The organism is Arthrobacter sp. FW306-06-A (assembly GCF_021870055.1).
Lineage (GTDB): Bacteria > Actinomycetota > Actinomycetes > Actinomycetales > Micrococcaceae > Arthrobacter.
In genome coordinates this window covers 4,033,803-4,147,651 of sequence record NZ_CP084552.1, presented here as the reverse complement: position 1 = coordinate 4,147,651, position 113,849 = coordinate 4,033,803, and the positions used below count along the sequence as shown (strand labels likewise).

Below are 113,849 nucleotides of genomic sequence, written 5' to 3'. Positions count from 1 at the left end.
GGGCAGCCACCATCAACAGCTCACCGCCCAGGAACAGGCCGTCGCCGAACTGGTGGCTGCCGGGGCAACCAACAAGGAGGCGGCCCGGTCCCTGTTCCTGGCCGAAAAGACGGTGCAGTACCACCTGACGCGGCTGTACCGGAAGATGGGAATCCGGTCGCGCAGCGAACTTGCTGCCGCGTTCCGGGCCAGGGACTGACCCGGAACGCCGCGGGGACTGCTGCCTACTTGACGTCCGACGGGTGCTTGGCCAGCGGAACCACGGTGATGTCCATGTACGGGAACAGCGGAAGGTCCTGCAGAATCCCGTGCAGCTCGTCGTTCGATTCGACATCGAAGATGGAGTAGTTGGCGTATTCGCCCACCACTCGCCAGATCTCGGGCCACTTGCCGGAACGCTGCAGTTCCTGGGAATAGGCCTTCTCCTTTGCCTTGATGCCGGCGGCTTCTTCGGCGGGCATGCCGGCGGGCAGTTTGACGTCCATATGGACCAGGTACTTCATGGTGACCTCTCGGTGGAAGGAACGGGTGTCAGTCGGTGCGGTAGTGGGCCAGCTTGTCCTCGTCCACATCGGTGCCTGCGCCGGGAGTTTCGGGAGCGTGAATCCGGCCGCCGGTGATGGCCAGTGGTTGCGCCAGCAGGTCATCGGTCATATCCAGGTAGTTGGACAGCTCCGCCGCACGCCTGGCCGTGTGCGCGAAGGCTGCGCCGAACACCACGGAGGCGACCGTGCCCACCTGGGTGTCGATCTGGTTGCCGATATAGACATCGATGCCCATGCCCTCGGCCATGCCAACGATCTTGGCGGCCTCGGTGAAGCCGGACCGGGCGGTCTTCACGGACAGCAGGTTGGCCCCGCCGGTCAGGATTTCGCGGGCCGCCTCGCCCAGGTTGGCGGCGGATTCGTCCGCGGCAATGGGAATGGGGGAGTTGGTGACCAGGCGCCGGCGGCCCAGGACTTCGCGGGCGTCGTCCGGCTCCTCAAGGAACTGCAGGCCGAGGTCGGCGGTGCGGCGCAGCACCTCGGCGGCCTCGTTGGCCGTCCAGCCGCGGTTGGCGTCCATGTACAGCTCGGCGTCCTCGCCCAGGCCCTCCCGCAGCACCCTGGCAGCCTCGATGTCCAGGTTCAGCGGCCGGCGGCCGGTCTTCAGCTTGAAGGTGTTGATGCCGTAGGTTTCCCGGAACTCCAGGGCCAAGGCCAGGAGTTCCTTGGCGGGTTTGAATCCGAGCATGTGGGAGACGCGCAGCGAATCGGTATAGCCGCCCAGCAGCTTGGTCACGGGCTGCCCCAGGGTCTTGCCGATGACGTCCCAAACGGCGATATCCACCGCGCCCTTGGCCGTCTGGTTGTGGATGGTGCGCGCCAGGACGGCCTGGATTTTTTCCCGGTCAAAGACGTCGGTGCCCACCAGCTGCGGGGCGAAGACATCCTGCACTACCGCCACGATGGACTTCTGCGTCTCACCATAGGTGTAGGGGCGGGGCGGGGTGTCCGCAGTGCCCACCACGCCGTCGTCGGTGTGGACGCGGACCAGGACGTGGTCGGCCTCGTGCACGGAACCGGAGGCGAAATGCAGCGGGTGGCGGTACGGGATCGAGTAGGGGATCGCCTCGATGGCTGCGATCTTCATGACGGGAGGAGCCTTTCATCAGCGGGAGCGGGGGTGCCGGCAGGGGTGGCGTCAGCGGTTGCCCTGGCCACGATGTCCAGGAAGTTTTGCAGGAGGGCGGACCGGTGGCCGCGCAGCCAGGCGACGGCGAGTTCCACCGGCGGAACGTTGTCGATTTCCCGGTACGCGACGCCTTCGAGCTGGAAGGCGCGCACGCTGGACGGCATGACGGCGATGCCGCCGCCCGCAGCCACGAACGCCAGCATTGTGGAGGTCTCACCCACCACTTGCGTGATCCGCGGCTGGAAGCCCGCCTGGCGGCAGAGGTCCGAGGTAATACGGTTCAGCACGGACTCCGGAGCGTAGGCGATGAAGTCCTGGTCCTGCAGTTCATGCATGGCCACGGGCCGGTCCACCGCCAGGGCGCTGAAGGAGGGAAGCGCGACGACGAGTGGCTCCTGGCTGACCACGCGGTAGTCGATCTCTTCGGAGGCAACGGGGGGACGCAGCAGCGCCGCGTCCAGGGTCCCGTTCCGCAGCCCCGCTTCCATGGACGGCGTCAGCATCTCCCCGTTCAGCGCCAGCGACAGGCCGGGCAGGACCTGCTTGGTGAGCCGCGCGATCCGGGGCATGACCCCGTAGGTTGCCGATCCGGAAAACCCCACCCGGAGGACGCCGGTGGCGCCCTTGCCCACTTGGTAGACATCGGCCCGGAGTGTCTCGACGTCGTTGACGATCTGGCGGCCGCGGTCCAGCAGGAGCTGGCCCGCCGCCGTCAGGTCCACCCGCCGGGTGGTGCGGTTGAGCAGCTGGACGCCCAGTTGGTCTTCCAGTTGGCGGATCTGCTGGGACAGGGGCGGCTGCGCCATGTGCAGGCGCTTTGCCGCCCTGCCGAAGTGCCGCTCCTCCGCCACCGCGATGAAGTAGTTCAGCTGGCGGATGTCCATCCGGTGCCACCTTCCAACGGGCCGGGGGAGGCGCGGCGCGGCCTCATTGATTCATAGAGTAACCATAAAAAGCCTTACTTAGATACTTTTTCGACGTAATCTTGCTGTTCCTCCGCTGCGGGCACAGCTTCTTCGAGCCTGGGCTGGCGCGGCACCAGGACAGTGACGGCGCCGCCGAGCAGGGCTACCGCTCCGTAAAGGTAGAAGGCTGTTGCCCCGCCGATGCCCGCTGCGGCCAGCCAGCCGCCGATGATCGGGCCCAGGACCCCGCCGAGCCGGCCCACGCTGGCGCACCAGGCGACGCCGGCGGCGCGGGCATTGGTGGTGAAATAGTTGGACTGGAAACCGTAGACCAGCACCTGGGTGCCCAGGGTTCCCACCCCTGCGGTGGCAATGAAGGTGAAGAGCAGCGGCAGCGGGAAGCTGAACGTCATCAATCCCAGGGAAATGGTGGCGAGGGCAAACGTGGCAGCGATAACCCGCTGCGGCCCGTTCCGGTCCGCCATCCGGGAAGCGACCAGCCCGCCCACCACGGCACCGAGGTTCAGGGCCAGCGGGAAGAACAGGGCATAGGTCCGGCCGTAGCCGTAGCCCTCCACGATCTTGGGCAGCCAGGTGTTGAGCCCGTACGTCAGCAGGAGGCCACAGAAGGACATCAGGCCCAGCAGGATCGAGGCCACGGCGAACTGGCGGGAGAAGACGGCGGCGAACCCGGATTTCCGCGGAGCGGCGCCGGCCTCCCGGATCACCTGCTCTTCGGCGAGCGGCACCCCGGTGCGCCATGCAGCGGCCAGGGCTTCCTCCTCCCGGCCGCGGGCCAACAGCCACCGCGGGGACTCCGGAAGCTTCCGCCAGGCAATGGGCAGGATGACCAGGAGGGGCAGGGACCCAATGACGAAGAGACCGCGCCAGCCGATGCTGTCCAGGAAGGCGATGCCCAGGACGGACGCCAGCACTCCGCCCGCGGGGACCCCGGAGTAGACGATCGCGTTGTAGAACTGACGCCGTCCCGCGGGCGCGAACTCGGCCATCGTGGCGCCGGCGCTGGCGATAACCACGCCCAGGCCCAGCCCGGTGGCAAACCGGAGGGCCCCGAATGCGGTGACGTCAGTGGCCAGGGCGGTGGCGAACATGCCCAGGGAGAACCAGGCGATGCCCGCGAGCATCAGCCGGCGGCGGCCGAAGAAGTCACCGATCGCCCCGCACGCCAGTGACCCCACCAGCACGCCGATCAGGGCCCAGGACCCCAGGAGGCCGGCCGTGGCCGCATCGAAATGACCAATTTGGCCCGCGTCCGCGAGCAGTCCCGGAAGGACGGTGCCGTAGACCACCAGGTCGTAGCCATCAAAAAGGAGGGCGGCGCAGATGATGAAGGCCACCCAGTTGGCTGTCCGGACCTCCTTTCCCGGGTTTCCGGAGATCGTGGATTGGGGGTGCGGCAGGGTCATGGCGCAGGTCCTTTCAGGGGGGCGGGTGTGGAGGCGTTGCGGTATTCGGATGGATCCGGACCGCGGCCTCGGCACCCCAGCCTGACAGCCAATGTGACACGCGGCATATGAGGGAAATGCCCGGTTTCCCGCCGGGGGTGCATTGTGCCGTTTCCGCATATCAAAGGGGCTGTATTTGCAATGGATCCAGCGCGAACAGGCCCAATGCGCCCGGTGGCGGCGGCTCTTTGGGGGGTGGCGGAAGGACCAGTCTCAGTCCATACGCGGCCGGTATGAACCAGGCGGGCCGTAACCATGGCCGGGGCCATGACGCCCCGGTTAGGCTGGCGGAATGATCAATCCAGCACGGCTGCACTCAGACCTGTCCCGCTTGGGCCGGGAGACGGACATGTTCCTGGCCACGGTCTCCTCCTTGTCCGATGAAGAACTGGCTGCCCCCTCGCTGTGTGAAGGGTGGACCCGTGCCCACGTCATCGCCCACGTCGCATCCAGCGGACGTGCCCTGGTTGGGCTGATCGACTGGGCCACCTCCGGGGAGGAACGCCAGCTGTACGCGTCCCCTGAAGCGCGCGCCGAGGCAATTGCCGCCCTTGCTGCCATGCCGCGGGAGGACCTCCTGGCTGAAGTGCGGGACTCGGCAGCCGCCTTCGCCGGGGAAGCCCAGCGGTTGACCGGAGAACTTGCGGCACCGGAAGTAAAGATTGGGGGACGGGACCTGCCGGCCACGTCGATCGTGGCGCTGCGGATTGCCGAGGTGGTGGTGCACCACCATGACCTGGAAACCGCCTGGACCATCGAAGAGGCTGACCCCGATTCGCTGTTGAACGCCATCGAGGCCGTGGTACGTGCCATGCGGGCCAAGGGCGCGCCAGGGATGACGCTGGTTACCGAGGAACGCGACGAGTGGGTCATCGGTGACGGCGGCCTGCGGGTTGAATCGGACCGGGAGGGCCTGCTGAAATGGCTGGCACGCGGGGACGCCGAAGATGTTGAGGCGGCAGGCCCGGTGCCCGCGCTGCCCTCCTGGTAAAGCAAAGAAAAATCCCCGCCGGGCTCCAGCGAATTGCTGGTTCACCCGGCGGGGATTCCTTCGTCGGCAGGCCGCTACTTCTTGGGCAGGCCCGCCGGGTTCAGCTCGGACTTCTGGATGGCCTCGGAGGAGAGGCCCCAGCGGTCCAGGATCTTGGCGTAGGTGCCGTCCTCGATCAGGTGGTTCAGCGCAGCCTGCGCCGCGACTGCCAGACCATTGCCCTTCTTCGTGGTGAAGGCAATCTGTGCCGTCAGCGGCCAGCCGCCGTTCAGCGTGCCCACCTCCTTCGTCTTCCCGTCCTGCGCCGCCTTGTAGGCGGCGGCCGCGTTGGGTCCGAACGTCAGGTCCGCACGTCCTGACTGGAGCGCCAGGCTCGAGGCGGAGTCGTCGTCGTAATATTGGAACTCAACCGGCGCCAGGCCGTTCTTCTTGTTCTCGTCGTCCCAGCGCACCAGGATGGCTTCCTGGTTGGTGCCCGAGCCCACGATGATCTTCTTGCCCGCCACGTCCTTGGCTTCCTTGATCTCACCGATGCCGGAATCACTCTTGGCGTAGAAGCCCAGCAGGTCGTTGCGGTAGGTGGCGAAGTCGAACTTTTCCTTGCGCGCCTCGGTGACGGTGACGTTGGAGAGCACGGCCTCGTACTTGGATGACTCAATGCCCAGCGGCCAGTCGGCCCAGGCCACGGGCAGGACTTCGACCTGGAGTCCCAGTGCCTCGCCCACCGCGTAGGCAATGTCCACCTCGCTGCCGATCAGGGTCTTGTTGTCCGTGGCGAACAGGCTAAGCGGTGCCGCGCCGCCCGTGGTCACCACGGTGAGCTTGCCGTCGGCCTTAATGGCTTCCGGGACCAGGGCTGCTGCCGCGGAGTCGACGGAGGCTTTGAAGCGGTCCTGCTGGGGCGAAAGGTTGAAGGTCTTGCCGGTGGAATTGGTGGCGGACGACGACGGTGCTGTCGCCGCCGAGGCGCCGGGATCGGAGCAGGCAGCCAGTCCCAGCAGCGCTGAGACGGCAAGGGCCACGACGGCGGCCGGCTTGGTTTTGAAGGCCATGGTTCCTCCTTGGAAAGGGGCGAAAGATGCAACGGAATGTGCGCGTTGCAGCAACTATCCGGCAGCCCCGGAGGGGGAATCAAAGGCCCTCGAAACCCTGGGATACAGGGAGTAACCGCAGTTAACCGGAGGACCGCGGCGGTCACATTCCGGGTGCGTCCCTTTCCTCCATGGCCTCGATGGCTGCCGTCCGGGCCTGGCTGGCGCGGAGCCGGTCAACATCGAACTTCGTGCTGCGGTCGAAGTTGAAGACGCCGTTCTTCTCCTGGAACACATCGGTCAACTGCGTGTAGCAGTAGCCGAACATGTCGGGGTTCTCCAGCAGGGCTTTGCAGAGCCCGTCGAAGCGTTCGTAGAACTCTTCCTCACTGCCTACACGTTGTCCGTAGCCCCAGGAAGTGGCAACGTCTGTTCCGAGCCCGGCCTCCTGGGCAGCGCGCCGCGCCTCGTCTTCGTTCCACCAGATCCCGCCGAACTCGGAGACAAAGTACGGTTGTCCCGCGTAGGGGACGGAGTACTCCTGGCCGTCGTGGCTGCGGTTGATGAAGGGCTTGCCCTCGGAGAGGCCCTGCTGCTCGATTCGGAAGCGGTCCGGGTCCTGTTCGTAGGAGTGGGAGTCGTAGATGTCCGTTTCGCGGATGCGGTGGGAATAGCCCGAAGCGTCGATGACAGGTCGGGTGGGGTCTGCCAGTTTGGTGGCCCAGAACATGGCTTCCGTCACGTCGTCCAGCACCGTGGGCCTGTCATGCATGATCTGGTGCGTCTCATTCAGTGGGCACCAGCCGATGATGCTGGGGTGGTTGAAGTCGCGCTTCAGGACTTCGAGCCACTGCCCTACGAAACTCGCGCTGGGCTTTTGGTTATGCCCCACGGTTCCGCCTCCGGAGACCCCCCAGTCGCCGAACTCGCCCCACACCAGGTAGCCCAGCCGGTCGGCGTGGTAAAGGAAACGCTCCTCAAAGACCTTCTCGTGCAGGCGGGCACCATTAAAGCCTGCGCGCATCGCCAGCTCGATGTCTTCCACCAGGGCAGCGTCGCTGGGTGAGGTCATGAGCGACTCCGGCCAGTACCCCTGGTCCAGGATGAGCCGCTGGAACACAGCCTTGCCGTTGATCCGGACCACCTTGCCGTCCAGTGCTACGGAGCGGACCGCGGCATAGCTGGCGACCCGGTCGACGACTGTGCCGGCGGCATCGCGCACGGTCACCTCGAGGTCGTACAGGAACGGATCCTCGATGGACCAGGGGCGAAGGGATTCAGCCGGAATTTCCAGCCGCAGGGACGGGGTGAGATCCAGGTCTGCCCTGGTGGCCGACTCCACAGTAACGCCGGCTTTATCGCTGAGTACTGCACTGACGCTGTGCCCGGCACGGTTCTGGCTGACAGGCACTTCCAGCGTGATGGCGGACTCTGCCAGGTTGGGCGTCATGCGGAGCCGCTTGATATGGACCTCCGGAACGGCCTCCATCCATACGGTCTGCCAGATACCGGTGGTGCGGGTGTACTGGCAGTGGGTGTTGTTGTACCAGGTGGCCTGCTTGCCCCGCGCCTGCATTTCGTGCCGGGAATCCCTGGCCCGGACAACGATCAGAGCTTCCGCGCCTGCTTCGGCAACGCCGGTGAGGTCGGCGCTGAAGGGGGTAAAGCCGCCGCGGTGCCGCGCTACTTCGACGCCGTTCACCCACACTGTGGCGTCATGGTCCACCGCACCAAAATGCAGCAGGATGCGCTGCCCTGCCCACTCCTGCGGAACGGTTACGGTATGCCGGTACCAGACAGCTTCCATGAAATCGACGTGCTCCACGCCGGACAAGGCGGACTCCGGGGCGAAGGGCACCAGAATTTCGCCCTGGAGTTCGCGGGTGACCAGGCCCCGCTCCAGTCCCGAGTCGGATGCATCGATTTCGAAGCCCCAGGTTCCGTTGAGGTTGATCCAGTTCTGGCGGAAAAGCTGTGGGCGGGGGTGCTCCGGCTTGGGCTGGGCGGAAGTCACATCGGAGTTCGTCAAGAGCTGTCCTTCTTGGGAGGGGCGGTGGATTCCTCTCCAGTGAACAACAGGATCAGCAAATTTTCAACGTTAGAAATTTGTTGAAGCCCAGGGGTGCTTGGTCCCGGTTGCGTAGCCCCGGGCTAATACGTGGATTCGCGGTCCTTGAGCTGGTGGCTGATGACAATCTCCTGCGGGCCCGTATCCGTGCCCCCGATGCCGGCCAGCAGCAGACGGCACGCTTCCTCCGCCAGTGCAGCCATGTCGGGGGCAATGCTGGTCAGTGATGGAGACATGAATTCCGCCTCCGGAATATCGTCCCAGCCGGCAACTGCCATCTGCCCGGGTACGGCAACGCCGCGGCGCCGGAAGGCGCGCAATGCCCCTACTGCCAGGACGTCGCTGGCGCAGATAATGCCGTCGCAGGCGAGACCGGAATTAAGGAGCCGCAGGGCTGCCAGTTCCCCTTCCTGCCGGCTGTAGGTCCCGACGTCGAGCACCAGCCGCGGCTCGAAGGGAAGGCCTTGTTCTTCCAGGCCCCGGCGGAATCCGTCAAGCCGCAGGGACGCGGTGCCTTCGCCGCTGTCGGGACGTCCACCAATGAAGCCCAGCTGCCTGCGCCCCCGGGCGGCGAGATGCTGCACCAGGTCACGGGCGGATCGGTCGTTGTCGATGCTGACGTGGGGCACGCCAGCGCCGGTAAGCCTTTCGCCCAGCAGCACCATGGGCGTTGTGTCCGTGCGTGTCCTGAAGAGTTCCAGGTCCATGCCCAGGGGGCTGTAAATCACGCCGTCCACCAGCCGGTCCCGGTAGCCCGTCAGTACCGTGCGCTCGGTTTGCAGGTCCTCTCCGAAGACTTCGGTCAGGACTGTGTAGCCCCGGCGTTTGGCCGCCGCGATGAGTTCCTCCGCGAGCTTGCCGAAGTACGGCGAAGAAATTTCGGGGATGGCGAGGACCAGAGTGTGGGAGGTGCCCTGCCGCAATTGGCGGCCGGCAAGGTTGGGGCGGTAGCCGAGTTCGGAAATGGCGGCCAGGACCTTTTCCCGGGTCCGCGCGCTGACGTTTGGCCTGTTGTTGACAACGTTGGACACGGTCTTCCACGAGACACCGGCCAGCAGCGCCACATCCTTGACGCTGGCTTCGCCACTCCTGGTTCGCGGGACGGGAGGCTGGGCGGGTGGATTACCTGCGGAATTCAACGTCTAGGCCCCTTCGGTAAGTGTTTCAGCGGGTACGGCATGCCAACCCTTGACAAACTCTAGCGACCCCTCCATTGTTTCTAACGTTAGAACTTCATCAAAGACGTAAGTTCACAAGCGTTGCGTCGGGCAGGAACCATCGATGTACGAACCGAGAAAACCCGGGCCCTCACGGCCCCACGGGGAGAGTTACCTCTCCCCGGAACCAGCGGCTAGCCCCCGGACAGGCATGAGCAGACGTTCAATCCTCCGCTCGGCAGCTGCTGCCACAGGGCTGCTTGCAACTGGAGGACTGAGTGCCTGCGCGAGCCCGCAGTCCGCTACAGCCATCCAGTCATGGGATCTGTTCTCCGGCGCGGACGGCGTCAAAATGCGCGGCATGATCAGCAAGGTCAGTGCAGCCCAGCAGCTGAACGTGCGGCCGGTTACCTTGGCTTGGGGTTCTCCCTATTACACGAAACTTGCCATGGCGGCTTCCAGCGGCAAGGCGCCGGATACAGCAATCATGCACCTGTCCCGGCTTGCCGGCTTCGCACCCGAACGGCTCCTGCAGCCGTACGACATGGATCTCCTTGCCCGGCATGGTGTGGTGCAGGAGGATTTCGCCCCGGCCGTTTGGGAGCGCTGCATCCACAATGGGAAACTCTTCGCGGTCCCCATGGATACCCACCCCTTCATCCTGCTTTACAACAAAGATCTGGCAGCGAAAGCCGGGATAAGCGACGCCACGGGAAAGCTCAAGGACATGGCCTCGCCCCAGGCATTCATGGACGCGGCGGCCAGAATGGCCGAAGCCACCGGAAAGCAGGGGCTGTCCTTCGGCCACGTCCTGGACTCGGCACAGTCCTGGCGCTTGTTCTGGGGTTTCTACAACCAGACAGGTGCCTCCTACCGGCTGACCCCGGGTGAGCCGGCGGAACTCGACAAGCCCAAGGCGACAGAAGTGCTTTCGTTTCTTATCGAACTCCTGGACGGTAAGAAGGCAGCGAACAACCAGACATACCACGGTGCCATCGCCGACTTCACCACCGGAACCACGGGCATGATCTTTTCCGGCGAATGGGAATTGCCGGCGTTTGCCGAGGCGGTGCCCAATCTTGGGGCGATGCCCATGCCGACCCTCTTCGGCCAGCCTGCAAGCTACACCGATTCCCACGTGTGGGTGCTGCCGCGCCAGGTGCAGGATGACGCGGGTTTCGAGGCCGCGCACAAGTTTGTTGCCGGCATCCTCAAGAACGGCCTTACTTGGGCGCAGGCGGGCCACATCCCGGCATATGCCCCCATCAGGGCCACCCAGGAATACCGCGCGCTGGTTCCGCAAGTGGACTACGCGGCGGCGATTGAGACGCCCGCCTTTGACCCCGCCGTCTGGTTCGCGGGAGCCGGAACTGATTTCCAGAACCAGCTCTCCCAAATCCTTTCGGCCGCCCTTCAAGGCACTGTGCCCGCGAAAGACGCAGTGGATTCGATAGTGGATTACCTCCAGACGATGCTTTCCACTCCCAACCCGACATGACCTGGTGAAAACATGCTGAGAGAGCTATCTGAAACTAAGCCGGCCGCCGCCCTGGAAGGCCGCCGGCCGGCAGCAAAACCGAAACAGGCCAGCGGCTTCTGGTACGTGGCGCCCTTCCTGGCGGCTTTCACGCTGTTCCTTCTGTGGCCGATTATCTCCGGACTGTGGATGAGCCTGACCAACCAGAGCCTCACCGGGGCCGGGGGTGGATTCGCCGGGTTCGGCAACTACCTGGAAGCGTTCGGGGACAAGGCGGTGTGGCAGTCCCTGGGCAACACGGCAGTGTTCACCCTCCTCACCGCGGCGCCCTTGGTTGTGTTGTCGTTTGTGATGGCGCATCTTGTGTACGTAGGCCTGCCGGGCCAGTGGCTGTGGCGCCTGAGTTTCTTCGCGCCCTATCTGCTGCCTGTTTCGGTAGTGGCGGCCCTGTGGCAGTGGATGTTCCAGCCCGGCTTCGGCCTCATCAATGCCACCTTGAGCGCGTGGGGCATCAAACAGGTCGGTTTCCTCGACACCGAAGGCGTGGCGATGTTCTCGGTGGTCCTGGTGACTATCTGGTGGACCGTCGGGTTCAACTTCCTGCTGTACCTGTCAGCCCTTCAGAACATCCCCGACCATCTCTATGAAGCGGCCCAGCTGGATGGCGCCGGTCCATGGCGCCGGCTGGTATCCATCACCATCCCCATGGTCAATCGAACCACCGTCATGATCGTCATGCTCCAGATCCTTGCCTCACTCAAGGTGTTCGAACAGATCTACCTGCTGACGAACGGTGGCCCCCGTGGCAGCACCCGGTCCGTGCTGGAGTACATCTATGACACCGGCTTCAGCGGATACCGGCTGGGTTATGCCTCCGCAATCTCGTACCTCTTCTTTGCTCTCATCGTCGTCATCGCAGTGCTCCAACTGCGCGTGATGAACAGGAAGGCCTCCTGACCATGCCAACGAAAACTGAAACCCTGCGGGTCCCAGGTCCTACAGCGGGAACTGGTGCCTCCCGGGCCGGAAAAACCGGAGTCCTGAAGATTGGCGGGCTCATTGCGTTGGCGGTCCTGGCATTGATCTGGCTGCTGCCCATCCTCTGGGGCATCACCACGTCGCTGAAGACAGAGGCCGACGCCGCAGGTTCACCCTTCAAAGCGCCGGCAGGCGGATGGAATTTTGACGCCTACCTCCAGGTGCTGCGGCAGGGCGACGTGCCCCTGTGGATGTTCAACAGCCTGGTCATCTCCGTTGCCGTCACCGTCCTGACGGTCGGAATCTCGGCGCTGGCAGCCTACGGCTTCTCCCGGACAGAATTCCGCGGACGGAAGTGGCTGTTCGCCCTGACCGTGGCCGCAATCATGGTTCCCGGGCAGATCCTGATCGTGCCGCTGTACCAGCAAATGAACGCCATGCTGCTGACGGACACGTGGGCGGGCATCGTCCTGCCGCAAATTGTTGCTCCCATGATGGTCTTCATCCTCAAAAACTTTTTCGACACGATTCCGAGGGAGCTGGAAGAGGCTGCCAGGATCGACGGTGCCGGCGGGCTGCGGGTATTCCTGACCATTGTGATGCCACTGTCCCGGCCCATCCTGGTTGCCGTATCCATTTTCGTGTTCATCGGTGCCTGGAATAACTTCCTGTGGCCCTTCATTGTGACCAACAATCCGGACCTGCTGACCCTCCCCGTGGGGTTGGCGACCATCAAGAATGCCTACGGGGTCCAGTACGCGCAGACAATGGCGAGCGCGATCCTGGCTGCGCTGCCCTTGTTGGTGATGTTCATGCTCTTCCAGCGGCACATCGTGAAAGGCTTCGCCACTTCCGGCCTTGGCGGGCAGTAACCGGCTCGAGCAATACTCCTGGCTGTCCCGCCTGAAAGGCCCTACTTGTCCTGTGTGGCAGGTGGGGCCTTTCACATATTCAGCAGAAAGCGAGTACTTGGGGGAAAAAGACAAGTGGTGATTACGCGTGTTCTACCCCTGCACCGGAATTTACGGTTGACCCATGAGGCGGCCAGAGTGGGCCGCCACAATGGTCTTATCAGGAGCTCGCATGCCTACTTCCCCGTCCCCCTCTGTTCGTGCCCGCCGTTTGGCTGCGGCCGTGGTCCTGCCCGGACTGCTTGCCACCAGCATGGTGCTGGTCCAGCCCGCGGCGGCAGCCCCCGGCACGGCCCCCGGAATCTGTAACGGCGTGGTCAACCAGCTGGCGCACCGCGGCGCCGTCCAGGAGAACCTCCTGAAGGCCGCCGCCAAGAAGAACGCCGACGCCATTGCTGCCCGGCAGGCGGAGAAGGCTGCCCTTCAGGCCCAGGCAGATGCACTGGCGGCACAGAAGGCGGACGCGGAGAAGGCGCTGGCTGACCTTGCAGCCCAAGAGACGCAGCTGGACAACCAGGAAGCAGCAGCGCAGGCGGACGTGGACAAGCTAACTGCCCAGCAGACGAGCCTGGCCTCCCAGGTGACGGCAGCGGAAGCCGCCCTCGCCGACCTACAGGACCAACAGGCAAGCATGGCGGGCCAGCTGGCGCCGCTGCAGGATGAACTCGCCGCGGCCCAGGATGCCACGGCCGCACTTAGGGACCAGGCGGACAAGCTGGGCGCAGAACTTGTGGCCAACAGCACGGCGATTGCGGCTGCCCAAACGGAGCTTTCCCGGCTGCAGCAGGCCGCGGACCAGGCGGCTTCAGACGTCACTGCCAAGGATGCCCAGATCCAGCAGGCCCAGGAACAACTGGCGGCCCTGACCGCTCAAGCGCAGCAGGCCGCAGACGCCGTGAAGGCTGCACACACGGAAGTCACTGACGCCGAAAATCAGCTGAAGGTTCTTGAAGCTGCCGGAACCACCGCGGCCGCGGACCTTCAGGCGCAGCAGGACAAGGTGGATGCGGCCAAAGCCGCGCTGGTCACACTGCAGGAAACCGCTGCCGCCGCGGACGCCGCTGTCAGCAGCAAGAAGGATCAGATCGCCACGGCCCAGACGGAGCTTACGGCCCTGCAGTCCGCGGCCACCGCTGCCAAGGCGGCACTCGATGCCAAGAACGCAGAGATCACCGCAGCCCAGTCGGACCTGCGGACCCTTCAAACCAACGCGGCGGCCGCTGCAAAGGCGGTCAGCGACAACAACGCCAAGATCTCTGCCGTGAACACTGACATCGCCAACCTCCAGAGCCAGATTGACAGCGTGAACAACCAGATCGCCTCGAAGCAGGCCACGCTGACTCAGGCCCAGAAGGACTTGGCCGCGCTGCAGACCCAGAAGGCCGACCTGGAGAAGCAGATCGCTGACCTGGACAGCCAGATTGCTGCCATCAATGGAAATTCCAGCAAGAAACGGACTCTTCAGGCCCAGCGCGACGCCCTCCAGGTCCAGTTGAACGGCGTGAACGCTCAGATCGCCGACAAGACCGCTACCATCTCGGGGCTCCAGGGTGACCTGGCTACCCTCCAGAAGCAGGTGGACAGCCTGAACTCCCAGCTTGTGGCCAAGCAGCAGGAAAGCAGCACCCTGCAGCAGCAGGCTGCGCCTCTTCAGGCAGCGCTCGATGCCGCCAACGCAGCGGTCACGGCAAAACAGAACGACATCGCCACCCTCAAGGCGCAGGTGCCCGGGCTGCAGGACGCCGTTAACCAGGCCAACGCAGCTGTTTCCGGCAAGCAGTCCGAGCTCAGCACCCTGCAGGGGCAGCTCCCGGCTCTGGAGCAGGCAGCAAAGGACGCAGCCAGCGCGGTTACCGACCAGCAGCAGGCGGTGGCGGACCTCGAAGACGCATTGCCAACCCTCACCGAAAACGTTGAGCAGGCACAGCAGGCCATCACGGACCAAAAAACGGTCCTCGACGCGAAAAATGCAGCATTGACGGTCGCGCAGGGGGCGCTCACTGCAGCCAATACCGCCGTTCAGGACAAGCAGACAGAGCTTTCCACGCTGCAGGGTCAGATCAGCGGACTCCAAGCCACCCTTGATGCCGCGAACACGGCCGTTGCCACGAAGACCGGTGAAATCAACGCGCTCAATCAGCTGGGCGACGACTTGGCCGCCCGCATCAACGATCTCAATGGCCAGATCGCCACCGCCGAAGCCAACGTCCTTGACCTTCAGGGACGGGTGACGCCGCTGCTGGGTCAGCTCAATGGCCTCAATGGCGAGATCAGCGCCGCTGAAGCCAACCTCAAGGCGCTGCAGAGCCAGCTGACCGCGGTGGACACCCAGCTGACCGCGGCGCAGGGCCAGCTCCGGACCCTGCAGACACAGAAAAAGCCAAGCAAGGACGCGGTGGAGACGCAGAAGCTGCTAGTGGCCAGCCTGCAAACGCAGCTGGCGGACATCCAGAAGCAGATCGCGGCGATCGATCCCACCATCACGAACGGGGGCTGCGCCGCCTGACCACGAGGCATGAAGACCGGCGTCCAATGACGTGCGCCGCAAGGAGGGGACCAGTTCTTTACGAACTGGTCCCCTCTGTTACTGCGTAAAAAGCAGAGCCGGCTAGCTCAGCGCGGCCAGCACTTCCTTGGCCACGTCCTCGCTGGACTGCGGGTTCTGCCCGGTGATGAGGTTGCCGTCCCGGACCACATTGGAGGACCAGGCGGCGCCATTTTCGATGACGGCGCCCTTCTCCTTGAGCGCGTCCTCCACCAGCCAGGGGGTGTTTTCGCCCGTGCCCCCGCCAAGTTCTTCCTCATTGGTGAAGACCGTGAGGCGCCGTCCCTTGAAAGTGAACCCGCCGTCGTCGTCTGTTGCGCTCAGCAGCCCGGCGGGACCGTGGCAGAACGGTGCGATGATCTTGCCGTTCCGGTTTGCTGCCACCAGGATGCGGCCCAGGTCGGCGTCCTTGTAGAGGTCCGCCATGGGGCCGTGCCCGCCGGGCATCACCACGGCGTCGTAGGAGTCAATGTCGACGTCGGCCAGGACCAGCGGGTGCGCCAGCTCGCCGTCGATCCGGGCCAGGTAGTCCTTGAACCCCTGCGCACGTTCCTCGCCGCCGGCCGACTCAGGAGCCAGGCTTACCTGGTCCACGGTGGGTTTCCGGCCGCCAGGGGTTGCGATGTGGACCGTGTTGCCGGCCTCGGTCAGGGTCTGGTGGGACACCACCAGTTCCTCCGCCCAGTAGCCGGTGGGGTGTTCACTGCCGTCCTTCATGGTGAGGGAATCTGCGGCCGATACGACCATCAAAATGTTTGCCATGGTGTTTCTCCTGTCTTAGCTGACGTGAGTGGCTGGAAGCCGCTTGCTACTTGCCGGCTGCTTCAAGCTCAGCGTACGTGTCGTCGTCGAGCGTGATGCCGGCGGCGGCCATATTCTCCTCGAGGTGCTCCACGGAGCCGGTGCCGGGAATCGGCATCATCACGGGGGAGCGGCGCAGCAGCCAGGCGAGTGCCACCTGGGAGGTGGTGGCGCCCAGCCGCTTGGCGGCCTCATCCAGCGGGCCACCCGGCTGCGCGAGTTCGCCGGCGGAAATCGGAGCCCACGGGATGAAGCCGATTCCGTTCTCCTCGGAGTAGCGCAGCACGTCCTCGGAGCTGCGGTCCGTCAGGTTGTAGCGGTTCTGGACGGTGGAGACCGTGAAATGCCTGCTTGCAGCTTCCAGCTCCTCAACGCTCACCTGGGACAGGCCCAGGGCGCGGACCTTGCCTTCGTCCTGGAGTTCGCGCAGCACGCCGAACTGCTCCTCGGCGTCCACCTTGGGATCGATCCGGTGCAGCTGCAGCAGGTCCAGGGTGTCCACCTTCAGCTTGCGCAGGCTCAGCTCGGTCTGCTGGCGCAGGTATTCGGGCCGGCCAACGGGAATCCACTTGTTGGGCCCGGTGCGCGTGAACCCCACCTTGGTGGCGATCTTCAGCCCCTCCTTGTACGGGTGCAGGGCCTCGGCGATGATTTCCTCGCTGATGTTGGGGCCATAGGAGTCAGCGGTGTCGATGAAGTCCACGCCGAGTTCGACGGCGCGGCGCACTACGGCGATGGCGGCCTTGCGGTCTGCGGGCTCACCCCAGACACCGTCGCCCACGATGCGCATGGCACCAAAACCGAGCCTGTGCACGGTTCCCAGGTCCTTGAGATCGATCGTTGCGGACAGTTCCAGCTGGTTCGTTGAATCATGGCTCATAGGGGCGGCAACATCGTAAGGGTGCTGAGTATTCCGGAGAAGACGAAATAAGCCGGGCTCCGGCGTGGTTATGCATCAAGTGCCCGCCGCAATCCGGCCGGTGCTTCTTACGAAACGTTCCTGAAAGGCCGCAACCGACGTGACTCTTCCCCTTTCCATCCTTGACCTGGCAACCATCGGCAAAGGCCAGACGGCGGCGGAGAGCTTCGCGGGCAGCGTGGCCATGGCGCAAAGCGCGGAGAAGCTGGGCTACCGGCGCGTGTGGTACGCCGAGCACCACAACATGTCCTCCATCGCTTCCTCCGCCACCAGCGTGCTGATCGCGCACGTGGCCGCGCATACTGAAAGCATCCGGCTGGGTGCCGGCGGCGTCATGCTGCCCAACCATTCCCCGCTGACCATTGCAGAACAGTTCGGCACCCTGGAAACCCTGCACCCGGGCCGTATCGACCTGGGCCTGGGCCGCGCGCCGGGCAGCGACCAGAACACCATGCGCGCGCTGCGCCGCGACCCGATGTCCGCGGACAGCTTCCCGCAAGACGTCCTTGAACTGCAGGGCTACCTGACCGGTCCCACCCGCATCCAGGGCGTCGAGGCTACCCCCGGCAAGGGAACCAATGTTCCGCTGTACATCCTGGGCTCGTCCCTGTTCGGCGCCCGCCTGGCCGCGCAGCTGGGCCTGCCCTACGCCTTCGCCTCGCACTTTGCCCCGGCCGCCCTGCAGGAAGCGGTGGCCATCTACCGCCGCGAGTTCAAGCCGTCAGCCCAGTTGGACGCCCCGCACGTCATTGCCGGCGTCAACGTCATCGCCGCCGACTCCGCTTCTGAAGCGCAGGCGATGTTCCAGGCCACCAAGCGCGCCCGCGTCTCCCTGTTCTTTGGCGGCGGCCGGGAATTCACCGACGACGAGGCGGACATGATCCTGGATTCGCCGCAGGGCCGGCACATGGCACAAATGATGACCTACTCCGCAGTGGGGACGCCCGACGTCGTGATCGATTACCTGGACAGCTTCGGGAAGCACGCCGACGCGGACGAGCTCATCGTGGCCCACCAGAGCCCCGGTACCCAGGACCGCCTGCGGTCCGTGGAGTTGCTGGCCCAAGCCGCTGGGCTGGTGGCGGTCTAACATGGCCGGCGCGGCGAACGCTAAAGACGGCGTAGGGTTCCGGTCCGATCGCGGGCCCATCCTCATTGCCCTGATGCTGTCCACGGGACTCGTGGCCATCGATTCCACCATCGTGGCCACCGCGGTGCCATCGATCGTCCGCGACGTCGGCGGCTTCTCGTCCTTCCCCTGGCTGTTCTCCGCCTACCTTCTGGCGCAGGCGGTGTCCGTGCCGATCTACGGCAAGCTTTCCGACATGGCGGGCCGCAAGCCCATCATCCTCACGGGCATCGGCCTGTTCCTGCTCGGTTCCGTGCTGTGCGGCGTGGCTTGGAGCATGCCCTCCCTGATTGCCTTCCGGGCACTGCAGGGACTCGGCGCCGGTGCGGTGTTGCCCGTGGCCGTCACCATCGCCGGCGACATTTACACCCTGCAAGAACGCGCGAAGGTCCAAGGCTACCTGGCCAGCGTCTGGGCCGTTTCATCGGTGGTGGGGCCGAGCCTGGGCGGCGTCTTCTCCGCACTGGGCATCTGGCGCGGCATCTTCCTGGTCAACGTGCCGCTCTGCCTGCTGGCCGGGTGGATGCTGGTCCGTACGCTCCATGAGGACGTGGAACGCGCCACCCACAAGGTGGATTACGCTGGTGCCGTGCTGTTGGCCGGCTCGCTCGGGCTGCTCATCCTCGGCGCCCTCCAGGGCGGCCAGGCGTGGGCCTGGGATTCTCCCATCAGCATCGGCGTGTTCGTGGTGGGCGCAGTCCTGCTGGTCGCATTCCTCCTGGTGGAACGCCGGGCAGCGGAGCCCATCCTGCCGGCCTGGGTGGTGTCCCGCCGGCTGCTGGCCACCACCGCGCTGGTCTCCTTCGGCGTCGGCGCGGTGATGATCGGCCTGACCTCCTACGTGCCCACCTTCCTGGAAGGCGCCCTGTCCTCCTCGCCGCTGGTGGCCGGCCTGGCGCTCGCCGCCCTGACCCTCGGCTGGCCGCTCAGCGCCTCACAGGCCGGCAAGTTTTACCTGCGGATCGGCTTCAAATCCACGGCGCTGATCGGCATCGCCGTCTCGGTGGTGGGCCTGCTGATCCTGTCGCTCACCGCCTCCTCACCCAACGTGGCGCTGATCGCGGTCAGCTGCTTCGTCGTCGGCCTCGGCCTGGGCCTGCTGGCCACTCCCACCCTGATCTCGGCCCAGTCCAGCGTGCCCTGGCATGAACGCGGCGTGGTGACCAGCACCAACATGTTTGCCCGGTCCATCGGCAGCGCCCTGGGCGTCGCCGTATTTGGTGCCGTGGCCAACTCCATCTATGACGGCAGCAGTGGTGGCGAGGCCGATCCCGCCACGGTTATTTCCGCGTCCGGGGCCGTCTTCCTTGCCGCGCTGGTGGCCGGGCTGCTGACCGTTGCCGCAGTGCTGTTTATGCCGGCGGTGAAGGCTGACAGCGTGGAGCAGGCCGGGGATGGGGCCGCGGCAGTCGAAGAACAGGCAGGCGAAGGCCCGGCAGCCACGGAGCCCGCTGGCAACGCTGTTCCCAGCCGCGCTGTTCCCAGCCGGGCAAAGGGCCGCAGCTAGCGGGACGCCCGGAAAATTTCGGGCGCGGGGCGGGTCCCGGTGGCAAGGTCGGCCAGGATCCGCCCGATCACGGGCGTGAACTTGAAGCCGTGGCCGGACCCTCAGCTTCGGGATCCGGATGGCTGGGTTGCCGCCGCCCGCAACCTTGCCCAGCAGCTTCTCCGTCCAGCCGCCCGCCGTCACCACGGCCTGGGCTGCGGTGACCACCTCCGTGCCCGCAGCCGATTCCAGCGTCAGCCGCACGCCGTCGTCGAACACCTGGAAGTCCATCACCCTGGTGTGGTGCCGGATGTCGGCGCCCCGGGCAGCGGCCAGCCGCTGGAAGGCGGGAAGTGCGGCTTCCGGATTGAGCTGGCCGCCGTCGGGCATGTGCAGGACCTGCCGGTCGAACCGGATGCCGCGCCACCGTTCGCCGGCCTCGGCCGGGTGCAGGAACTCGGCGCGGATGCCTGCAGCAGTGAGGGCTGCGGAAATTTTCTTTGGGTCAAAGCCGGGTCCATGGGTGACGACGCCGGTGCGCGCCAGCAGTTGCTCGCCGCTTTCCTGTTCCAGTTCCTCCCACAGCGCCAGCCCCTCGGCCAGCATGGCCACATAGTCCGGCTGGTGGTAGCCCGGGTTCAGGTTCCGGGTGGCGCCGTGGGACGCACCGATCTTGTGGCCGGGGCCGAACTGCTCCACCAGCGTCACCTGTCGGCCCCGGCGCGATAACGCCCAGGCAGCCGCGGAACCCATGGCCCCTCCGCCGATCACCACACTGTCCAACACAGAATTCATCAGCCCTCCAAGCTACGGTTACGCCAACAACAGCGCCACGCCGATCATCGCCGGCACCGCCACCACGGTGGTGATCAGCACCGTATCTTTCGCGACCGTGAGTCCCGTCTGGTACCGGCTGGCCGCAACGAACACGTTCTGGGCCGTGGGCAGGGCCGAGGTAACCACCACGGCGAACAGGGCATGCCCGTCCATTCCCAGCGCCAAGCGGGCGAAAAGGTAGGCAAGGGCCGGCTGGATGCCGAGCTTGAAGGCGCTGGCCAGCAGGGTGTCCAGGCGCCGGCCGGCGGAGGCCTGCAACGGCCGGGTGCCGTTCAGGCTCATGCCGAACGCGATCAGCATGGCAGGAATAGCCGCGCCGCCGATCAGGTGGATGGGCTCCATGACCAGTTCCGGAACCTGGAAGCCGGTGCCGGCCACCAGCAGCCCCAGGCCGGAACCCACGATCATGGGGTTGCGCAGGATCATCAGGAAAAAGCCCAGGACCGTGGTGCGGTGCGTGCTGGTGCTCGAGTCCAGGATCATCAGGAACATCGGGGTGAAGAAGGCCAGCTGGAAGATCAGCAGCGGCGCCACGTAGCTGGCGTCGCCCAGGACATATACCGCAATAGGAATACCCAGGTTCGCGGAGTTCGCCAGGGAAGCAGACATGGCCGACATCAGTGATTCAGGCAGTGCCCGCTTCAGCCAGAACCTGGTGATCGTGAAGAAGATGGCTGCCGTGACGATGGCGGCCACCGCCGTGACGAGCAGAGGTTCGGCAAAGACTTCCTGCAGGCGGGCCTTGCTGAGGGTTTCGAAGAGCAGTGCCGGGCTGGCAACGAAGAAAGTCAGGCCACTGAGGACGGGCCGGGCGTTGTCGCCCAGGATCCTTTGCCGGCCCACGAACCAGCCCACCAGGATGATGCACCAGACAACGAAGAACCCGGCCAGCACCCCTAGCAAAGGATGCCTCGCGGGGCATGGAAGAAGGGTCTACCGGAGTTCACGCTCCGGGATCACACGGTGGCGTTGTTGAGCGCGAACGGCGGGCGCACGACGCCGGGGGTAAGGCCCTCGGCGGGATCGTTGCCCAGCTGGATCACCCGGTTGTTTTCGTCCACGTGGACCACGCGTGGCTCGAAGGACTTGGCTTCTTCGGTGGTCATCTGGGCGTACGTAATCAAGATGATGATGTCGTTCTCATGCATCAAGTGCGCCGCTGCACCGTTGATGCCGATCACGCCGGAGCCGCGTTCGCCGGCGATGGTGTAGGTTTCAAGCCGCGCGCCGTTGGTGACGTCCACGATGGAGACCAGCTCGCCGGGAAGGATGTCGGCGGCCTCCAGCAGGTCGAGGTCAACGGTGACCGAGCCCACGTAGTGCAGGTCGGCGTGCGTGACGGTGGCCCGGTGGATTTTGGACTTGAACATTGTTCGATTCATAACGGGTCCAGTCTAGACCTGCGGTTCCATGCCCGCAGTGACGTACGAAACATAGGGCCCCAGATGACGCGGCTGCGCAGCGAGGCGCGATTTCGTTGCGCAGGGGACGCGCCTGCGCAACCCCAAGCTCTTTGAATGCGCAGCTAAGGACACATACGACGGCGGCCGGTCACCCGGCGTCGTTCCTTGCCACCGCTGCCGCGGCCGCAGCCAGGGTTTCCCGGGCGGCAAGGATCGCCGGGCGCTGGGCGCTGGAGCGGCGGACGGAGGTGAAGATGGTGCGGTGAGGCTTCCCGGGAAGCTCCAGCAGCTGCGCCGTGGTGCCCCTGCCGGTCCACACCAGGTCCGGCATCAGGGCCACCGCATTGCCCGACTCGATCAGGCGGGCCTGGGCCTGGAGGTCGGCGGTTTCAAAGCGGACATCGGGTTCGAAGCCGGCGCTGCGGCACGCCTGTTCCGCCCAGTGCCGCGATGCGGCACCCCTCGGTTCCATGACCCAGGCAAGCCCAGCCGTGTCCGCGAGCGAACGGACCTCCGGCCCGCCGTCGGACGCCGGGGGCACGGCCAGCCGGATGGCGTCGGTGGTCAGCTTCACCCGGTCCAGCTCCGGGTAGCGCGGTGCCGCGTGGCCGGGGTACTGCTCCGCGATCACCAAGTCGAAGTCGCGCGCCCATGTCTCGTGCAATGCCGTCTCGGGCTCGCGCTGGATCATCTCGATCCGGACCTCGGGGTAGGTGGTTGCCATGCGGGTCAGGGTGTCCGGCATCAGGGCCAGCGCCGCCGACTGGAAGACAGCGATTTTCACCGTGCCGGTGACGGTCGTCAGCGAGGCGGCCAGGTCCGCCTCCGCCTGTTCCAACGTTTCCAGCAGCTGTGCGGTATGGGCCACCAAGACCTCTGCCTGGGGTGTCAGCTGCACCCGCCGCCCCGTTTTCCGGAGCAGCTCCACGCCCACTTCCTTCTCCAGGAGGGCCAGCTGCTGCGAGACAGAGGACGGGCTGTACTGCAATGCCTCCGCCACCTCCGCGAGCGTCCCGCGGATACTCAACTCTCGGAGCAGCCGAAGCCGGCGGACGTCAAGCATGGCGGATTCCTAACTGAAACTAACGAATATAGGTTAGAAGTAGTCACTTTATCTAACGGAATGGCGAACGCATACTGTTGGAATCGAGTTACCCCCGTCACAGCCAGTTCCCTTGGCGTGCCGCGGCGGGGTCGCACCCCAAGCAGGAGTTCCTGATGAGCAGTAAAGATTTGACCCAATCGATCATGCGGCGCAAGCCGATCGATGACATCGAGGAAGAGAGCAAGCACAGCGGACTGTTCAAGTCCCTCGGGCTGTGGCAGCTCACCGCCATCGGCGTTGGCGGAATCATCGGCGTCGGCATCTTCTCCCTCGCGGGACTGGTGGCCGCCGGCAGTGAAGGAAACCCGGGAGTGGGGCCCGCGGTGCTGATTTCCTTCCTGATTGCAGGCCTCGCCTCCGCGGCGGCCGCCCTGTCCTACGCTGAGTTCGCCGGAATGATTCCGCGCGCGGGCTCGGCCTACACCTACGGCTACGTTGCCCTCGGCGAGGTGATCGGCTGGTTCATCGGCTGGGACCTGCTGCTGGAATACATCGCCATCGTCGCGGTGGTGGCCATCGGCATCTCCGGCTACCTTGACGCCTTCCTGGCCGGCATCGGCATCCACATGCCCGCCTGGATGACGTCCACTGTGGATGAGGGCAAGGGCGGCATCGTCAATATCCCGGCCATCCTGGTCTGCCTCCTGGTCACCTGGATCCTGTCCCGCGGCACCAAGGCCTTCGGCCGGTTCGAGCTCGTTGCCGTGGCGATCAAGGTCATCCTGATCCTCTTCATCATCGGCCTCGGCGTCTTCTACATCGACACCAACAACTACAACCCGTTCATGCCGAGCGGCTTCGGCCCCGTGGTGGCAGGCTCCGCTACGGTGTTCTTCGCAGTGTTCGGGTACGACGCCATGAGCACCGCGGCAGAGGAAGCCAAGGACGGCAAGAAGCACATGCCCAAGGCAATCGTGCTCTCGCTCATCATCGCCATGCTGCTCTACGTCGCCGCCACCCTGGTCCTGACCGGCATGCAGAACTACAAGGACATCGACCCCAAGGCCGGCTTCGCCTCCGCCTTCACGTCAGTTGGCCTGCCCGTGATCGCCACCATCATTTCGGTGTTCGCCGTCCTGTCCATCCTTACCGTGATGCTCACCTTCCTGCTGGGCGTGACCCGGGTGTGGTTCTCCATGAGCCGCGACGGCCTGCTCCCCGGCTGGTTTGCCAAGACCGACCGGCACGGCACCCCGCAGCGCGTCACCTGGATCGGCGGCATCGCGTCCGCCTTCCTGGCTGGGGTGTTCCCCATCAAGGCGGTCGCGGACCTGACCAACATCGGCATCCTGGCTGCGTTCGTCGTCGTGTGCCTGTCCGTAATCATCTTCCGTTACAAGCGGCCTGATGCTCCCCGTACGTTCCGCCTGCCCCTGATGCCCGTGATCCCGGCGTTCGGTGTCCTGGCCTCTGCCTTCCTGATGCTCCAGCTGCACTGGGAAACCTGGCTGCGGTTCGTGGTCTGGCTGGTCATCGGCCTGGTCATCTACTTCGGCTACGGGCGCAAGCACTCGCTCATGAACCCCAACAGCCCCCGGCACCAGGAACTCGCGGACCTGCACCGCCCGCTCACCTGACCTCCCCCCAGACGCCCCGTCACTTCCTGCCGCGGTTCTCCCAACGCGTCATCAGATAAAGGTCCGTCCCGCCGAGCCCTCTCCCACGTTCCTTGGGGGAGGGCTCGCGGCTTTCCGGAAGGGTAATCGGGAGGGAACGAGGGGGTGGAAAAACATTCGGTTTTCCTAACCTGTATTGGTTGGAAAAGATCGCTTTATCTTATGTGAGTGGAAGCTCATACTGATGGAAAGACCTCCTCCCACAGCAAGAAAGATCGGGAAAACCATGACCCACGTTGCAACGGAACCGACAACCTCGGCCGGCACCGCACCGCAGACCGTCGACGTCGACGTCCCCCAGGCAAAAGCCCTCGCCACTGAAGCGGTGGCCCTGGTCCGGCACTGGCTCACCGAGGCCGCCAAGGTTCCGGTGGACGCCTCCGCCCAGCAGCTGGCCGGCGTCCTCAAGGACCCCAACGGCCTGGAGTTCACGGTGGGCTTCGTCGACGGCGTTGTCCGTCCCGAGGACCTGAACGTCGCCGCCCGCAACCTGGCAGCCCTGGCCCCCAAGGTTCCGGCCTTCCTGCCCTGGTACATGCGCAGCGCCGTGGCGCTCGGCGGCACGATGGCGCCGGTGATGCCGCAGGTAGTCATCCCCATCGCCCGCAAGGTGCTGCGCGAAATGGTGGGCCACCTGATCGTTGACGCCACCGACGCCAAGCTTGGTCCCGCCATCGCCAGGATCAGGAAGGACGGCATCAAGCTCAACGTCAACCTGCTGGGCGAGGCAGTACTCGGCGAGCACGAGGCCGCCCGCCGGCTCGAGGGCACGCACGCACTGCTGGCGCGACCCGACGTCGACTACGTCTCCATCAAGGTCTCCTCCACGGTTGCCCCGCACTCCGCCTGGGCCTTCGACGAAGCCGTGGAACACGTCGTCGAAAAGCTCACCCCGCTCTTCCAGCTCGCCAACTCCTTCGCGGGCCCGGGAAGCAGCACCGGCGGCAAGGCCAAGTTCATCAACCTGGACATGGAGGAGTACAAGGACCTGGACATGACCATCGCGGTCTTCACCAGGATCCTGGACCAGCCAGAGTTCAGGAACCTCGAGGCCGGGATCGTGCTCCAGGCGTACCTTCCCGACGCCCTGTCCGCCATGGTCCGGCTGCAGGACTGGGCAGCCCAGCGGCGCGCCAACGGTGGCGCAGGCATCAAGGTCCGCGTGGTCAAAGGCGCCAACCTCCCCATGGAACACGTGGAGGCTTCCCTCCACGACTGGCCCCTGGCCACATGGGGCACCAAGCAGGACTCGGACACCAGCTACAAGCGGGTCATCAACTACGCGCTGCACCCCGACCGGATCAAGAACATCCGGATCGGTGTGGCGGGCCACAACCTGTTCGACATCGCCTTCGCCTGGCTCCTGGCCAAGCAGCGCGGCGTGGAGTCCGGCATCGAGTTCGAAATGCTCCTAGGCATGGCGCAGGGCCAGGCCGAAGCCGTCAAGAAGGACGTCGGTTCCCTGCTGCTCTACACCCCGGTAGTGCACCCGGCCGAGTTCGACGTCGCCATCGCCTACCTGATCCGCCGTCTGGAAGAGGGCGCCAGCCAGGACAACTTCATGTCCGCAGTCTTCGAGCTCAGTGAAAACGAAGGCCTGTTCGAGCGCGAAAAGCAGCGCTTCCTCTCCGCGCTGGAGGCGCTAGACAACACCGTCCCGCTGCCCAACCGCCGCCAGGACCGTAACCTCCCGCCGGAACCCATGCCGCACACCGGCTTCCGGAACACCCCCGACACGGATCCCGCGCTGCCGGCCAACCGCCCCTGGGGCCGCGCCATCCTGGAGCGCGTTCCGTCCTCCACCCTGGGCAACGCCGCCGTGAAGGCCGCGTTCATCAACGACGAGGAAACGCTGAACTCGGCCTTTGCCAACGCTGTGGAGAAGGGCAAGGACTGGGGCGGGCTTTCGGGTAGCGAGCGCGCCGAGATCCTGCACCGCGCGGGCGAGATCCTGGAGGCCCGGCGCGCCGACCTCCTGGAGGTCATGGCCAGCGAGACCGGCAAAACCATTGACCAGGGCGATCCCGAGGTCAGCGAAGCAGTGGACTTCGCCCACTACTACGCCGAATCCGCACGGAAGCTGGACACGGTCGACGGCGCCACGTTCGTCCCGGCCAAACTCACCGTTGTCACCCCGCCATGGAACTTCCCGGTCGCCATTCCGGCAGGGTCCACCCTGGCGGCACTCGCCGCCGGCTCCGCCGTCGTCATCAAACCCGCCAAGCAGGCCGCCCGCAGCGGCGCCGTCATGGTGGAGGCACTCTGGGAGGCCGGCGTGCCCAAGGGCGTGCTGACCATGGTGCAGTTGGGCGAGCGGGAACTCGGCAAACAGCTCATCAGCCATCCTGCCGTGGACCGCGTCATCCTCACCGGCGGCTACGAAACCGCCGAGCTGTTCCGCTCCTTCCGGAAGGACCTGCCGCTGCTGGCCGAAACCAGCGGCAAGAACGCCATCATCGTCACACCCAGCGCAGACCTGGACCTGGCAGCCAAGGACGTGGCCTACTCCGCCTTCGGCCACGCCGGCCAAAAGTGCTCTGCCGCTTCGCTGGTGATCCTGGTGGGCTCGGTGGCCAAATCCAAGCGGTTCCACAACCAGCTGATCGACGCCGTCACGTCCCTCAAGGTGGGCTACCCGCAGGACCCCACCAGCCAGATGGGCCCCATCATCGAGCCCGCCAACGGCAAGCTGCTGAACGCGCTCACCACCCTGGGCGACGGGGAGAACTGGGCCGTGGAGCCCAGGAAACTCGACGATACCGGCCGGCTCTGGAGCCCGGGCGTGCGCTACGGGGTCAAGCGCGGTTCCTACTTCCACCTCACCGAATTCTTCGGCCCGGTCCTGGGCGTAATGACCGCCGGGACCCTGGAAGAGGCCATCGCCATCCAGAACCAGATCGAATACGGCCTGACCGCGGGCCTGCACTCCCTGAACGCCGAGGAGCTCGGCGTCTGGCTGGACGGCATCCAGGCCGGCAACCTCTACGTCAACCGCGGCATCACCGGAGCCATCGTGCAGCGCCAGCCGTTCGGCGGGTGGAAGAAGTCGGCAGTCGGACCGGGCACCAAGGCGGGCGGTCCCAACTACCTGGCCGGTCTGGGCGACTGGGCTCCGGCCACCAGTGCCGCCAAGGCCGAGATCACGCACGCGGGCATCCGCCGGCTCCTTAATGCTTCCGGCCCCGCGCTGCAGCCTGCCGAGCTTGAGTCCGTCGAACGGGCGTTGGCATCCGACGCCCACGCCTGGGCCGAGGAGTTTGGCACCGCCAAGGATGTTTCCGGGCTGAGCGCCGAACGCAACATCTTCCGCTACCGCAGCCTCCCGGTCACCATCCGGCTTTCCGAAGGCGCGCCGCTGGCACACCTGCTGCGGACGGTGGCGGCCGGCATTCTGGCGGGCTCGGCGCTCACGGTGTCCAGCGCCGTCGAACTTCCCGCCCAGCTGCGCTCCGTGCTCACCGCCCAGGACATCGAGGTGGCGGTGGAGTCCGACGCCGGCTGGCTGGCTTCGGCGGAACGCCTCGCCTCCGAAGGCAGGCTCTCCGGCGCCCGGATCCGTCTGATCGGCGGCGACGCGTCAGCGCTCGCGGAGGCGACCGGCGGACGGCCCGACCTTGCCATCTACGCGCACGCAGTCACTGAGGCCGGACGCGTTGAACTTCTGCCGTTCCTGCACGAGCAGGCTGTCAGCATCACGGCACACCGTTTCGGTACCCCGAACCACCTTTCAGACGCGCTGATCTAGGTACCCAGGACCGGCCTACCAAGGTCCGCCCACGCGAAAGGCCGGGCAGCCACTCAGAGTGGCTGCCCGGCCTTTCGCATAAGGCTTTAGCCCAAATACCAGCCGGGCGGAGTCCAGGTGACCGGGACGCTGTGGGCTGAGAAATCCTCGCAACGGGTGCAGGTGTAGGCCACTTCGCCAAGGGTGGCTACCGTTCCGTCCCGCCGGTAGGTGGGGGGAATGTACGACTCAAGGTAGACGAACTCATCGGTTCGGCATTTGTCGCAGGTGGGTTTCCCGACGTATCCGGAGTCCACGGAGGCGTGTCCGGTTCCGAGGGTGTTCTGGCGCGTGGACGGCCGCGGTGCAGAGTACGGGCGTGCGTGTGCAGAACCGAGATGGATGTTCCTGGCTGTCGTCATTGGCTGCCTGTCCCAAGCGTTTTCCCATGCAGGGGACGCGCTTGATTTAGTGAACTGGCCTGCTGCTTGACCTTGAAAAATCAGCATAGGCTATGCCAGTTCCCCTATCAATGGACACGAACCCCCTAACTCCCCCAAATACTGGAAATCATGCCGGAAGAGAGTTAAGTTTGCCGGTTAATGGTCCGGCCGACGATCGACTGGGTGAGGGCGTCGATCACCTCGGCGTTCGCCAGCGGATTGCGGATCAGGGTGAAGTCCACATCGCCCACGGCGGGAAGGTCGAAGCGACGGGTGATGATCTTCAGGTCTTCAGGCACCAGCGAGGTCGGCATCACGGCCACGCCGATCCCGGCCCGGACCGCTGCCAGCACGCCGCTGATCTGCCGGGTGGTGCAGGTGATCCGCCAGGTCCTGCCGTGCGCTTCGAGTGCATCGATGGCGAGTTTCCGGCTGAGGCTGGGCGCGGGGTAGGCGATCAGGGGTACGGGGGTGCCCGGCTCCATCACGGTCTGCTCCAGGCCCACCCAGGAGAAGGAATCGTGCTGGACCACGGTGCCATCCTTTGCCCCTGCCACCCATTTCACGAAGACCAGGTCCAGCTGGCCGGCGTTGAGCTTGCGGTACAGCTGGTCGCTTTGCCCCACCGTCAGCTCCAGGTTGATCTGGGGGTAAATCTGCCGGAACTCGCGCAGGATGCGCGGCAGCCCGGTTATGGCGAGATCGTCCGCGGTGCCGAACCGCAGCCGGCCCCGCATCGCCGAACCTGAAAAGTAGCGGGCTGCGGCGTCGTGGGCGGACAGAATGTTCCGGGCGAATCCGGCCATGGCGTCCCCGTTGTCCGTCAGCCGGACATCGCGGGTATCGCGCGTGATCAGGCTGCGCTTGGCCGCCGCCTCCAGCTTGCGGATGTGCTGGCTGATGGTCGGCTGGGCCAGCCCGAGGCGCTCGGCGGCTTTGGTGAAGCTGAGCGTATCGGCGACGGCCAGGAAAGAGCGCAACTGGGCTGGTTCGAACATGTGGACTCCGGTGACTCTGTAGCTGCGGTCTTATTGCGTATTGCAATACGAGTTATAGGGACCATACGCCTCCATAATCTGCTCCGCCAGCCTAGCGTTAAGGGCATCCCAGACCGCCCGCAATATTTGAGGACATCCCTGTGGCACCCCCTCCGCCTTCGTCGGCCTCCATCTCCCAACCAGTCATCGACGCGGCGGGCTCAGCGCCGCCCAACAACCAGACCCAGCCGATTCCGGTCGTCGCGGAGCGGCTCCCGTGGAAGCACACCTTCATCTCGCTGAAGGTGCCCAACTTCCGGATCTTTGCGGCCGGCCACTTCATCGCGGTCATCGCCATCTGGATGCAGCGGATCGCCCAGGACTGGTTGGTGCTCCAGCTGTCCGGCTCCGTGACAGCCGTTGGCATCACCGTGGCTCTGCAGTTCCTGCCCTCCCTGCTGCTGGGGCCCTGGGGTGGCATGATCGCCGACCGGTTCGCCAAGCGAAAGATCCTCATCTTGTGCCAGAGCGTGGCCGCTGTCCTTGCCGCAACGCTTGCCACCCTTGCCCTCAGCGGCGTCATCATGGTGTGGCACGTCTACGGCATTGCCCTGGTCCTGGGCCTGGTGACAGTCCTCGACCAGCCGGCGCGCCAAGTGTTCGTCAACGAACTCGTAGGCCCCACCTATCTGCGGAACGCCATCAGCGTCAACTCCACCACCTTCCAGCTGGGCGGCCTGATCGGCCCGGCCATCGCGGGCCTGCTGCTGACGGCGGTGGGCGCCGGCTGGGCTTTTGCGGCCAACGCCCTGGCCTGCTGCTCGACGGTGGTGATGCTCCTGGTCCTGCGGAAGGACCAGCTGTTCGTCAGTGCACCCACGCCCAAGAGCAAGGGAATGCTGCGGGAGGGGCTCCGCTATGCCCTGAGCAAGCCCACTATCTACTGGCCATGGCTGATGGCCGGATTCGTTTCGGTCTTCGCCATGAGCCTGCCCGTAATCCTCGCCGCCTTCGCGGACCACGTCTTCCAGGTGGGCGCCGGTGGCTACGGTGTGCTCAATGCCCTGGTGGCACTTGGTGCCCTGTCCGGCGCCGTGGCGTCCACCCGCCGTCGTCAACTGCGCCTTCGGTCCGTGGTGTTCTGCGCCGGCATGTACGGCCTGATGCTCTGCCTTGCTGCGCTTGCGCCGTCCATGGTGTCCTTCGGGGCGGTGATGGTGCTGTCCGGATTCTGGTGCCTCATGTTCCTGACCGGCTGCAACCAGCTGGTGCAGGTCAGTTCCAACCTGGGCATCCGCGGCCGCGTGATGAGCCTGTACATCATGGTGCAGATCGGGGGCCAGGCGCTGGGCGGCCCCATGCTGGGCTCGATCGCTGAACATGCCAACCCGCATGTTGCCCTGTTGGTCTCCGGCGGCGTGCCCGCGCTGGCGGCCATCACCGTCGCCGCGATCCTGGCGCGGAAGGGTGGCCTGGCGGTCCGGATGGACATGAAGGCCCGGCGCCCTTTGAGAATCGTCAGCAGGCACGCGGGTGCCTAGCGAACGGGCCCGGTAGGGCCGGTCGCCTGCCTGCAGCGAACACAAGACCCCGCCATCAGCCGCGATGACGGGGTCTTGTGCTGGCCCAGCGGGATGTTCGCTGGGTTACTTCTTCTTCGCCGCTTTGGTGGGGGTGATGTCCAAGGAGCCGGCAGGGGCAGCTGCGGCCCTCTTGTCTGCGCGCTTTTCCTTGATGGACTTGCCGGACTTTTTTGATGCCGTTTGACGCGGGGACTTATCAGCCATGATTGCTCCTGTAGCGGAGCCGAAAGGCTCCTTGCTACCGACGGTACACCCTGGCACCTAATGGAACTGTGGAGGGCCGTTGTGCGGGCACGAGAGCGGCTGACGGGAATCGAACCCGCGTATCAAGCTTGGGAAGCTAGCGCTCTACCATTGAGCTACAGCCGCAGCGCCCTCGCTCGAGCGGGGCAGAACTTAGCTTAGCGCAGATCTGCAGGCTCCCCGCCAACCCGGCCAGCAGCGCCTCCGTGTCCTTCAATGCAAGACCTGCAACCCGCCGCAACCCGGGGCGTCATCCAGTAACTCTTCAATAACGTCCGCGGTGCCTGCTAGGCCCGGCCGAGGGGCGCTGGCTAACCTGATCCGGGTAGCGGCCGCATTTGGGGGAGGCAGCTATTGCGGCAGCCGACGTCAACCACAGGAATTTTTTTACATGGCAATCGCAGAGCACGAGGTCCTCATAGAACGCGACGCCATGCCCGTGTACCAATACCTCCTTGACGCGACCAATCTTCCCGCCTGGCGCAGTGACGTCCGGAGCGTGAAGCTCGTTCGGGGGCCCGCCGATGCCAACGGCGCGCTGTACCGCAAAATGGTGGCCGGCCGCTCCGGCCTGAGCATCCCGGCGGAACTGGAGATCACCAACCTGCGGCCAGGGGCAGAAATTGAATTCCACATCGTCTCCGGTCCCGCAACCCGCTGGGGCGGCTACTACCTCAGCAGCGAGGACGCCGGGACCCGCGTGCGGTTCGCCATGGAAGCAAAACGCGGCGGCCGCTTCGGCTTCCTCAGCAGGTTCACGTTCCTGGACGGGATGCTGCAGCGCCGCGTCAGCTCCGACGTGGCCCAGCTGGACCGGCTGAAGCACGTGCTGGAACTGCAGCCCGCACTCTGACGCTGCAATGCCGGGTGCTGGTGCCGGGGTTCGGCTACCGGTGCCGGCAGACAGCCTGGCCTACTGCGCCAGCCGCTGCCCGCTCCAGGGGCCGGTTATGTTCGACGGCGACGCGAGGCTTCCAGAGCTAAGGTCCCAGTACTGCACGGTGTCATTGGCCCGCCGGAGGGCCACGCCCGTGGAGTTCAGCCCGGTGACATTCCGCAGCGCCCGGATTCCCGTGACGTCCGTCCACCCCGTTGCGACGGTGGGCCTGGCCTCCGCGCGGACCGCGGTGGTGCCCCACCCGCGGTAGAGCTGTACGGTGCCGTCGGTCTTCAGCGCGAGGACGTCCTGGAAACCGTCGGCGTCGTAGTCCACCATGGAGAGCCGGGAGGCGTAGATGCCAGTGGCAATGGTGACCCGGTCCGCGATGTCGCCGGTTCCCCTGTTCGCATACATGAACAGGTTGCCGGCGCCGTCCAGCGCCAGGATCTGGGGCATGCGGTTGTTGGCGCACCAACCACCCACGGCCAAGGTCAGGGTGTTCCAGCCACCCGTACCGAGGGTGATGGGCGCCTGGAACCCACCGGTGGCGATGCCCCTGTACAGGGTCAGGTTGCCGCCGGTCCACTGGGTCAGGACGTCATAGGCGCCGTCCCGGTCCCAGTCGGTGACAAAGACTTCCTTGGCTCCGCCAAAGCCGGAGCCGATGACCTTGGCCGCGGCGTAGGTGCGGGGGCCGGTGGACGCCCGGTTCAGCAGTTGGCCGGCGGAGTCGACGGAAACGAGGTCCGCCGGGCCGGTGATCGCCGCTGCGGCGAGATTGAGGGTGGGCGGCATGTGCTTGACGGGTGCGTCGCACAGGCTTGGCGGCGGGGGCGGGAAAGCTCCACCCGACCCGGCGCCACCCGGGGAATCGAGGGTTCCCGCCGGCAGTGTGGTGTATCCGAAGAAGTTCACCACACCCCAAATCCGGTACGTGGAGTTCGTATAGGAGATCCCGGCGCCCATCACGTTGAAGCGCGGGTCGAGAAGCATGGCATTGTGGCCCGGTGAACCCTTCCACCACTCCACAAGCTGGGCGGCGTCCCGGTCGGTGCGGATGGCGATGACTTCACCGGCTCCGTTGTTGGGGTTCAGGGCGCGGGGATCAGTCCAGAAACTCGCGCGGTGTTCGATTACCTCACGCGTGGCGATGTTGTCCGACCATTCTTGCGACAACCCGGCCACAGTGGGGTGGTACTTGACCTTGTTAAGGCCGTTGGCCACCCGGTACTCGTTGATCTTGGTGAACACGGTGAGGATGGCGGACGCGTTGCTGTCCGGTACCAGTGCCTCGGTGGAAAGGGGGGCGGAGGAATCGGGAGCCGCGAGCTGCGTTGTGGACGGTGAGGACAGTTCCTGGTCCGGTGCCCACAGCGGAGGGATGGAAGCCGTTTGGGGTGTGGCCGGGAAAGCGGAAGTGGGTGGCGGAGACGCCGAAGTTTCCGTGGAGGGCGCAACCCCGGCATCGGACGGAGGGGCGAGGTCGGGTGCGGACGTGGCCGTTGGGGGAGCGGGTGCAGGGTCCGGTGCGGGGGCTGCCCCGGTCAGGGGCGAAGCGACGCGGATATCGGGGTCCACGGCAGGGGTGAGTTTCCCTGCCGTGTCAGCCTGCATGGACGTTCCGCTGCCACGGACCAGCGGAGCCTGCAGTGTGATGCTCGCTGTGCCCGAGGCCTGGCCGAAGGGCAGCGGCTCGGGGGGTGCGGCGGCAGACGAAGAGACCAGCGCCAATGCACAGAGCACGCCAATAAAAGACGGTGCCACTAATTTATTCACAACATCCCCAGCTCTGTTACGCCATCCGGGAGACCATTCCGGCGGCTTTCATTCGCAACATTAGCCCCACCAGGCCACAGCAACAACGGGAAAGTGTGGCTGTGGATAACCGATACGGTAATTTGGGACGGTGCTGATCTCTGACCGCGACATTCGAGCCGAAATTGATTCCCAGCGGATCGTGCTGGAACCGTACGATCCGGCGATGGTCCAGCCGTCGTCCGTGGATGTCCGGATCGACAAGTTCTTCCGGTTGTTCGACAACCACAAGTACGCGCACATTGATCCGGCGCAGGAGCAGCCCGAGCTGACCCGGCTGGTGGAAGTGGAGCAGGACGAGGCCTTTATCCTGCACCCGGGGGAGTTCGTCCTGGGTTCCACCTATGAGACCGTGACGCTGCCCGACGACATTGCGGCCCGCCTGGAAGGCAAGTCATCGCTGGGCCGGCTTGGCCTGTTGACCCACTCCACTGCCGGCTTCATCGACCCCGGCTTTTCCGGCCACGTCACCCTTGAGCTGTCCAACATGGCAACACTGCCCATCAAGCTGTGGCCGGGGATGAAGATCGGCCAGCTCTGCTTCTTCCGGCTGACTTCGGCGGCGGAGTACCCGTACGGCCAGGGGGAGTACGGAAACCGGTACCAGGGCCAGCGTGGCCCCACCGCCAGCCGCAGCCACCTGAACTTCCACCGCACCAGCATCTAGAGCACCAGCAGGCAGCCGCGCGCCAAAGCTCCTGCGCTTCCAATGCTTTGAGGGGCTAGGTCTGCGGGGCGACCGCCCGCGGCCGGATGAACGGCTTGGCCAGCGGCTCCACATAGCGCGCGGCCAGCGGACCCAGCACCGCCATCAGCAGCACGTAGGCGGTGGCCAGCGCCGCGAGCTCATGCGGAACCGCTCCCGAGGCAACGGCAAGGCCCGCGATCACGATGGAGAATTCGCCGCGCGCCACCAGTGCGGCGCCCGCCCGGAAGCGGCCCGGCCGGGCGATTCCGGCCTGCTTGGCGGCCCAGATTCCCGTGATCATCTTGGTGCCCGCCGTGGCCACCGCCAGGACCAGGGCCCAGCCCAGGACCGGCGGAATGGAGGCGGGGTCCGTGTTGAGCCCGAACGCCACAAAGAAGATAGCGGCAAACAGGTCCCGCAGCGGCTCAAGGATGCGGGTGGCATTGTGCGCGGTGGAGCCTGAGATGGCGATGCCCAGCATGAACGCGCCCACTGCCGCAGAGACCTGCATGGCGGATGCGGCGCCCGCCACCAGCAGGGCGGCCCCGAGGACGTTGAGCAGGAAGACCTCGGAGTTCTCGCTGTGCACGGCCTTGGACACGTGGTGCCCGTGCCGCAGCGCCACCATCAGGACCACGGTGACCACCGCCAGGGCAGTCCCCACCGTGGTCAGCCCGCCCAGGAAACTCACCCCGGCCAGGGTGGCCGTGAGGATGGGCAGGTAGACGGCCATGGCCAGGTCCTCGAACACCAGGATGGACAGCACCACGGGTGTTTCGCGGTTACCAAGCCGGCCCAGGTCCGTAATGACCTTGGCGGCGATGCCCGAGGAGGAGATGTAGGTGACCCCGCCCATGACCATGGCACCCACGCCGCCCCAGCCCAGGAGCAGCGCGAGCCCGGCTCCGGGGAGGAAGTTCAGGACGAGGTCCAGGATGCCGGCCTGCCAGGAACGGCGCAGCCCGGTAAAAAGTTCGGCAGCCGTATATTCCAGCCCGAGCATAAGCAGCAGGAGGATGACGCCGATTTCGCCGGAAAGATGGGCAAATTCGTGCATGCCTTCGAGCTTGACGACGCCGCCGGCGCCGAAGGCCAGCCCGCCCAGCAGGTAAAAGGGGATGGGCGACATCCCGATCCGTCCGGCCAGCCTGGCCAGGAGGCCGAGGCAGAACACAACGGCCCCCAGTTCAACGAGCGTCTGGGCCAACGGGTCCATGGGAACTAGCCGTGGCGCAGGATATGGGCCGCTGAGTCGAGGCCTTCCTGGGTGCCCACTGCCACCAGCAGGTCGCCGGGGTGGAGGACGACGTCGGGCCCGGGCGATGGCAGCACCTCACCCTCGCGCATGATGGCCACGATGGAGACGCCGCTCCGGGTGCGGATGGACGCCTTGCCCATGGGCTGGTTCTGGAACGGGGAGTCGGCGGCGATGGAGAACTGCCGGGTGACGATGCCCGGGACGTCCTTGTGCTCCTCCGCGAGCTTCATTGCCAGGTGCGTGCCGCCCAGGAGGTTGCCAAGGGTGGCTGCTTCATCGCTGGTGAGCGGAATCGAAGCCTGGCAGGTATCGGGGTCGTCCCAGGTGGAAACGATGAGTTCCGTCTGGCCCTCCCGCCGCTCCACCACACCGATGCGGCGTCCGGAGGCGGTCATGAAATCCTTCCGGAGGCCCAGGCCCGGAAGGTTCGTTTCGTCCACGTTCATGGGTCCAGCCTAGTCCGCCTTCCACCACTTGGCGGAGTCCCGGACCAGGCCCCCATCGCGGTGTTTCAGCCGGCGGGAACGACGGCGACGGGAGCCTTTGCCGGTGGCTTCACCGGCAGCAGCACCAGGAGTCCTGCCAGGAGGACCACCATGATGCCCAGGATGCCCCACCGTTGTGCCTGGCCGGCAGGCACCAGCGGGGTTGCCAGGGTGATGCAGAGGGTGAACAGGGCGGGTGCAAGGAAGCTGACGGCCCGGCCGGTGGTGGCATACAGCCCGAAGAGTTCGCCGGACTCCCCGTGCGGTGCGAGTCTGGCCAGGTAGGCGCGCGACGATGACTGGGCCGGCCCGACGAACAGGCAGAGGAACAGGCCGAACACCCAGAACGTGGTGCTGCCCGCCCATTGCATGCCGAAGAAGGAATAGTTGCCGTTACCCAGGACCAGGATGGCAGTCCCGGCCACAAGCAGTCCCACCAGGGAGCCGGTGATGACGGCTTTGGGGCCCACCTTGTCGTCAAGGAACCCGCCGAGCATCGCGCCGATGGCCGCCACTACGTTCCCGAAGATCGCGAAGAAGATCACCTGGGAAAGGGCAAAGCCAAACGTGTCGGCCGCGATGATCCCGCCGAACGTGAAGACCGCGGCCAGGCCGTCACGGAATACGGCGCTGGCTAAGAGGAAGTAGATGGTGTGGGGGCTGGTGGCGTAGATGGCCTTGATCCGCCGGAACAACAGGCCGTAGCTGGCAAGGAAACCCAGGCGGGCGGCCTGGGGTGACCGGGGTAGTTCAGGGACGGCGAACAGGACGGGAAGGGCGAAGACGAAGAACCACAGGGCTGAGAAGACGGCCACCAGTCGGATGTTGAGGCTGTCCTGCGTGGACGCGCCAAACCAGTCAAAAGCCGGCTGGACAAAGAGTTGCAGGACGATCAGGAGGGCCACGATCCCGCCCAGGTAGCCGGCGCCCCAGCCGAATCCACTGACCTTTCCGATGTTCTGCGGCGTGGAAACCTGGGCCAGCATGGCGTTGTAGTTGACGCCGGCGAATTCAAAGAACACGTTGCCCAGGGCGATCAGGCAGGCCCCGAGGAGCAGGAACTCCGGCCGCGGGAACACGAAGAAGCACAGGGCCGTGAGGATGGCGACGGCGGCCGAGTTCACTCCCAGCCACAGCTTGCGCCGGCCGCCCGCGTCGGAGCGCTGGCCCGTCACGGGTGCCAGCAGCGCGATGGCGAATCCGCCCACGGCCAGCGCGGCGCCCAGCACGGCCGATGCGCTGTCCTCGCCCCCAAAGGCGTTGGACGTCAGGTAAACGGTGAAGACGAAGGTAGTCATCACTGCGTTGAAGGCCGCCGAACCCCAGTCCCAGGAGGCCCAGGCCAGGATGCGCCCCTTGCTGGAGGACGGGGTTCCGGCTTCGAGTTCCGAGGCCGGCTGCATTGCCCCCGGCGCGCTGGCGCTGTTCATACGATGAATCGTATCCGCCCGTGGCGAACACTCCGGGGAGCTCCGGCCCGTGCTGCCGGGGATTCTGCCCGGGTGGGGAGCCATTGAACGGGAAGGCTGGCAGGCACGCCTTGATAAACTAAACCCTCCCGGACCTAACTTTTTGCCGCCTGCTCCAACTTTTGACAATCGAATCCCTGACGTTGCGGAGAATACAGTGATCACAGTCCTTGCCGTGCACTTTTCGGTGGCTGTCCTCGCGCCCTTGCTCTTCAGGGTTTGGGGCCGGAACGCCTTTTACGCGCTGGCTGCAGTTCCCGCGGTTTCCTTCGGCTGGCTGATGCTCCAGCACGGCCCGATCTATTCCGGCGCCGGAGCCATCACCGAAACGTTCGACTGGATCCCCAGCCTCCATCTGGAACTGGCCTTCCGCATGGACGCGCTGGCCTGGGTGATGTCCCTCCTGGTGCTTGGCGTCGGCTCCCTGGTGCTGGTCTATTGCGCGCGGTACTTCAAGAGGAAGGACCAGGACCTGGGTGCGTTCGGTGCCCAGTTGTTGGCCTTCGCCGGTGCCATGTTCGGACTGGTCACAGCGGATGACCTCCTGCTGCTGTTCATCTTCTGGGAACTGACCACCATCCTGTCCTACCTGCTGATCGGCTTCGCCCGGACCCGGCTTGCCGCCCGGCGCTCCGCCCTCCAGGCATTGATGGTCACCACCGCCGGCGGCCTGGCCATGCTGGTGGGCCTCATCATGCTCGGCTACACCGCCGGGACCTACCGCATCTCCGGCATCCTGGAGCAGGCCGCCTCGCTGGCAACCGGAACGTCGGGCGCCATGGTGAGCGCCGCCGTCGTCCTCATCCTGGTGGGTGCCATCACCAAGTCCGCCCTGGTCCCGTTCCACTTCTGGCTGCCCGGCGCCATGGCCGCGCCCACTCCCGTCAGCGCCTACCTGCACGCCGCGGCGATGGTCAAGGCCGGCATCTACCTGGTGGCACGGCTCGCGCCCGGCTTCTCCGAGACCGCGTACTGGCAGCCCGTAGTCCTGGGGCTGGGCCTGGCCACCATGCTGGTGGGTGGCTACCGGGCGCTGCGGCAGACCGACATCAAACTGATCCTTGCCTACGGCACCGTCAGCCAGCTGGGCTTCCTCACCATGGTGGTGGGCTTGGGAACCCCCGATGCCGCGCTCGCGGGCCTGGCCATGCTGCTGGCCCACGGCCTGTTCAAGGCCACGCTCTTCCTGGTGGTGGGCATCATCGACCACCAGTCCGGAACCCGTGATGTTCGTAAGCTGTCCGGTGTCTTCCGCTCCTCACGCGCCCTGGGCATCGTGGCCGGAATCGGGGCCGCGTCCATGGCGGGCATTCCACTGCTGGGCGGCTTCGTGGCCAAGGAATCGGTGCTGGAAGCGTTCGTGCACCACGCCCTGGAGCCGCACTCCGGTCCCTGGGGCCCGGTGGTCCTGGTGGGGCTGGTGCTGGGTTCCATCCTCACCTTTGCGTACAGCGCCCGCTTCATGTGGGGTGCTTTTGCGGTCAAGCGCGGCGTGGAGCCCACCCCGTTCAAGGCGATCACGCCCTCCTTCCTTGCCGCCCCTGCCATCCTCAGCCTCCTCACCATCGCCTATGGGCTCTGGCCGGTTCCGGTGGACGACTGGATCCAGCCGTACGCTGCGCTCTTCGCTTCCACAGCGCCCGACGCCGGCACTCCGGCCCAGCAGGCAGGGCACCTTGCGCTATGGCATGGCTTCACCCCGGCGCTTGGGCTGACAGCCCTCACCTTTGTGCTGGGTGCCGCCATGTACTTTGGCCGCAATGCGGTGGCCCGCGCCCAGTCCCTGGTCCCGGCGTGGGTGGACGGCGACCGCGCCTACCAGTTGACCATCGGGGCCCTGGATGACGTGGCGGTTTGGATCACCGGCCGCACGCAGCGCGGTTCGCTGTACTTCTACCTTGCCGTGATCCTCAGCGTGGCATTCGTCCTGCCGCTCGTGGCCATCCTGCTGGGCGGCAGCGCCATGCCGCAGAACATCTACCTGGTGGATCCCAACTCCCCGCTGCAGCTCGTGGCGGGCGTAGGGATCGTGATCGGCGCGCTCGCTGCCGTCAAGGCCAACAAACGCTTCCTTGCGGTCCTGATGGTGTCGGTGACCGGGTACGGCATCGCGCTGGTGTTTGCGCTGCAGGGCGCCCCGGACCTGGCCCTGACCCAGATGCTGGTGGAGACCATCATCCTGGTGGCCTTCGTCCTGGCCATGCGCAGCCTGCCGCCCGAATTGCGGGACCGTACCGGCGGCAGGTACCGGGTGGTGCGTGTCATCATCGGTCTGGGGTTCGGCGTGACCATGGTGTTCGCCGCCATCTTCGCCATGGGTGCCCGCACGGCCATTCCCATCTCGCTGCAGTTCCCGCAGCTTGCATATGAGGGCGGCGGCGGGCTGAACGTGGTCAACGTGACCCTGGTGGACATCCGTGCCTGGGACACGTTCGGTGAAATCAGCGTGCTGGCGCTCGCCGCCACCGGCGTGGCCAGCCTGATCTTCGTGCGGGGGCGCGGTGACCGGCTGCAGTCCTCGGCTTCCGTTGCCGAGGGCACGGTGGGACGCTACCGCGGCGTGGACCCCGGCTCCCGTGACGCGGCAGCCCTGGCCATCAGCCGGAAGTTCGCGGCCTCGGCCAGCGACGCCTGGATCGTGGCCGGCAGGACACTGGCACCGGAACGCCGTTCCATCATCTTCGAGGTAATCACCCGGCTGATCTTCCACTCCATGATCATCTTCTCGCTGTACCTGCTGCTGGCAGGCCACAACCTGCCCGGCGGCGGCTTTGCCGGCGGCCTCACGGCAGGGCTGGCCCTGACCATCCGCTACCTGGCGGGCGGGCGCTTCGAACTCCGGGAAGCGGCGCCGATCAGTGCCGGCGGCCTGCTGGGGTCCGGGCTGGCCCTGGCTGCAATCTCAGGTGTGATGCCCCTGCTGCTGGGCGGCCAGGTGTTCCAGTCCGCCATTATCGAGGTGTGGCTGCCCGTGTTCGGGGACATCAAGTTCGTCACTTCAACCATCTTCGATATCGGCGTGTACATCGTGGTGGTGGGCCTGGTGCTGGATGTGCTGCGCAGCCTCGGGGCCGAAATCGATGAGCACATGGAGGAGCGGTCCGCGGAGGGCGGCCACGAACCGGACCACGACCGGCACGGGCAGGAACCCGAACGCCTCGATGGCCCGGACCAGCAGGAACAGGAACCGGACGGGATTCCTGCCGAGACCACCGCGAAGGGCCACGCATGAGCGTCAACCTGACCCTGCTGATCGTGATGGGCGCCCTGTACGCCTGCGGCATCTACCTGATCCTGGAACGCAGCCTTACCCGGGTGCTGCTGGGGCTGATGCTCCTGGCCAACGCCACCAACCTGCTGATCCTGGCCACCGGCGGATACGCTGGCCTGGCTCCGCTGTTTGCCAAGGACACCGCCGCCCAGGACTACAACGACCCGCTGCCGCAGGCCTTGATTCTGACCTCGATCGTGATCTCCTTCGCCGTCACGGCGTTCATGCTGGGCATCATCTACCGCACCTGGGTCCTGGCCCGCCAGGACGAGATCCAGGACGACCTGGAGGACCGCCGCGTGGCGGCCACCCCCAGCTTTGACGCCGAGGACGACGCCGAAATCCCCGCGGAAACCTCCGAGTTCCCGCTCACCATGCTCGGGTCCGACGGCCGGGACGTCTCCAACCACGGAACGCCCGGTGCCGGCTCCGAAAGGGGTGTGGGAAGCCAGGAAACGGACCAGCCCGTGGCCACGCTGGTGGCCGGGGGCCGGGAGATGCCCGCAGAACACGCTGCCGCGGAGGAAAAGCCCGGCTCGCTCAACGTTGACCCCAACCCGGAAGGAGGCGGCAAGTGAACATTGCAAGCCTGGCCCCGCTCGCCGTCGTACTTCCCATCCTGGGCGCCGCCCTCACCTTCCTGCTGATCCGGCACTCCCGGGCCCAGCGTGGGGTGAGCATCGGCCTGCTCTCGCTGACCCTGCTCCTCGAATGCCTCCTGCTGGCGTCCGCCTGGAGCGGCGGCACCACGGCGGTGACCATTGGCGGCTGGGTGCCGCCGTTCGGCATCGTCATGGTGGTGGACCAGTTCTCATCGCTGATGCTGGTGGTGTCCTCCGCCGTGAGCCTGGCCGTGCTGATCTACGCCACCGGACAGGGCATGGCCGACGGCGACGAGGACGCCCCGGTCTCGATCTTCCACCCCACCTACCTGATCCTGGTGGCCGGGGTGTCCAACGCCTTCCTGTCCGGGGACCTCTTCAACCTGTACGTCGGCTTCGAGATCCTGCTGACCGCAAGCTACGTGCTGATGACCCTGGGCGGCACCGGGCCGCGCATCAGGGCCGGCGTCACCTACGTGGTGGTCTCCGTGGTGTCCTCCGTGCTGTTCCTGATCGCGATCGCCATGGTTTACGGGGCCACCGGAACGGTCAACATGGCGGACCTGGCCATCAAGCTCGGCGAACTGGACCAGGGCACCAAGACCCTCCTGCACGTGATGCTGCTGGTGGCGTTCGGCATCAAGGCCGCCGTCTTCCCCCTGTCCTTCTGGCTCCCGGACTCCTACCCCACGGCCCCGGCACCCGTCACCGCGGTGTTCGCCGGCCTGCTCACCAAAGTGGGCGTGTACGCGATGGTCCGCACCGAGACCCTGCTGTTCCCCGGCGACACCCTGAACACGCCGCTCATGGTGGCGGCGCTGCTGACCATGGTGGTGGGCATTCTGGGTGCGCTGGCCCAGAGCGACATCAAGCGTCTGCTCTCGTTCACCCTGGTCAGCCACATCGGCTACATGGTGTTCGGGCTGGCCATGTCCTCGGCCGTGGGGCTGGCGGCGGCCGTCTTCTATGTGGCGCACCACATCACCATCCAGACCAGCCTGTTCCTGGTGACCGGGCTCATCGAACGCCGGGGCGGCAGCTCCTCCGTGGACCGGCTGGGCGGCCTGGCCAAGTTGTCGCCCATGCTGGCCCTGCTGTTCTTCATCCCCGGCATGAACCTGGCCGGCATCCCGCCGTTCTCCGGGTTCCTCGGCAAGGTGGGGCTGATGCAGGCAGGCATTGAGCTGGGCACGCCGCTGGCCTACGCCCTGGTGATCGGTGGGGTGGTGACCAGCCTCCTGACGCTGCTGGCCATCGCCAGGGTCTGGAACCGTGCCTTCTGGCGCCGTCCAACCGACGCCGAACATCCGGACCCGGTGCTGCTTGCCACCCCTGGGACGAGGGCTTCCGGGCCCGGAGCCAAGGCCAACAGCACCGTGACCCTCCTGCCGCGCACCATGGTGGGCTCGACGGCGGGCCTGGTGGCGCTTGGCGTTGCCCTCTCCGTGTTCGCGGGGCCGCTGTTCGGGCTGTCGGACCGGGCGGCCCGCGACATGCTTGAGCGCACCCCGTACATCCATGCGGTCCTGGGGGAGGGCACCGCTGTACCGGGAGCCGCTGCAGGGACCTCCACCGGGGGAGGAACACGATGAGCCGCCAACGCATCTCCCTGCGCCAGGAACTGCCGCTCCTGGTCTGGCTGGTGATTGTCTGGGGCGCCCTCTGGCAGGATTTCAGCCCTGGCAACCTCCTGTTCGGTGCCCTGCTGGCCGTAGGGGTGGCCCGGCTCTTCTACCTTCCGCCGGTGGAGCTCAGTGGCCGCTTCAACATCCTTCATGCCGTGCCCTTTGCCCTGGTGTTCCTGTGGAAGGTGGTGGTGGCCAGCGCGCAGGTCCTCTACCTCGCCACGGTCCGCGGCCCCAAGGTGACCAACGCCGTCGTCGCCGTACGGCTGCGCAGCCACCAGGACCTGATCGTCACCGCCACCGGGCATGTCATTTCCCTGATCCCGGGGTCGCTGGTAGTTGAGGTGGACCGCTCGACATCCACCCTCTACCTGCACGCACTCAACATCACCTCCCCGGAAGACGTGGAGGGCCTGCGGAACGAAGTCCGGTCCATTGAGGCCGGCCTGATCCGCATCATGGGCAGCCGGGAAGAACTTGAAGCCGTCCGAATGGAGGCCGCCGCATGATGCCCGTTGTCCTGGCTGTTACAGCCGTCATCTTCTCGCTGGCCGCCGCCGGAGCGATCATCAGGATTGCCCGCGGGCCGTCGCTCCTGGACCGGGTACTCGCCGCCGACGTCCTGCTGGCCATCCTGGGCGGGGCGCTGTGCATCGACATGGCCGTGAACCGGCACCTGAACAACCTGATGCTGGTGGTGGCCATCTCCATTATTGGCTTCATCGGATCTGTGACCGTGGCACGCTTCGTAGCAGACCGGAGGGTGAAACCCGATGAATCCTGACTTCTCCGACCCCGACGCCTGGATCGACCTGGTTTCGGCCATATTCATGGTGGTGGGGGCACTCATGTCCCTGGGCGCGGCCATCGGCCTGCTCCGCTTTCCGGACCTGCTGAGCCGCATGCACGCGGCCACCAAGCCCCAGGTGCTGGGCCTGTTCCTCCTGCTGGCCGCCATTGGGCTGCAGATGCGGACGTGGTGGGTGTGGCCGGTGCTGGTGGTGGCCTGGATCTTCCAACTTCTGACGGTGCCGGTGTCCGCGCACATGGTGGGCCGCGCAGGCTACCGCACCAAGCACCTGCACCGGGAACTGCTCACCGCCGATGAGCTGGAGGCCGTGGTGCAAAAAGCCGCCGCCGAGGCTGCCCGGAAGGACAGCCCCGACGACGGCCGGCAGCGGTAAGGAAGAGCTAGACGATGTCCTGGCTCTTGGCGAACCGGGTGATGGCACGCTGCGTGCCGCGGTTGGCCAGGACCTGGATGATGGCGCTCACCGATGCCGAGATCAGCGCGAAGGTCAACGCCGAACGCAGGCTGGTGGGGACGTCCTCGTGCTTGCCGGTGGGCGGCTTCTGTCCCGTGGTCTTTTCCCAGATGGTGTTGACCAGCTTGGTGCCGGCCAGGCCTGCACCCAGGCTCACCCCGGTCCCGAGCAGCTTGATGAAAAGGTTCATTCCTATTACTCCTTGCGGGCGGAAAACGGACTGTCCCCAGCCTAGCCGCACACCCGCCAACCACCCGGCAAGAGTCGGGGCAAGGGCGTGGCAGGCAGGCGGAGCTTGCTGGACTGGCTAAGCAGCCGGGGGCTCTGTGCGGAACTTGATCAGCTTGTGCGTGCCGTCGCAGTACGGCTTGATGGCGGAGGCCCCGCACCGGCACAGGGCCACCGTCTTCCGGTCCCGGGGTACGGCACCGCCGGACGGGGTGACGAGCTCAAACTCACCGCGGACAATCAGGGGCCCGTCCGGGCAGACCACGATGGAGCTCGCGGCGGGGTCCTGCTCCGCATTTGCCCGCTCCACATCCACCTGTTCCAGGTCGGCTCCTGTTCCATGCTGTTCACGATTCATGCCTGCACCGCATCCATCCTTGTTGTTCCTGGTGTGCCCGGGACGCGTCTGTCCGGGACCCCTCTGCCCGGGACGCCCTGCAGCCTGCCCCCGTGGCGCCGCAGGAGCTCCGCCTCGGAGTGCGCCGCCGTCCTGATCCTGCTGCCCGCGTAGGGAACGCCGCCCCTCGACCTGAACCCGAGGGCCAGCCACACGCAGGTGGCCCGCTCAAGTGCCCACAGCGGAGCGAACCAGGCTGCCGAGGCGGGGAAGACGGCGGTACCGTTGTGCCGCCGTCGTCCAATCTCTGCAGCGGTGGTGATCGCCACGGCGAGTCCGCACAGGGTGGTTGCCCGCACTTTGCCCGGAAGGAACAGCGCGGCTGCGGCTGCCGGGAACAGGGCAAGCTCGGCGGCCAGCCGCCGGGGCTGGGCGAAGCCGTCGTACGCCTGGCGCACCCGCTGGCGCAGGAAATGCCGCACGGTGGGCGGCCTGCGGGCCACGAACAGGTCCGCAAGTGTCCGCTCGCTCCCGCCTGCGGCCTTGATGGTCCTAATGAGTTCGAGGTTTTCGAACAGGACGCCGGCATAGCCGCCGGTGGCCAGCAGCGCGTCGCGGCGCACCCCCAGCGTTCCCGGGTAGTCGGCCGACCAAGCGCGGTTGAGCAGGGTCCGGGCCGTGTCCCAGCGGGCGTGCCATGGGAGGGGGGTGAAGTAGTTCTGCGGGCGTACCACGTGAGCGGATTCCAGGTGATGGACGACGGCGGCGAGGGCCTCGCGCGTATAGCGGACGTCGTCGTCTGCGATGACAAGGAACGGCGCACCCGGGGTGCGCACGCCGGTCATGACGCCTGCCACCTTGCCGTTACTGACCTGCCCGTGAAGGGCAATGCTGTCCGGCGGGGTGTCCGGCCGGATGTGGCGGACCGCTGCCGGAAACGTGGCACGGTGCCGGTCGAAGAGGTCGGGGTCTGAGCCGTCCACCACGGTGACCGGAATCCAGCCCACCAGTTGGCGGAGGTAACCGGCCAACTCTGCCAGGCCCGAGTCCTCCGTCCAGCGCAGGGGAAGGATGTACTCCGCGTCGGAGACCAAACGGGGACGCCCTTCCCTTGCCCCGGGAGCGACTGCCGCGGGCGCGGCTGTCACGCTGCCGCCGGTACGGCCGCCCGGAGCGATGTCTGCCCGGCTTCCCAGGACGACATCAGGTGGGCGGTAAGGCGGCTGTCGATGGCCATGACCGCCGTCGCCCCGAACAGGACATCGGCAAGCAGTTGCGGTTCGGCTTCCACCAGGCCGCCGGCGAGGTCCCGTCCCGCAATCTGTTCGTGCACGGCGTCGGCCTCCACGTGCTCGTCAAAGTAGTGCGTGATGTCAGGGCCGAAGCCGTGCCGGCGGAATCCGTTGCCGTAGAAGCGGTTGGGCTGCGAGGAGGTCATTTCGTAGATGGCGAGGTGCCCGGTGATGGCACCGCGGAGCCGGCGGTTCAGGCCGCAGAGCGACATGAGGTTGACGGAAGCCAGGGAGATTGCCGGGACCGTGTCCACGTAGGCGCCGTAGCTGTCATCCAGGCCCAGGCCGCGCATGGTCCGGGCGAACAGCGCGCTGTGCATCCGCTCAGGCCGGCCGCCGCCGTATTCGTCCGCCTGGATTTCCACCAGGGCCGCCTTCGGCCTGCCGCTGAGCCGCGGAATGGCCCAGGTGTGCGGGTCGGCTTCCTTCAGCTGGTACATGGATTTGTGGACCAGGAACTCCTTGAGCTGGTCCAGGGTGGATTTCCGGGCCACGTAGCGGGACAGGCTGGGGCCGGTGTCCGTGGCGGCCAGGCCGAAGAGGACGTCGGCAACGGCGTCACTGGTCATGGCAATTCCGTCGGGCAGTTCGAAGTTTCCTGCCGCCTCCTTGGCGGCAGCGCGCAGTGCCGCTTCGAAGGGTTCCTCGATCAGCCGCCGGACCCTGATCAGCGCAGGCTCCCACTCCCAGCTGTCTGAAACGCCGTCCAGCCCGGAGTAATGGAGTTCGTAAAGGCAGAATAGTGCGAGTTGGATGTCCTCGTCGGCAATGATGTCGCCGGTTCCGGCCAGCTGCCGCACCACCAGGGAGTACAGCCCATCCAGGCCCGGCCCGGCGGCGTCCGGAGCCTGCGCCAGGACTTTGAACAGTGCGCTGCTGACGGGGCCTCTGGTTTCCGGGATTCTCATGGTGCTCCTTGGTCTGCCGCGCTGCTGACGGGAACGAACGCGGGGCCGACCATGGTGAGTCCCATGTGCCCGTACTCCTCGAAACCCGGGAGACAACATAGTAAGCATGATTACTAATAAAAGCTAAGCGCGCTTATTTCCATGCCTGGCGCCACCACGCACGGCCGGTCACATCCTGTCCGGTTGGCGCCCGCAGCCCTCAATCCAGCGCCGTTCGGTGTAAACTGGACCACGCCCGGATGGGCAAATCAAAAGCCTTACCCTAACCAAAAAGCAACACTAAAAACGACAGGGGAGCGCCGCCGTCGGGCATCCTGGCTAAAGCCGGGCACCGCAGGTGGGCGCTGAGAGTGCGGACCGCCGCAGACCCTCGAACCTGATCCGGTTAGTACCGGCGCAAGGGAGTCGAGTTCTCAAAGTGTCGCGGCTGCACGGCAACGGGCCGTCAGCCGGTCCACTTTCCCCTCCTGTTCCCCAGGAGGATCACATGAGCACTGCAGCAATCAAGAAGACCACCAGCAGGTCCTGGCGCGTCGTGGACATCGTGGTGGCCGCGCTGGTGGCCATCGCCGGCGGCGTCATCTTCTGGGCATGGGACCAGGGCGCGGCAGCACTGTCCGCCCCCATGAACGCGGCCTACCCGCCGCTCACCGGTCTGCTGGCCGGCGGATGGATGATTCCGGGCGTGCTGGGCATGCTCATCATCCGCAAGCCGGGCGCGGCGCTGTTCTGCGAGACCGTGGCCGCCACCGGAGAGCTGCTCATGGGCTCGCAGTACGGCGCCTCGGTCCTGTTCTCGGGGTTAATCCAGGGCCTGGGTGCGGAGATCATCTTCATCATCTTCGCCTACCGCAAGTTCAACCTGCCCGTCTCCCTGCTGGCAGGCGCCGCGGCCGGCTTCTTCTGCGGCCTGAATGACTCGTTCGCGCCGTGGGGCTGGAACATCGCCTACTCAGGTGCGGACAAGTTCGCCTACATCGTCCTCACCACCATCTCCGGCGCCGTCCTGGCCGGCGGCCTGTCCTGGCTCGCCACCCGCGGCCTGGCCCGCACCGGCGTACTGAGCTCCTTCGCGTCCCGCAGGGCTGCCACGGAGCCAGTCTTCTCCTGATGGCACCCTCCCAGGGCGCAGCCGGCGCCGTCCGCCCCGCGGCGGTCACTGCCCGCGGCTGGGGCTGGCGGCATGCCGGCAGGGCCAGGCCCGCGGTCCATGCCCTTGACCTGGACATCAGCCCCGGCGAGCGGGTGCTGCTGCTGGGCCCCTCGGGCGCCGGAAAGTCGACGCTCCTGCATGCGCTGGCCGGCGTACTGGGAGACATTGACGACGACGGCGAGGCGGGCGACGCCGACGAGTCGGGTTCGCTGCTGGTTGACGGCGCCGTGCCCCGCTCCCAGCGCGGCCGCGCCGGCCTGATGCAGCAGGACCCGGAGACGCAGGTGGTCCTGTCGCGGGTGGGGGACGACGTTGCGTTCGGAGCCGAGAACCTTGCCGTGCCGCGTGACGCCATCTGGGCGCGCGTGCACGAGGCGCTTGCCGACGTCGGACTGTCCCACCTCCCGCTGGACCACCCGACGTCGGCCCTGTCCGGCGGGCAAAAGCAGCGCCTGGCGCTGGCGGGGATCCTGGCCATGCGCCCGGGGCTGATCCTGCTGGATGAGCCCACCGCCAACCTGGACCCGGACGGGGTGCTGGAAGTCCGCGACGCCGTGGCGCGCTGCCTGGACAAGACCGGGGCCACCCTGGTGGTGGTGGAGCACCGGGTGTCGGTGTGGAAGGACCTGGTGGACCGGATCGTGGTCCTGCAGCCGGGCTCCGCCTCCGAGCCCGCCGTGCTGTTGGACGGGCCGCCGGACCGGGTACTCAGTGAGGCGCGCACCATGCTCGCCGCGGCGGGGGTGTGGGTTCCCGGCTACGTCCCGGCCGCCCGTGCCCGGGCTGCGGTGCAGGCGCCGGGAACGGGGAATCTCCTGCTGGCGGCCGAACAGCTGGGTGTTTCCCGCGAACGACCCCGCCGCAAGGGCTTCCGCAGGATCCCGCCCGTCCCCGTCCAGGAAGGCGTGGCCGCGCAGGTCCGCGCCGGGCAGGCCCTGGCCATCACCGGTCCCAACGGCGCCGGCAAGTCGACCTTCGCGCTGACCCTTGCCGGCCTCCTGGAGCCGGTCTCCGGAAAAGTCTCCGCCACCCTGGACCTCAGCCGGGGTGCGGGCATCGACCCGTTCCGGTGGAAGGCCGAGCAATTGATTTCCCGCGTAGGGACGGTGTTCCAGGAGCCTGAGCACCAGTTCGTGACCGGCAAAGTGCTGGATGAGCTGCGCTTTGGCCCCCGGCACCTGGGCCATGGTGAGGACCGGGTTGACGAGCTGCTGGAGCGGCTGCGGCTCACCCAGCTGGTGGATGCGAACCCGTACACGCTCTCCGGCGGTGAAAAGCGGCGGCTGTCTGTGGCCACCGTCCTTGCCGCCAGCCCCCGGGTCCTGGTCCTTGACGAGCCCACCTTCGGGCAGGATGCCAACACCTGGGCCGAGTTGGCCTCGTTCCTGTCCGAGCTGCTTGATGCCGGAACGGCGGTGGTTTCGGTGACCCATGATGCCGAATTCACCGAGGCGCTGGGCGGCGAGGAGCTGCGGATGGTGGCTGCGGAAACGGTGGCGCCATGAGGCAGCAACTCACCCTCAGCGGCAACCGGGCCGTGCTCACCCGCGCCAACCCGCTCAGCAAATTCGCGGCGGTCCTGCTCATCACCGCCGTCCTTGCCCTGTCCATCGACTGGGTCTCGGCATCCGTGGCGTTGGTCTTCGAGCTTCTGCTCTTTCCCTTGGCCGGGCTCACCCTGTCCCTGCTGTGGCAGCGGGGCTGGCCGCTGATCCTCGCGGCCGCCATAGGCGGTTGGAGCACGTCCATCCTGGCGCCGGACAGCGGCAGGATCCTGCTCGACGCCGGCATCTGGACCATGAGCGAAGGTTCCCTTCAGCTGGGGATCGGCTTCCTCCTGCGCGGCTTTGCCATCGCCCTTCCGGCGGTGCTCCTGATGAGCTGCACTGATCCCACGGACCTTGCCGATGCGCTGGCGCAGAAAGCGCGCCTGCCGCACCGGTTTGTCCTGGGAACCCTCGCCGCAATGCGGCTGGTGGGGCTCATGGCCGAGGAGTGGCAGACCATCGGCATGGCACGGCGTGCCCGCGGCGTGGGTTCACGCGGCAGCCTGGGCCAGCGGGTGAAGGCCACGCTGGGGCAAAGCTTCGGGCTCCTGGTGCAGGCCATTCGGCGCGCGTCGAGGCTGGCCGTCACCATGGAAGCGCGGGGCTTTGGCGGTGCCACGCGGACCTGGGCGCGGGAATCAACCTTCAGCCTGCTGGATCTCGGAGTGGTGGCCGGCGGCGTCGTGGTGGCTGGGCTTGCCCTTTTTGCGGCTGTTACCGCCGGTACCTGGAACATGGTGTGGTTGGGGAGCTAAGTCCCGGGCTTAGGTGCTATATAGGCTTCCCTATCGCACGTGATGGGTACAGCCTTTCCGTAACCCCCAAACGGGCCCTTGGGTAGGTGCTCGGCAGGCTGGATAACTCATTTATGATATATTCGGCGTATGACGCAAGAGACCGCTGAACACGTTGCCGCCATGCTGAGGGACGCCCGGAGCGAGAAGGGGTGGACCCAGGGCCAGTTGGCTGCCGAACTCGGCACCAGCCAGAGCGCCGTGGCCCGGATGGAACAGGGCAAGCAGAACCTGAGCCTGAAAATGATCCAGCGCCTGGAAAACATCTTCGACCGCAGCATCGTCAACGTGGGCAAGCCGCAGATGACCCACCTGCGGGTGGAGGGCGGCCGCACCCTTTCCGGTGCCGTGGACGTGAACAGCAGCAAGAACGCCGGCGTCGCCCTGCTCTGCGCCAGCCTGATCAACCGCGGCACCACCGTGCTCCGCCGGCTGGCCCGCATCGAGGAAGTTAACCGCATTGTCGAGGTGCTCACCAGCATCGGCGTGGAATGCACCTGGCTTAACGACACGGACCTGCGCCTCCGCCGTCCCGCCGTCCTGGACCTCGAAGCGATGGACGTGGACGCGGCACGCAGGACCCGCAGCGTCATCATGCTGCTCGGCCCCATGCTGGATGAATCGCGGGAGTACCGGCTGCCCTACGCCGGCGGCTGCGACCTTGGCACCCGCACAGTGGAGCCCCACATGCAGGCACTGCGCGAGTTCGGCCTCTCGGTGGAAGCCACGGCCGGTTTCTACACCGTCCAGGCACCTCCTGCCGACACCCGCGACCGCTCCTTTGTCCTCACCGAGCGCGGCGACACCGTCACCGAGAATGCGATCATGGCGGCGGCGCACCGGCCGGGAACAACCGTGATCCGCAATGCCAGCCCCAACTACATGGTCCAGGACCTCTGCTTCTACCTGCAGATGCTGGGCGTCACCATTGAGGGCGTGGGCACCACCACCCTGAAGATCACCGGCCAGCCCGAGATCGACGCAGAGATCGAATACTTCCCCTCCGAAGACCCCATCGAAGCCATGAGCCTCATCACGGCCGGCATCGTCACCAACTCCGAGGTCACGGTGCGCCGCGTTCCCATCGAGTTCATGGAAATCGAGCTGGCCACCCTGGGCCAAATGGGCCAGAAGCTTGAGATTTCGGGCGAGTACATGGCCCGCAACGGCCGAACCCGCCTGATGGACGTCACCACCAAACCCTCCGAGCTGCGCGCCCCCGAGGACAAGATCCACCCCATGCCCTTCCCCGGGCTGAACATCGACAACCTGCCGTTCTTCGCCGTCATCGCCGCGAACGCCCATGGCCAGACCATGATCCACGACTGGGTCTACGAAAACCGGGCGATCTACCTCACCGAGCTGAACCGGCTCGGCGCCCAGGTACAACTCCTGGACCCGCACCGGATCTACGTCAACGGGCCCACCAAGTGGCGTGCCGCCGAGGTTGGCTGCCCGCCAGCACTCCGCCCGGCGGCCTGCCTGCTGCTGGCGATGCTGGCAGCACGCGGCGTGTCCGAACTGCGGAACATCTACGTGATCGAGCGCGGATACGAAGACCTGGCGGAGCGTTTGAACACCATCGGTGCCAAGGTGGAGTACTTCCAGGACTAGGCATTCACGGTTCGTCATGAACCGCGTGTGACAGTTCCAATATCCCTGCACTGCCGCAAAATGTTCGTATGCGTACGTTCGGCGTAGAGGAAGAACTCCTGATCGTTGATCCGGAGTCCGGGGAACCGCTTGCGCTGGCTGACGCCCTCCTTGCCGGCCACCGCGTTGCGGCGGACGATCTTCCCGTGGAACCGGACACGCATCACGCCGGGAACCACGGCGATTACGACGACGAGATGGGCCTGAGTGCCGAGCTGAAGCTTGAGCAGATCGAGACCCAGACCCGGCCATGCGTGGATCACGGCAGCCTCCTGGAACAGATCCGCGCCGGCCGTGCCCTGGCGGACCAGGCGGCCCGGAAACACGGTGCCAGGGTGGCGGCCCTTGCCACCTCGCCGGTGGCATCCCCCAGCCATACCACCCCGGATCCGCGCTACGCCAGGATGCTGGAACGCTTCGGCCTCACTGCACAGGAGCAGCTGACCTGCGGCTTCCACGTCCACACCTACATCGAATCGCCGGAGGAAGGCGTGGCGGTCCTGGACCGCATCCGGGACAAGCTGGCGGTCCTGACGGCGCTGAGCGCCAATTCACCCTTCTGGAACGGGGTGCCTACCGGGTTCGAAAGCTACCGGACCCAGGCCTGGAACCGGTGGCCGACGGCAGGGCCGGCAGGCATCTACGGCACCTACCCCGCCTACCGGAGGGTGGTGACGCGGCTGCTGGATACCGGGGTCATGTTGGACGAGGGGATGCTGTACTTTGATGCCCGCCTGTCCCGCAACCACCCCACCGTTGAGGTGAGGGTGGCGGATGTATGCCTGCGGGCCGAGGACGCAGCCCTTATTGCCGTGCTGGTCCGGGCGCTGGTGGAATCTGCCAGCAGGGAGTGGCGGGATGACGTTGATCCCACACCCGTTCCCACAGTTCTTTTGCGAATGGCCTCCTGGCAGGCCAGCAGCGAGGGGCTCAGCGGCGAGCTCCTGGATTTTGGCAACTTCCGTCCGGCCCCCGCTGCGGATGTGGCCCGTGCGCTGGTGGATTACCTGGCCCCCGTCCTGCAGGAGCAGGGCGAGCTGGCTTTGGCCCGGCAGGGTGTGGAGGAGATCATCGCCCGCGGAACAGGGGCCGCCGAACAACGCCGCGCCCGGGACAAGGCCCTTGCCGGTCCGCCGCCTGAGGACATGGGGTTTGGCGCCGTGGTGCGCCAGGCCGTGCAGGTGACCATGCGCGGAGCGCTGGATCTCGGAGACGTGGAGGACACACCGGAACTGCTGCGGGTCCGCCAGGCCTGACCCGCCGCGGCGCGCGGGTCCGCGATGCGCAGTTTCCTCTTCGACGCGGTGTTTCCTTCCCGCGGCCCACATTCGGGCCGCGCCGGGGAATATGCGCCGCGGGAACACCGAAGCGCGTCGAATACCTAGATCTGCTTCAGCGCCTGCTCCAGGTCGCGGATGAGGTCCTCCGCATCCTCCAGTCCCACGGAGAGGCGGACCACGCCGTCGCTCAGACCAATGGCCGCTCGTCCTTCCGGGCCCATGGCGCGGTGCGTGGTGGTGGCGGGATGCGTGATCAGCGACTTGGAATCGCCCAGGTTGTTGGAGATGTCGATGATCCGCAGCCCGTCCAGCAGGGCGAAGGCGGCTTCCTTGCCGGAGCGTCCGCCCGACGGGGCAAGCTCCAGGGTCAGGACGGTGCCGCCTGCGCTCATCTGCTTCGCCGCCAGCCCGTACTGCGGGTGCGATTTCAGCAGCGGATACTTCACCCAGCTCACGGCCGGCTGCTCCTCCAGCCACTCGGCAAGCCGGAAGGCCGTGGCGGAGGAGTGGTTGACGCGCAGCCCCATGGTTTCCAGGCCCTTGGTCAGGACCCAGGCGTTGAACGGGGACAGGGCGGGGCCGGTGTGGCGCATCAGCTGCTTTACGGGGCCGTCAATGAACTCCTTGGTGCCCAGGATGGCACCGCCCATCACCCGGCCCTGGCCATCGATGTGCTTGGTGCCGGAGTAGACGATGACGTCCGCGCCCAGGTCACCGCAGCGCTGCAGCAGGGGAGTGGCAAAGACGTTGTCCGCCACCACGGTGGCCCCGGCCGCGTGCGCCAGGTCGCTGACCGCGGCGATGTCCACGATTTCCTGCATCGGGTTGGACGGGGACTCGAAGAAGACAGCCGTGGTGGGTTTGGAGAGCGCCTCGCGCCACTGATCCAGGTCAGGGCCGTCGACGAACACCGTCTCCACGCCCCACCGGGGCAGGATCTCGTTTAGGACCACGAAGCAGGAACCGAACAGCGAGCGGGCGGCCACCACGCGGTCGCCGGCTGCCAGCAGGGCACCCAGGGCGGTGAATACCGCGGACATGCCCGACGCCGTCGCAAAACATGCTTCGGTGCCTTCGAGCAGCCGGAGCCGTTCCTGGAACGTGGCCACGGACGGGTTGCCGTAGCGGGAGTAGACAAAGCGCTCGTCTTCGCCGGTGAAGGCGCGTTCAGCAGCGGCTGCGGATTCGTAGACGAAGCCGGAGTTGAGGAAGATGGCCTCCGACGTTTCCTGGAAGTTGCTGCGGTCCAGCCCGCCGCGGACGGCCTGGGTGTCGGGGTTCCAGCCGGGGGCGTCGTGGTTGAAGCTCACTTAGTTCTTTCCGAGGTTGGTGGGCAGGCCGCGGTTTTTCCAGCCATTGACGGTCCGTTCGCCGAAGCGGTCGGGATCGCCCTCGAAGCCCTCGAGGACGCTGTAGGCGGTGAAACCCGCCTGGGTGGCGGCGGTGGCCGCGGCGACGGAGCGCTTGCCGGAGCGGCACAGGAACACCAGTTCCGTGCCCGGGTCCTCCGGCGCCTGGTCCGTCAGATCCTTAATGAAGTCGGGGTTGGGGATGCCGCCGGGGAAGGTCCACTGGATGAAGAGTGGGTCGTTGTCCGTGGCCTTGGTGTCCGGGATGCCGATGTGGGCCCATTCGCCCTCGGTACGGACGTCCACCAGGACGGCGCCCTGCTCCAGCTTGGCCCAGGCTTCCTGCGGCGTCAGGTCTCCGGCGTAGCTCATGCGTGGCCCTCGCCGTCAAACTCGCCGTCGAACTCGCCCTCAAGCTCGTCAACGGCCGTTGCAACGGCGGCGTCTGCCGAGGCGATCGCGGCCGGAAGGACGATGGCCTGCGCCACGATGACGGTGGTGCCGTTAAAGGTTGCTGCGGGGCTGCCGTGCAGCACGTAACCGTCTGCGAGTGCAGCGGAGATCCGCTCGCAGAACTCACGGTTGTCCGCGCCGGTAATCAGGCGGTAGGACAGTCTTTCCTCAGGGGCGGGTGCGTCGGACACGACGGATCTCCTTCTTTCACGCTTGCAGCTCGAATCGGTCGATATGCCGAGTATTCACCTGAGGCACCCCGCCGCGAAAGGGAGGGTTGCCGACCGGCCAGTCAGGGCTTCACACCGGTACTCATTACTCCCCAAAAACGTAACACCTGCGCTCCCAAGCCGCACCGCCGCCGTCGTCATGTTCCGTAATTCACCGGACGGCCAGGCGACACGCAAGGGCCGGCCGCCGGATAAAGTTCTTACCGGGGCACCGCCCCGTCGCCTAAGCAACGGGCAGCAGAGCAATGAGTACCGGGGGGTCCTTGTCAGCATGCGCGCAATCACATCGCATCACCGCGCCACCAGCCACGTAAACCGTCCGCGCTCTGTGGCTGCCTTTCTAGCGGCCATCGTCATCGCCTTCCTGGCCGTGCTGGCGCCGGCAGGTCCGGCGCAGGCGGCGCAGGCTGCACCGGACAGCGGCAAGCCGTGGCTGGGTGCGGTGCTCGAGTGGGGCGAGGATACCGCTGCAGGCTTCAGTGACCGGCTGGGCGCCACCCCTGCTGTCTTTGGCCACGACATCACCCTTCCGTTCCGTGATTCCGAACGGAACGACATCGACGGCTTCCTGCAGCAGGCCGCAGCCAAAGGTGCCCACGCCCTGCTCACGGTGAAGCCCTCGGTGCCGCTGGACCAGCTCGGCACTGCAGAAGCTGAAGCCTTCGCGCAGCAGGTGCACACTCTCACATCCGGGTTCAAGGGCCAGCTGCTGATCCGGTTCGCCCCTGACATGAACACAAGCTGGGTGGGTTGGGGCCAGCAGCCCGCCGAGTACCGCCAGGCTTTCCAGGAGGTGTCCAGGGCATTCAAGAAGTACGACGGCGGCCGGGCCGCCATGGTGTGGGCGCCTTACCTGGGCAAGGACTACCCCTTTGACCGGAGCCGGAATGCGCCGCAGCCAGGAAGTGAGGGGTTCGCGCTCCTGGACACCAACGGGGACGGGGCCTGGACCGGAGGCGACAACGCCTACGCACCCTACTACCCGGGTGACGACGCCGTGGACTGGGTGGGCCTGGCCGCCTACCACGACGACACCGCCGGCGGGGCCGCCGTCAACACTTTGCCGCGGGCCGGTGAGCTTGAGGAGATGCTGACAGCCTCGGGAAGCGAAAACTTCTACGCCACCTACTCGGAGGGGCGCAGGAAGCCTTTCCTCCTGCAGACCGCGGCGTTCTACAGCCCTTCAACCGGCGGCGCGCCCGAAGCCGGCATTAAAACCGGCTGGTGGGACCAGGTGGTGGGAACTGCCACCTCTCCGGAGTTCGCACGCACGGCCGCCGTCGTATGGGACGAACGCACCAGCACCAGGGACACCGGCGTGGCGAGCATCAGCTGGCTGCTCACCGGAAACCCGGACATTGCCAAGGCCGCGGGGGACAGGCTGAAGGCCTCCCCGATGGTGACCGGCCCTGTCACCGATCAGGCACCCACCGGCACTTATGTCCGCGCCAACACCCTGTCCGGGCCTGCTGCCTGGACTGTTGCCGCCGCCATGGTCATCCTCCTGGTGGCCCTGTGGCAGGTTCCGCGCAGGATCAATGCAGCCACAGCCTGGAGCTACCAGGATCCTTCCACCAGGGACTCGCGCGTTGACCTGCTGCGCGGAATGGCCATCGTCTTCGTGGTGGTCAACCACCTGGGCATGGCCTCGCTGTTCCAGTTGCTCACGCAGGAGGCCGTGGGCTTCGTGTCAGGCGCAGAGCTGTTCGTCCTCTTCTCCGGACTGGTGGTGGGCATGGTGTACGGGCCCAAGGCAAAGGAGGACTTCGGCCGGGTTGTGGACCTCACGTCACGCCGCGCAGGCAAGCTCTACCTGACGGCGCTCGCCGTGCTGATCGGGGTCTTCCTGCTGTCCCTGCTCCCGTTCTTCCACGCCGAGGCGCTCACAACCTTCGTGGACCAGGGAACCGGCGGCGCCGGGCACAACGGTGCCGGCCGGACCTACGACCTCTATGCGGGCATGTCGTCCTTGTTCCAGTTCCCCGTGCCGCCCCAGGTGCTGCCGGCCATCGTGCTGCTGCAGTTTGGGCCCTGGCAATTCAACGTCATGGGCCTCTACGTGGTGCTCTTGCTGGTCAGCCCGCTGATCCTGGCCGCATTGAACCGCGGAAAGGCCGTCTGGATGCTGGCCGCGACCCTTGCAGTGTATGCAGTTGGTGCCGTGACCAGGTTCCGGGTCCTGCCGTCGCAGTTCGAGGACTCCTTCCCCCTGCTGGTGTGGCAGGTGCTGTTCGTGCTGGGGCTGGTTGCCGGCTATCACCGCCGTGCCGTCGTTGCCTGGCTGTCGAGGCATACGTGGGTGGTGGTTGCCTGCACCGCGGCCGCGTTCGCGCTGGCTTTCCTGTCCTGGGGCAATCCCTACCTGGCGAACAACTACGACGTCCGCATGGCGCTCATGCCGGACGGCGTATACCGCGCCATGTATGACGCCCTCTTCGGCCGCACGTACCTGGCTCCCGGCCGCCTGCTTAATGTCATGGTCCTGGTGGTGGCGGCCTACGCATTCCTCAGCGCTTATTGGAAGCCGGTGCAGCGGGCGCTGGGCTGGTTCCTGATTCCACTGGGCCGGGCCACGCTGTACGTGTTCATCATGCATGTGCTGCTGATCGCCGTCGTAGCCAATATTCCGGCGTTGCAGCAGCAGAGTATCTTCCTCAACACCGCGGCCTATGCCGTGGTCCTGGGACTGCTGTGGGTGATGGTGCGCACCAGGTTCCTCTTCCGGATCATCCCTACCTAGCCCAGGTGGGGACGCGCTCCTCAACCTTGGCCGCGGCTGCTTCAGGGCATGAAAAATGCCGTGGCACCGGAGTGCCACAGCATGTGTTCGTGCGCCCAAGGGGTGCCCAAAGGCGGGCCGGGGAAGCTAGACAAGCCCCGGATAGCTGGTGAGGATGTAGTCGGCCGCAGCTGGACCCTTCATGCGGAGTCCGTTGTGCCCGGGGTTGATCCTGTGCTTCATGGCTGACCAAAAAGTGGATTCGCTGCCGAGCGGCTGCTGATTGATCACGCACCAGCTGGTGTACAGCCCGTAGAGGCGGTCCCGGTTCAGGCTGGAATCGGATACATGATCGGAATAGGTTGCTTCGTGGAGGAACAGATCGAACTGCGAGTTAGCCATGACGGCTCCCTTCGCTAAGTGCTCGGCGCTGCCGTGTGGCTACAACAGCAAACCGCGATCCCCTGCACGGGGGTGATCGGGGTATATAGTCCATCCCCGGCTGAGACTGAGGGGACGAACAGCGCTCTCACCGCTTGTCTACACTGTAGACTTTACCCGTAGACTACAAGTGAGGCAACCGTCTTGAATAACTCCGGGACCACCGCCGGCGGGGCGAGGACCAATCCATGACTTCCACTGCAGCTTCCGGGCCTCGCTCGCCCAAAACCCGGCTGAGCCGGGACGTTGTGCTAACCAAGGCCCTGGAACTCGTTGACGCCGAAGGCCTGGAGGCCCTGACCATGCGCCGGCTGGGGCAAGAGCTCGGCAGGGACCCCATGAGCCTTTACCGGTACGCGGAAAACCGGGCAGCCCTGCTGGACGGAGTCTCGGAACTGGTGCTCAATCAGCTCAGAATCCATCCCGAGGACCCGGACTGGAAGGCCCAGCTGCGGAGAATCGCCCACAACCTGCGGACGCTGGCGCTTCAGCATCCCAACGTAGTGCCCCTGCTGGTAACGCGGCCCCTGTCCACGCCGCTGGGACTGCGGCCCCTGGGTACGCTGCGGCCGCTCGAGCAGATCCTGTCCCTGCTGGTGGCCGCGGGGTTCCAGCCGGCAGATGCACTCCATGTCTACCGCGCCTACTACGGCTTTCTCTACGGACACATCCTCAACGAACTGCAGGAATACGTCGTTGACCCGGAAGAAAACGAGGTGCTGCTGCGGCTGGGGCTCCACCGCCTGCCCGCCAAGGAGTTTCCCAGGCTGCGTGCCCTGGCTCCGGCGCTTGCAGAATACGACGGCGGCGCGGAGCTTGAGCAAGGACTCACCATCCTGCTTTCCGGGCTGGAAGCACAGCTTTCCGGAAAGGGCCCAACTTCCCACGCCTGACAAGGCGCCGCCGGCCGCTACTCGAACGAAGCGCGGCGCCGGTCCTGCAGCCGGGTGTTCCAGACATCCGGCCGGTTCACCTGGAACCTGCGGCCCGTCAACGCTTTGGCGTTCAGCCTGACATAGTTGGCCTTCTCTCCGGGCTGCCACGGCTCCAGGCCAAGTCCGTCCACTGCATCCCGGACGGCCTGGTCCTCGATGATTTCCGTGTCGCCCCGAACCACTACGCTCCAGGCCTGTTCCGTCGAGGGGTCGTAGCCGTCAATTTCCAGCGCCGCCGGCCGCTCCATCCTGGCGCCCCAGAGTTTTGAGCCCGGAGCGGTGCGGAAGACGATACTGCGCAGGTGCACAACGTAGTTCACGGGGAAGATTTCCGGATGCCCGTCCACCACGATGGCCAGCCTGCCCACCGTGTCATTCTCAAGCAGTTCCCAGCAGTCGTCGAAGGACAGGTTTTCGATCGGCAGGTTTCGCGAGTCCATGGTCCACACCTTACGGGTGATGCGGGTGCGGGAAAAGGGATTAAGCGCCTGTTGCAGGGCCTAGTGGATGCCGGCGAAAAGTCCGCTCAACTCGGCGGTCAGTTCCTTCTGGACGGACGGGCTGCCGATCTGCTTGCCGTCGATCGTGTTCACAGGGGCAAGAAGGCGGACGCTCGAGATCAGCCAGACCGCATCCGCGTCCAGGAGGTCCTGCGGCTCCAGGGGGCCGTAACCCAGCTCCCAGCCTGCCGCCTTGGCGGCAGCGAAAAGCGCGCCCTGGGAGGTTCCCGGGAGGATGCCGCTGTCCAGCTGGGGTGTGATGAGGCGCTTCACCGGCGTGCCGTCGTCGGACTTTCCCACATGCGCCAGCAGCACCGTGGACGTGGGGCCTTCCAGGACGCGGCCGTCGGAGGACAGGAAGATGACGTCGTCCGCTCCCTGCTTATGCGCGTAGCGGAGCGCGGCCATATTGACGGCGTAGGAAAGCGTCTTGGCGCCCAGAAGCAGCCAGGGCGCCCGTTCGGCCACGTCACTGTCGTAGCCGCGGTCAAGGAGGATGACGTCAATACCTGTTTCACGCTGCCGGCGGCCGGTAGCCCCCGCGGGCGATGCCTGCACCCAGGCTGTAGGAGCGGGGGCACCCTCCACGCCGCGGGTCACCACAAGCTTGACCACCAGTTCATCGGCAGCAGGATCGGCGGGTGGGTTCTCTGACCGGTGCCGCGCCACGGCAGCGGCAATGGCGCGGCGCCACGCCTCCTGGTCCGGGATGTCCAGGTCCAGTGCCGCGGCGGAGCCTGCCATCCGGTCCAGGTGGGCCTGCATTTTCCGCACTGACCCGCCCACCGCCAGCATGGTTTCGAAGACGCCGTCGCCCCTGGTAACCCCAAGATCCGTGACCAGCAGCTGGGGTTTGGACGCATCGGCCGCCCTGCCGTCAGGAAATGCGGGATCGAGGAAAAGGAGAACCACTGGGGCTGGAGAGGTCATGGCACCAGCTTAGTGCGGCACCGCGGATAAGCTGGGCAGAGTGCCCCGGCCGGAAGCCGTCCTCCGGAGCCCAATCTCCCGGGAGTTATAGACGTGTTGTGGCCTTTTTCGCTTGCCGGCACCGCGCCGACGTGGGTGGTGGTGCTTCTGGGCTTTGTAGACCTGGCCATCCGGGTCCTGGCCCTGGGCATCATTCCCGGCAACAGACGCCCCACCACGGCCATGGCCTGGCTGCTGGGGATTTTCTTCATTCCCTTCGTGGGCATCCTCCTGTTCCTGCTGTTCGGCAATTTCCAGCTCTCCAGCCGGCGCCGCGCGCAGCAGCAGCTGGTCAACGAGCGGGTGCGGGCCGGCATCACGTCGCTCTCCGACGTCGAAAGCGACTACCCCGGCCCCGAGTGGGTCAAGTCCGCTGCTGAGCTGAACCGCACGCTGGGTTCGCTGCCCATGGTGGACGGCAACACCGTGGACCTCATCCCCGGCTACCCGGACTCCATCCTGGAGATGACTAAGGCGGTGCGGAAGGCGAAGAAGTTCGTCAATGCCGAGTTCTACATCATGAGCTCGGACCACGTCACCAACGATCTCCTCACCGCCTTGGAGGAAGCCGCCGAGCGCGGCGTCGAAGTCCGTCTCCTCTTCGACCACATTGGCACGCTGCGTATCAAGGGCTACAAGAAGCTGCTGAAGCGCCTCAAAGCGGGCAAGATCCAGTGGAAGCGGATGCTGCCCCTCCTGCCCATCCACGGCCAGTGGCGCCGCCCGGACCTCCGCAACCACCGCAAGATCATGGTGGTGGACGGCGAAATCGCGTTCACTGGGTCACAGAACCTGATCGAGCCCTCCTACAACAACCCCCGCCACCGCAAGGCGGGCCGCGAATGGGTGGAGCTGATGGCGTGCCTGCGCGGACCGATCGTCACCACCCTGAACGTCGTGTTCGCCACCGACTGGCTGAGCGAAACCGACGATTCGCTGGAACACCAGCTGCAGCTTCCCTCCGACCCCCATCCCGGCGGCATCACTGCCCAGGTGGTGCCCAGCGGCCCGGGGTTCATCACCGAAAACAACCTGCGCCTGTTCAATACCCTGATCTACTCGGCGCAGCACCGGATCTCCATCTGCAGCCCCTACTTCGTTCCGGACGATTCCCTGCTGTACGCCATCACCACGGCGGCCCAGCGCGGCGTTGACGTGGAGCTGTTCGTGTCCGAGAAGGGCGACCAGTTCCTGGTCCACCACGCCCAGCGGTCCTACTACGAGGCCCTCCTCGAAGCCGGCGTGCGCATCTACCTGTACAAGGCCCCGTTCGTGCTGCACGCAAAGCACTTCACCATCGACGACGAGGTGGCCGTCCTGGGCTCCAGCAACATGGACATGCGGTCCTTCTCGCTGAACCTTGAGGTGTCCGTGATGCTCCTGGGCGAGGACATCGTGAACAAGATGCGGGCGGTGGAGGACACCTACCGGGACATCTCCCACGAGCTTAAGCTTGCGGACTGGGTCAAGCGGCCGCTCGCGGCGCGGTATGTGGACAACGTGGCCCGGCTGACAGCCACCGTCCAGTAAAGGCGCTGTGCTGTAAAGCTAGTCGTCGGCACTGACGCGCTGGCCGTCGTCGAGCCCTGCGTTTTCTGCCCAGCCGCCCTTCCGGAACGCGGGAGTTCCCACGGCAAGCACCGCGACCGCCAGGGCGCAGCTGCCGATCATGACAATGACCATTGACAGCGAATTTCCGCCCAGGACCCCCACCAGGGGGCTGACCAGTCCGGCCACCCCGGACTGCAGGGCACCGATCACCGCTGCCGCCGTTCCCGCCATGTGGCCGTAATTGTGCAGGGCCAGGACGGAGGCGTTCGCCGGGACCATCCCCTGCATCGACAGCACCAGCCAGAGTCCGGCTATCACCCCGAACGCTCCGCCGGCACCGGTGGCCACCACCACGAGCAGCAGCAGGGCAAGGACCAGCTGGACCACGAGCGCGGTGCGCAGGAGGCGGACCGGCGGGAATTTGCGGACCAGGGCAGCGTTGAGCTGGGCCGAGAGGACGAGCGCGGCGCCGTTGAGGGCGAAGACGAGGGCGAACTGTTGGGCGGTGAGGCCGTATTCGTTCTGGAAGACGAAGGGCGATCCCACCACGTAGCTCATGATCAGGGCCAGCCCCAGCCCGGGAATGACGGCCAGCGCCATGAAATGCCTGTCCCGCAGCAGCTCCCAGTAGGCCCTGGCCACGTGCTTGGGGTGGCCGGGGCTGCGACGGTCCTCCGGCAACGTCTCCGGCATGAACTTCAGCACGATTGCCACCAGGACCACCCCGATGAGCGCCAGCGCGTAGAAGACGGCACGCCAATTCCAGATCCCGGCGATCGCCTGTCCCACGGTGGGCGCGAGCAGCGGTGCCACGCCGATGACAAGCATCAGCCGGGACAGCAGCCGGGCGGCGGCAGAGCCAACGAAGCGGTCGCGGATCACGGCGAGTGCCACCACGGCAGCGGCCGCGTTGAAGAAGCCCTGCAGCACGCGCAGCCCTGTCAGTGTTTCGATGTTCGGCGTGATGGAGCACAGCAGCGAGATGGCCACGTGCAGGGAAATGCCGATGATGAGCGGCAGCCTTCGCCCGAACCGGTCCGAGAACGGGCCGATCACCAGCTGGCCAAAGCCTGCCCCGACGAGGGTCCCGGACAATGTCAGCTGGGCCGCGGTCTGGGTGGTGTGCAGATCGGCTTCCACTGCGGGCAGCGAGGGCAGGTACATGTCCGTGGTGAGGGCCGGAAGCGCGGCCAGGGCGCCAAGCATGAGGACGTATTTGAAGCTGCGCGGTGCATGCGTCCCGGGGGTGCGGGGATGGGAGGAGTCCGTCACGCGGCAAACCTAACTCGTGGAAGCGCCTTGGAGTCCGCCGCCTGGCTTGAGCGGTTCAGCTGACGCTCTGAGGCCCTACCCCCTGCACCGTCCTCCTAAACGGGCGTCCGCAGTGTGGATGCAGCGTGGTTGCCGATGGCAGGAGCCGGGCCATGCCCGCCGTCAGTCTTCCGGAAAGACTGCGCCCAGCGTGGAGAGGACGCCATAGGCCTTGGTGCGGATCTCGTCGTACTCCTCGTCGGCAACGGAGTCCGAGGTGATGGCGCCCCCGACGCCGAGTGACAGTTCCACAGTCCCGTCCCCTGCCGTGTTGAGCACCAGCGTCCGGATGGCGACGGCGAGATCGGCCGCCCCGTTGAGCGAAAAGTAGCCGATGGCACCGGAATAGAGCCCCCGCGGCCCCGCCTCCAACCGGTCCAGGATGGCCATGGTGCTGATCTTGGGTGCTCCGGTCATGGAGCCTGCCGGGAAACATGCCGCCACCGCCTCTGCCCGCGGCGCCCCCGGGAGGAGCTGCGCATCGATGGTGCTGACCATCTGGTGGACTGTTGCATAGCTTTCGATCGCGCAAAGCCGGCTGACCGTAACGGATCCCGGTTCTGCGAAGTGGCTGAGGTCGTTGCGCAGCAGGTCCACGATCATGATGTTTTCGGCCCGGTCCTTGAGGGACGTGGCCAGGTCCGTGCGCAGCATGCTGTCCTCCGCCGGGTCGGCAGCCCGGCGCCGGGTGCCCTTGATTGGCTCGGCGCGCATGCCGCCGTCGGAGGCTATCTTCAGGAACCGCTCGGGGGACGTGCTGGCCACGGCAACGTCTCCCAGCCGCAGGTAGCTGGCAAACGGTGCCGGATTCCTGCGGCGCAGCGCCAGGTAGGTGGCCCACGGGTCCAGCGAGCCGGCCGGGGTCCGGGCTTCGAGCGTGGTGGTCAGGCACACCTCGTAGGTGTTTCCCTCGGCGATTTCGTGCTGGGCGGCGGCGATCTTTTCCCGGTACCTGGCGCCGGTGTCCCGGCTTCGGAAGACGGGCGGTGGGGAAGGTACGACGCCGGTGCTGCCGCCGGCGTCCGCGGTTGCGCTTGCGGCGGCTTCCACGGCCGCGCGCGCCCGGGCCAGCCATTCCCCGGCGTCCGGTGCCTCCAGCGCCAGCAGCCAGGCGGCGCCTTCGGCGTGGTCCAGGACCACCGCCCGGCCGGCAAAAATCAAGGCAGCATCCGGGGTGGGCGCGGAAACGTCACTGCCCCCGGTTTCGCGCTTCAGCTCATAGCCCAGGCAGCCCAGCCAGCCCAGGGTGAACTCGCCGGGATACCCGTCCGGGGTGCGCACGGCCCGCCGGCCCCAGACGGTATCCAGCCAGCGGAAGAACGGACCCGGGACCTGTGCCGTGCAGGAGCCGGCGCTGATCCGGCTGACGCCTGAACGGTACGTGACGGACTGTCCAAACGTGCCGCCGTCGTCCGCCATGATGCTGAACCGGCTCCGCTCAGCGGCTGTCCGCGCCGCCGTGCCAGCCCCGCCCGGCGGGCTGCCCGCATTCGAGGAATCCAGCCATACAGCGTTGGCCGCTGCGCCGTGCAGCGACTGGAACAGCGCCGGTGCGTCCGGCACGGCATCCAGCCGCTCGGCGCGGAGCCGCAGGCCCCGGCGGGCGGACAACTCGGGCGCGAGGACCGGTGCCAGGGCGGGCAGGTAGGGGAGGAGCTGCAGCAGGTCCGACGGGGCTGATCCGTCAGCGAGGTTCTGGACGCGAAGGTCCGCCTGGCCGGGCACGTCGTCCCGTCCCAGCCATTCTTCTTCCTGGGCAGCCCACCGGTCCCAATACGGCTCAAAGGTTGCGCCGTCCCGGTCCAGCGCCCGGGTCCGGCGGGTGTCGTCCGGTGACTCGGCCCAGATCACCGCGTCGATCATGGGGCGGGCGGCTTCCGCGGCGGCTCCTACGCCCTCCATGATGACGATCTCTGCGGGCAGCGTCACCCGGGCGTCGCCGTCGTAATGGTTCTCCCAGTCCCAGCTGGTCCAGGAGGCTGCCTCGCCGCGGCTCAGCGGCGTGAGGACGGTGGTGACATAGCGTTCGATGCCGGCGGCCAGCCCGTCCCAGCCGGGGTAGATGTCCTCCAGGTGAAACAGTGAGACCTTGTGGTGGGCGCGGAGCCGCGCCGCAAGTTCGACGGCGAGGGTGGTCTTCCCTGCGCCGGAGCGCCCGTCGACGGCGATGATGACGGGGGCTGGGCTCATGGACTAGAGCGTACCGTTTTCCATCGACCCCTTTTATCCATGAACTACGCCCTGCCGCGAGGCATGCCGCCCGCTGCTGAGGTGCCCGCCCAGGAACCCGCTCACCAGCAGCAGGACTGCCCCCATCCGCGCCAGCCGTACCCCCGCCCGGTGGTTGCCGCGGGACCGCGCCCGCCAGGAGGCGACGTAGACGGCCGTCGCCGCGGCATTGGCGGCAGCGTGCACAACGCCGACGCGCTTGAGTGGGCGGTCCTTGCCTGACCAGGTTGCCCAGCCGGACAGGGCGGTGGGGACGGCGGCCACAACCCCAAGGGCCACCAGTCGCTGGGAGGAGCGGCGTGAGGCCTCGTCATCGAAAAGGTCCAGGAACACCGCGGACCACCAGGCGCCGAACGGGCCGTCAGTGAGGATGGTGTGCAGGGGAATGCCGGTGGTGTCGCCGCGGACGATGGTGCGGACTTTGCGCTGCGCCATCAGCCGGGCCGCCAGTGGTTCTGCTGCCGTGACGGCAGCGTCCAAACGTTTGGCCTCCTCCAAAGCGCCAAGGAGACGGGTGTACCTGCCAGGGTTGGATGTGGCGTGCATGCAGCACAAAATACTCCTGGCGCTGCCGGATTGCACCGGCTTTCTTCCGCTGGAAGATTTTCCTGCGCTCGGCTCCTAGTGCGGTTGAAGTTGGGTGTTCTGCAGGACTGCGGCCTTGATGTGCTGGACAAGGCCCGGGAGGGCGGCGTGGATCTGATGCCACACGGCGTCGAAATCCGCGTGCCCGCCGTACCAGGGATCCTCGATGCCCTGGTCCAGCAGGTCACGGTCCGCCATGGCGGGATCAAAACTGCGGAGCATCCGGATCTTGTCCAGCGATTCCTGGTCCGGTGCGGCTTCAGTCAGCCACGCGTAGTGGTCAATGTCCAGGGCCAGGATCAGGTCGCGCTCGCGGAACCAGTCCGGCTCCCACTCCCGCGCAACGTGATGCTCCGATGCCAGCTGTGTGGCGGCGAGCCGGCGGGCTGCCCGGGGATCGATGGGCCGGCCGGCCTCGTAACCGGTGGTGCCGGCCGAGTCCACCTCCACCAGTCCGTCGAGGCCCTCGCGTTCCAAGGCTGCCCCGAGCATGAGCTCGGCCATGGGGGACCGGCAGATGTTGCCCGTGCAGACGGTGATGACGCGGTATGCGCTCGACGTTGAGTTCATGGGACTAAGCATGCGCGCTGCCGAACCCTCTTGGCTCCCCGGCTGTTCACATTGTTTTACAAGCTTGTAAAGATGCATTACTTGGCCCGAAATGGGTACGGGCCATCCCCGTGCCGGGAGTGGAAAAGGCCCCTGTCAGTGGATCAGTGCCAGCAGGATTCCCACGCCGACGAACAGGACGCCGAAGACCCTGCTGAGCACCAGTTGGCCCTGCTCGGTGCTGGTGAACCGCTGGAACGAACGCGCGGCCGCCGCGAAAAAGAACCACATCACCAGGATGTCGATGGCCACGATGGTGGCCGTCAGAATGGCGTACTGGGTGAACAGGGGCTGATCCGGCCGGATGAATTGCGGCGTGAACGCAAGGAAGAAGACGATCGCCTTGGGGTTCAACAGGTTGACCCAGAAGCCCCGCCGGAAGATGGACCAGGTGGGCTCGTTGCGGAGGACCGCTGCCTGCTCCTGCGCGGCCGCGGGCTTGCTGAGGAACTGGCGGATGCCCAGGTACACCAGGTAGGCGGCCCCGGCATAGCGGATCACATTGAAGGCGATGGGGGAGCTCGCCACCAGCACCCCAACGCCCAGGGCCACGATCAGGACGTGCACTATGAGGGCCGCCTGCTGGCCCAGGATTCCCCATATGGAGCGGCGGAAGCCGGCGTTGAGCGAGTTGCTCATGGTGTTGATGGCCCCGGCCCCCGGGGTGAAGCTGATCAGGACGCCGGCACCCGCCAGGGCCAGCCACAGGGAAAATTGCACTAAACAATATTACGTGGGGTGCGGGTGTCCACGGCGAGCGGCGGAACTACGCCCGGGCGATGACCTCGCCGTTGGGGATCAGGAACCAGCCGTCGTCCGTGGAGCCCCAGCGGTGCCAGCCGGCCGAGATCCGCGCCAGATCCGCGGGCTCGGCGTACCCGTACTCCAGCGCCTGCTCGGCGAAGGCAGAATGGAGCACCCGCTCACCCCAGACGCGTGCCTGCCAGCGGCGCTGCTGTGCGGTCGCGTAAAGCCAGTTGCTGCTGGTGGGGGCAACATCGGTGAAGCCCGCGGACTGGGCCCAGCTGACCAGCCGCCGCCCGGCGTCGGGCTCTGCTCCGTTGCGGCGGGCGATCCGCTGGTACAGGTCCATCCACTCGTCCAGTTCAGGGATTTCGGGGTACCAGCTCATGCCGTGGAAGTCGGCGTCCCGTACCGCCACGATGCCGCCCGGCTTGGCCACGCGCCGCATCTCCCGCAGGGCCTCCACGGGATCGGTCAGGTGCTGGAGTACCTGGTGGGCATGGACGACGTCGAAGCTTTCGTCGGGAAAGTCGAGGTCATAGATGTTGCCCGCCACGAATTCCACATTGGGCACTTCCCGTTCGACGGCGAGCGCCTGAGCCTGGGCGACGATGTCCGGTGAACGGTCCAACCCGGTGACCTTTCCGGGTTTGACCAGGGCGGCGAAGTCGCAGGTGATGGTGCCCGGTCCGCAGCCGACGTCCAGCAGGGTCGACCCGGGCGTGAGGTAGGGGAGGACGAAGGCCGCGGAATTTTCGGCGGTCCTGGCGGCATGGGCGCGGACCACCGATTCGTGGTGGCCGTGCGTGTAAACGTCGTCTTCGGGCTGCTGCGCACTCATGATCAAACGCTACCCCTCCATCGGTCCTGCTATTCGGATTCCGTCCTTGCCGCCACGGTTGCGTCAATCATTGCCGTCATGAAGCGCGTGACAGTGTCCAGCTCCTCCTCCGAGAAGCCGGCGATGGCGCTGCCCATGTGCTGCGCCAGCGGAGCGAAGATGGCACCCCCCTCCCGGAATGCCTTCGGTGTCATCTTGAGCTGGACCTGACGCCGGTCCGTGCTGTGGCGTTCCCGGACCACATGCCCGGATTGGTCCAGCCGGTCGATCAGTGCGGTAGTGGCGGGTGAACTCAGGTTCAGTTCCTTCCGCAGCAGGCCGGGCGTCACCACGTTGCCCCTGGCGGTATGGCGCATGATCACGGCGAGAGCGTTCATGTCCGTGCGGTGCATGTCCTTGCGGTCCCCGGCGGCATCCACGTAGCGGTTCGCCTCGATGGTGAACTCCTGCAGGATCCGCAGCAGCGGGTGCCCGAACTCCGGGCCCGCCTGCTCGAAAGGGGAAGCATCCGGAGCCTTGTTCTCCGCCATCTCCACCTCCCAGCTTTCATTCCTGCGCCGAGTTTTGCCCAGGCGTCCTGACGGATATTACTCCAGGCCCCATGGAGCCTCCTGCACCCGCCGGGTCAGCAGTTCCGGCGGAATGAAAAAAGCTTGACTGGCACTTATCTCTGTCATGGAGATAATCTATGCTGGAACAAATACTACTCCTCCTGCTCACCCTTGGAAGGCATCATGAAACGCACAAAAGTTGGCAGGGAACGTGTCCCGTTCTGGCTGCGCTGGCTGGTCCCGGTTGTCCTGGTGCTGACCTGGCTGGGCCTCGCGGGCGTGGGCGGCCCAACCTTCGGCCGCCTGGAGGAGGTTTCGTCCAACGACCAGGCCTCCTTCCTGCCCGCCAGCGCCGAGGCCACGGAGGCCCAGGATTGGCAGGCGAAGTTCCGCGACTCCGACGAAGTCCCCGGCATCATCGTCATCGAGAAGAGCGAGGCATTCACGCCCCCGCAGCTGGGCGAACTTGCCACCCTGAAGGCCGACCTTGAGAACCTCAAGCTGGGCAGCACCGTCATCGGCCCAATTCCCTCCAAGGACGCCAAGGCTGTGCAGTTCGTTGTGCCCATCGGATCGTCGGCCGAGCTCAAGGACGCCGTCAAGGAACTCCGCGACACGGTCAAGGAGGCAGCGCCCGAAGGTGCCCAGACCTTCGTGACCGGTCCGGCCGGACTTGCGGCGGACCTTACCGCTGCGTTCGGCGGAATCGACGGCATCCTGCTGCTCGTGGCCCTGTCCGCCGTGTTCGTGATCCTCCTGATCGTCTATCGGTCCCTGCTGCTGCCCATCATGGTGCTGCTGACCTCGGTGTTCGCCCTGTGCGCTGCCATCCTGCTGGTGTTCGGCATGGCCAAGGCCGGCTGGATCCAGCTCAACGGCCAAAGCCAGGGCATCCTCTCCATCCTGGTGATCGGCGCGGCCACGGACTACGCCCTGCTCTTCGTAGCCCGCTTCCGCGAGGCCCTCACCCACACCACCAACCGCACCGCCGCCGTCCTGACCGCCTGGAAAGCGTCCTTCGAGCCGATCGTGGCCTCCGGCGCCACCGTGATCATCGCGCTGCTGTGCCTGCTCTTTTCCGACTTGAACTCCAACAAGGCACTGGGGCCGGTTGCCGCGGCAGGCATCCTGTGCGCCCTGTTCGCCGCGCTGACCCTGCTGCCCGCCCTGATGGCTCTGCTTGGCAGGGCCGCGTTCTGGCCCTTCCGTCCCAAGCTCCTGCCGGCAGACCAGCGCGAGCCTGAGCTGGTCACCGGGCTCGAAGGCCAGAAGGGCCTGTGGCGCGCCACCGGTTCGCTGGTGTCGCGCCGCCCCAGGACGGTTTGGGTGGCCTCAGTCCTCCTGCTGCTGGTCGCCGCAGGCGGCCTGTTCCAGCTGAAGGCCAACGGCGTGCCGCAGACGGATGTCATCCTCACCGCCTCCAATGCCGTCGACGGCCAAGACGCACTGGCCCGGCACTTCGACGCCGGCAGCGGCAGCCCCGCCGTCGTGGTGGCCGACCAGGACAAGGCAGCAGAGGTGCTGGCCAAGGTGAAAGCGGACGACGGCGTGGGCGAGGCGTACCTGCTCGGCCCGGGAAGTGTGCCCATCACCGGAGCCCCCGGCACTCCCAGCGCCCCGGACGTACGGGACGGAAAGGTGCTGATCAATGCCACGCTGAACAATGCCGCGGACTCGCTGGAGGCGGAGGAAACCATCAAGGCCCTCCGCACCGAGGTGAAGGCCGTTGATCCCGGCGCCCTGGTTGGCGGCGTAACCGCAACGGCGCTGGACACCAACACCACTGCCCAGCACGACCTGGTGGTCATCATCCCCGTGGTGCTGGTGGTGATCCTCTTCATCCTGATGCTGCTGCTGCGCTCCGTCGTGGCCCCGGTCCTGCTGGTGCTCTCCGTGGTGCTGTCCTACGCAGCCGCGCTGGGAGTCTCGGCCTTCGTATTCAACAACCTCTTCGGCTTCCCCGGCGCCGACGCCACCGTTCCGTTGTTCGGTTTCGTGTTCCTGGTGGCCCTGGGCGTGGACTACAACATCTTCCTGATGAGCCGGGTCCGGGAGGAATCGCTCAAGCATGGCACCCGCCCCGGCATCCTCCGCGGCCTCGTCGTGACCGGCGGCGTGATCACCTCCGCCGGCGTGGTGCTGGCCGCCACCTTTGCGGCACTGGGCGTCATTCCGATCATGTTCCTGGTGCAGCTGGCCTTCATCGTGGCCTTCGGCGTCCTGCTCGACACCGTGCTGGTGCGCTCGCTGCTGGTCCCGGCCCTGGCCTACGACATCGGCCCTCGAATCTGGTGGCCCAGCAAGCTGGGGCGGACCGACGGCGGAAACGCCGTGCAGCCGCGGGAGCCCGGCGTCGAGCCCCTGGAAGAGGTTCCCACCCGCTAGTCCCTGCTTTCCTCGCCCTAACCCTGTTGCCGCCACCAGTCCACGGTGGCGGCAACAGCCGTTTCCAGTGGGCGATGCGGGCCGCCGGAACCCTGTTGGTGCGCCCGCCCCGTCGGTAGACTGCCAATGCGCCCGCACGGACGCGGAGCCTCGAAGGAGAGATGCACCATGACTGAGAACCCGGAATTTGCAGCCGAGGAACCCCGCAGCGGCAGCAGCGCACCTGGACTGGAAGGGGAAGGTGGGCAGTACGTGGATGGCGATTACGGCGACGCCGGAGCCGTGGACAGGCCGGCGGAGGGCGCAGGTGAGGGCCAGTACCTGGAGGGCGATTACGGGGAAGCCGGGCCTGCTCGGACCCGCACGGAAAATGCTGGGGAAGACGGGCAGTACGAGGACGGCGACTATGGCGATGCGGGTGCCCTCAATGAGCCGGAGCGGGGTACGCCGGAGGGCGAGTATGAGGAAGGCAATTACGGTGATGCCGGGACGGCCGGTGATGCCCGCACCGAGAAAGTCATCCGCGAAGGGCTGACCGGCGGCGGCCAGATGCAGGCGACAACGGAGGAACGCGGACCCCTCCACGGAGACCGCGGCACTGAGCGCTAAGCAGCCCGGCGGGCGCCGTTCTCGCAGAGCGAACTGCCCTGCCGCCGTCGTACTTCTTTCTTTGGATGCCGGAAACACAAGGAACTTTACGGCCTGAAAGCCTGGACACATTTCAAAGTTGAGCGAGGTCCGCTCAACTTTGGATTGACATCGTTGGCGCCCTGAGTAGAGTTGAGTGCAGAACGCTCAACGCTTAGGGCGCCAACCAGTTTCCAAGGAAAGAAGGAAGCAACACATGTCACGTGCAGTAGGTATCGACCTCGGAACCACCAACTCCGTCGTCTCCGTTCTCGAAGGTGGCGAGCCCACCGTTATTGCCAACGCCGAGGGTGGCCGCACCACGCCGTCGGTCGTTGCATTTTCCAAGTCCGGCGAGGTCCTGGTTGGCGAGATCGCCAAGCGCCAGGCCGTCAACAACATCGAGCGCACCATCGCTTCGGTCAAGCGCCACATGGGCACCGACTGGACCGTGGCCATCGACGACAAGAAGTACACCCCGCAGGAAATCTCCGCGCGTATCCTCATGAAGCTGAAGAACGACGCCGAGTCCTACCTGGGTGAAAAGGTCACCGACGCCGTCATCACCGTTCCGGCCTACTTCAACGACGCCGAGCGCCAGGCCACCAAGGAAGCCGGCGAAATCGCCGGCCTGAACGTCCTGCGCATCGTCAACGAACCCACCGCCGCGGCACTCGCCTACGGCCTGGACAAGGGCAAGGAAGACGAACTCATCCTGGTCTTCGACCTCGGTGGCGGTACCTTCGACGTCTCCCTGCTGGAAGTCGGCAAGGACGAAGACAACTTCTCCACCATCCAGGTTCGTGCCACCGCCGGTGACAACCGCCTGGGCGGCGACGACTGGGACCAGCGCGTCGTTGATTACCTGCTGAACCAGCTCAAGGTCAAGGGCATCGACCTCTCCAAGGACAAGATCGCCCTGCAGCGCCTCCGCGAAGCTGCCGAGCAGGCCAAGAAGGAGCTGTCCTCCTCGTCCAGCACCAACGTCTCGCTCCAGTACCTCTCCGTCACCCCCGACGGCCCGGTCCACCTGGATGAGCAGCTGACCCGCGCCAAGTTCCAGGACCTCACCAAGGACCTGCTCGAGCGCACCAAGAAGCCGTTCCACGACGTCATCAAGGAAGCCGGCATCAAGCTCTCCGACATCAACCACATCGTGCTGGTCGGTGGCTCAACCCGTATGCCCGCCGTCTCCGAGCTGGTGAAGGAACTGGCCGGCGGCAAGGAGCCCAACAAGGGCGTCAACCCGGACGAGGTCGTGGCAGTCGGTGCAGCCCTGCAGGCAGGTGTGCTGAAGGGTGAGCGCAAGGACGTCCTCCTGATCGACGTCACCCCGCTGTCCCTCGGCATCGAAACCAAGGGCGGCGTGATGACGCACCTGATCGAGCGCAACACCGCCATCCCCACCAAGCGGTCGGAGACCTTCACCACCGCCGACGATAACCAGCCGTCCGTGGCCATCCAGGTCTTCCAGGGCGAGCGTGAATTCACCCGCGACAACAAGCCGCTGGGCACCTTCGAGCTGACCGGCATCGCCCCGGCACCGCGTGGTGTTCCGCAGGTTGAGGTCACCTTCGACATCGACGCCAACGGCATCGTCCACGTCTCCGCGAAGGACAAGGGCACCGGCAAGGAACAGTCCATGACCATCACCGGTGGCTCCAGCCTTTCCAAGGAAGACATCGAGCGCATGGTCCGTGACGCCGAGGAGCACGCAGCCGAGGACAAGGCCCGCCGCGAGGCAACCGACACCCGCAACACCGCCGAGCAGCTGGCCTACTCCGTGGACAAGCTGATCGCCGACAACGCGGACAAGCTGCCCGAAGAGGTCAAGACCGAGGTCCAGGGCGACGTTGACAGCCTCAAGAAGGCCCTCGAAGGCACCGACGACGCCGCTGTGAAGTCTGCGTTCGAGAAGCTTCAGGCTTCCCAGACCAAGCTCGGCGAAGCGATCTACGCCCAGGCCGGTTCCCCGGACGGCGCAGGGGCTGCAGGCGCTGCAGGTGCCGAAGGTGCCGCCGGAGCTTCGGCAGGTTCCTCCGACGAGGACATCGTCGACGCCGAGATCATCGACGAAGACGAAGCGAAGAAGTAACCCATGCCGCACCACGGTAACGAGGAAGAGCACAACGCATCCGCCGGCCAGGAGCGCGGTCAGAACGGCGAACCGATCATCCGGGACAACCGCAAGGTTGACCCGGTGACCGGGCAGGCCCGGCACCCCGAGGGCAGTCACGCTGAAGGCGGAAACACTGCCCCCGGGGCCGGTTCCCAGGCCGGAGCAGATTCCGACGGCGACGCACTGGCCCAGGCCGAGGAGATTCTCAACGGCGTGGACGTGCCGGCCGAGGAATCCGTGGCCCAGGGGGCACCGGCAGGATCAACCGGCAACGCCGAGGCAGCCGAACTGCGCAACGACCTGCTCCGCCTCCAGGCTGAGTACGTCAACTACCGCAAGCGCGTTGAACGCGACCGCGCCGTGGCAGGGGAAATGGCCGTCATCGGCGTCCTGAACTCCCTGCTCCCGGTCCTGGACGACGTCGACGCCGCCCGGCAGCACGGCGACCTCACCGACGGACCCTTCGCCGCGATCGCCAACAAACTGGAGAACGCGCTGAAGACCTACGGCCTGGTCCGCATCAACGAGACCGGCGTGGAGTTCGATCCCACGATCCACGAGGCCCTGATCCAGCAGCCCGGCGAGGACATCGAGGTTGACACCGTCAGCCAGGTGCTCCGCTCAGGCTACAAATCAGGAGACCGCGTCCTCCGCGCGGCCCAGGTCATCGTCGCTGTACCTGCGTAGCATTACTCCAACGAGATGGCAGTTCGCAGCAATGATTCGTAAGAACACTGATGTGAACTGCCATCTCGGCACGTACTTTTTGAAAGGAAACGCCATTGGCTAGCCAGGATTGGGTGGACAAGGACTTTTACAAGATCCTTGGTGTTGCCAAGGACGCTTCCGACGCCGACATCAAGAAGGCCTACCGGAAGCTTGCGCGGCAGCACCACCCTGATACGAATGCGGGGAACGCTGCTTCCGAGAAGAAGTTCAAGGACATCTCCGAGGCTTATTCGGTGCTTTCGGATCCCGATGAGCGCCAGCAGTATGACGCCATCCGGGCCATGGGCAGCGGGGCGCGGTTTGCTCCCGGCGGTGCCGCCGGTGGCAACGGCGGGTTCGAGGACATGTTCGGCGGCCTGTTCACCGGCAACACCGGACGCCATGCGGGCGGGTTCAATCCTTCCGCCGGTGGCATCCCTCCCGAGTTCGCGGATCTTTTTGGCGGCTTCGGCGGTGCCCCCGGGTTCCAGCGCACGCCGCAGAAGGGCGCTGACCGGACCGCTTCCACCAGCATTTCCTTTGCCGGTTCCATCCGCGGCACCACTATCGGCCTGCGCGAGCCCAGCGGCGAAGTCATCGATGTCCGCGTTCCTGCCGGCATCAAGGACGGCCAGAAGGTCCGCGTGCGCGGCAAGGGCCAGCCGGGTGCTGCCGGCAGCGGCGACCTGGTGGTGTCCGTCTCCGTCCAGCCCCACGCTTTTTACACGCGCGACGGCGACAACCTCCGCATCCACGTCCCGGTCACCTTCCCGGAGGCTGCCCTGGGCGCCGACATCGAAGTGCCTACCATCGACGGCGACAAGGTGAAGGTCCGCGTCCCGGCGGGCACGCCGTCGGGACGCACCCTGCGGGTGAAGGGCAAAGGCGTGAAGACCTCTAAGGGTACCGGCGACCTTCTGGTGACCATCGACGTCGCAGTTCCCAAGAATCTCAACAAGGACGCCGAAGCTGCGGTCAAGGCGTTCGCCGAGGCAACGTCGTCGGCGGACGTCCGAGAGGGCCTGGCAGCCAAGGCCCGGCTTTAGGGCGGAGGTGAGCCGTGGACATCAGTGCTGACCAGCCGATCTTCGTGATCTCCGTGGCGGCCGAGCTGGCGGACATGCATCCGCAGACCCTGCGGCAGTACGACCGGCTGGGCATCGTCAAGCCCAGCCGCGCCCCCGGGAAATCGCGGCGCTATTCGCAGCGTGACGTGAACATGCTGCGGGAAGTGCAGCGGCTGTCCCAGGAAGGCGTATCGCTCGAGGGCATCAAGCGCATCCTGGAACTCGAAAACCAGGTCGCGGCCCTCCAGAGCCGCATCACCGAGCTCACCGAGGAACTGGGCCGCCGGCCCCGTGCGGTGGACTCGCGGATCTTTGCTGCCGGCGCAGCCGGTGACGTGGTGAGCCTGGCACGCGGACAGCGGCCCCGGCCCAGGTCGCAGGCTGTCATGCTGTGGCGGCCCCGGGCCATTGGGCAGTAGGTACTGCATTCCGCTGCCTGCCGAAAATAGAGTACCTACTACTCGTGACCGGACAGCCCCCTAAAACTTGAATGGAACCATCGCCGGATCAGCGGCGGTGGTTCCACAAGTTCTGGGGGTTTTTCCGTGTTTAGAGTTCTCAGCAAAGGTCTCATCCGCAAGGCCCGGCCATGAGTCCGGGAATGGAATCGGTGGCCGCGTTCAGCCACTCCCTGCCTGGGCAGATCCTGCTGGCCATCGGGCAGACTGTCGTGGTGGTCTGCGTCTGCTTCGACATGGTCCGCGAGCTTTCCGTCCCGAGGTCGCACCGGCGCTACGTGGCCAGCACGGTGTTCCGGACCCTGGCCATCCCGTCCATCATGGCCAATGCCATGACCGTCTTCATCGCCTTGGTGGTTTCCTCCTGGATGGATGTGGTGATGGGCATGTTCGTGCTGGTGGCCATCGTCTTCCGGTTCCACCACAACCAGGACGAGGACAACTGGTGGAAGGGCAAGGGCAAGAAACTGGCACGCTGGGCCCGCCGCCAGTTCGCCGGCCGGACGTCAGCGGCCCCGGCCATGGGCTAGCAACGAAGGCCCCTGTGCCACACTGGCCCACTTTTCGGAGATAACCCACGACGGGAGCCCGGGTTTTCGGGTTTCCCGCGTCCAAAACTGGGCCAGTCCGGCAGCGGGCTCAACCACCGGGGCTTAGTAGCTGGGCCGGGTTTCGCCGTCGGTTGGCTTTACGAACTTCGCCGCGAGGGCCTCGGAGCCGCGGGCCAGGAGGGCGACGTCGGCGCCGACCAGGATGAAATCGGCGCCGTGGTCGAGGTAATGCTGCGCGGTGTCCGGGTTGAAGGCGTTAACGCCCGCGGGTTTTCCTGCGGCTGCGGCGGCTGTGAGGCAGTGTTCGACGGCGGCACGCACCTCGAAGTGTTCCTGCTGTCCCAGCAGGCCCATGGATGCGGCCAGGTCGGACGGCCCGATGAAGACGGCGTCCACACCGTCGACCTTGAGGATGTCCTCCACTGCCTCGACAGCCGCAACGGACTCGATCTGGACTGTCACGCTGATGGTCTCGTTGGCGCGGGTCAGGTAGTCCGGGACCCGGTTCCAGCGGGCGGCGCGGGCCAGCGCGGATCCGACTCCGCGGACGCCCTGCGGTGGGTATCGGGTGGCGGCCACGGCGGCCTCGGCCTCGGCCACCGAGTTCACCATGGGGATCAGCAGGTTCTGCACGCCCAGGTCCAGGTACTGCTTGATCACCACGGTGTCGTTGACCGGTGGCCGGACCAGGGTATGCACAGGGTAGCCGTGGATGGCCTGGAGCTGGGCGAGGATGGATTCGAGTCCGTTGGGGCTGTGTTCGGCATCGACCAGCAGCCAGTCCAGTCCGGATCCGGCGCAAAGTTCAGCGATGAGCGGACTGCCGGAGCAGACCCACATGCCGGCCAGCGGCCGGCCTGCTTCACCCTTTTGCGCTGCCAGGGCCGACCGGAAGTTGTCCTCTATTCGAAACGGCATGTCACGCTCCCCAGCGGTCCGTAGTCGGCATGCACGGTATCACCCTTGTACACCCACATGGGACGGGTGAAGGAACCGGCCAGGATGATGTCCCCGGCCTTCAACGCGTCACCGTGGGCGGCGATCTTGTTGGCCAGCCAATGGACCCCGTTGGCGGGGTGGTCCAGGACGCCGGCGGCAACTCCGGTCTCCTCCACGGTCTGGTTCTTGTACAGGATGGCGGAGACCCAGCGGAGGTCCACGGCGTCCGGCTTCACCGGGTTGCCGCCGATCACCATGGCGCCCATGGCCGCGTTGTCCGAGATGGTGTCCACGATGGTCCGGCCCTCCATTTCGATCCGGGAGTCCAGGATCTCGAGGGCCGGAACCACGTAGTCGGTGGCCTTCAGGACATCGAAAATGGTCACGCCCGGGCCCTTGAGCCCGTCCTTCAACACGAACGCCAGCTCCACCTCCACCCGCGGGTGCGTGTACTGGTCCCACTCCACGGAGCAGCCGGTTTCCAGCACCATGTCATCGAAGATGGCGCCGTAGTCAGGTTCCGTGATGCCGGTGGCGGCCTGCATGGCCCTGGACGTGAGGCCGATCTTGCGCCCCACCAGGGTCCTGCCGGCGTCCTCGTTCCGGCGCCGCCACAGCTGCTGCACCGCGTAGGAGTCCTCCACCGTCATGCCAGGGTAGCGGGCGGTCAGGCGGGGAACAGGGGTGCGGGTCCGGCCGGCTTCCACCAGTTCGTCCGCGATGGCCTCAATCGTCGTCGGCTCAAGCATGGCTAGACCTGGACTCCCAGCTTGAAGCCGGTCCGGTCGCCTTCGGGCGAGCCTTCCTTGCGGGTGTAGGAGAAGCCGTCGGCCCCCACGGTCACCGCCATCTCGGACTTTTCCTCGCGGACGATGACCGGCTGCGGGTTGCCGTCCAGGTCCAGGACGAGGGAGGCCTCGGTGTACCAGGACGGGACGACGGGGTTGCCCCACCAATCGCGGCGCTGGTTGTCGTGGACGTCCCAGGTGATGGTGGGGTTGTCCGGGTCGCCGGTGTAGTAGTCCTGGGTGTAGATCTCGATGCGGTGGCCGTCCGGATCCAGGATGTAGAGGTAGAACGCGTTGGACACGCCGTGCCGGCCGGGGCCGCGTTCGATCCGGTCGCTGATGCGCAGGGCGCCCATCTTGTCGCAGATCTGGATGATGTTGTGCTTCTCATGGGTGGCGAACGCGACGTGGTGCATGCGCGGGCCGTTGCCGCCGGTCAGGGCCGTGTCGTGGACCGTCTGCTTGCGGTGCATCCAGGCGGCATAGGTGACGCCGTCGGAATCCTTGATGTCCTCGGAGACGCGGAAGCCGAGGTCCTCCAGGTACGCCCGGCCGCGCGGGACGTCCGGGGTGACCTGGTTGAAGTGGTCCAGACGGACCAGTTCACCGGCCGAGTAAAGGTCGTAGCGCTGGGTGAGGCGTTCGACGTGCTCCACCTCGTAGAAGAACTCGTAGGGGAAGCCCAGCGGGTCCTCCACGCGCACGGAGTCGCCGATGCCCTTGGTGAAGCCTTCCTTGCGGCGCTCCACCCGGCAGCCCAGTTCCTTGTAGTAGGCCTCGGCGGCGTCCACCTCGGCGGGGGACTTCACCCGGTAGGCGAAGGCGGCGACGGCGGCGACCGGTCCCTTGCGCAGCACCAGGTTGTGGTGGATGAACTCCTCCAGGGAGCGCAGGTAGATGGCGTTCTCGTCTTCTTCGGTGACGTGCAGGCCCAGGACGTCCACGTAGAACTCGCGGGATCTGGCGAGGTCCGTGACCACGATTTCCATGTAGGCGCAGCGCACGATGTCCGGTGCCGGGACGGTGGGGGTGGGAACGAAGTTGGTCATGGGACTCTCTCTTCTTCGAAAGGGCTTTCCCCAACTGACTGGCAGTAGTTGTCGTTTTGGAGCTTCAAAACGACAACAAGTGCGAGCTAGTTGGGCTAGGCGCCGAATTTGGGGGTGTGGACGGAGCCGAGCGTGATGTGCACGGCCTGCTGGTCCGTGTAGAAATCGATGGAGCGGTAGCCGCCCTCGTGGCCCAGGCCGGATGCCTTGACACCGCCGAACGGGGTACGCAGGTCGCGGACGTTGTGGCTGTTCAGCCAGACCATGCCGGCTTCCACGTTTTGCGAGAAGTTGTGCGCCCGGGTCAGGTTCTGGGTCCAGATGTAGGCCGCCAGGCCGTATTTGGTGTTGTTGGCCAGCGCGAGGGCTTCGTCGTCGTTTTCGAACGGGGTGATGGCCACGACGGGTCCAAATATTTCGTCCTGGAAGATCCGGGCGTCGGGTGCGACGTCGGCAAACACCGTGGGTGCGATGTAGTTGCCTTCGGGCAGGTGGTCGGGGCGGCCGCCGCCGGCCAGGAGCCGGCCTTCGGACTTGCCGATCTCCACGTAGGAAGCCACCTTCTCGTAGTGCTCGGGGTGGACCAAGGCTCCCACCTGGGTCTTGGGGTCGTGCGGGTCGCCGACCACGATGTTCCTGGCCCGGGCGGCGTACTTTTCGCAGAATTCGTCGTAAATGCCGCGTTCCACCAGGATGCGGGAACCTGCGGTGCAGCGCTCCCCATTGAGGGAGAAGACGCCGAACAGGGCGGAATCGATGGCGGCGTCCAGGTCCGCATCAGCGAAGATGACGCAGGGGGACTTGCCGCCGAGCTCCATAGACAGGCCCTTGAGGTTGGTTGCGGCGTTGCGGAAGATCGTCTGGCCGGTGGTGGTTTCGCCGGTGAAGGAGATCAGCGGGACGTCCGGGTGCTTGACCAGTGCGTCGCCGGCCTCCTCGCCCAGGCCGTTGACCAGGTTGAAGACGCCGTCGGGCAGACCGGCGTCCTTGAAGATGGTGGCCCACAGCGAAGCGGACAGGGGAGTGAACTCGGCGGGCTTGAGGACCACGGTGTTGCCGGTGGCCAGGGCCGGGGCGAGCTTCCAGGACTCAAGCATGAACGGGGTGTTCCACGGGGTAATCAGGCCGGCGACACCGATCGGCTTGCGGTTCACGTAGTTGATCTGGGAGCCGGGGACCTTCATGGCATCGTCGAACTGGGCGACAATCAGGTCCGCGAAGAACCGGAAGTTCTCGGCGGCGCGGAGGGCCTGGCCCTTTGCCTGGGTGATGGGCAGGCCGGTGTCGAAGGTTTCGAGTTCTGCCAGCCGGGCTTCCTGGGCCTCGACGGCGTCGGCGATTTTGTTGAGGATGCGGGCGCGCTCGCGCGGCTTCATCTTCGGCCATGGGCCTTTGACGAACGCTTCGCGGGCGGCAGCAACGGCAAGGTCGATGTCCTCTTTCTGGCCGGCTGCGGCGGTGGCGTAATTCCGGTTGGACACCGGGTCCAGGACGTCGAAGGTCTTGCCGCCCACGGAGTCCACGAACTGGCCGTTGATGTAGTGCTGGATATGCGTGGGCAGATCCTCCGGAACGTAATGCTTGGCGGTTTCTACAGAGGCAGTCATCGTTGAAGTCCTAACTGTGTTCGTTGTCGTGCAAGGGTTCGCGCGTCCAGGTGGTTCGCGCTTAGGTGGTTTGGGCGAGGTACGCGTCCAATGTCGCAGTCCGGTGGAGGCGGGCTGCCTTTTCGATGGCGTCCGCGTCGGCTCCCGTCTCGAGGAGCTTCAGCAGGTTCTCGTGTTCCTCCACGGAGTCGCGGGCGCGGCCGGGGACGAAGCGGAAGGTGGAGGACCGGAGGGATGCGAGCCGGTTCCAGCCGCGGTGCACCAGGTCCAGGATGTGCGGGTTGGGGCAGTGCTCGAACAGGACGCTGTGGAAGTCCTGGTTGAGCTGCGTGAACCGGACCGGATCGAAGTGTTCCAAACACTCGCGCATCTCCTGGTTCACAGCCCGGGCCCGGGCCACCGCGGCGGAGTCGATCAGCGGGGCCGACAGTGCCGTCGCGGCCCCCTCCACAATGCTGAGGGTCTGCATCGTGTACAGGTACTCTGTGGGGTCGATGCCGGCCACGGTGGCGCCGACGTTCCGTTCGAAGGTCACCAGGCCCTCGGCTTCCAGCCGCCGGATGGCCTCCCGCACCGGGACCACGCTGAACCCCAGGTCCTTGGCGATGGCCCCCAGGACCAGCCGGTATCCGGGGGTGTAGGTGCCTTCCACGATCCGGGCCTTGACGGACTGGTAGGCCTGCTCCGACTTGCTGCCAGCAGGGGTATCGGAAAGCTCCGGCACGCCGGTCAATGCTGTCTCAGTCATTGGTGCTGCCTGCCCATCCGTTCCCACTCCACGTACCTCTTCTGCCATTCGGCGTTCATGGGGTAGAGGCCATCCACGCTGTTGCCCTGCTTGACCATCTCGAAGATGAAGGTTTCTTCCTTCTCCTGCTGGATGCAGTCGTCCGCCAGTTCCTCGGCGATGGCCGGCGGGATCACCAGGATGCCGTCCGAGTCGGCCACGATGATGTCGCCGGGCTGCACGGTGGCGCCGCCACAGGCGATGGTGATGTCGGTGTCCCACGGAATGTGGCGCCGTCCCAGCACCGCAGGGTGAGGGTTGGCGAAGTAGGTGGGCATTTCCAGATCCGCGACGGCCGAGTAGTCCCGCACGCCGCCGTCGGTAATGATGGCAGCGGCGCCCCGCACCTGGGCACGGAGGGCCAGGATGTCGCCCACCGTGCCGGTGCCCTTCTCGCCGCGGGCCTCCATGACCAGGATTTCGCCCTCGGTCACGGAGTCGATGGCCTTCTTCTGGGCGTTGAAGCCGCCGCCGTGGGTCTTGAACAGGTCTTCGCGGTTGGGCACATACCGGAGGGTCCGGGCCAAGCCCACAACGCGGCGGTCCGGCCGGGTGGCCTGCAGCCCATCGATGCTGACGTTGTTCAGGCCGCGCTTGCGCATTTGCGAGGACAGCGTGGCGGTGGCAACTGACTCAAGTTTTGCCTTCAGTTCCGGGGAGAGGGCGGGCGAAACCGCGGCAAGTCCTGCGGCTTCGCGCGACCCGTAGGCCTCCTCCCGCTGCAGGTCATCGACCTTGGGCTGCGCGCCAAAGTCCGCGAACGCCGTCGTGCCTTCCTCAACTTTGGTGACCAGCCGCCCGGTGGAGAGCGCACCGTCCGTGGTTCCCACCTCCACCTCCAGGATGTCTCCGGGCTTTGCCACGGAGGCGCCGGCCGGGGTGCCTGTGAGGATGATGTCCCCCTCCTCAAGGGTGAGCAGCTGGGAGAGATCGGCGATGAGGCGGGCGAACGGGAAGAGGAGGTCTTCGGTGGTGTCGTCCTGGACCAGCTCATCGTTGTGCCAGGTGCGGATGCGGAGCCTGGAAGGGTCGACGGCGTCTGCCGGGATCAGTGCCGGGCCCACGGGGGTGAACCCGTCCCCGCCCTTGGACCGAAGGTTGGAACCCTTGTCGGCGTACCGCAGGTCGTACACGCCGAGGTCATTGCTGGCCGTGACGGCGGCGACATGGCTCCACGCGTCCTCCATGCTGACGCGGCGGGCGGCCTTGCCGATCACCAGGGCGATCTCGCCTTCGTAGCCGAGCAGTTCGCAGCCGGCTGGCCGCTCGACGGGGCTTCCGCTGAGTGCCAGGGAGCTGGAAGGCTTGAGGAAGTAGGACGGCTGGGCGGGGGTGCGGCCGCGCTGGGCAGCCCTGCTGGGGTAGTTGATATGCACCGCGATCACCTTGCGTGCTGCCGCCAGGGTGTCGCCGTTGACCTGCTCCAAATCCTTCTCCTCATCAGGTACGAAATCGTATACGATCACTATGGCCGCTTCCGCGCGGTCCGTCAACCCCCGGTTTTCTACCGCTTTCCTGATAGCTCCTGGTCCACTTGTCGCCCACATCACATGCGGCGTACAGTGGAAACCAAGTTCTTAGTTTCGATTATCGAATCTAATGTTCCAATATCGAACAAAATCTGACGGAACAGTTATCCACAATGAAGTGAGGAAAGCCCGTGCAGTTCCACCACCACGGATACGTATCCGGTGACCCGCGCGTCCAGCCCGCAGCCGGCGTCGGCCTGAACCGGCCCGAGGAGCTTCCTGAGGAAGTGGACGTCCTTATCGTCGGGACCGGCCCTGCCGGTATGCTCGCCGCCGCGCAGCTGTCGATGTTCCCCAACGTGACCACCCGCATTGTCGAGCGCCGTCCCGGCAGGCTGGCCATCGGCCAGGCCGACGGAATCCAGGCCCGCAGCGTGGAGACCTTCCAGGCCTTCGGCTTTGCGGAACGCATCACCGCCGAGGCGTACCGGATCACGGAGATGGCCTTCTGGAAGCCTGATCCCGCCAACCATGCCAACATTGTCCGTTCTGCCCGTGCCGTGGACGACGAGATGGGCATCAGCGAGTTCCCGCACCTGATCGTCAACCAGGCACGCGTTCTGGACTACTTCGCCGAGTTCGCCGCGAATTCGCCCACCCGACTCAAGCCCGACTACGGCTACGAATTCCAGGGCCTCACCGTCGCCACTGAAGGGGACTACCCGGTGACCGTGACCCTGCTCCACACTGCAGGACCCAACGAGGGGCAGGAGCGGACGGTCCGCGCCAAGTACGTGGTGGGGGCTGACGGTGCCCGCAGCAAGGTTCGCCAGGCGATTGGCTGCACCATGGCAGGGGACCAGGCCAACCACGCCTGGGGCGTCATGGACGTACTGGCCGTCACCGATTTCCCCGACATCCGTACCAAGTGCGCCATCCAGGGCGAGAAGGGCAGCATCCTGCTGATTCCGCGCGAAGGCGGCCACCTGTTCCGCATGTACGTGGACCTGGGCGAAGTGGATCCCGCCACCCACCACGCAGTGCGCAACACCAGCATTGAGCAGATCATCGCCAAGGCAAACGACATCCTCCACCCCTACACCCTGGATGTGCGCAACGTGGCATGGCACAGCGTGTACGAGGTGGGCCACCGCCTCACGGACAGGTTCGACGACGTCCTGCCGGCGGACCGCGGCACCCGCACCCCCCGCGTATTCATCACCGGCGACGCCTGCCACACCCACAGCGCCAAGGCGGGCCAGGGCATGAACGTCTCGATGCAGGACGGCTTCAACATCGCCTGGAAGCTGGGGCATGTCCTTGAGGGCCGCAGCCCGGAAAGCCTGCTTTCCACCTACTCAGAGGAGCGGCAGGTGGTGGCGAAGAACCTGATCGACTTCGACAAGCAGTGGTCCTCAATGATGGCCAAGAAGCCCGAGGAGTTCGAGGACCCGTCGGAGCTGGAGGAGTTCTACGTCCGGACCGCCGAGTTCCCGGCCGGGTTCATGACCCAGTACGCGCCGTCGCTGATCGTGGGCAGCAGCGGGCACCAGGACCTGGCTGCCGGCTTCCCGGTCGGAAAGCGCTTCAAGTCCGCACCCGTGGTCCGCGTCGGTGACACCAACCCCATCCACCTGGGCCATCACGCCACCGCCGACGGCCGCTGGCGGATCTACGTCTTCGCCGATCCCGCCCTGCCCGGCACCGGCTCCGCCACGGACAAGCTCGCGGAATGGTTCGCCAACTCGCCGGAATCTCCCCTCGCCGCCACCCCTGCCGGCGCCGACCCGGATGCGTGGTTCGACCTGAAGGTCGTCTACCAGCAGCCGCACACCGCCGTCGACATCGGGGCCGTCCCTGCAGTGTTCAAGCCGCAGGTGGGGCCCTTCAAGCTGACAGACTACGAAAAGGTGTACGCCACGGATCCCAAGGCCGACATCTTCGACCTGCGCGGCATCGACCGCAACGGCGCCGTCGTGGTGGTCCGCCCGGACCAGTACGTGGCCAGCGTCCTGCCGCTGGCGGCGACTGCTGAGCTCGGTGCGTTCTTCGGTCCCCTGCTCAAGCGCAGGGAACCGGTGACGCAGCCCCGTCAGGCTGTGGCTGCTGCCGCGCGGTAGTCCGCGGCCGGGTAGACGCCCAGGATCCGCACCTCGGTGGTGAAGAAGTCCAGTTCCTCGAGGGCCAGTTTGAGCGGCAGGTCCTCGGGGTGGCCTTCAACGTCGGCCATGAACATGGTGGCCGCGAACTCGTTGCCCACCATATAGCTCTCCAGCCGGGTCATGTTCACCCCGTTGGTGGCAAAACCGCCCAGCGCCTTGTACAGGGCGGAGGGGACGTTGCGGACGCGGAACACGAAGCTGGTGACTGCCGGTCCGGGAAGTTCGTCCCGGGCCGGCAGTGCCGTTTCCCGGGCCAGGACCACGAAGCGGGTGGTGTTGGAGGGGTCGTCCTCCACGCGCGAGGCCAGGACATCCAGGCCGTAGATCTGCGCGGCAAGCGGGGGAGCCAGGGAGAGCTTGCGGGGATCGTTCCATTCGGCTACTTCCCGGGCAGACCCTGCGGTGTCGCCGGCGATGACCGGCTTGAGGCCGTGTTCGCGGATCAGCTTCCGGCACTGGCCCAGCGCGTGGATGTGGCTGTGCACCTCGGTGGCGCCTTCGATGGTGCTGCCCGGGATGCCCAGCAGGTCGAAGTGGATGGGCAGGAAATACTCGCCCACGATCTGCAGGTTGGACTGCGGCAGCAGGATATGGATGTCCGCCACGCGCCCGGCGATGGAGTTCTCGATGGGGATCATGGCCAGCTCCGCCTCGCCGCTGGCCACCAGCTCAAAGGCGTCCTCGAAGCTGGCGCATGGAACGCTTTCCATGTCCGGGAACATCTGCTGACACGCGATATTGGAGTTGGCGCCGGGCTCACCCTGGTACGCAATCTTGGAGGCCATGATCCGTATGGTTTCACGCACGGACACGGGTTAAGAAAACGGGCACCGCGATGCTACGCCGGGGTGACGCGCAGCCAGAGGTATTGCCGGGGAAGGAGCGTTACGCCGTCGTCCAGCTGAAGGGCGGCTTCGGAGAGAAGGTCGACGGCGGCCGGCGCGAATCCGCCGAAGGTCTCCGGCGGAAGGGTCTGGGCGGAGTCGCTGAAGTTGGCAAGGGAAAGGACCGCGCTGCCATCCTCCGGATCGCCGGGCCGCTGGTAGGCCAGGACTGACCGGTTGTTCGTGTGGAAGTCCACCAGCGTGGTTCCGGCAAGTTCAGCGGTATTCGCCCGGACCTCGATCATCCGTTTCAGGCCTGCATACACTGCACCTTCCGGAGTGGCGGGATCCAGGCGGCGGGCGTACTGCTCCGCCGGAAAGTGCGGGCGGTGGACCCACCGGCTGTCCTCCCCGTGGCCCGGTTCCGACGCGTAGCCATAGTCGTTGACCTGGCCCACCTCGTCGCCCAGGTACAGCAGCGGGATGCCGCCGGTGCTGAACGGCACCGAGTGGGCCAGGAGGATCCGTTCCACCGCCTCAGCCGGGTCAAGCTCCATGCCGCACAGGGACGCCGTCGTGCCTGAAATCCGGCAGTCACCGGTCTTCGGATTGTCCTGGAAGGGGACGCCGCGGGCGAAGCTGCCCGGGAACCTGTTGACGTAGAAGGAGTTCAGGAAACGGCGGTGGTCAAAGCCGTTGATGCCCAGTTCGGCCGCGTCCTCGTCGGCGAAGGTCCAGCCGATGTCATCGTGGCTGCGGACGTAGTTCACCCAGGCCGTGCCGTCCGGGATGTTGTGCCGGCGCTCCAGGGCCTGGGCCAGGAGCGAGGCATCGCGGGTGGCCAGGGATTCCCAGATCAGGGCCATCTGCAGCGGGTTGTAGGACAGCTGGCATTCTTTGGGGTCGATGTACAGGGCCACCTCGTCCGGGTGAACGATGGCCTCTGACTTGAACAGCAGCGACGGCGCCGCCAGCCGGCACACGGCGTTGAAGGCCCGCAGCAGCGTGTGCGCCTGCGGGAGGTTTTCGCAGGGCGTGCCGAGCTGCTTCCAGATGAACGCCACCGCATCCATGCGCAGGATGTCCACGCCCTGGTTGGCGAGGAACAGCATCTCGCCGGCCATGGCCCGGAACACCTCCGGGTTGGCGTAGTTCAGGTCCCACTGGTACGTGTGGAACGTGGCCCACACCCACCGGCCGTCCTCCATCTGGATGAAGGAGCCGGGGTGGTTCTCGGGAAAGATCTCGCGGACGTTCGCCTCGAAGGCGTCCGGCATGGTCCGGTCCGGGAAGATCCAGTAGTAGTCGCTGAATTCGGGATCTCCCGCGGCTGCCTTCCGGGCCCATTCGTGCTCGTCCGAGGTGTGGTTGAAGATGAAATCCACCACCAGGCTGATGCCGTTGGCCTTCAGCTCCGCTGCAAGGGAGCGCAGCTGCTCCATTGTGCCCACCTTCGGGTTGACCTGCCGGTAGCTCGAGACCGCGTAGCCGCCGTCCGAATGGGGTTCGGGTGCCAGGAACAGGGGCATGAGGTGCAGGTAGGTCAGGCCCAGTTCCTTGAAGTACGGGATGCGGGCGCGCACCCCTTCCAGGCTTTCGGCATAGCGGTCCACGTAGCAGACCCCGCCGAGCATCCGGTTGGACTGGAACCAGTCGGGAGTCCCTTCGCGTTCGGCGTCCAGGGCCTTCAGCTCCGGGGAACGCTCCTGCCAGGAGCGGGCACATTGGAGGACCAGGTCCGTGAGCTGGTCCAGCCAGTCATTGCGGTCGCCGTACAGGGAGTGGAACAGGCTGCGGAGCGTGGGAAAGTGCTCCTCGAGGCGCCGGTCGAAGTCCGGGTCCGGGCGCAGCCCAAGCCCGCGTTCCCGGGACACAGCAGACAGCACATGCCGGCGTGCCTGCTGGTCCTCGTTAACCGTTTCCTGCATGTTGACCGGCCTTTCCACACTTCCTCCGGCCTCCCTGGCCGCTCACCTGTAGGGAAGTATTCCACGTCACATGCGGAAGGCGTCCGACGGCGACGGGACGGTTACGTTTCGCAGGGCCCCGGTGGGCCGGAGCAGGTGGTGCCAAGTCCGGCCTAAGCTTTATCCGTATACAGGTACGCCGGAAATGATAGGAAACCCATGAGCCGCAACTTCACCATCGACTCAATTCCCGGCGACGGCATCGGCGTGGATGTCACCGACGTGGCCATGGAATGCGTGGACGCCCTGGCCGGGCTGCACGGCTTTACCGTTACCTGGCGGGTCCGCGACTGGAACAGCGACCTGTACGTCAAGACCGGCAGGATGATGCCGGTTGACGGTATTGAGCAGCTCAGCAGTGGCGACGGCATCTTCCTGGGCGCCGTGGGAACCCCTGACGTCCCGGGCGACGTGACCCTGTGGGGACTGCTGATTCCCATCCGCCGCGAGTTCGACCAGTACATCAACCTGCGCCCCATGAAGCTGCTGCCCGGCGTCACCGGTGCGATGCCGGGCATCGAAGACCTGGACATTGTGGTGGTGCGGGAGAACGTTGAGGGCGAATACTCGCAGATCGGCGGGCGCTTTGGCGCCGGGACGGAAGCGGAGTTCGCCGTCCAGGAGAGTGTGTTTACCAGGGCCGGCATCAGCAGGGTGGCGCGCTATGCAGCCCAAGCAGCCGCCGGCCGTGGCGGAACGCTGGTCTCAGCCACCAAATCCAACGGCATCATCCACACCATGCCGTTCTGGGACGAAGTGGTGGCTTCCACGGTGGCCCAGTTCCCGGGCGTCACCGTGGACAAGGTGCTCATCGATGCGCTCGCTGCCCGGCTGGTCATGAAGCCCACCAGTGTTCGCACCATCGTGGCCTCGAATCTGTTCGGCGATATCCTGTCCGACCTTGTGGCCGGCGTCGCCGGCTCCATCGGCATCGCGCCGAGCGCCAACCTGAACCCTGAACGGCGCTTCCCGTCGATGTTCGAACCCGTTCACGGTTCTGCCCCGGACATCGCCGGCAAGGGCATCGCTAACCCGGTCGGTGCCCTTTGGGCTGCGGCCATGATGTTGGAGCACCTGGGGGAGGTGGCGGCAGCGCGGTCCCTGACAAGCGCTTTCGAATCCACGCTTGCGGACGGAGTGGCCACTCCGGACCTCGGCGGATCAGCCACCACCATGGAGTTCGCGAAGGAAGTGCGCCAGCGGCTGCAGTAGCTGCGCTTTAGACACGACGACTAAAGCACGCTGCGGATGGCCTGTTCAAAACTGGTGACGTGCTCCAGGGCGAGTTTGCCCGCCCGGTCGGAATCGCCGTCGGCCACGGCCTCCAGCAGTTCCACGTGCTCGGCGATGTGCGACGCAACGGACGGCACCTTTTCCAACACCATGCACCAGATCCGGGTGGCCAGGTTGTCGTAGCGGATCAGGACGTCTTCGAGGTGCGCGTTGGCCGCGGCCCGGTAGATCAGCCGGTGGACTTTGATGTCGTACCGCATGAGGTCGTAGGGATCATAGCCGTCCCCCATTTTGGCGATCGCCGCCGCGGTCTCGCGAATCTCCGCGCGCAAAGCCGGCGTTGCCAGCTTGGCCGCCCGGCGTGCCGCCAGGGGCTCCAGTGATTCGCGCAGCTCGGAGACGTCGGCGAGTTCGGTGATGTCGACGATGGTGGCGAACGTTCCGCGGCGGGGATATGAGACCACAAGATGGTCGCTTTCCAGGCGCTTGAGTGCTTCCCGGACCGGCGTCCGGCCAATCCCCAGTTCGGCGGCCAGCTTGCCGTCGTTGATCGCCTCGCCTGGCCGGATGTCCAGCATGATGAGCCGGTCGCGGAGGTGTCGGTAGGCCTGTTCGGAGAGTGAGAGATCTCCGTCCCCGGCCAGGTGGTTCTCTAATGTGACGCTCATTTCGAGCCTTCCCAGGAGTGCTATTGACGTCCAAGTGATCTGGAACATACTATTACGACAGTTCTAATATATCAGTTACAGATCAGTTATAGATCAGTAACTCCGAAGGGCTTTGAAGGAGAACAATGCAGGACGTACTGAACGCCTCGCTCGCCACGGTCGACGCCGACGTCGCCGCCGCTGTGGCACGGGAACTGCACCGCCAGCAGTCCACCTTGGAAATGATCGCCTCGGAGAACTTTGCTCCGTCCTCCGTCATGGAGGCCCAGGGCTCGGTCCTCACCAACAAGTACGCCGAGGGCTACCCCGGCAAGCGCTACTACGGCGGCTGCGAGCACGTGGACGTCATCGAACAGCTCGCCATCGACCGCGTGAAGGCCCTGTTCGGCGCCGAGTTCGCCAATGTCCAGCCGCACTCCGGCGCGCAGGCCAACGCCGCCGCCATGTTCGCCCTGCTGAACCCCGGCGACACCATCCTTGGCCTGTCCCTGGCGCACGGCGGCCACCTGACCCACGGCATGAAGATCAACTTCTCCGGCAAGCTCTACAACGTGGTTCCCTACCACGTCCGGGAGGAAGACCTCCGGATTGATATGGCCGAGGTGGAAGCCCTGGCCCTGGAGCACAAGCCCAAGCTGATCGTGGCCGGCTGGTCCGCCTACTCACGCCAGCTGGACTTCGCGGAGTTCCGCCGGATCGCCGACCTCGTGGGCGCCTACCTGATGGTGGACATGGCCCACTTCGCCGGCCTGGTGGCCGCAGGCCTGCACCCCAACCCCGTCCCCTACGCGGATGTGGTGACCACCACCACCCACAAGACCCTGGGCGGCCCCCGCGGCGGCGTCATCCTCGCCAAGGAGGAATACGCCAAGAAGATCAACAGCGCCGTGTTCCCCGGCCAGCAGGGCGGTCCCCTGGAGCACGTGGTCGCCGCCAAGGCCGTGGCCTTCAAGCTCGCCGCCGCCCCCGAATTCAAGGAGCGCCAGGAGCGCGTCCTGGCGGGCGCCAAGCTGCTGGCAGATCGTCTCCTCAAGGAAGACGTGGCAGCGGCAGGCATCTCCGTGGTCAACGGCGGCACCGACGTCCACCTGGTCCTGGTGGACCTGCGCCACTCCGAACTCGACGGCCAGCAGGGCGAAGACGCACTCCACCAGATCGGCATCACCGTCAACCGCAACGCCGTCCCCTTCGACCCCCGCCCGCCGATGGTCTCCTCCGGCCTCCGGATCGGGACACCCGCCCTGGCCGCCCGCGGTTTCGGCGCCGCCGAGTTCACCGAGGTTGCGGACATCATTGCGACGGCCCTGATCGCGTCGGCGTCCACCGGCACCCTGCCCGGGGACACCGCCGCCGAACTCCGCTCCCGGGTGACGGCCCTGGCCGAAAAGTTCCCCCTGTACCCGCACCTCACCGCCGACGCCAGCCTGGCAGAAGCCGAAGCAGACCTGATTGGAGCAGCCCAGTGAGCGCAGACCTCCTCCCCGAGCACCCGGATTTCCTCTGGCGCAACCCGGAGCCCAAGTCCTCCTACGATGCCGTGATCGTCGGCGGCGGCGGGCACGGCCTCGCCACCGCCTACTTCCTGGCCAAGAACCACGGGATGACCAACATCGCCGTCCTGGAAAAGGGCTGGCTGGCCGGCGGCAACATGGCCCGGAACACCACCATCATCCGCTCCAACTACCTCTGGGACGAGAGCGCCGCAATCTACGAGCACGCGCTCAAGCTGTGGGAGATCCTGCCCGAGGAACTCGAATACGACTTCCTGTTCAGCCAGCGCGGCGTGATGAACCTGGCCCACACCCTGGGCGACGTGCGCGAAAGCATCCGCCGCGTCGGCGCCAACAAGCTCAACGGCGTGGACGCCGAATGGCTGGACCCGCAGCAGGTCAAGGAACTTTGCCCCATCCTGAACATCCGGGACAACATCCGCTACCCGGTCATGGGCGCCACCTACCAGCCCCGCGCCGGCATCGCCAAGCACGACCACGTGGCCTGGGCCTTCGCCCGCAAGTGCGACGAAATGGGCGTGGACATTATCCAGAACTGCGAGGTGACCGGCTTCCTCAAGGACGGCGACCGCGTAGTGGGCGTCAAGACCAACCGCGGCACCATCAACACCGAAAAAGTTGGCCTGTGCGCCGCCGGCCACAGCTCGGTTTTGGCCGAGATGGCAGGCTTCCAGCTACCCATCCAGTCCCATCCGCTGCAGGCCCTGGTCTCCGAACTGCACGAGCCTGTCCACCCCACGGTGGTCATGTCCAACCACGTCCACGTCTACGTTTCGCAGGCGCACAAGGGTGAACTGGTCATGGGCGCCGGCGTGGACTCCTACAACGGCTACGGCCAGCGCGGCTCCTTCCATGTGATCGAGCAGCAGATGGCGGCCGCCGTCGAACTCTTCCCCATCTTCGCCCGGGCCCACGTGCTCCGGACCTGGGGCGGCATTGTGGACACCACCCTGGACGCCTCGCCGATCGTGGGCCTGACCCCGGTGGAGAACATGTTCGTGAACTGCGGCTGGGGTACCGGCGGGTTCAAGGGAACGCCCGCTGCCGGCATGACCTTTGCGCACACCATCGCCACCGGCGCGCCGCACAAGCTGAATGCGCCGTTCTCGCTGGAACGCTTCGAAACCGGCGCCCTCATCGACGAACACGGCGCCGCCGCCGTGGCCCACTAGCCGCCGCCACCAGAAAAGGACTAACGCACATGCTGCTGATCCCATGCCCCAACTGCGGCCCGCGGGACGAAACCGAATTCCACTACGGGGGACAGGCCCACGTCCCCTACCCGGAGAACCCGAATGAACTCAGCGATACGGAGTGGTCCCGCTACCTCTTCTACCGCGAGAACCCCAAAGGCACCTTCGCCGAGCGCTGGGTCCACAGCACCGGCTGCCGGCAGTGGTTCAACATGCTCCGCGACACCGTCAGCTACGACATCCAGGCCGTCTACCCCATGGGAACACCGCGGCCCGACCGTTCCCCGAGGGTCACGCCCGAATCCGGAACCGCCAGCACGGCCCCTGACAGCACCACCACGGGAACCGCTGGACCCAGCACTTCCACCACGAGCATCCTGACCACCACCGCCCCGGAAGGAGCGACCAAGTGACTTCCCAGAACGCCCGCCTGGCTACCGGCGGCCGCATCGACCGCACCATTTCCTGGCGCTTTACGGTGGACGGCGAGGAATTCACCGGCCACCCCGGCGACACCCTGGCCTCGGCCCTGCTGGCCAACGGCCGCATCGCCGCCGGCAGCTCGCTGTACGAGGACCGTCCCCGCGGCATCATGTCCGCCGGAGTCGAAGAGGCCAACGCCCTGGTCCGCGTGGAAGCCCGCTTTCCCGGCCACGTAGCCGAATCCATGCTCCCCGCCACCACCGTCTCCCTGGTGGACGGCCTGAAGGCCACGCTTCTGAATGGCCTGGGCAAGCTTGACCCGGAAGACGACCGCGCTGAATACGACAAGAAGTACGTCCACACCGACGTCCTGGTGATCGGCGGCGGCCCCGCCGGCCTTGCCGCGGCGCGAGACGCTGTCCGCACCGGCGCCCGTGTCATGCTGCTGGACGACCAGCCCGAACTCGGCGGCTCCCTGCTCTCCGGCTCCACCGCCGAGGGCCTGGCCGAGACCATCGAAGGCAAGCCAGCCCTCGAGTGGGTGGCCGATGTTGAAGCTGAATTGGTCTCCGGCGCCGAGTCAACGGTCCTGAACCGGACCACCGCGTTCGGTGCCTACGACGCCAACTATGTCATCGCCGTCCAAAACCGCACCGACCACCTGTCCACCCCCGCAGCTCCCGGCGTCTCCCGCCAGCGGATTTGGCACATCCGTGCCAACCAGGTGGTGCTGGCACCGGGCGCGCACGAGCGTCCCCTGGTGTTCGAGAACAACGACCGCCCCGGCATCATGCTGGCCTCTGCCGTGCGCAGCTACCTCAACCGGTACGGCGTGGCCGCCGGCAAGCGCGTGGTCATCAGCACCACCAACGACAGTGCCTACGCCGCCGCCGCTGACCTGACCGCCGCCGGCGTCAAGGTCGCAGCCGTGGTGGACGCCCGTCCCCAGCTCACCGCGGTGGCAACTGCCGCCGTCGAAAGCGGGCTCCGGGTGCTGATCGGCAGCGCGGTTGCCAACACGTCGGCAGACAGTGACGGCCGGCTGGACGGCGTCACCGTCCGCAGCATCAACGACGACGGCGAGCTCACCTCCGGCGTCGAACAGATCGCCTGCGACCTGCTGGCTGTGTCCGGCGGCTGGAGCCCGCTGGTCCACCTCCACTCCCAGCGGCAGGGCAAGTTGCGCTGGGACGAGGACCTGGCAGCGTTCGTGCCCAGCACCGAAGTGCCCAACCAGCAGACCATCGGCTCCGGCCGCGGTTCCTTCGACACCGCTGACTGCCTGGCCGAGGGCATCTCCGCCGGCGCACGGGCAGCCATCGCCGCCGGGTTCGCATCCGCCGTCGAACCTTCCGTGTTCGGCGCGCCGAAGGCCTCCGCCCCCACCCGCCAGCTGTGGCTGGTACCGGGGGAGAACGGCACCCCGGATGACTGGCACCACCACTTCGTGGACTTCCAGCGCGACCAGTCCGTGGCGGACGTCCTCCGCTCCACCGGCGCCGGCATGCGCTCGGTGGAGCACATCAAGCGGTACACCTCCATCAGCACCGCCAACGACCAGGGCAAGACTTCCGGCGTCAATGCCATCGGCGTCATCGCCGCCGCACTCCGGACCGCCGGCGAGGCGTCCCGCGGCATCGGCGACATCGGCACCACCACCTACCGCGCACCGTTCACCCCGGTGGCCTTCGCGGCACTGGCCGGACGCCAGCGCGGCGAACTCTTCGACCCCGCCCGCATCACGTCGATCCACCCCTGGCACGTTGCCAAGGGCGCGCTGTTCGAGGACGTCGGACAGTGGAAGCGCCCCTGGTACTACCCGCAGGCCGGGGAGGACATGGACGCCGCCGTGCTGCGTGAATGCGCTGCGGTCCGCGAATCCGTAGGGTTCATGGACGCCACCACCCTGGGCAAGATCGAGATCCGCGGCAAGGATGCGGGCGAGTTCCTCAACCGCATGTACACCAACGCGTTCAAGAAGCTCGCCCCGGGCTCGGCACGCTACGGTGTCATGTGCACCCCGGACGGCATGATCTTCGACGACGGCGTGACCCTCCGCGTTGACGACGAAACCTACTTCATGACCACCACCACCGGCGGCGCCGCCAAGGTGCTGGACTGGCTCGAGGAATGGCTGCAGACCGAGTGGCCGGAACTGGACGTGAACTGCACCTCGGTGACCGAGCAGTGGAGCACCATTGCCGTCGTCGGGCCCAAGTCCCGCGAGGTCATCGCCAAGGTGGCGCCGGAACTGGCTGCCAACGGCGGCTTGGAGGCCGAGGCCTTCCCGTTCATGACCTTCCGCGAAACCACGTTGGCGTCCGGCGTCCGTGCCCGGATCTGCCGGATCTCGTTCTCCGGCGAACTTGCCTACGAGATCAACGTGCCGGCCTGGTACGGCCTGAACACCTGGGAAGCCGTGGCGGCGGCCGGTGCCGAATTCAACATCACCCCGTACGGCACCGAAACCATGCACGTGCTCCGCGCCGAGAAGGGCTACCCGATCGTCGGGCAGGACACCGACGGCACGGTCACCCCGCAGGATGCCGGCATGGAGTGGATCGTCTCCAAGGCGAAGGAATTCATCGGCAAGCGCTCCTACTCCCGGTCGGACGCGCAGCGTGAGGACCGCAAGCACCTGGTCAGCGTCCTTCCCGTGGACGGCTCGCTGCGCCTGCCGGAAGGCACGCAGCTGGTGGAAAAGGGCCGCTCCACCAACCCGGCCTATGGTCCGGTGCCGATGGAAGGATTCGTCACCTCCAGCTACCACAGTGCAGCGCTGGGCAGGTCCTTTGGCTTGGCCCTGATCAAGAACGGACGCAACCGCATCGGCGAAACGCTGGTGGCAGCCGCCGGCGACCAGCTGGTGGACGTGGTTGTGGCAGAGACAGTGCTTTTTGACCCCGAAGGGACCCGTAAAGATGGCTGAAACAGCAGCATCCCCCACCTCTGCAGACAAGAACCTCGCAGCCCGCGTCAGCCCTGCCAGGCAGCTGGCCGAAGCATTCGCGGCAGGCTCCCTGCCCGGCACCGTCGAGCTCACCGAGCTGCCCTTCCTAACCATGGTGGGGCTCCGGGCCGAGGCGGGGTCGGACGTGGCGCAGCGGCTGGCCGCTGTCACCGGCGGCCTCCCGGCTGGGTCGGGCGCGGTGGCCCGCAACGGCGACGTCTCCGTCCTGTGGCTGGGCCCCTCCGAGTTCCTGGTGGTGGCACCCACCGAGGCACACGAGTCGCTGGGCGGCGGCCTGATCCCCGCACTCCGGGACGCGCTGGGCAGCGACGCAGGCCAGGTGGTGGACCTCTCCGCCAACCGCACCACCTTTGAACTGAAGGGCCCGCGGGCCCGCGCTGTCCTGGAAAAGGGCTGCTCGCTGGACCTGCACCCGCGGGTGTTCAAAACGGGCACCGCCTTCTCCACGGAAATCGCGAACATCCCCGCCGGTCTGTGGAAGACCGGGGAGGACACCTTCCGGATCTTCCCGCGTGCTTCGTTCGCCGAGTTCCTGGGCCGGTGGCTGCTGGACGCCATGCGGGAGTACGCCTCGCCAGAGGTTCCCTGATGGCGCTCAGCGTCCTGGACCTGTTCTCCGTTGGCATCGGGCCCTCGTCGTCACACACGGTCGGCCCGATGCGGGCAGCCAAGCTTTTCGCTGACGGGCTGAAGGGCGACGGGCAGCTGGCCGCCACCGCCAGGGTCCAGACCGAACTGTTCGGGTCCCTTGGTGCCACCGGCCGCGGCCACGGCTCGGACAAGGCAGTGGTCCTGGGGCTGAAGGGCCTTGACCCGGAAACCGTGGACACCTTCACCGCCGACGACCAGGTGGCGGCCGCCGCGCTGGACGCCGAACTGCACCTCGCCGGGGTGCACCGGGTGGACTTCAACTGGGAAGAGGACGTGGTGCTCCACCGCCGCAAGTCCCTTCCCGCGCACCCCAACGGCATGACCTTCCGGGCCCTGGACCACGCCGGCGCCGTGCTGAGCGAGCGGAGCTTCTACTCCATCGGCGGCGGCTTTGTGGTGGACGGCGATGCCCGGGGCGGGGACAAGGTGGTGGCGGACGACACCGTCCTGCCGTACCCGTTCTCTACCGCAGACGAGCTCCTGCAGATCTGCAGCCGGGAAGGCATGTCCATCTCCGACGTCATGCTGGCCAACGAACTGACCTGGCGCAGCGAAGCCGAACTCCGGGAGCAGCTGCTGGGGCTGTGGGCCGTGATGAAGGAATGTGTGCAGAACGGCTGCAACGCCGAGGGAATCCTGCCCGGCGGCCTGAAAGTGACCCGGCGCGCACCGGCCCTGTACAAGACACTGTCGGCGGATTCGGCCACCAAAGATGCGCTCCATGCCATGGAATGGGTCAACCTGTTCGCGCTGGCCGTGAACGAGGAAAATGCCGCCGGCGGGCGGATCGTCACCGCCCCCACCAACGGCGCCGCCGGGATCGTGCCGGCCGTCCTGCACTACTACGTGAAGTTTATTCCAGGGGCCGACGACGACGGTGTGGTCCGCTTCCTGCTGGCGGCGGCCGCCGTCGGAATCCTGTTCAAAACGAACGCCTCCATCTCCGGTGCCGAAGTGGGCTGCCAGGGCGAGGTTGGTTCTGCCTGTTCGATGGCCGCCGCCGGGCTCTGCGAGGTGCTTGGCGGAACGCCCCCGCAGGTGGAAAACGCAGCGGAGGTGGGGATCGAGCACAACCTGGGCCTGACCTGCGACCCCGTGGGCGGCCTGGTGCAGATCCCGTGCATTGAACGGAACGCGATCGCCAGCGTTAAGGCGATCAACGCGGCCCGTCTGGCCCTGCACGGCGACGGCAGCCACAAGGTCTCGCTGGACAAGGCGATCAAGACGATGCGGGACACCGGAGCCGACATGAAAACCAAGTACAAGGAAACCTCCCGAGGAGGCCTCGCCGTGAATGTGATCGAGTGCTGAGCCATGACCGTTACTGAAACCCACGTGCCCGCGCCCAAGGCGCCCACCACCGTGGAACACGTCCTTACCCTTGACTGCCCGGAAGGACCCGGCATCGTGCACGCCGTGTCCGGCTTCCTGCTGGAACACGGCTGCGACATCATCGACAACAAGCAGTTCGGGGAGCGCTCCGAGGGGCACTTCTTCATGCGGGTGCACTTCGTCTCCGAGGGGGACGAATCCACGCTGGAGGTCCTGCGTTCTTCCTTTGCCCCGGTGGCCGACAAGTTCGGCATGCGCTGGCAGCTGGAACGCCAGGGCTCCAAACGCAAGGTCCTGATCATGGTGTCCAAGTTCGGGCACTGCCTTAACGACCTGCTGTTCCGTTCCCGCATTGGCGATCTGCCCGTGGAAATCGTGGCGGTGGTGTCCAACCACCGGGACCACGAGGCCCTGGTGGAGTGGCACGGCATCCCGTTCCACCACATCCCGGTCACTGCCGACACGAAACCCGCAGCGGAAGCCGCGCTGATGGCGCTCGTGGACGGGCTGGACGTCGAGCTCGTGGTGCTGGCCCGCTACATGCAGGTGCTCAGCGACGACCTGACCCGGAAACTGGACGGGCGGGCCATCAACATCCACCACTCGTTCCTGCCCAGCTTCAAGGGCGCCAAGCCGTACCACCAGGCGTACGCCCGGGGCGTCAAGACCGTAGGCGCCACCGCGCACTACGTGAACGCGGAACTGGACGAAGGGCCCATCATCTCCCAGCAGGTGGTGGACGTGGACCACACCTACGGGCCCGAGGACCTGGTGGCCGCCGGCCGCGACACCGAATGCAAGGCCCTTTCCAACGCGGTGAAGTGGCACTGCGAAGGCCGGGTCATCCTGCAGGGAAACCGCACCGTAGTGCTGCGGTAACGGAACAAAACTTCATAGCAATGCGCGGCCGGCTGCTTGTTGGGGCGGCCGGCCGCTGCCACATGTCGAACGCTTTTTGCATTCATTCGGGACGGGACGGGAGAGTTGGGGAAACACCAACCCTTTGAGGAGACCCAAGATGAACGACCGCCCGGTGAACAACCAGGTACTGGAACTGGACGACGTTTCGTTCCGCCGGGACGGCCGCGACATCATCAGCGGGATCACGCTCTCGGTCAAGGCCGGAGAACACTGGGCATTGCTCGGGGCGAACGGAGCCGGGAAGAGCACCCTTATGGGGCTGTGCGGGGCCGTCAACCACCCCAGTTCCGGAACGGTATCCGTGCTTGGCGAACGCCTGGGGCGGGTGGAACTGAAGGCACTTCGCCAATCCATCGGCCACGTAAATCCGCGCCACCAGGTCCTGTCACCCCTCACTGTCCGCCAGGTTGTCCTCACGGGCCTGACGGGGAGCAATGACCTGGCCCCGCGGTGGGAGCCCACCCACGCCGAGTATGCCAAGGCCGATGAGCTTGTGGAGCAGTTTGGACTGGCCCACAAAGCCGGTCTGCGCTGGCCCACCCTCTCCCAGGGTGAGCGTGGGCGGGCGCTGATTGCCCGGGCCCTTATCTCCTCCCCGGAGCTGCTGCTTCTTGATGAACCCTGCACGGGCCTGGACATCGCCGCCCGGGAGCAACTGCTGGAAACCATCGACGACCTCGCCTACACCCACCCGCAGATGGCGTCAGTCCTGGTCACCCACCACCTGGAGGAACTGCCCGCCACAACCAGCCACGCGCTGCTGATCACGGCCGGGCAGGCAGTGGCCGCCGGGCCCGCTGCCGGGGTCATCACCAGCGAAAACATCAGCGCCGCCTTCGGGCACCCCATTGACGTCGAGTACCGGCACCAGCGCTGGAGCGCCCGCACGGGCCGCAGCAGCAGGCGTGGGATCCGGCGGCAGCATGCAGCCGAGGTCACCGCTTCCTAGGCGCTGCGTTAGTCTGCCAGGCGGGTTTTGCCCCGCTCGCCGGCGTGACGGAGCGAAGCGTCGTTGACTGTCGCAGCCAGCCCCGGGGCGCCTGCACTGGCCCGGCGAGGACTGCGCCGTCCCCGCCGCGCCAGCAAGCCCGCTGCCACGAAGAGACCGGCCAGGAGCGCCGCCGCCAAACACGCCACCAAGCCGCTCCGGGGCCACAGTCCGGCCAAGCCCAGGAACGCCGGGACGGTGGCCGTCACCTGGCTGGCCAGGACCAGCGCCCAACCGGCGAACGGTTCCAGCCGCGCTGCTCCCAGCGCTGAGGAAGCAAACAGCAGGCCCCACAGCACCGACCAGCACACCCACAGCACAGCGAGCAGCGGATCGGTGCCCACCCAGGCACCCGCCAGCAGCAGGCCAAAGAACGCCACCATGCCGCAGAACCAGCCCAGTCCCTTTGAGCCAAGCCCCAGCAGGACGTCCAGCCCGGCGTAAACGTAGGTCAGTCCGAACAGGAACATGCCGACGCCCGTCATGAGGGCTTCACTGCCGGCGCCGGTCCCCGAAAGATGCCCGACGCCGAGCACCAGTTGGGTGCCACCGAGCACCATGCTGAACACGGCTGCGTCGCGGCGGGGGAGTTGGCCGAGTGTTGCCAGTCCGTTGACCAGCAGCGCGGCGCCGGAGAGCAGGAGGCAGATGTAGGGCATCAGCGCTTCCTCCCGGACCTTAAATAAGGTTCTATAGTTCCCGAATGATGGAATTCTTCTGTCACATTACGGAGATTAGTGGAAGCGCGCGGATCCGCCTACTGGTGCCCGGTCGTAATCGGATACGTTGAAGCGTGAACCTTTGAAGCGATGGCGCTTTCCTGCGCCGGCCCTCATATCGGCAACGTTAGGAACTGTTCATGGACGCACGGCTCGAATCCATCAAGGACACTGTCCTTGCGTGGAACCCCGGCGAAGCGGAGTTCCACCAGGCGGTGGTTGAGGTGTTTGAAAGCCTGGGTCCGGTCCATGACAGGCACCCCGAATTCCTTGAGGCTGCCATCCTTGGGCGTCTCTGCGAGCCCGAGCGCCAGATCATCTTCCGGGTTCCGTGGACCGACGACTCCGGCCGCGTCCAGATCAACCGCGGGTTCCGGGTGGAGTTCAACTCGGCGCTGGGCCCCTACAAGGGCGGCCTGCGCTTCCACCCGTCTGTTTACCTGGGGATCGTGAAGTTCCTCGGCTTCGAGCAGATCTTCAAGAACGCCCTCACCGGCATGCCCATCGGCGGCGGCAAGGGCGGCTCCGACTTTGACCCCCGCGGCCGCAGTGACGCCGAGGTCATGCGGTTCTGCCAGTCCTTCATGACCGAGCTCTACCGGCACATCGGGGAGTACACAGACGTCCCGGCGGGCGACATCGGCGTGGGCGGCCGCGAAATCGGCTACCTCTTCGGCCAGTACAAGCGCATCACCAACCGCTACGAGTCCGGCGTGCTGACCGGTAAGGGCATCTCCTGGGGCGGATCCCTGGTCCGCCCTGAGGCAACCGGCTTTGGAACCGTCATCTTCACCCAGGAGATGCTGAAAACCCGAGGCACGTCCTTCGACGGCCAGCGCGTGGTGGTGTCCGGCTCCGGCAACGTGGCCGTCAACGCGATCGCCAAAGCGCAGGCCCTCGGCGCCACCGTCGTGGCCTGTTCCGACTCGTCAGGCTACGTGGTGGACGAGGCGGGGATCGACGTCGAACTCCTCCGCACCGTCAAGGAAGTGGAGCGCGGCCGCCTGGAGGAATACGCGGAACGCCGTGCCGGCGTCTCCTACGTGGACGGCGGGTCCGTGTGGGACGTGGACGCCACGGTGGCGCTGCCGTGCGCCACGCAAAACGAGCTCGACGGCGGTGCTGCCGCCCGCCTGGTGCGGAGTGGCCTGCTGGCTGTCGGCGAAGGGGCCAACATGCCCTCAACCCGGGACGCCGTGGCGGTGTTCCAGGAGGCTGGGGTGCTGTTCGGACCCGGCAAGGCCGCCAATGCCGGCGGCGTGGCTACCTCGGCCCTGGAGATGCAGCAGAACGCCAGCCGCGATTCATGGTCCTTCGAACATACCGAGGAGCGGCTCACGGAGATCATGGTGGGCATCCACGACCGCTGCGCCGCCACCGCTGACGAGTACGGTGAACCCGGAAATTACGTGCTGGGTGCGAACATCGGAGGGTTTGTGAAGGTGGCCGACGCCATGCTGGCGCAGGGGCTGATCTAGCCTGGGGAGCGGCATCCAGCCGCGCCCCAGCCTCCCGTGCCATGATCGGGGAATGAAGTCCATGACGGTTCCCGGCGACCACCACCGGAACTTCAACTCCCTCGCACATCATTCGCGGCTCCGGATGCTGGTCATGCTGGTCGTCGGCCTGGCTGCGGCACTGTTGGTCGGTCCCTCAGGGGCCTGGGCCTATGCACCCGCGCTCGGGTGGGCAGTCGCCTCGGCCACCTACCTGGTTTGGGTGTGGAGCGTTATTGGGCGCCTGGGGCCCGCGGCCACTGCGGCGCATGCCCGAAGAGAGGACCCGGGCCGGGTCTTTTCGGACGCCCTGGTCCTCACCGCCACGGTGGCCAGCTTCGCGGGAGTCGCCCTGATCCTGCTTGACGCCTCCAATGAGCAGGGTGGAGCCAAGGATGTCACCGTGGCCATGGCCCTGGGCAGCATTGCCCTGTCATGGTTCCTGGTGCACACGCTGTTCACCCTCCGGTACGCCGCGATCTACTACCGGGACGGCACCGGCGTCGATTTCAATGAGGAGTCCCAGCCCCGCTACTCGGACTTTGCCTATCTCGCCTTCACCGTAGGCATGACCTTCCAGGTTTCGGACACGGACCTGAAGACCAACGCGATCCGTTCCACGGTCCTGCGGCAGGCGCTGCTGTCTTACCTCCTTGGGGCCATTGTCCTGGCCACCACCATCAACCTGGTCTCGGGGCTCATCCACTAGGCGATCGAAGCCGCGCCATCGGTGCCGCCCTGCCCGGGGCGCCGGGGATTTATTCTGGGCGCATGGTTGAGATGAGAGTTAACTGGCACCGGCGGCACAAAGAAGGCCTTAGCGCGGGCGACAAGGCTGCGGACAGGCTTCGGAACGGCATGGGCAGTTGGCCTTTCGTAGGCATCTTCGTGGGCTTCATGGTGCTCTGGGCAGGAGTGAATTCCTACCTCCTCGCCAACAATGCATGGGACCCGTATCCCTACATCCTGCTGAACCTGTTCCTGTCCATGCTTGCCGGCCTGCAGGGCGCCATCCTCCTCATCGCGGCCAAGCGCCAGGACGCCATCGCCTCCGCCATGGCCCAGCATGACTATGAGACAGATGTCCGCGCTGCCGCCCAGATCGAAATGCTCATGGCGGTCAATGCTGAGCAGCTGAAGCTCCTGCAGGAGCTCCGGGACCAGCGCGACCAGCCCTAGGAACGCCAATGGGTGCAGCTCCTGCTGGAGCTGCACCCATTGCTGTGTGTGTCGCCGACTAATCCTTCTTGAAGGCGTCCTTGACGTTCTCGCCGGCCTGCTTCAGGTCCGATTTTGCCTGGTCCGTCTTGCCTTCGGCCTTCAGGCTCTCGTCGCCCGTTGCGCTGCCGGCAGCTTCCTTGCCCTTGCCGCCAAGCTTTTCTGCGGCGTTACCGATCTTGTCGTCCAAACCCATGGAGTTGCTCCTTACAGTTGGTGCTCTCCCTGGCAAAGCCAGAGCCTGACCCCTCCATACTAAGCATGCTTTCGACTTTGGTGCCCATCCGCCGTCGTACATTTTGGGTAAATTTGCCAGGACCTCCAGGCGAGCCACTCAGGCGGCAGGGACGCCCAGTGGGCGGGCGACGTGCAGCTGGCCGTGGTCAACGAGCCACTGGACGGCTTCGAAGATGGCCTGCTCGGGCTCGTACCGCGGCACGTAGCCCAGCACTGAAGCGGCCTTCTCAATGCTGAAGCACTGGCTGCGGTAAAGGTGGCCCCAGGTGGACTCTGCGTAGTCCCGCGTCGTGTCTTCGCGGAAGCGGTCCCACGGGACTGTTTCCAGCACGGCGGCGTGTCCGAACCAGGCCGCGGCGATGTCCGCGTAGCCGCGGACGGTCAGCGCTGTGGGGGCGACGATGTTGAAGTCCTCGCCGCTTGCTGCTTCCCGCTGGGCGATGGCTTTCTCGAAGGCCTGGGCGACGTCGTCGGCATGCACATGGTGCATGAGCTCAGTACCGCTGCCGGGGACCCGGAGGGGCTGGCCGGCGGAAATGGTCTGCCATACGGCGGGGTCGAGGTTTCCCAGCGGGCCGATCGGATGCCAGCCCGGTCCTGTGATGTGGCCTGGATGCAGCGAGGTGGTGGCCAGTCCGCCGCGCGCCGTTTCCTCCTTCAACATCAGGGCAATCCGGTTCTTCTGGATGCCGTACTCGCCGAAAGGCTCCGCGGCCGAATCCGATTTTTCCCTGATGGGCAGTTTCAGGCTTTGCCCGTAACGCCAGACGGAGCCACAGTGCAGCAGGTGGCCCACCTTGCCGCGCAGGCTCTGTACCAGCGACGCTGCCGATTCAAGGGTGAAGCAGACCAGGTCCACCACGGCGTCCGGCTTCAGGGCAGCAACCCGGTCCCCGAAAGTCCCGTGGCGGTCCTCCGCCTCCCGGTCTGCAGTGACCTGGCGCACCTCCTGCCATTCGGGTGCCTCGTGGTAAGGCTTGCGGTTGCCGCGGCTGATGACGGTGACCTCGTGGCCAGCTCGGACCAGCCGGGGGACCAGGAACGACCCGATGTGGCCGCTGCCGCCGATGACGGTGACTTTCATTGCTCTCCGATCGTTGTGTTCCCTCCACCGTAGGGCCCGGGGAACAGGAAAGGGAGGTCCTTGTGGACCTCCCTTGGGAGTTTCTGCACTGCGAGCAGTTTGTGCACTCCTGTGGTCAGGCGGGCTTGGCGAACTCGGCTGCACTGATGATTTCGTAGCCGACGTACGCCTCGTCGTTTTCCACCCAGGCGTCGTGCCCGGCGGGAATGGAGTAGGCGTCCCCGGCATGGATGGTCATTTTGCTCCCGTCGTCCAGCTGTACGGTCAGGGTGCCGCCGGTGCAGAAGCCCAGGTGGTTGACCTGGCAGCTGTCCGTATGGACCACCGTCTTGACTGTTTCGGACCAGCGCCAGCCGGGTTCAAAAGTGAAGCGGCCCAAGGTGGCACCGCCGATGTTCACCACGTCCACCTGGGTCTTGGGTGGCCGGCGCTTTTCGTCGGGCTCGTTGAAGGACTTGGATTCAAGATCCTTAACCGTTACTGCAGGCATTTCTGGCTCCTCGGAAGGGAGTGGTTATGAAAATTCATACCCAAGCGCGCTGAGCCGCTCCGGGAAAAGGCACGGCAGGGCGGGGTGTGCCCGTCCACAGCCTGCCGAACCTTGCGTTGCAACGATTTCAATCTGCTCTTGCGCGCACCCTGTGTCAATGACGTTTTTCGGCCTCAAACCGCTCCCGGGCCGGGTTGCTGACACCAGGGATCGAGCGGTCTAACCCGGGCTGCGCCGCCCACACCACACCGTTGGCCAGGACGCGCTGGATCTGCGGGTGGTGGTACACCGGGTACTCCTGGTCCCCAGGGCTGAAGTAGAAGATACGGCCCTTGCCCCGGGTGAACGTGACACCGGAGCGGAACACCTCACCGCCCGCGAAGGAGCTGATGAAGATCAGGTCGTCCGGGTCCGGGATATCGAACAGTTCCCCGTACATCTCCTGTTCCGGGATGACGATGGGGCTGTCCACGCCTTCCGCGATGGGATGCGAGGGCTTCACGGTCCACACCAGCTCGCGCTCGCCGTCGTTGCGCCAGGCAAGGGAGCAGCTGGTCCCCAGCAGTTTGGTGAAGATCTTCGAGAAATGCCCCGAGTGGAGCACGATCAGCCCCATCCCGCCCAGCACGTGCCGGTGGACGCGTTCGACGACGGCGTCGCTGACGTCGGCATGGGCTATGTGGCCCCACCAGAGCAGGACGTCCGTGTCCGCCAGCACCTCCTCCGCAAGGCCGTGCTCATCATCCGTGGCCAGGACCGCCGTCGTGACCTCCGCGTCCGGAAGGTGGGAGCGAAGCCCGGCGGCGATGGCGCCGTGAATGCCCTCGGGGTAGATCTCCCCGATGTGGGCCGGCTGGTTGTTGGCCTCGTGCACGCCCTCGTTCCATACCCGGATCCGCAGTTTGCCGTCCATTACAGCCGAACCTCCCTCTGCTCCAGTGCTGACTGGTAGCAGGCGTCGATGATCTGTGCCCGGTACAGCGCCAGAGAGCCATCGTGACGGCTCCACACCTGCGCGCCGCCGCGAACTGCGGCGACGAAGTCCTCCACCACTTCATCGTGGGCGCGGCCCGGTACGACGGCGGGCATATAGTCAGCGGATTCGCCGTCTTTGTCAGTGAACACACGGAGCTCGCCAACGGGTGGAAAAGGGGCCCCGTGGGCCTTGAGTTCGGCGCCGCCGTCGGTGCCGTAGACCGTGAACTCCAGCTGGTCGTCCACTTCCCGGTAGGTGGCCCAGCTTGCTTCGACGACGAGTGTTGCGCCGCCTTCCAGCCGCAGGAAGGCCGAGGCAAAGTCCTCCACCTCGAATGCGTGGCTGGAGGCCTGGGCGGTGAACCGGGTTCCGCCGCCCCTGCCCTGCGGCCCGAGCTCGGAGTGGGTGGCGGCGGAGACAGCAACCACTTTCGGTTCGCCCAGGAGGTACAGCGCGTAGTCCAGTGCGTGGACACCGATGTCGGCAAGCGGTCCGCCGCCGGACAGCTCGGGGTTGGTGAACCAGCTGCCCAGGGTGGGGATGCCGGAGCGGCGCAGCCAGGATGCCTTGGCGTAGTAGGGGCGGCCCAGGCCGCCGTCGTCGATGACCTGCTTGAGGGCCCGGATGTCCCCGCGGCGGCGGTGGTTGAACGCCACGTCCAGCACGCGCCTGGCCTCCCGTGCCGCGTCCACCATGGCCTGGCCTTCCACGGCGTTGCGCGCGATGGGTTTTTCGCTCAAGACGTGGATTCCCCGCTTCAGCGCGGCGATCGCCACCGGCGCATGCAGGAAGGTGGGAACTGCAACGCTGACTGCGTCCAGGCCGCCGTGGTCCAGCATCTCCTCCCAGTCGGCGAAGCCGTTCGGGATGGAGTATTCGGCCTGTAGGGAGTCCCGGAGTTCCTGCTCCATTCCTGCGAGCGAGACGATGCTGACGCCTTCCAGCCCGGCGTAGGCCTTCAGGTGCTGTTGGCCGGCCCAGCCGATGCCTACCACGCCCACCCTGAGCTCAGTCGGCGGCATGGGGGAGGGCTGCGTGCTGTTCAAGGGCTGGCTCCTTCGGGGTGGTTTGCTGCCCGGATTCCCTTAGCCTAGTCCTGCAACCGCTTGCTCCTGGGCTGCCACGTATTCCTGCGGCTGAAACATCAGGTGCTCCTGCGCCCTGCGTTACAGCTGAAACCCCGGGGCAAATGACGGAAACCATCATTTAACACCCCTGAAACCCAACCAAAAATGGGCGCCATAGATTGAGACCAGACGGCACAAGCCGCCCCTCCGCCGGACGTGGTTACTCCGTCCACGTCCCTCCAGGCGGAACGGCTCTGACAGCAAGTTACCGTCCTGTTCGCATCTTGAAAGGGGTTTCCCATGGATTCGGGAAATGTCGCTTGGATTTTGGCCAGCTCGGCGCTGGTTTGCATGATGATCCCCGCCCTGGCCCTGTTCTACGGGGGCATGGTGGGGTCGCGCCGCATCCTCAACATGATGATGATGTGCGTCGGCGGCGCCAGCCTGGTGGCCGTCCTGTGGGCCCTGTTCGGGTACTCGATGGCGTTCGGGAACTCTGTCGGCGGCCTGGGCCTGATCGGTGACGTCACCGAGTTCCCAGGCATGGGGCAGCTGCTGGCCAAGGATGATTCGGCCTCCATCCCGGTCATCCTGTTTGCCGCGTTCCAGCTGTTTTTCGCCTGCGTCACCACCGCGCTCGTCGCCGGGGCTGCCGCAGGCCGCATGAAGTTCGGCGCCTGGATGCTGTTCGCAGGCATTTGGGCCACCATTGTCTACTTCCCCATCGCCCACTGGGTTTTCGCGTTCAATTCGGCCGACGGCAGCAGTGTGGGTGGCTGGATCGCCAACGGGATCAAGGCGATCGACTTCGCCGGCGGCACCGCGGTGCACATGAACGCCGGCGCCGCTGCCCTGGCCCTGGCCCTGGTCCTGGGCAAGAGCTCCGGCTGGCCCAAGGTGGAACACGCCAAGCCGCACAGCCGCCCCTTGGTGCTGCTGGGTGCAGGCCTGCTCTGGGTGGGCTGGTTCGGCTTCAACGCGGGATCCGCCCTCTCCGCCGGCCAGTCAGCGTCGGTGGTCTTCCTCAACACCGCGGTGGCAGCTTCCACGGGCTTGCTGGCCTGGGCGCTCGTGGAACGGTTCCGCCATGGCGCGGCCACCAGTATGGGCGCCGCCTCCGGCCTGGTCGCCGCGCTGGTGGCTATTACGCCGGCCTGTGGCGCGGTGAGCCCGCTGGGGGCACTGGCTATCGGCGCCATCGCCGGGGCCGTCTGCTCACTGGCCATCGAATGGAAGTTCCGCCTGGGCTTCGACGACTCACTCGACGTCGTGGGCGTCCACCTGGTGGGCGGCATCCTGGGCACCCTGCTGATTGGCCTCTTCGCCACGGACAAGGCTCCGAACGGCGTCAGCGGCCTCTTCTACGGTGGCGGGTTTGAACTGCTGGGCGTGCAGGCCCTGGCCACGGTCACGGTGTTGGCCTACTCCTTCGGCATCACCTGGGTCCTCGCCAAGATCCTGGACAAGGCCATGGGCGGTCTCCGCATCAAGCCCGAAGACGAACTGCGCGGCATCGACCTCGCAGCACACTCGGAGCTGGCCTATCTGATGGACGAGGATCCGGTGGAGCTGGGCTCACCGCAGCGGGTCTAGTCCCAGCCCGACAGTCAGGGCCAAACCTTGGACCGGTGCCGGCAGCCGCCGGCTTATAGTTCCAGGGTTTGGCCCTTCTGTGCGTCGAGGGCTTAGTGCCTAGTGTTCCGTGCAGACCAGGTTTCCGTCCAGCACTTCCAGCACTGCCGCCCGGACGTGGCTGAGGCGCGTGCCGGGGTCCGGCGCCATGGTGTCGATGTCCTCACCACCCCAGTACGGGTGCGTGAAGTAGACCAGCAGCGCACGCTGGGCGGTTTCTAGGGGTCGTTGCAACACTGCTGGTGTTATGTGGTCATTAGTAGATCACGCAGACGCTCGGCTGGGGTGTCCCAGCCGAGCGTTTTGCGTGGTCGGCTGTTGAGTTCTTGGGCGACGTGTTCGAGGTCTTCGGGGCCATAGATGGATAGGTCCGTGCCTTTTTCGAAGTATTGGCGCAGCAAGCCATTGGTGTTTTCGTTGGAGCCGCGTTGCCAGGGGCTGGCGGGGTCGCAGAAGTAGACCTGCATGTCCGTGGCCATGGTGAAGGATTTGTGGGCTGCCATTTCCGCGCCCTGGTCCCAGGTCAGGGAGCCTCGGAGGTGTTCGGGGAGTGTCTTCATCGTGGCGATGAGGCCATCACGGACGGTTTCGGCGGTGTGGTCTCCGGGCAGATGGACGAGCATGACGTATCTGGTGGTGCGTTCAACGAGGGTGGCGATGGCGGACTGGTTGCTTGCCCCGGTGATCAGGTCTCCTTCCCAGTGTCCTGGAACGGCGCGGTCTTCAACTTCGGGTGGGCGTTCGGAGATCATCACCATAGGGTCAGCGAAGCGGGGCTGCCGCTGCTGGGGGTCCTTGTGAGGCTTACGGCGCGTCCGGCCGGTGCGCAGAGCTGCCTGGACTTCACGTTTGAGTCCTCCGCGGGCCTGGAAGTAGAGGGCCTGATAGATCGTTTCTGGGCTCACGCGCATCTCCGGGTCGTTGGGAAACTTCCTGATCAGCTTGTTGCTGATCTGTTCCGGTGACCAGCGCCGAAGCAGCTTCTTCTTCACATACTTTCGTAACCGGTGGTGAGTGACCAGCTTGCTGTCCTTGGGCCGGGGCCGCCGGGCGGTCGCGGCACGTTGGGCTGCATAGGCGTAATACTTCCCATCGTTGACACTGTTCCTGGCCAGTTCCCGGCTGATGGTCGAGGCGGACCGGCCCAGCTCCCTGGCGATCTTCCGGACCGGTGTGCCGGCAGCGCGGAGGTCAGCAATCCGTTCCCGGTCCTGCAAAGTCAGGAATCTGGCATCCAGTGGTTTCTCCAAGGCCGCAAGTGCGGGAAACGCGCCAGAATCGGTGATCGCTTCGTCGGTGGTCAGTGTCATCACACCACTGGTGTAATCGACCCGGCGGCCATCACGGTAGATTCGCCCGTTCCGTGTCCTTCTGACCCCGTTGTCCCATTCCTGGGCCGTGCACCGGTTAATGCCCAGTTCTTTGGCAGCCTCCCGGCGTGTCATTCCAGCTTCGCGGAGCTTGCGGAAATCCTCACGGCTGGGGCCTTCCGTGCGTTTCCGCGCAAGCCCGGCCTTCTGGGTCCACTTGTAACAAGTTTGACGGCTCAACCCCAGTTCGGCAGCGGCAACCGTAGTGCTACCGGTACGCGCCAAAGCCTTGAAGAACGCTGCCTTCACCTCCGGGGTTACTCTCGCCCCACGGACATTCCCGCCATTTATGGTGCCGGCAGATATTCCCGCCTCACGCAGCCACCGGTAGCACGCCGACGGTTTAAGCCCGAGCTCAGCCGCGGCAAGAGCAACACTCCCCGCGCTTGCCAGTGCCCGGAAGAACCCTTCCCTTTCCCCGGAGGTATAGCTCCGTCGAGGGGTCCTGCCCTCGCTTAAAGACGACATGGTCGTTGCAACTCCCAAAACTAAGGGGTGTTGCAACGACCACTAGAACCCAAGCTGCGTGCCGCCGTCGGCCCTTTCTCCGGGCGCCCCGCCGGCAAGGGGCACCACGTCAGCATGGCGCCCGACGACGGCCCTTCCGTCCACCGATTCCGGCGCCGTGAGGATCAACCCGCCAAGGTGCTCCTGCCGGACCCAGGTGTCTGCAGCATCATCGGAGCGATAGACGGCCTGGCCGCGCCATTCGTCCACGATCATCCAGTAGTGGCCGCCCAGCGGGAAGACCTTGGGGCCTTCATGCGGACGCCCGGGGATGGCAACCCCTTCCAGGACCCACGACGACGGGTCCTCCGGGGTGTCGCTGACCGCGCTGTAGGTGTTGGAGCCCCGGGCCTCATCCTTGTACCAGAGCCGGTGCCGGCCGTCCCCGCACTGGGCGACGGCGGCGTCGATCACCCGCGGCGAGTCCAGGTCGATGCCGCCCAGGTACTCCCAGTTCTCCAAGTCCCGGCTGGCGAACTGGACGATTTCCGCCTTCCCGGTCCAGTCCGTCCGCCTGCCGCCCAGGACGGTCAGGTACATGATCCACTGGTCGTCAATGCGCACGACGTCGGGCGCCCAGAGGGTTGCCGGCAGTTCCGTTCCGGGCGGGACCAGTCCCTCCACGGTGCCCTGGTAACGCCAGGTTGCGCCGCCGTCGGACGACCTTGCGACGCCGACGCCGGTGCCGTGCACCCACTCGACTCCGGTTAGTCCCGGTGCTGTGGCACGGCGCTGGGTGTAGAAGAGGACCCACTCGCCCTTGAGGTTGTCCCCAACGAGGATGGGGTCGGTGGGCCCGTCCCAGACCGGATCACGGTAGGGGGCGGTGAAGGCGTCCGGGCGCAGGTGCGCCAGGAGTGGTGGTGCTGTGACGGCAGGCTGCGCGGCCGTCCGCGCGGTTGTCTGCTGGTGGTTCACCGGCTTCTCCAACGTTGTAGTTTTGGTTGGATACCAGCATAGGGTGCGGTTCCCGACGCGCAAACGCATCCGCGCTGCGCAGGCTCCCCAACGCTGTGGATATTTGGGCCGCGAAACGGAACCCGCGCGTCGCAAATGACTATCCGCGTCGCAACCGACCATCCGTGTCCGCTTTGGGCAGGGCAGCCGCGGCCCCGGATCCCCTACTCCTTGAACAACCCCGCCAGGTCCTCGGCGGTGATGGCGCCGCCGGCCAGGGCGTCGCCCTCCATCACGTCCGCGAACAGCTGCGACTTCCGGGTTTTCAGCGCCATGACCTTTTCCTCGATGGTGTCCTTGGCTACGAGCCGGTACACCATCACGTTCCGGGCCTGGCCGATGCGGTGGGTCCGGTCCACCGCCTGCGCCTCGGAGGCGGGGTTCCACCAGGGGTCGAGCAGGAAGACGTAGTCGGCTTCGGTGAGGTTGAGCCCGAAACCGCCGGCCTTCAGCGAGATCAGGAACACCGGCGCACTGCCGTTCTTGAACTCGCTGACCACATCGGCCCGGTTGCGGGTGCCGCCGTCGAGGTAGCAGTACTCGATCTCCTCCTCGTCCAACCGCTCCCGCACCTTGCCCAGGAATCCGGTGAACTGGCTGAAAATCAGCGCCCGGTGCCCCTCGGCCACCAGGTCCTCCAGCTGCTCGAACAGGACGTCCAG

At 66.1% G+C, this 113,849-nt stretch carries 103 protein-coding genes, 1 tRNA gene, 1 pseudogene and 2 riboswitches (2 of these 107 cut by a window edge); of the genes and pseudogenes, 48 read left to right on the top strand and 57 right to left on the bottom strand.

All coding sequences use genetic code 11. The features are described from left to right. On the top strand, positions 1-199 hold the 3' end of the coding sequence (locus LFT49_RS19440; RefSeq protein ID WP_237429130.1) for an AAA family ATPase. Its footprint begins 2,633 nt before the window's first position; only the last 199 of its 2,832 coding nucleotides appear in the window; the start codon falls outside the window, past its left edge; the stop codon is at positions 197-199. Between the two features lie 25 nt (positions 200-224). On the opposite strand, the gene catC is transcribed toward LFT49_RS19440, so the two are convergent. The 4 genes from catC to LFT49_RS19420 all read right to left on the bottom strand — a co-directional run bounded on the left by catC (position 225) and on the right by LFT49_RS19420 (position 4,006). Beyond that, complete coding sequence (gene catC / locus LFT49_RS19435) at positions 225-503, bottom strand: muconolactone Delta-isomerase (protein WP_236820697.1); 279 nt, start codon at positions 501-503, stop codon at positions 225-227. Positions 504-531: 28 nt separating this feature from the next. Beyond that, complete coding sequence (locus LFT49_RS19430) at positions 532-1,632, bottom strand: mandelate racemase/muconate lactonizing enzyme family protein (RefSeq protein WP_237429129.1); 1,101 nt, start codon at positions 1,630-1,632, stop codon at positions 532-534. Next, positions 1,629-2,558, bottom strand: a complete 930-nt coding sequence (locus LFT49_RS19425) for a LysR substrate-binding domain-containing protein (RefSeq protein WP_236820695.1) — start codon at positions 2,556-2,558, stop codon at positions 1,629-1,631. The genes LFT49_RS19430 and LFT49_RS19425 overlap by 4 nt, the downstream gene beginning before the upstream one ends. 74 nt (positions 2,559-2,632) lie before the next feature. Next, a complete protein-coding gene (locus LFT49_RS19420) occupies positions 2,633-4,006 on the bottom strand; it encodes an MFS transporter (protein WP_237429128.1) in 1,374 nt (457 codons plus the stop codon). Between the two features lie 331 nt (positions 4,007-4,337). Here LFT49_RS19420 and LFT49_RS19415 point away from each other — a divergent pair, with 331 nt between their 5' ends. After that, positions 4,338-5,036 carry a maleylpyruvate isomerase family mycothiol-dependent enzyme gene (locus tag LFT49_RS19415; protein ID WP_237429127.1) on the top strand — a complete coding sequence of 233 codons (699 nt, stop codon included), beginning with the start codon at positions 4,338-4,340 and terminating at the stop codon, positions 5,034-5,036. Positions 5,037-5,110: 74 nt separating this feature from the next. On the opposite strand, the gene LFT49_RS19410 is transcribed toward LFT49_RS19415, so the two are convergent. The 3 genes from LFT49_RS19410 to LFT49_RS19400 form a co-directional block, all read right to left on the bottom strand. Continuing rightward, on the bottom strand, positions 5,111-6,088 hold the full coding sequence (locus LFT49_RS19410; RefSeq protein WP_237429126.1) for an ABC transporter substrate-binding protein: 978 nt from the start codon (positions 6,086-6,088) through the stop codon (positions 5,111-5,113). A 142-nt stretch (positions 6,089-6,230) separates the two neighbouring features. Beyond that, complete coding sequence (locus tag LFT49_RS19405) at positions 6,231-8,081, bottom strand: glycoside hydrolase family 2 protein (RefSeq protein WP_237430559.1); 1,851 nt, start codon at positions 8,079-8,081, stop codon at positions 6,231-6,233. Positions 8,082-8,218: 137 nt separating this feature from the next. After that, a complete protein-coding gene (locus LFT49_RS19400) occupies positions 8,219-9,274 on the bottom strand; it encodes a LacI family DNA-binding transcriptional regulator (RefSeq protein WP_236820691.1) in 1,056 nt (351 codons plus the stop codon). Between the two features lie 229 nt (positions 9,275-9,503). Between LFT49_RS19400 and LFT49_RS19395 the strand changes: the two genes are divergently transcribed. The 4 genes from LFT49_RS19395 (at position 9,504) to LFT49_RS19380 (ending at position 15,164) form a co-directional block, all read left to right on the top strand. Then, positions 9,504-10,790: an extracellular solute-binding protein gene (locus tag LFT49_RS19395; RefSeq protein WP_236820690.1), complete on the top strand. Its 1,287-nt coding sequence runs from the start codon at positions 9,504-9,506 to the stop codon at positions 10,788-10,790. Positions 10,791-10,802: 12 nt separating this feature from the next. Then, entirely contained in the window at positions 10,803-11,726 is a 924-nt protein-coding gene (locus LFT49_RS19390; protein ID WP_236820689.1) for a carbohydrate ABC transporter permease, read from the top strand. Between the two features lie 2 nt (positions 11,727-11,728). Continuing rightward, entirely contained in the window at positions 11,729-12,619 is an 891-nt protein-coding gene (locus tag LFT49_RS19385; protein WP_237429125.1) for a carbohydrate ABC transporter permease, read from the top strand. Between the two features lie 211 nt (positions 12,620-12,830). After that, entirely contained in the window at positions 12,831-15,164 is a 2,334-nt protein-coding gene (locus LFT49_RS19380) for a chromosome segregation ATPase (protein ID WP_237429124.1), read from the top strand. Between the two features lie 102 nt (positions 15,165-15,266). Here the strand turns inward: LFT49_RS19380 and LFT49_RS19375 are convergent, their stop codons facing one another. Together LFT49_RS19375 and LFT49_RS19370 are read right to left on the bottom strand one after the other, a co-directional pair. After that, complete coding sequence (locus LFT49_RS19375) at positions 15,267-15,965, bottom strand: type 1 glutamine amidotransferase domain-containing protein (RefSeq protein WP_237429123.1); 699 nt, start codon at positions 15,963-15,965, stop codon at positions 15,267-15,269. A 46-nt stretch (positions 15,966-16,011) separates the two neighbouring features. After that, positions 16,012-16,884, bottom strand: coding sequence for an aldo/keto reductase (locus tag LFT49_RS19370; RefSeq protein ID WP_236820685.1), 873 nt, complete (start codon positions 16,882-16,884; stop codon positions 16,012-16,014). Positions 16,885-17,023: 139 nt separating this feature from the next. Between LFT49_RS19370 and LFT49_RS19365 the strand changes: the two genes are divergently transcribed. Next, complete coding sequence (locus tag LFT49_RS19365) at positions 17,024-18,013, top strand: LLM class flavin-dependent oxidoreductase (RefSeq protein ID WP_236799989.1); 990 nt, start codon at positions 17,024-17,026, stop codon at positions 18,011-18,013. A 1-nt stretch (position 18,014) separates the two neighbouring features. Continuing rightward, positions 18,015-19,559: an MFS transporter gene (locus LFT49_RS19360; RefSeq protein ID WP_237429122.1), complete on the top strand. Its 1,545-nt coding sequence runs from the start codon at positions 18,015-18,017 to the stop codon at positions 19,557-19,559. 50 nt (positions 19,560-19,609) lie between these two features. Here LFT49_RS19360 and LFT49_RS19355 read toward each other — a convergent pair. The 4 genes and pseudogenes from LFT49_RS19355 to LFT49_RS19340 all read right to left on the bottom strand — a co-directional run. Further along, a pseudogene (locus LFT49_RS19355) lies at positions 19,610-20,333 on the bottom strand (FAD-dependent oxidoreductase); the annotation flags it as partial. Positions 20,334-20,351: 18 nt separating this feature from the next. Further along, a complete protein-coding gene (locus tag LFT49_RS19350) occupies positions 20,352-21,278 on the bottom strand; it encodes an AEC family transporter (protein WP_237429121.1) in 927 nt (308 codons plus the stop codon). Between the two features lie 53 nt (positions 21,279-21,331). Next, on the bottom strand, positions 21,332-21,757 hold the full coding sequence (panD, locus tag LFT49_RS19345; protein ID WP_200830651.1) for an aspartate 1-decarboxylase: 426 nt from the start codon (positions 21,755-21,757) through the stop codon (positions 21,332-21,334). Between the two features lie 169 nt (positions 21,758-21,926). Beyond that, positions 21,927-22,841, bottom strand: coding sequence for a LysR family transcriptional regulator (locus tag LFT49_RS19340; protein WP_237429120.1), 915 nt, complete (start codon positions 22,839-22,841; stop codon positions 21,927-21,929). Between the two features lie 155 nt (positions 22,842-22,996). On the opposite strand from LFT49_RS19340, the gene LFT49_RS19335 reads away from it, so the two are divergent. After that, the gene (locus LFT49_RS19335) at positions 22,997-24,460 is read left to right on the top strand and encodes an amino acid permease (protein WP_237429119.1); all 1,464 of its coding nucleotides are present in this window, start codon (positions 22,997-22,999) and stop codon (positions 24,458-24,460) included. Between the two features lie 265 nt (positions 24,461-24,725). Continuing rightward, entirely contained in the window at positions 24,726-28,244 is a 3,519-nt protein-coding gene (locus LFT49_RS19330) for a bifunctional proline dehydrogenase/L-glutamate gamma-semialdehyde dehydrogenase (RefSeq protein ID WP_237429118.1), read from the top strand. 86 nt (positions 28,245-28,330) lie between these two features. Here LFT49_RS19330 and LFT49_RS19325 read toward each other — a convergent pair whose 3' ends face one another. Together LFT49_RS19325 and LFT49_RS19320 are read right to left on the bottom strand one after the other, a co-directional pair. Further along, a complete protein-coding gene (locus LFT49_RS19325) occupies positions 28,331-28,645 on the bottom strand; it encodes a hypothetical protein (protein WP_142132330.1) in 315 nt (104 codons plus the stop codon). A gap of 164 nt (positions 28,646-28,809) precedes the next feature. After that, complete coding sequence (locus tag LFT49_RS19320; RefSeq protein WP_236799974.1) at positions 28,810-29,664, bottom strand: LysR substrate-binding domain-containing protein; 855 nt, start codon at positions 29,662-29,664, stop codon at positions 28,810-28,812. Positions 29,665-29,804: 140 nt separating this feature from the next. Here LFT49_RS19320 and LFT49_RS19315 point away from each other — a divergent pair, with 140 nt between their 5' ends. Then, a complete protein-coding gene (locus LFT49_RS19315; protein WP_237429117.1) occupies positions 29,805-31,184 on the top strand; it encodes an MFS transporter in 1,380 nt (459 codons plus the stop codon). A 105-nt stretch (positions 31,185-31,289) separates the two neighbouring features. On the opposite strand, the gene LFT49_RS19310 is transcribed toward LFT49_RS19315, so the two are convergent. Together LFT49_RS19310 and LFT49_RS19305 are read right to left on the bottom strand one after the other, a co-directional pair. Then, entirely contained in the window at positions 31,290-31,430 is a 141-nt protein-coding gene (locus LFT49_RS19310) for a hypothetical protein (RefSeq protein ID WP_236799972.1), read from the bottom strand. A 94-nt stretch (positions 31,431-31,524) separates the two neighbouring features. Next, positions 31,525-31,595, bottom strand: a tRNA-Gly gene (locus LFT49_RS19305). Between the two features lie 265 nt (positions 31,596-31,860). Between LFT49_RS19305 and LFT49_RS19300 the strand changes: the two genes are divergently transcribed. Further along, a complete protein-coding gene (locus LFT49_RS19300; RefSeq protein ID WP_236799971.1) occupies positions 31,861-32,322 on the top strand; it encodes an SRPBCC family protein in 462 nt (153 codons plus the stop codon). Positions 32,323-32,382: 60 nt separating this feature from the next. On the opposite strand, the gene LFT49_RS19295 is transcribed toward LFT49_RS19300, so the two are convergent. Continuing rightward, complete coding sequence (locus LFT49_RS19295) at positions 32,383-34,113, bottom strand: CAP domain-containing protein (RefSeq protein WP_237429116.1); 1,731 nt, start codon at positions 34,111-34,113, stop codon at positions 32,383-32,385. A gap of 142 nt (positions 34,114-34,255) precedes the next feature. Between LFT49_RS19295 and dcd the strand changes: the two genes are divergently transcribed. Continuing rightward, positions 34,256-34,831, top strand: a complete 576-nt coding sequence (dcd, locus tag LFT49_RS19290) for a dCTP deaminase (RefSeq protein WP_236820676.1) — start codon at positions 34,256-34,258, stop codon at positions 34,829-34,831. Positions 34,832-34,886: 55 nt separating this feature from the next. Here dcd and LFT49_RS19285 read toward each other — a convergent pair whose 3' ends face one another. The 3 genes from LFT49_RS19285 to LFT49_RS19275 form a co-directional block, all read right to left on the bottom strand. Continuing rightward, entirely contained in the window at positions 34,887-36,068 is a 1,182-nt protein-coding gene (locus LFT49_RS19285) for a cation:proton antiporter (RefSeq protein ID WP_237429115.1), read from the bottom strand. A gap of 5 nt (positions 36,069-36,073) precedes the next feature. Beyond that, positions 36,074-36,556: a cation:proton antiporter regulatory subunit gene (locus tag LFT49_RS19280; protein ID WP_142132335.1), complete on the bottom strand. Its 483-nt coding sequence runs from the start codon at positions 36,554-36,556 to the stop codon at positions 36,074-36,076. A gap of 65 nt (positions 36,557-36,621) precedes the next feature. Then, entirely contained in the window at positions 36,622-38,025 is a 1,404-nt protein-coding gene (locus LFT49_RS19275; RefSeq protein ID WP_237429114.1) for an MFS transporter, read from the bottom strand. Positions 38,026-38,221: 196 nt separating this feature from the next. Here LFT49_RS19275 and LFT49_RS19270 point away from each other — a divergent pair, with 196 nt between their 5' ends. The 6 genes from LFT49_RS19270 to mnhG are packed head-to-tail and all read left to right on the top strand — an operon-like array spanning position 38,222 to position 44,746. Next, positions 38,222-41,296 (top strand): Na+/H+ antiporter subunit A, encoded by a 3,075-nt coding sequence (locus tag LFT49_RS19270; protein WP_237429113.1) that lies wholly within the window; start codon positions 38,222-38,224, stop codon positions 41,294-41,296. Then, positions 41,293-41,913 (top strand): Na(+)/H(+) antiporter subunit C, encoded by a 621-nt coding sequence (locus tag LFT49_RS19265; RefSeq protein ID WP_236799962.1) that lies wholly within the window; start codon positions 41,293-41,295, stop codon positions 41,911-41,913. The genes LFT49_RS19270 and LFT49_RS19265 overlap by 4 nt, the downstream gene beginning before the upstream one ends. Continuing rightward, positions 41,910-43,529 (top strand): Na+/H+ antiporter subunit D, encoded by a 1,620-nt coding sequence (locus LFT49_RS19260; protein WP_236799959.1) that lies wholly within the window; start codon positions 41,910-41,912, stop codon positions 43,527-43,529. Before LFT49_RS19265 ends, LFT49_RS19260 begins: the two co-directional genes overlap by 4 nt. Beyond that, positions 43,526-44,071 carry a Na+/H+ antiporter subunit E gene (locus LFT49_RS19255; protein ID WP_236799957.1) on the top strand — a complete coding sequence of 182 codons (546 nt, stop codon included), beginning with the start codon at positions 43,526-43,528 and terminating at the stop codon, positions 44,069-44,071. The genes LFT49_RS19260 and LFT49_RS19255 overlap by 4 nt, the downstream gene beginning before the upstream one ends. Then, complete coding sequence (locus tag LFT49_RS19250) at positions 44,068-44,346, top strand: monovalent cation/H+ antiporter complex subunit F (protein WP_237429112.1); 279 nt, start codon at positions 44,068-44,070, stop codon at positions 44,344-44,346. Before LFT49_RS19255 ends, LFT49_RS19250 begins: the two co-directional genes overlap by 4 nt. Beyond that, complete coding sequence (gene mnhG, locus LFT49_RS19245; RefSeq protein ID WP_237429111.1) at positions 44,336-44,746, top strand: monovalent cation/H(+) antiporter subunit G; 411 nt, start codon at positions 44,336-44,338, stop codon at positions 44,744-44,746. The genes LFT49_RS19250 and mnhG overlap by 11 nt, the downstream gene beginning before the upstream one ends. A gap of 7 nt (positions 44,747-44,753) precedes the next feature. Here mnhG and LFT49_RS19240 read toward each other — a convergent pair whose 3' ends face one another. From LFT49_RS19240 to LFT49_RS19225, 4 genes are all read right to left on the bottom strand, one after another. Next, positions 44,754-45,017, bottom strand: coding sequence for a DUF4235 domain-containing protein (locus LFT49_RS19240; protein WP_236799950.1), 264 nt, complete (start codon positions 45,015-45,017; stop codon positions 44,754-44,756). 117 nt (positions 45,018-45,134) lie between these two features. Beyond that, the gene (locus LFT49_RS19235; RefSeq protein ID WP_237429110.1) at positions 45,135-45,413 is read right to left on the bottom strand and encodes a CDGSH iron-sulfur domain-containing protein; all 279 of its coding nucleotides are present in this window, start codon (positions 45,411-45,413) and stop codon (positions 45,135-45,137) included. After that, a complete protein-coding gene (locus tag LFT49_RS19230; protein WP_237429109.1) occupies positions 45,410-46,540 on the bottom strand; it encodes a glycosyltransferase in 1,131 nt (376 codons plus the stop codon). Before LFT49_RS19230 ends, LFT49_RS19235 begins: the two co-directional genes overlap by 4 nt. After that, on the bottom strand, positions 46,537-47,592 hold the full coding sequence (locus LFT49_RS19225; protein ID WP_237429108.1) for an iron-containing redox enzyme family protein: 1,056 nt from the start codon (positions 47,590-47,592) through the stop codon (positions 46,537-46,539). The genes LFT49_RS19230 and LFT49_RS19225 overlap by 4 nt, the downstream gene beginning before the upstream one ends. 280 nt (positions 47,593-47,872) lie before the next feature. Beyond that, positions 47,873-48,013, top strand: a riboswitch (TPP riboswitch). A gap of 66 nt (positions 48,014-48,079) precedes the next feature. On the opposite strand from LFT49_RS19225, the gene LFT49_RS19220 reads away from it, so the two are divergent. From LFT49_RS19220 to LFT49_RS19200, 5 genes are all read left to right on the top strand, one after another. Further along, the gene (locus LFT49_RS19220; protein ID WP_237429107.1) at positions 48,080-48,703 is read left to right on the top strand and encodes an ECF transporter S component; all 624 of its coding nucleotides are present in this window, start codon (positions 48,080-48,082) and stop codon (positions 48,701-48,703) included. Further along, positions 48,703-50,250, top strand: a complete 1,548-nt coding sequence (locus LFT49_RS19215; protein ID WP_237429106.1) for an ABC transporter ATP-binding protein — start codon at positions 48,703-48,705, stop codon at positions 50,248-50,250. The genes LFT49_RS19220 and LFT49_RS19215 overlap by 1 nt, the downstream gene beginning before the upstream one ends. Next, positions 50,247-51,047: an energy-coupling factor transporter transmembrane component T family protein gene (locus tag LFT49_RS19210; RefSeq protein WP_237429105.1), complete on the top strand. Its 801-nt coding sequence runs from the start codon at positions 50,247-50,249 to the stop codon at positions 51,045-51,047. Before LFT49_RS19215 ends, LFT49_RS19210 begins: the two co-directional genes overlap by 4 nt. A gap of 129 nt (positions 51,048-51,176) precedes the next feature. Further along, a complete protein-coding gene (locus tag LFT49_RS19205; RefSeq protein WP_237429104.1) occupies positions 51,177-52,700 on the top strand; it encodes a UDP-N-acetylglucosamine 1-carboxyvinyltransferase in 1,524 nt (507 codons plus the stop codon). Between the two features lie 68 nt (positions 52,701-52,768). Continuing rightward, positions 52,769-53,995: a glutamate--cysteine ligase 2 gene (locus LFT49_RS19200; RefSeq protein ID WP_237429103.1), complete on the top strand. Its 1,227-nt coding sequence runs from the start codon at positions 52,769-52,771 to the stop codon at positions 53,993-53,995. Between the two features lie 125 nt (positions 53,996-54,120). Here LFT49_RS19200 and LFT49_RS19195 read toward each other — a convergent pair whose 3' ends face one another. From LFT49_RS19195 to LFT49_RS19185, 3 genes are read right to left on the bottom strand one after another with little or no spacing between them, the layout of a single operon-like run. Further along, on the bottom strand, positions 54,121-55,329 hold the full coding sequence (locus LFT49_RS19195; RefSeq protein ID WP_237429102.1) for an O-succinylhomoserine sulfhydrylase: 1,209 nt from the start codon (positions 55,327-55,329) through the stop codon (positions 54,121-54,123). After that, entirely contained in the window at positions 55,330-55,740 is a 411-nt protein-coding gene (locus LFT49_RS19190) for a rhodanese-like domain-containing protein (RefSeq protein ID WP_236799937.1), read from the bottom strand. Further along, entirely contained in the window at positions 55,737-56,012 is a 276-nt protein-coding gene (locus tag LFT49_RS19185) for a DUF1737 domain-containing protein (protein WP_237429101.1), read from the bottom strand. The genes LFT49_RS19190 and LFT49_RS19185 overlap by 4 nt, the downstream gene beginning before the upstream one ends. Before the next feature lie 13 nt (positions 56,013-56,025). After that, a riboswitch (SAM riboswitch) is annotated at positions 56,026-56,141 on the bottom strand. A gap of 181 nt (positions 56,142-56,322) precedes the next feature. Between LFT49_RS19185 and opgC the strand changes: the two genes are divergently transcribed. After that, positions 56,323-58,791 carry an OpgC domain-containing protein gene (gene opgC / locus LFT49_RS19180; RefSeq protein ID WP_237429100.1) on the top strand — a complete coding sequence of 823 codons (2,469 nt, stop codon included), beginning with the start codon at positions 56,323-56,325 and terminating at the stop codon, positions 58,789-58,791. A gap of 126 nt (positions 58,792-58,917) precedes the next feature. Here opgC and LFT49_RS19175 read toward each other — a convergent pair whose 3' ends face one another. Continuing rightward, complete coding sequence (locus LFT49_RS19175) at positions 58,918-59,172, bottom strand: hypothetical protein (protein ID WP_236799935.1); 255 nt, start codon at positions 59,170-59,172, stop codon at positions 58,918-58,920. Positions 59,173-59,399: 227 nt separating this feature from the next. Here LFT49_RS19175 and LFT49_RS19170 point away from each other — a divergent pair, with 227 nt between their 5' ends. Then, positions 59,400-60,104: a TetR/AcrR family transcriptional regulator C-terminal domain-containing protein gene (locus LFT49_RS19170; RefSeq protein WP_236820660.1), complete on the top strand. Its 705-nt coding sequence runs from the start codon at positions 59,400-59,402 to the stop codon at positions 60,102-60,104. Between the two features lie 17 nt (positions 60,105-60,121). Here the strand turns inward: LFT49_RS19170 and LFT49_RS19165 are convergent, their stop codons facing one another. Together LFT49_RS19165 and LFT49_RS19160 are read right to left on the bottom strand one after the other, a co-directional pair. Beyond that, entirely contained in the window at positions 60,122-60,586 is a 465-nt protein-coding gene (locus tag LFT49_RS19165; RefSeq protein ID WP_236799933.1) for a pyridoxamine 5'-phosphate oxidase family protein, read from the bottom strand. Between the two features lie 60 nt (positions 60,587-60,646). Further along, positions 60,647-61,576, bottom strand: a complete 930-nt coding sequence (locus LFT49_RS19160) for an aminodeoxychorismate lyase (RefSeq protein WP_237429099.1) — start codon at positions 61,574-61,576, stop codon at positions 60,647-60,649. Positions 61,577-61,669: 93 nt separating this feature from the next. Here LFT49_RS19160 and cls point away from each other — a divergent pair, with 93 nt between their 5' ends. Then, a complete protein-coding gene (gene cls / locus LFT49_RS19155; RefSeq protein ID WP_373462170.1) occupies positions 61,670-63,145 on the top strand; it encodes a cardiolipin synthase in 1,476 nt (491 codons plus the stop codon). 18 nt (positions 63,146-63,163) lie between these two features. Here cls and LFT49_RS19150 read toward each other — a convergent pair whose 3' ends face one another. From LFT49_RS19150 to LFT49_RS19120, 7 genes are all read right to left on the bottom strand, one after another. Beyond that, a complete protein-coding gene (locus tag LFT49_RS19150) occupies positions 63,164-64,438 on the bottom strand; it encodes a multidrug effflux MFS transporter (protein ID WP_237429098.1) in 1,275 nt (424 codons plus the stop codon). A gap of 162 nt (positions 64,439-64,600) precedes the next feature. Further along, complete coding sequence (gene pabB / locus LFT49_RS19145) at positions 64,601-66,667, bottom strand: aminodeoxychorismate synthase component I (protein ID WP_237429097.1); 2,067 nt, start codon at positions 66,665-66,667, stop codon at positions 64,601-64,603. A gap of 33 nt (positions 66,668-66,700) precedes the next feature. Continuing rightward, entirely contained in the window at positions 66,701-67,252 is a 552-nt protein-coding gene (locus LFT49_RS19140; RefSeq protein WP_237429096.1) for a DUF2231 domain-containing protein, read from the bottom strand. Between the two features lie 75 nt (positions 67,253-67,327). Beyond that, positions 67,328-67,861, bottom strand: a complete 534-nt coding sequence (locus LFT49_RS19135; RefSeq protein WP_236799928.1) for a low molecular weight protein-tyrosine-phosphatase — start codon at positions 67,859-67,861, stop codon at positions 67,328-67,330. Positions 67,862-67,996: 135 nt separating this feature from the next. Beyond that, on the bottom strand, positions 67,997-68,620 hold the full coding sequence (locus LFT49_RS19130; RefSeq protein WP_236799927.1) for a LysE family transporter: 624 nt from the start codon (positions 68,618-68,620) through the stop codon (positions 67,997-67,999). 46 nt (positions 68,621-68,666) lie between these two features. Further along, positions 68,667-69,485 carry a methyltransferase domain-containing protein gene (locus LFT49_RS19125; protein WP_237429095.1) on the bottom strand — a complete coding sequence of 273 codons (819 nt, stop codon included), beginning with the start codon at positions 69,483-69,485 and terminating at the stop codon, positions 68,667-68,669. Between the two features lie 29 nt (positions 69,486-69,514). After that, positions 69,515-70,015 carry a MarR family winged helix-turn-helix transcriptional regulator gene (locus tag LFT49_RS19120; protein ID WP_236799925.1) on the bottom strand — a complete coding sequence of 167 codons (501 nt, stop codon included), beginning with the start codon at positions 70,013-70,015 and terminating at the stop codon, positions 69,515-69,517. 204 nt (positions 70,016-70,219) lie between these two features. On the opposite strand from LFT49_RS19120, the gene LFT49_RS19115 reads away from it, so the two are divergent. From LFT49_RS19115 to LFT49_RS19085, 7 genes are all read left to right on the top strand, one after another. Continuing rightward, positions 70,220-72,421: an MMPL family transporter gene (locus LFT49_RS19115; protein ID WP_237429094.1), complete on the top strand. Its 2,202-nt coding sequence runs from the start codon at positions 70,220-70,222 to the stop codon at positions 72,419-72,421. A 168-nt stretch (positions 72,422-72,589) separates the two neighbouring features. After that, positions 72,590-73,030, top strand: a complete 441-nt coding sequence (locus LFT49_RS19110; protein ID WP_237429093.1) for a hypothetical protein — start codon at positions 72,590-72,592, stop codon at positions 73,028-73,030. A 235-nt stretch (positions 73,031-73,265) separates the two neighbouring features. Then, a complete protein-coding gene (dnaK, locus tag LFT49_RS19105; protein WP_236799922.1) occupies positions 73,266-75,143 on the top strand; it encodes a molecular chaperone DnaK in 1,878 nt (625 codons plus the stop codon). Positions 75,144-75,146: 3 nt separating this feature from the next. Continuing rightward, positions 75,147-75,854 (top strand): nucleotide exchange factor GrpE, encoded by a 708-nt coding sequence (locus LFT49_RS19100; protein WP_236799921.1) that lies wholly within the window; start codon positions 75,147-75,149, stop codon positions 75,852-75,854. 95 nt (positions 75,855-75,949) lie between these two features. Continuing rightward, a complete protein-coding gene (locus LFT49_RS19095; protein ID WP_236820653.1) occupies positions 75,950-76,921 on the top strand; it encodes a DnaJ C-terminal domain-containing protein in 972 nt (323 codons plus the stop codon). 14 nt (positions 76,922-76,935) lie between these two features. Then, complete coding sequence (locus LFT49_RS19090; RefSeq protein ID WP_272910812.1) at positions 76,936-77,361, top strand: heat shock protein transcriptional repressor HspR; 426 nt, start codon at positions 76,936-76,938, stop codon at positions 77,359-77,361. A 182-nt stretch (positions 77,362-77,543) separates the two neighbouring features. Beyond that, on the top strand, positions 77,544-77,930 hold the full coding sequence (locus LFT49_RS19085; RefSeq protein WP_236822081.1) for a hypothetical protein: 387 nt from the start codon (positions 77,544-77,546) through the stop codon (positions 77,928-77,930). A gap of 123 nt (positions 77,931-78,053) precedes the next feature. Here the strand turns inward: LFT49_RS19085 and LFT49_RS19080 are convergent, their stop codons facing one another. From LFT49_RS19080 to LFT49_RS19055, 6 genes are all read right to left on the bottom strand, one after another. Next, positions 78,054-78,869, bottom strand: a complete 816-nt coding sequence (locus LFT49_RS19080) for an HpcH/HpaI aldolase family protein (protein ID WP_237429092.1) — start codon at positions 78,867-78,869, stop codon at positions 78,054-78,056. Then, positions 78,854-79,639: a 2-oxo-hept-4-ene-1,7-dioate hydratase gene (gene hpaH / locus LFT49_RS19075; protein ID WP_237429091.1), complete on the bottom strand. Its 786-nt coding sequence runs from the start codon at positions 79,637-79,639 to the stop codon at positions 78,854-78,856. The genes LFT49_RS19080 and hpaH overlap by 16 nt, the downstream gene beginning before the upstream one ends. A 2-nt stretch (positions 79,640-79,641) precedes the next feature. After that, positions 79,642-80,727 carry a 3,4-dihydroxyphenylacetate 2,3-dioxygenase gene (gene hpaD / locus LFT49_RS19070; RefSeq protein WP_237429090.1) on the bottom strand — a complete coding sequence of 362 codons (1,086 nt, stop codon included), beginning with the start codon at positions 80,725-80,727 and terminating at the stop codon, positions 79,642-79,644. A 95-nt stretch (positions 80,728-80,822) separates the two neighbouring features. Further along, entirely contained in the window at positions 80,823-82,334 is a 1,512-nt protein-coding gene (gene hpaE / locus LFT49_RS19065; protein WP_237429089.1) for a 5-carboxymethyl-2-hydroxymuconate semialdehyde dehydrogenase, read from the bottom strand. A 61-nt stretch (positions 82,335-82,395) separates the two neighbouring features. Next, complete coding sequence (locus LFT49_RS19060) at positions 82,396-83,082, bottom strand: GntR family transcriptional regulator (protein ID WP_237429088.1); 687 nt, start codon at positions 83,080-83,082, stop codon at positions 82,396-82,398. Next, positions 83,079-84,548 carry a fumarylacetoacetate hydrolase family protein gene (locus LFT49_RS19055; protein ID WP_237430558.1) on the bottom strand — a complete coding sequence of 490 codons (1,470 nt, stop codon included), beginning with the start codon at positions 84,546-84,548 and terminating at the stop codon, positions 83,079-83,081. The genes LFT49_RS19060 and LFT49_RS19055 overlap by 4 nt, the downstream gene beginning before the upstream one ends. A 233-nt stretch (positions 84,549-84,781) precedes the next feature. Between LFT49_RS19055 and LFT49_RS19050 the strand changes: the two genes are divergently transcribed. Further along, positions 84,782-86,710 (top strand): FAD-binding monooxygenase, encoded by a 1,929-nt coding sequence (locus LFT49_RS19050; RefSeq protein WP_237429087.1) that lies wholly within the window; start codon positions 84,782-84,784, stop codon positions 86,708-86,710. Here the strand turns inward: LFT49_RS19050 and LFT49_RS19045 are convergent. Together LFT49_RS19045 and LFT49_RS19040 are read right to left on the bottom strand one after the other, a co-directional pair. Next, entirely contained in the window at positions 86,683-87,537 is an 855-nt protein-coding gene (locus LFT49_RS19045; protein ID WP_237430557.1) for a prephenate dehydratase, read from the bottom strand. The two genes, LFT49_RS19050 and LFT49_RS19045, sit on opposite strands and share 28 nt — an antisense overlap. Before the next feature lie 53 nt (positions 87,538-87,590). Continuing rightward, entirely contained in the window at positions 87,591-89,504 is a 1,914-nt protein-coding gene (locus tag LFT49_RS19040) for an amylosucrase (protein WP_236820645.1), read from the bottom strand. A 198-nt stretch (positions 89,505-89,702) separates the two neighbouring features. Here LFT49_RS19040 and LFT49_RS19035 point away from each other — a divergent pair, with 198 nt between their 5' ends. Then, complete coding sequence (locus LFT49_RS19035) at positions 89,703-90,755, top strand: tartrate dehydrogenase (RefSeq protein WP_237429086.1); 1,053 nt, start codon at positions 89,703-89,705, stop codon at positions 90,753-90,755. 20 nt (positions 90,756-90,775) lie between these two features. Here the strand turns inward: LFT49_RS19035 and LFT49_RS19030 are convergent, their stop codons facing one another. Beyond that, positions 90,776-91,444 carry a GntR family transcriptional regulator gene (locus LFT49_RS19030; RefSeq protein WP_237429085.1) on the bottom strand — a complete coding sequence of 223 codons (669 nt, stop codon included), beginning with the start codon at positions 91,442-91,444 and terminating at the stop codon, positions 90,776-90,778. Between the two features lie 125 nt (positions 91,445-91,569). Here LFT49_RS19030 and glyA point away from each other — a divergent pair, with 125 nt between their 5' ends. The 8 genes from glyA to LFT49_RS18990 all read left to right on the top strand — a co-directional run bounded on the left by glyA (position 91,570) and on the right by LFT49_RS18990 (position 101,395). Beyond that, a complete protein-coding gene (gene glyA, locus LFT49_RS19025) occupies positions 91,570-92,910 on the top strand; it encodes a serine hydroxymethyltransferase (RefSeq protein WP_236820642.1) in 1,341 nt (446 codons plus the stop codon). Beyond that, a complete protein-coding gene (locus LFT49_RS19020; protein ID WP_236799905.1) occupies positions 92,907-94,127 on the top strand; it encodes a sarcosine oxidase subunit beta family protein in 1,221 nt (406 codons plus the stop codon). Before glyA ends, LFT49_RS19020 begins: the two co-directional genes overlap by 4 nt. Positions 94,128-94,156: 29 nt before the next feature. Then, on the top strand, positions 94,157-94,561 hold the full coding sequence (locus LFT49_RS19015) for a sarcosine oxidase subunit delta (RefSeq protein ID WP_236799904.1): 405 nt from the start codon (positions 94,157-94,159) through the stop codon (positions 94,559-94,561). After that, complete coding sequence (locus LFT49_RS19010) at positions 94,558-97,500, top strand: sarcosine oxidase subunit alpha family protein (RefSeq protein ID WP_237429084.1); 2,943 nt, start codon at positions 94,558-94,560, stop codon at positions 97,498-97,500. Before LFT49_RS19015 ends, LFT49_RS19010 begins: the two co-directional genes overlap by 4 nt. Continuing rightward, positions 97,493-98,131 (top strand): sarcosine oxidase subunit gamma, encoded by a 639-nt coding sequence (locus LFT49_RS19005; RefSeq protein WP_237429083.1) that lies wholly within the window; start codon positions 97,493-97,495, stop codon positions 98,129-98,131. The genes LFT49_RS19010 and LFT49_RS19005 overlap by 8 nt, the downstream gene beginning before the upstream one ends. Further along, positions 98,131-99,504: an L-serine ammonia-lyase gene (locus tag LFT49_RS19000; protein ID WP_237429082.1), complete on the top strand. Its 1,374-nt coding sequence runs from the start codon at positions 98,131-98,133 to the stop codon at positions 99,502-99,504. Before LFT49_RS19005 ends, LFT49_RS19000 begins: the two co-directional genes overlap by 1 nt. A 3-nt stretch (positions 99,505-99,507) precedes the next feature. Next, complete coding sequence (gene purU / locus LFT49_RS18995; RefSeq protein ID WP_237429081.1) at positions 99,508-100,404, top strand: formyltetrahydrofolate deformylase; 897 nt, start codon at positions 99,508-99,510, stop codon at positions 100,402-100,404. A gap of 139 nt (positions 100,405-100,543) precedes the next feature. Next, positions 100,544-101,395, top strand: a complete 852-nt coding sequence (locus LFT49_RS18990; protein WP_237429080.1) for an ABC transporter ATP-binding protein — start codon at positions 100,544-100,546, stop codon at positions 101,393-101,395. Between the two features lie 8 nt (positions 101,396-101,403). Here the strand turns inward: LFT49_RS18990 and LFT49_RS18985 are convergent, their stop codons facing one another. Continuing rightward, on the bottom strand, positions 101,404-102,093 hold the full coding sequence (locus tag LFT49_RS18985; protein ID WP_237429079.1) for an AmiS/UreI family transporter: 690 nt from the start codon (positions 102,091-102,093) through the stop codon (positions 101,404-101,406). 200 nt (positions 102,094-102,293) lie between these two features. Between LFT49_RS18985 and gdhA the strand changes: the two genes are divergently transcribed. The 3 genes from gdhA (at position 102,294) to LFT49_RS18970 (ending at position 104,828) form a co-directional block, all read left to right on the top strand. Further along, complete coding sequence (gdhA, locus tag LFT49_RS18980; RefSeq protein ID WP_237429078.1) at positions 102,294-103,631, top strand: NADP-specific glutamate dehydrogenase; 1,338 nt, start codon at positions 102,294-102,296, stop codon at positions 103,629-103,631. Positions 103,632-103,683: 52 nt separating this feature from the next. Further along, the gene (locus LFT49_RS18975; protein ID WP_236799896.1) at positions 103,684-104,358 is read left to right on the top strand and encodes a DUF1345 domain-containing protein; all 675 of its coding nucleotides are present in this window, start codon (positions 103,684-103,686) and stop codon (positions 104,356-104,358) included. A gap of 62 nt (positions 104,359-104,420) precedes the next feature. Then, positions 104,421-104,828: a DUF1003 domain-containing protein gene (locus tag LFT49_RS18970; protein ID WP_236799895.1), complete on the top strand. Its 408-nt coding sequence runs from the start codon at positions 104,421-104,423 to the stop codon at positions 104,826-104,828. Between the two features lie 58 nt (positions 104,829-104,886). Here the strand turns inward: LFT49_RS18970 and LFT49_RS18965 are convergent, their stop codons facing one another. The 5 genes from LFT49_RS18965 to LFT49_RS18945 form a co-directional block, all read right to left on the bottom strand. Further along, positions 104,887-105,063 carry a CsbD family protein gene (locus LFT49_RS18965; RefSeq protein ID WP_214946270.1) on the bottom strand — a complete coding sequence of 59 codons (177 nt, stop codon included), beginning with the start codon at positions 105,061-105,063 and terminating at the stop codon, positions 104,887-104,889. 138 nt (positions 105,064-105,201) lie between these two features. Continuing rightward, positions 105,202-106,188, bottom strand: coding sequence for an NAD-dependent epimerase/dehydratase family protein (locus tag LFT49_RS18960; protein ID WP_237429077.1), 987 nt, complete (start codon positions 106,186-106,188; stop codon positions 105,202-105,204). A gap of 115 nt (positions 106,189-106,303) precedes the next feature. Further along, positions 106,304-106,678 (bottom strand): cupin domain-containing protein, encoded by a 375-nt coding sequence (locus LFT49_RS18955; protein ID WP_237429076.1) that lies wholly within the window; start codon positions 106,676-106,678, stop codon positions 106,304-106,306. Positions 106,679-106,832: 154 nt separating this feature from the next. Continuing rightward, positions 106,833-107,591 carry a ThuA domain-containing protein gene (locus LFT49_RS18950; RefSeq protein WP_236799892.1) on the bottom strand — a complete coding sequence of 253 codons (759 nt, stop codon included), beginning with the start codon at positions 107,589-107,591 and terminating at the stop codon, positions 106,833-106,835. Beyond that, the gene (locus LFT49_RS18945; protein WP_236802950.1) at positions 107,591-108,676 is read right to left on the bottom strand and encodes a Gfo/Idh/MocA family protein; all 1,086 of its coding nucleotides are present in this window, start codon (positions 108,674-108,676) and stop codon (positions 107,591-107,593) included. The genes LFT49_RS18950 and LFT49_RS18945 overlap by 1 nt, the downstream gene beginning before the upstream one ends. 345 nt (positions 108,677-109,021) lie before the next feature. On the opposite strand from LFT49_RS18945, the gene LFT49_RS18940 reads away from it, so the two are divergent. Next, complete coding sequence (locus LFT49_RS18940; RefSeq protein ID WP_237429075.1) at positions 109,022-110,314, top strand: ammonium transporter; 1,293 nt, start codon at positions 109,022-109,024, stop codon at positions 110,312-110,314. A gap of 99 nt (positions 110,315-110,413) precedes the next feature. Here the strand turns inward: LFT49_RS18940 and LFT49_RS18935 are convergent, their stop codons facing one another. From LFT49_RS18935 to LFT49_RS18920, 4 genes are all read right to left on the bottom strand, one after another. Continuing rightward, positions 110,414-110,587: a hypothetical protein gene (locus LFT49_RS18935; RefSeq protein WP_237429074.1), complete on the bottom strand. Its 174-nt coding sequence runs from the start codon at positions 110,585-110,587 to the stop codon at positions 110,414-110,416. 11 nt (positions 110,588-110,598) lie between these two features. Then, on the bottom strand, positions 110,599-111,798 hold the full coding sequence (locus LFT49_RS18930; protein ID WP_442863690.1) for an IS30 family transposase: 1,200 nt from the start codon (positions 111,796-111,798) through the stop codon (positions 110,599-110,601). Positions 111,799-112,233: 435 nt separating this feature from the next. Beyond that, entirely contained in the window at positions 112,234-113,148 is a 915-nt protein-coding gene (locus LFT49_RS18925; RefSeq protein WP_237429073.1) for a glycoside hydrolase, read from the bottom strand. A 203-nt stretch (positions 113,149-113,351) separates the two neighbouring features. Then, a protein-coding gene (locus LFT49_RS18920; protein ID WP_237429072.1) for a DEAD/DEAH box helicase crosses the window boundary here: on the bottom strand, positions 113,352-113,849 show its 3' portion. 2,988 nt of this gene lie beyond the right edge of the window; the window shows 498 of its 3,486 coding nt (coding positions 2,989-3,486); its start codon lies beyond the right edge, outside the window — the gene reads right to left on this strand; it ends in the stop codon at positions 113,352-113,354.

Coding starts and splice junctions, on each gene's coding strand:
- catC (WP_236820697.1), bottom strand. CDS start 503: ATGAAGTACCTGGTCCATATGGACGTCAAACTGCCCGCCGGCATGCCC.
- LFT49_RS19430 (WP_237429129.1), bottom strand. CDS start 1,632: ATGAAGATCGCAGCCATCGAGGCGATCCCCTACTCGATCCCGTACCGC.
- LFT49_RS19425 (WP_236820695.1), bottom strand. CDS start 2,558: ATGGACATCCGCCAGCTGAACTACTTCATCGCGGTGGCGGAGGAGCGG.
- LFT49_RS19420 (WP_237429128.1), bottom strand. CDS start 4,006: ATGACCCTGCCGCACCCCCAATCCACGATCTCCGGAAACCCGGGAAAG.
- LFT49_RS19415 (WP_237429127.1), top strand. CDS start 4,338: ATGATCAATCCAGCACGGCTGCACTCAGACCTGTCCCGCTTGGGCCGG.
- LFT49_RS19410 (WP_237429126.1), bottom strand. CDS start 6,088: ATGGCCTTCAAAACCAAGCCGGCCGCCGTCGTGGCCCTTGCCGTCTCA.
- LFT49_RS19395 (WP_236820690.1), top strand. CDS start 9,504: ATGAGCAGACGTTCAATCCTCCGCTCGGCAGCTGCTGCCACAGGGCTG.
- LFT49_RS19390 (WP_236820689.1), top strand. CDS start 10,803: ATGCTGAGAGAGCTATCTGAAACTAAGCCGGCCGCCGCCCTGGAAGGC.
- LFT49_RS19385 (WP_237429125.1), top strand. CDS start 11,729: ATGCCAACGAAAACTGAAACCCTGCGGGTCCCAGGTCCTACAGCGGGA.
- LFT49_RS19380 (WP_237429124.1), top strand. CDS start 12,831: ATGCCTACTTCCCCGTCCCCCTCTGTTCGTGCCCGCCGTTTGGCTGCG.
- LFT49_RS19375 (WP_237429123.1), bottom strand. CDS start 15,965: ATGGCAAACATTTTGATGGTCGTATCGGCCGCAGATTCCCTCACCATG.
- LFT49_RS19370 (WP_236820685.1), bottom strand. CDS start 16,884: ATGAGCCATGATTCAACGAACCAGCTGGAACTGTCCGCAACGATCGAT.
- LFT49_RS19360 (WP_237429122.1), top strand. CDS start 18,015: ATGGCCGGCGCGGCGAACGCTAAAGACGGCGTAGGGTTCCGGTCCGAT.
- panD (WP_200830651.1), bottom strand. CDS start 21,757: ATGAATCGAACAATGTTCAAGTCCAAAATCCACCGGGCCACCGTCACG.
- LFT49_RS19340 (WP_237429120.1), bottom strand. CDS start 22,841: ATGCTTGACGTCCGCCGGCTTCGGCTGCTCCGAGAGTTGAGTATCCGC.
- LFT49_RS19335 (WP_237429119.1), top strand. CDS start 22,997: ATGAGCAGTAAAGATTTGACCCAATCGATCATGCGGCGCAAGCCGATC.
- LFT49_RS19330 (WP_237429118.1), top strand. CDS start 24,726: ATGACCCACGTTGCAACGGAACCGACAACCTCGGCCGGCACCGCACCG.
- LFT49_RS19325 (WP_142132330.1), bottom strand. CDS start 28,645: ATGACGACAGCCAGGAACATCCATCTCGGTTCTGCACACGCACGCCCG.
- LFT49_RS19320 (WP_236799974.1), bottom strand. CDS start 29,664: ATGTTCGAACCAGCCCAGTTGCGCTCTTTCCTGGCCGTCGCCGATACG.
- LFT49_RS19310 (WP_236799972.1), bottom strand. CDS start 31,430: ATGGCTGATAAGTCCCCGCGTCAAACGGCATCAAAAAAGTCCGGCAAG.
- LFT49_RS19300 (WP_236799971.1), top strand. CDS start 31,861: ATGGCAATCGCAGAGCACGAGGTCCTCATAGAACGCGACGCCATGCCC.
- LFT49_RS19285 (WP_237429115.1), bottom strand. CDS start 36,068: ATGGACCCGTTGGCCCAGACGCTCGTTGAACTGGGGGCCGTTGTGTTC.
- LFT49_RS19280 (WP_142132335.1), bottom strand. CDS start 36,556: ATGAACGTGGACGAAACGAACCTTCCGGGCCTGGGCCTCCGGAAGGAT.
- LFT49_RS19275 (WP_237429114.1), bottom strand. CDS start 38,025: ATGAACAGCGCCAGCGCGCCGGGGGCAATGCAGCCGGCCTCGGAACTC.
- LFT49_RS19265 (WP_236799962.1), top strand. CDS start 41,293: ATGAGCGTCAACCTGACCCTGCTGATCGTGATGGGCGCCCTGTACGCC.
- LFT49_RS19255 (WP_236799957.1), top strand. CDS start 43,526: ATGAGCCGCCAACGCATCTCCCTGCGCCAGGAACTGCCGCTCCTGGTC.
- LFT49_RS19250 (WP_237429112.1), top strand. CDS start 44,068: ATGATGCCCGTTGTCCTGGCTGTTACAGCCGTCATCTTCTCGCTGGCC.
- mnhG (WP_237429111.1), top strand. CDS start 44,336: ATGAATCCTGACTTCTCCGACCCCGACGCCTGGATCGACCTGGTTTCG.
- LFT49_RS19240 (WP_236799950.1), bottom strand. CDS start 45,017: ATGAACCTTTTCATCAAGCTGCTCGGGACCGGGGTGAGCCTGGGTGCA.
- LFT49_RS19235 (WP_237429110.1), bottom strand. CDS start 45,413: ATGAATCGTGAACAGCATGGAACAGGAGCCGACCTGGAACAGGTGGAT.
- LFT49_RS19225 (WP_237429108.1), bottom strand. CDS start 47,592: ATGAGAATCCCGGAAACCAGAGGCCCCGTCAGCAGCGCACTGTTCAAA.
- LFT49_RS19220 (WP_237429107.1), top strand. CDS start 48,080: ATGAGCACTGCAGCAATCAAGAAGACCACCAGCAGGTCCTGGCGCGTC.
- LFT49_RS19215 (WP_237429106.1), top strand. CDS start 48,703: ATGGCACCCTCCCAGGGCGCAGCCGGCGCCGTCCGCCCCGCGGCGGTC.
- LFT49_RS19210 (WP_237429105.1), top strand. CDS start 50,247: ATGAGGCAGCAACTCACCCTCAGCGGCAACCGGGCCGTGCTCACCCGC.
- LFT49_RS19205 (WP_237429104.1), top strand. CDS start 51,177: ATGACGCAAGAGACCGCTGAACACGTTGCCGCCATGCTGAGGGACGCC.
- LFT49_RS19200 (WP_237429103.1), top strand. CDS start 52,769: ATGCGTACGTTCGGCGTAGAGGAAGAACTCCTGATCGTTGATCCGGAG.
- LFT49_RS19190 (WP_236799937.1), bottom strand. CDS start 55,740: ATGAGCTACGCCGGAGACCTGACGCCGCAGGAAGCCTGGGCCAAGCTG.
- opgC (WP_237429100.1), top strand. CDS start 56,323: ATGCGCGCAATCACATCGCATCACCGCGCCACCAGCCACGTAAACCGT.
- LFT49_RS19175 (WP_236799935.1), bottom strand. CDS start 59,172: ATGGCTAACTCGCAGTTCGATCTGTTCCTCCACGAAGCAACCTATTCC.
- LFT49_RS19170 (WP_236820660.1), top strand. CDS start 59,400: ATGACTTCCACTGCAGCTTCCGGGCCTCGCTCGCCCAAAACCCGGCTG.
- LFT49_RS19165 (WP_236799933.1), bottom strand. CDS start 60,586: ATGGACTCGCGAAACCTGCCGATCGAAAACCTGTCCTTCGACGACTGC.
- LFT49_RS19160 (WP_237429099.1), bottom strand. CDS start 61,576: ATGACCTCTCCAGCCCCAGTGGTTCTCCTTTTCCTCGATCCCGCATTT.
- pabB (WP_237429097.1), bottom strand. CDS start 66,667: ATGAGCCCAGCCCCCGTCATCATCGCCGTCGACGGGCGCTCCGGCGCA.
- LFT49_RS19140 (WP_237429096.1), bottom strand. CDS start 67,252: ATGCACGCCACATCCAACCCTGGCAGGTACACCCGTCTCCTTGGCGCT.
- LFT49_RS19135 (WP_236799928.1), bottom strand. CDS start 67,861: ATGAACTCAACGTCGAGCGCATACCGCGTCATCACCGTCTGCACGGGC.
- LFT49_RS19125 (WP_237429095.1), bottom strand. CDS start 69,485: ATGAGTGCGCAGCAGCCCGAAGACGACGTTTACACGCACGGCCACCAC.
- LFT49_RS19120 (WP_236799925.1), bottom strand. CDS start 70,015: ATGGCGGAGAACAAGGCTCCGGATGCTTCCCCTTTCGAGCAGGCGGGC.
- LFT49_RS19115 (WP_237429094.1), top strand. CDS start 70,220: ATGAAACGCACAAAAGTTGGCAGGGAACGTGTCCCGTTCTGGCTGCGC.
- LFT49_RS19110 (WP_237429093.1), top strand. CDS start 72,590: ATGACTGAGAACCCGGAATTTGCAGCCGAGGAACCCCGCAGCGGCAGC.
- dnaK (WP_236799922.1), top strand. CDS start 73,266: ATGTCACGTGCAGTAGGTATCGACCTCGGAACCACCAACTCCGTCGTC.
- LFT49_RS19100 (WP_236799921.1), top strand. CDS start 75,147: ATGCCGCACCACGGTAACGAGGAAGAGCACAACGCATCCGCCGGCCAG.
- LFT49_RS19085 (WP_236822081.1), top strand. CDS start 77,544: ATGGAATCGGTGGCCGCGTTCAGCCACTCCCTGCCTGGGCAGATCCTG.
- LFT49_RS19080 (WP_237429092.1), bottom strand. CDS start 78,869: ATGCCGTTTCGAATAGAGGACAACTTCCGGTCGGCCCTGGCAGCGCAA.
- hpaH (WP_237429091.1), bottom strand. CDS start 79,639: ATGCTTGAGCCGACGACGATTGAGGCCATCGCGGACGAACTGGTGGAA.
- hpaD (WP_237429090.1), bottom strand. CDS start 80,727: ATGACCAACTTCGTTCCCACCCCCACCGTCCCGGCACCGGACATCGTG.
- hpaE (WP_237429089.1), bottom strand. CDS start 82,334: ATGACTGCCTCTGTAGAAACCGCCAAGCATTACGTTCCGGAGGATCTG.
- LFT49_RS19060 (WP_237429088.1), bottom strand. CDS start 83,082: ATGACTGAGACAGCATTGACCGGCGTGCCGGAGCTTTCCGATACCCCT.
- LFT49_RS19045 (WP_237430557.1), bottom strand. CDS start 87,537: ATGGCCTCCAAGATTGCGTACCAGGGTGAGCCCGGCGCCAACTCCAAT.
- LFT49_RS19040 (WP_236820645.1), bottom strand. CDS start 89,504: ATGCAGGAAACGGTTAACGAGGACCAGCAGGCACGCCGGCATGTGCTG.
- LFT49_RS19035 (WP_237429086.1), top strand. CDS start 89,703: ATGAGCCGCAACTTCACCATCGACTCAATTCCCGGCGACGGCATCGGC.
- LFT49_RS19030 (WP_237429085.1), bottom strand. CDS start 91,444: ATGAGCGTCACATTAGAGAACCACCTGGCCGGGGACGGAGATCTCTCA.
- glyA (WP_236820642.1), top strand. CDS start 91,570: ATGCAGGACGTACTGAACGCCTCGCTCGCCACGGTCGACGCCGACGTC.
- LFT49_RS19015 (WP_236799904.1), top strand. CDS start 94,157: ATGCTGCTGATCCCATGCCCCAACTGCGGCCCGCGGGACGAAACCGAA.
- LFT49_RS19005 (WP_237429083.1), top strand. CDS start 97,493: ATGGCTGAAACAGCAGCATCCCCCACCTCTGCAGACAAGAACCTCGCA.
- LFT49_RS19000 (WP_237429082.1), top strand. CDS start 98,131: ATGGCGCTCAGCGTCCTGGACCTGTTCTCCGTTGGCATCGGGCCCTCG.
- purU (WP_237429081.1), top strand. CDS start 99,508: ATGACCGTTACTGAAACCCACGTGCCCGCGCCCAAGGCGCCCACCACC.
- LFT49_RS18990 (WP_237429080.1), top strand. CDS start 100,544: ATGAACGACCGCCCGGTGAACAACCAGGTACTGGAACTGGACGACGTT.
- LFT49_RS18985 (WP_237429079.1), bottom strand. CDS start 102,093: ATGCCCTACATCTGCCTCCTGCTCTCCGGCGCCGCGCTGCTGGTCAAC.
- gdhA (WP_237429078.1), top strand. CDS start 102,294: ATGGACGCACGGCTCGAATCCATCAAGGACACTGTCCTTGCGTGGAAC.
- LFT49_RS18975 (WP_236799896.1), top strand. CDS start 103,684: ATGAAGTCCATGACGGTTCCCGGCGACCACCACCGGAACTTCAACTCC.
- LFT49_RS18970 (WP_236799895.1), top strand. CDS start 104,421: ATGGTTGAGATGAGAGTTAACTGGCACCGGCGGCACAAAGAAGGCCTT.
- LFT49_RS18965 (WP_214946270.1), bottom strand. CDS start 105,063: ATGGGTTTGGACGACAAGATCGGTAACGCCGCAGAAAAGCTTGGCGGC.
- LFT49_RS18960 (WP_237429077.1), bottom strand. CDS start 106,188: ATGAAAGTCACCGTCATCGGCGGCAGCGGCCACATCGGGTCGTTCCTG.
- LFT49_RS18955 (WP_237429076.1), bottom strand. CDS start 106,678: ATGCCTGCAGTAACGGTTAAGGATCTTGAATCCAAGTCCTTCAACGAG.
- LFT49_RS18950 (WP_236799892.1), bottom strand. CDS start 107,591: ATGGACGGCAAACTGCGGATCCGGGTATGGAACGAGGGCGTGCACGAG.
- LFT49_RS18945 (WP_236802950.1), bottom strand. CDS start 108,676: ATGCCGCCGACTGAGCTCAGGGTGGGCGTGGTAGGCATCGGCTGGGCC.
- LFT49_RS18940 (WP_237429075.1), top strand. CDS start 109,022: ATGGATTCGGGAAATGTCGCTTGGATTTTGGCCAGCTCGGCGCTGGTT.
- LFT49_RS18930 (WP_442863690.1), bottom strand. CDS start 111,798: ATGACACGCCGGGAGGCTGCCAAAGAACTGGGCATTAACCGGTGCACG.